At 54.2% G+C, this 115,343-nt stretch carries 95 protein-coding genes, 1 riboswitch and 1 other annotated feature (1 of these 97 cut by a window edge); of the genes, 75 read left to right on the top strand and 20 right to left on the bottom strand.

What is annotated here, in order from left to right:
• On the top strand, positions 1-1,119 hold the 3' end of the coding sequence (locus tag MKY96_RS23895; RefSeq protein WP_340943874.1) for a glycoside hydrolase family 9 protein. 1,131 nt of this gene lie to the left of the window's left edge; the window shows 1,119 of its 2,250 coding nt (coding positions 1,132-2,250); its start codon lies off the left edge, out of view; its stop codon occupies positions 1,117-1,119.
• Between the two features lie 116 nt (positions 1,120-1,235).
• Here the strand turns inward: MKY96_RS23895 and MKY96_RS23890 are convergent, their stop codons facing one another.
• Positions 1,236-2,288, bottom strand: coding sequence for a helix-turn-helix transcriptional regulator (locus tag MKY96_RS23890; RefSeq protein WP_340943872.1), 1,053 nt, complete (start codon positions 2,286-2,288; stop codon positions 1,236-1,238).
• 93 nt (positions 2,289-2,381) lie between these two features.
• Entirely contained in the window at positions 2,382-3,515 is a 1,134-nt protein-coding gene (locus MKY96_RS23885; RefSeq protein ID WP_340943870.1) for a hypothetical protein, read from the bottom strand.
• Positions 3,516-3,828: 313 nt separating this feature from the next.
• Here MKY96_RS23885 and MKY96_RS23880 point away from each other — a divergent pair, with 313 nt between their 5' ends.
• From MKY96_RS23880 to MKY96_RS23865, 4 genes are read left to right on the top strand one after another with little or no spacing between them, the layout of a single operon-like run.
• Positions 3,829-4,722 carry an ABC transporter permease gene (locus tag MKY96_RS23880; protein WP_340944750.1) on the top strand — a complete coding sequence of 298 codons (894 nt, stop codon included), beginning with the start codon at positions 3,829-3,831 and terminating at the stop codon, positions 4,720-4,722.
• Between the two features lie 16 nt (positions 4,723-4,738).
• Positions 4,739-5,605, top strand: coding sequence for a carbohydrate ABC transporter permease (locus MKY96_RS23875; protein ID WP_340943867.1), 867 nt, complete (start codon positions 4,739-4,741; stop codon positions 5,603-5,605).
• Between the two features lie 39 nt (positions 5,606-5,644).
• Positions 5,645-7,210 (top strand): extracellular solute-binding protein, encoded by a 1,566-nt coding sequence (locus MKY96_RS23870; RefSeq protein WP_340943865.1) that lies wholly within the window; start codon positions 5,645-5,647, stop codon positions 7,208-7,210.
• 24 nt (positions 7,211-7,234) lie between these two features.
• Positions 7,235-9,115, top strand: a complete 1,881-nt coding sequence (locus MKY96_RS23865) for a glycoside hydrolase family 20 zincin-like fold domain-containing protein (RefSeq protein ID WP_340943863.1) — start codon at positions 7,235-7,237, stop codon at positions 9,113-9,115.
• 11 nt (positions 9,116-9,126) lie between these two features.
• On the opposite strand, the gene MKY96_RS23860 is transcribed toward MKY96_RS23865, so the two are convergent.
• Positions 9,127-11,058 (bottom strand): beta-N-acetylhexosaminidase, encoded by a 1,932-nt coding sequence (locus MKY96_RS23860; protein WP_340943861.1) that lies wholly within the window; start codon positions 11,056-11,058, stop codon positions 9,127-9,129.
• 84 nt (positions 11,059-11,142) lie between these two features.
• On the opposite strand from MKY96_RS23860, the gene MKY96_RS23855 reads away from it, so the two are divergent.
• The 23 genes from MKY96_RS23855 to MKY96_RS23745 all read left to right on the top strand — a co-directional run bounded on the left by MKY96_RS23855 (position 11,143) and on the right by MKY96_RS23745 (position 42,649).
• A complete protein-coding gene (locus MKY96_RS23855) occupies positions 11,143-11,997 on the top strand; it encodes a helix-turn-helix transcriptional regulator (RefSeq protein WP_340943859.1) in 855 nt (284 codons plus the stop codon).
• A gap of 840 nt (positions 11,998-12,837) precedes the next feature.
• Positions 12,838-14,283, top strand: coding sequence for a sensor histidine kinase (locus MKY96_RS23850; RefSeq protein WP_340943857.1), 1,446 nt, complete (start codon positions 12,838-12,840; stop codon positions 14,281-14,283).
• Between the two features lie 23 nt (positions 14,284-14,306).
• Positions 14,307-14,942 (top strand): response regulator, encoded by a 636-nt coding sequence (locus MKY96_RS23845; RefSeq protein WP_036693598.1) that lies wholly within the window; start codon positions 14,307-14,309, stop codon positions 14,940-14,942.
• Between the two features lie 593 nt (positions 14,943-15,535).
• Positions 15,536-16,276 carry a YveK family protein gene (locus MKY96_RS23840; RefSeq protein WP_036723433.1) on the top strand — a complete coding sequence of 247 codons (741 nt, stop codon included), beginning with the start codon at positions 15,536-15,538 and terminating at the stop codon, positions 16,274-16,276.
• Positions 16,260-16,901 carry a CpsD/CapB family tyrosine-protein kinase gene (locus MKY96_RS23835; protein WP_340943854.1) on the top strand — a complete coding sequence of 214 codons (642 nt, stop codon included), beginning with the start codon at positions 16,260-16,262 and terminating at the stop codon, positions 16,899-16,901. Before MKY96_RS23840 ends, MKY96_RS23835 begins: the two co-directional genes overlap by 17 nt.
• A 46-nt stretch (positions 16,902-16,947) precedes the next feature.
• Positions 16,948-17,838, top strand: a complete 891-nt coding sequence (galU, locus tag MKY96_RS23830; protein WP_340756620.1) for a UTP--glucose-1-phosphate uridylyltransferase GalU — start codon at positions 16,948-16,950, stop codon at positions 17,836-17,838.
• 79 nt (positions 17,839-17,917) lie between these two features.
• On the top strand, positions 17,918-18,610 hold the full coding sequence (locus tag MKY96_RS23825; protein WP_036693606.1) for a sugar transferase: 693 nt from the start codon (positions 17,918-17,920) through the stop codon (positions 18,608-18,610).
• A 24-nt stretch (positions 18,611-18,634) separates the two neighbouring features.
• A complete protein-coding gene (locus MKY96_RS23820; protein ID WP_340943852.1) occupies positions 18,635-19,570 on the top strand; it encodes a glycosyltransferase in 936 nt (311 codons plus the stop codon).
• A gap of 15 nt (positions 19,571-19,585) precedes the next feature.
• Positions 19,586-20,932, top strand: coding sequence for an O-antigen ligase family protein (locus tag MKY96_RS23815; protein ID WP_340943850.1), 1,347 nt, complete (start codon positions 19,586-19,588; stop codon positions 20,930-20,932).
• Positions 20,929-21,702 (top strand): WecB/TagA/CpsF family glycosyltransferase, encoded by a 774-nt coding sequence (locus tag MKY96_RS23810; RefSeq protein ID WP_076078985.1) that lies wholly within the window; start codon positions 20,929-20,931, stop codon positions 21,700-21,702. The genes MKY96_RS23815 and MKY96_RS23810 overlap by 4 nt, the downstream gene beginning before the upstream one ends.
• A gap of 98 nt (positions 21,703-21,800) precedes the next feature.
• Entirely contained in the window at positions 21,801-23,231 is a 1,431-nt protein-coding gene (locus MKY96_RS23805; protein ID WP_340944748.1) for an O-antigen ligase family protein, read from the top strand.
• Positions 23,197-24,576 (top strand): oligosaccharide flippase family protein, encoded by a 1,380-nt coding sequence (locus tag MKY96_RS23800; protein WP_340943848.1) that lies wholly within the window; start codon positions 23,197-23,199, stop codon positions 24,574-24,576. Before MKY96_RS23805 ends, MKY96_RS23800 begins: the two co-directional genes overlap by 35 nt.
• A 303-nt stretch (positions 24,577-24,879) precedes the next feature.
• Positions 24,880-25,734: a glycosyltransferase family 2 protein gene (locus tag MKY96_RS23795; RefSeq protein ID WP_076078988.1), complete on the top strand. Its 855-nt coding sequence runs from the start codon at positions 24,880-24,882 to the stop codon at positions 25,732-25,734.
• A complete protein-coding gene (locus MKY96_RS23790; RefSeq protein ID WP_340943846.1) occupies positions 25,721-26,911 on the top strand; it encodes a glycosyltransferase family 4 protein in 1,191 nt (396 codons plus the stop codon). The genes MKY96_RS23795 and MKY96_RS23790 overlap by 14 nt, the downstream gene beginning before the upstream one ends.
• Positions 26,908-28,047: a glycosyltransferase family 4 protein gene (locus MKY96_RS23785; RefSeq protein ID WP_340943843.1), complete on the top strand. Its 1,140-nt coding sequence runs from the start codon at positions 26,908-26,910 to the stop codon at positions 28,045-28,047. The genes MKY96_RS23790 and MKY96_RS23785 overlap by 4 nt, the downstream gene beginning before the upstream one ends.
• A gap of 101 nt (positions 28,048-28,148) precedes the next feature.
• On the top strand, positions 28,149-29,249 hold the full coding sequence (locus MKY96_RS23780) for a glycosyltransferase (RefSeq protein WP_340943840.1): 1,101 nt from the start codon (positions 28,149-28,151) through the stop codon (positions 29,247-29,249).
• Between the two features lie 4 nt (positions 29,250-29,253).
• Positions 29,254-30,594: a UDP-glucose dehydrogenase family protein gene (locus MKY96_RS23775; protein WP_340943837.1), complete on the top strand. Its 1,341-nt coding sequence runs from the start codon at positions 29,254-29,256 to the stop codon at positions 30,592-30,594.
• Between the two features lie 1,293 nt (positions 30,595-31,887).
• Complete coding sequence (locus MKY96_RS23770; RefSeq protein ID WP_340943834.1) at positions 31,888-33,261, top strand: sugar phosphate nucleotidyltransferase; 1,374 nt, start codon at positions 31,888-31,890, stop codon at positions 33,259-33,261.
• A 137-nt stretch (positions 33,262-33,398) separates the two neighbouring features.
• A riboswitch (cyclic di-GMP riboswitch) is annotated at positions 33,399-33,479 on the top strand.
• A 14-nt stretch (positions 33,480-33,493) separates the two neighbouring features.
• Positions 33,494-35,860 (top strand): PA14 domain-containing protein, encoded by a 2,367-nt coding sequence (locus MKY96_RS23765; protein WP_340943832.1) that lies wholly within the window; start codon positions 33,494-33,496, stop codon positions 35,858-35,860.
• A gap of 189 nt (positions 35,861-36,049) precedes the next feature.
• Complete coding sequence (locus tag MKY96_RS23760) at positions 36,050-37,576, top strand: glycosyl hydrolase (protein WP_340943828.1); 1,527 nt, start codon at positions 36,050-36,052, stop codon at positions 37,574-37,576.
• A 76-nt stretch (positions 37,577-37,652) separates the two neighbouring features.
• Positions 37,653-40,337, top strand: coding sequence for a discoidin domain-containing protein (locus MKY96_RS23755; protein WP_445671455.1), 2,685 nt, complete (start codon positions 37,653-37,655; stop codon positions 40,335-40,337).
• 130 nt (positions 40,338-40,467) lie between these two features.
• Positions 40,468-41,946 (top strand): potassium/proton antiporter, encoded by a 1,479-nt coding sequence (locus MKY96_RS23750; RefSeq protein ID WP_340943826.1) that lies wholly within the window; start codon positions 40,468-40,470, stop codon positions 41,944-41,946.
• Between the two features lie 247 nt (positions 41,947-42,193).
• Positions 42,194-42,649 (top strand): Dps family protein, encoded by a 456-nt coding sequence (locus MKY96_RS23745; RefSeq protein ID WP_340943825.1) that lies wholly within the window; start codon positions 42,194-42,196, stop codon positions 42,647-42,649.
• Positions 42,650-42,705: 56 nt separating this feature from the next.
• Here MKY96_RS23745 and MKY96_RS23740 read toward each other — a convergent pair whose 3' ends face one another.
• Positions 42,706-43,410, bottom strand: a complete 705-nt coding sequence (locus tag MKY96_RS23740) for an AIM24 family protein (protein WP_036723116.1) — start codon at positions 43,408-43,410, stop codon at positions 42,706-42,708.
• 12 nt (positions 43,411-43,422) lie between these two features.
• Positions 43,423-43,911 carry a hypothetical protein gene (locus MKY96_RS23735; RefSeq protein WP_340943824.1) on the bottom strand — a complete coding sequence of 163 codons (489 nt, stop codon included), beginning with the start codon at positions 43,909-43,911 and terminating at the stop codon, positions 43,423-43,425.
• A 211-nt stretch (positions 43,912-44,122) separates the two neighbouring features.
• Between MKY96_RS23735 and MKY96_RS23730 the strand changes: the two genes are divergently transcribed.
• The 15 genes from MKY96_RS23730 (at position 44,123) to MKY96_RS23660 (ending at position 56,985) form a co-directional block, all read left to right on the top strand.
• Positions 44,123-44,809 carry a M50 family metallopeptidase gene (locus MKY96_RS23730; protein WP_209879442.1) on the top strand — a complete coding sequence of 229 codons (687 nt, stop codon included), beginning with the start codon at positions 44,123-44,125 and terminating at the stop codon, positions 44,807-44,809.
• Between the two features lie 187 nt (positions 44,810-44,996).
• Entirely contained in the window at positions 44,997-45,680 is a 684-nt protein-coding gene (locus MKY96_RS23725; protein WP_340943822.1) for a hypothetical protein, read from the top strand.
• Between the two features lie 233 nt (positions 45,681-45,913).
• Positions 45,914-46,879, top strand: a complete 966-nt coding sequence (locus tag MKY96_RS23720) for a helix-turn-helix transcriptional regulator (RefSeq protein ID WP_340943821.1) — start codon at positions 45,914-45,916, stop codon at positions 46,877-46,879.
• 259 nt (positions 46,880-47,138) lie between these two features.
• Complete coding sequence (locus MKY96_RS23715; RefSeq protein ID WP_340943820.1) at positions 47,139-48,128, top strand: ABC transporter ATP-binding protein; 990 nt, start codon at positions 47,139-47,141, stop codon at positions 48,126-48,128.
• The gene (locus MKY96_RS23710; protein WP_340943818.1) at positions 48,125-49,117 is read left to right on the top strand and encodes an ABC transporter ATP-binding protein; all 993 of its coding nucleotides are present in this window, start codon (positions 48,125-48,127) and stop codon (positions 49,115-49,117) included. Before MKY96_RS23715 ends, MKY96_RS23710 begins: the two co-directional genes overlap by 4 nt.
• Before the next feature lie 113 nt (positions 49,118-49,230).
• Positions 49,231-50,898 carry an ABC transporter substrate-binding protein gene (locus tag MKY96_RS23705; RefSeq protein ID WP_340943815.1) on the top strand — a complete coding sequence of 556 codons (1,668 nt, stop codon included), beginning with the start codon at positions 49,231-49,233 and terminating at the stop codon, positions 50,896-50,898.
• A 25-nt stretch (positions 50,899-50,923) separates the two neighbouring features.
• Positions 50,924-51,928, top strand: a complete 1,005-nt coding sequence (locus MKY96_RS23700) for an ABC transporter permease (protein ID WP_340943813.1) — start codon at positions 50,924-50,926, stop codon at positions 51,926-51,928.
• Between the two features lie 13 nt (positions 51,929-51,941).
• Complete coding sequence (gene nikC, locus MKY96_RS23695) at positions 51,942-52,835, top strand: nickel transporter permease (protein WP_340943810.1); 894 nt, start codon at positions 51,942-51,944, stop codon at positions 52,833-52,835.
• Between the two features lie 463 nt (positions 52,836-53,298).
• Positions 53,299-53,853, top strand: a complete 555-nt coding sequence (locus tag MKY96_RS23690) for an RNA polymerase sigma factor (protein ID WP_340943808.1) — start codon at positions 53,299-53,301, stop codon at positions 53,851-53,853.
• Positions 53,854-54,174, top strand: a complete 321-nt coding sequence (locus MKY96_RS23685; protein ID WP_340943807.1) for a hypothetical protein — start codon at positions 53,854-53,856, stop codon at positions 54,172-54,174.
• Positions 54,152-54,529, top strand: coding sequence for a PLDc N-terminal domain-containing protein (locus MKY96_RS23680; protein WP_340943804.1), 378 nt, complete (start codon positions 54,152-54,154; stop codon positions 54,527-54,529). The genes MKY96_RS23685 and MKY96_RS23680 overlap by 23 nt, the downstream gene beginning before the upstream one ends.
• Before the next feature lie 19 nt (positions 54,530-54,548).
• Positions 54,549-54,929 carry a hypothetical protein gene (locus tag MKY96_RS23675; RefSeq protein WP_340943803.1) on the top strand — a complete coding sequence of 127 codons (381 nt, stop codon included), beginning with the start codon at positions 54,549-54,551 and terminating at the stop codon, positions 54,927-54,929.
• A gap of 255 nt (positions 54,930-55,184) precedes the next feature.
• A complete protein-coding gene (gene modA / locus MKY96_RS23670) occupies positions 55,185-55,928 on the top strand; it encodes a molybdate ABC transporter substrate-binding protein (protein ID WP_340944744.1) in 744 nt (247 codons plus the stop codon).
• A gap of 29 nt (positions 55,929-55,957) precedes the next feature.
• A complete protein-coding gene (modB, locus tag MKY96_RS23665; RefSeq protein WP_340943800.1) occupies positions 55,958-56,620 on the top strand; it encodes a molybdate ABC transporter permease subunit in 663 nt (220 codons plus the stop codon).
• Positions 56,621-56,757: 137 nt separating this feature from the next.
• A complete protein-coding gene (locus tag MKY96_RS23660; protein WP_340943799.1) occupies positions 56,758-56,985 on the top strand; it encodes a hypothetical protein in 228 nt (75 codons plus the stop codon).
• A 6-nt stretch (positions 56,986-56,991) separates the two neighbouring features.
• Here the strand turns inward: MKY96_RS23660 and MKY96_RS23655 are convergent, their stop codons facing one another.
• Both MKY96_RS23655 and MKY96_RS23650 read right to left on the bottom strand, forming a co-directional pair.
• A complete protein-coding gene (locus tag MKY96_RS23655; protein WP_340943797.1) occupies positions 56,992-58,608 on the bottom strand; it encodes a helix-turn-helix domain-containing protein in 1,617 nt (538 codons plus the stop codon).
• Positions 58,595-60,400, bottom strand: a complete 1,806-nt coding sequence (locus tag MKY96_RS23650) for a sensor histidine kinase (protein WP_340943796.1) — start codon at positions 60,398-60,400, stop codon at positions 58,595-58,597. Before MKY96_RS23650 ends, MKY96_RS23655 begins: the two co-directional genes overlap by 14 nt.
• 222 nt (positions 60,401-60,622) lie before the next feature.
• Between MKY96_RS23650 and MKY96_RS23645 the strand changes: the two genes are divergently transcribed.
• The 4 genes from MKY96_RS23645 to MKY96_RS23630 all read left to right on the top strand — a co-directional run bounded on the left by MKY96_RS23645 (position 60,623) and on the right by MKY96_RS23630 (position 66,329).
• Positions 60,623-62,194, top strand: coding sequence for an extracellular solute-binding protein (locus MKY96_RS23645; protein ID WP_340943793.1), 1,572 nt, complete (start codon positions 60,623-60,625; stop codon positions 62,192-62,194).
• Between the two features lie 78 nt (positions 62,195-62,272).
• Positions 62,273-63,181 (top strand): ABC transporter permease, encoded by a 909-nt coding sequence (locus tag MKY96_RS23640; protein WP_076157105.1) that lies wholly within the window; start codon positions 62,273-62,275, stop codon positions 63,179-63,181.
• 24 nt (positions 63,182-63,205) lie between these two features.
• Positions 63,206-64,075 carry a carbohydrate ABC transporter permease gene (locus tag MKY96_RS23635; protein ID WP_209992080.1) on the top strand — a complete coding sequence of 290 codons (870 nt, stop codon included), beginning with the start codon at positions 63,206-63,208 and terminating at the stop codon, positions 64,073-64,075.
• A 49-nt stretch (positions 64,076-64,124) separates the two neighbouring features.
• Positions 64,125-66,329, top strand: a complete 2,205-nt coding sequence (locus tag MKY96_RS23630) for an alginate lyase family protein (protein ID WP_340943789.1) — start codon at positions 64,125-64,127, stop codon at positions 66,327-66,329.
• Between the two features lie 48 nt (positions 66,330-66,377).
• On the opposite strand, the gene MKY96_RS23625 is transcribed toward MKY96_RS23630, so the two are convergent.
• The 5 genes from MKY96_RS23625 to MKY96_RS23605 all read right to left on the bottom strand — a co-directional run bounded on the left by MKY96_RS23625 (position 66,378) and on the right by MKY96_RS23605 (position 71,823).
• Positions 66,378-67,181: a hypothetical protein gene (locus MKY96_RS23625; protein WP_340943788.1), complete on the bottom strand. Its 804-nt coding sequence runs from the start codon at positions 67,179-67,181 to the stop codon at positions 66,378-66,380.
• A complete protein-coding gene (locus tag MKY96_RS23620) occupies positions 67,166-68,167 on the bottom strand; it encodes an iron-siderophore ABC transporter substrate-binding protein (protein WP_340943787.1) in 1,002 nt (333 codons plus the stop codon). The genes MKY96_RS23625 and MKY96_RS23620 overlap by 16 nt, the downstream gene beginning before the upstream one ends.
• Positions 68,168-68,248: 81 nt before the next feature.
• Positions 68,249-69,886, bottom strand: a complete 1,638-nt coding sequence (locus MKY96_RS23615; RefSeq protein ID WP_340943786.1) for an AraC family transcriptional regulator — start codon at positions 69,884-69,886, stop codon at positions 68,249-68,251.
• Between the two features lie 17 nt (positions 69,887-69,903).
• On the bottom strand, positions 69,904-70,929 hold the full coding sequence (locus tag MKY96_RS23610; RefSeq protein WP_340943782.1) for a helix-turn-helix transcriptional regulator: 1,026 nt from the start codon (positions 70,927-70,929) through the stop codon (positions 69,904-69,906).
• A gap of 117 nt (positions 70,930-71,046) precedes the next feature.
• Positions 71,047-71,823, bottom strand: coding sequence for a polysaccharide deacetylase family protein (locus MKY96_RS23605; RefSeq protein ID WP_340943778.1), 777 nt, complete (start codon positions 71,821-71,823; stop codon positions 71,047-71,049).
• Positions 71,824-72,015: 192 nt separating this feature from the next.
• On the opposite strand from MKY96_RS23605, the gene MKY96_RS23600 reads away from it, so the two are divergent.
• Both MKY96_RS23600 and MKY96_RS23595 read left to right on the top strand, forming a co-directional pair.
• Positions 72,016-73,425, top strand: a complete 1,410-nt coding sequence (locus MKY96_RS23600) for a deoxyguanosinetriphosphate triphosphohydrolase family protein (protein WP_340943776.1) — start codon at positions 72,016-72,018, stop codon at positions 73,423-73,425.
• A gap of 207 nt (positions 73,426-73,632) precedes the next feature.
• Positions 73,633-75,417: a methyl-accepting chemotaxis protein gene (locus MKY96_RS23595; RefSeq protein WP_340943775.1), complete on the top strand. Its 1,785-nt coding sequence runs from the start codon at positions 73,633-73,635 to the stop codon at positions 75,415-75,417.
• A gap of 793 nt (positions 75,418-76,210) precedes the next feature.
• Here MKY96_RS23595 and MKY96_RS23590 read toward each other — a convergent pair.
• Complete coding sequence (locus MKY96_RS23590; RefSeq protein WP_340943774.1) at positions 76,211-77,167, bottom strand: D-2-hydroxyacid dehydrogenase; 957 nt, start codon at positions 77,165-77,167, stop codon at positions 76,211-76,213.
• Positions 77,168-77,257: 90 nt separating this feature from the next.
• On the opposite strand from MKY96_RS23590, the gene thpR reads away from it, so the two are divergent.
• Positions 77,258-77,869, top strand: coding sequence for an RNA 2',3'-cyclic phosphodiesterase (gene thpR, locus MKY96_RS23585; RefSeq protein ID WP_340943772.1), 612 nt, complete (start codon positions 77,258-77,260; stop codon positions 77,867-77,869).
• 76 nt (positions 77,870-77,945) lie between these two features.
• On the top strand, positions 77,946-78,848 hold the full coding sequence (locus tag MKY96_RS23580) for a cell wall hydrolase (RefSeq protein WP_340943771.1): 903 nt from the start codon (positions 77,946-77,948) through the stop codon (positions 78,846-78,848).
• 123 nt (positions 78,849-78,971) lie between these two features.
• Here MKY96_RS23580 and MKY96_RS23575 read toward each other — a convergent pair whose 3' ends face one another.
• Entirely contained in the window at positions 78,972-80,168 is a 1,197-nt protein-coding gene (locus MKY96_RS23575; RefSeq protein ID WP_340943770.1) for an MGDG synthase family glycosyltransferase, read from the bottom strand.
• 298 nt (positions 80,169-80,466) lie between these two features.
• On the opposite strand from MKY96_RS23575, the gene MKY96_RS23570 reads away from it, so the two are divergent.
• The 5 genes from MKY96_RS23570 to MKY96_RS23550 all read left to right on the top strand — a co-directional run bounded on the left by MKY96_RS23570 (position 80,467) and on the right by MKY96_RS23550 (position 91,457).
• The gene (locus MKY96_RS23570) at positions 80,467-81,042 is read left to right on the top strand and encodes a TetR/AcrR family transcriptional regulator (protein ID WP_036693681.1); all 576 of its coding nucleotides are present in this window, start codon (positions 80,467-80,469) and stop codon (positions 81,040-81,042) included.
• Between the two features lie 248 nt (positions 81,043-81,290).
• The gene (locus MKY96_RS23565) at positions 81,291-83,645 is read left to right on the top strand and encodes a YhgE/Pip domain-containing protein (RefSeq protein ID WP_340943768.1); all 2,355 of its coding nucleotides are present in this window, start codon (positions 81,291-81,293) and stop codon (positions 83,643-83,645) included.
• A gap of 374 nt (positions 83,646-84,019) precedes the next feature.
• A complete protein-coding gene (gene gltB / locus MKY96_RS23560) occupies positions 84,020-88,615 on the top strand; it encodes a glutamate synthase large subunit (protein ID WP_340943765.1) in 4,596 nt (1,531 codons plus the stop codon).
• A 1,134-nt stretch (positions 88,616-89,749) separates the two neighbouring features.
• Positions 89,750-90,676 (top strand): ABC transporter ATP-binding protein, encoded by a 927-nt coding sequence (locus MKY96_RS23555; RefSeq protein ID WP_340943762.1) that lies wholly within the window; start codon positions 89,750-89,752, stop codon positions 90,674-90,676.
• The gene (locus MKY96_RS23550; RefSeq protein ID WP_339222572.1) at positions 90,669-91,457 is read left to right on the top strand and encodes an ABC transporter permease; all 789 of its coding nucleotides are present in this window, start codon (positions 90,669-90,671) and stop codon (positions 91,455-91,457) included. The genes MKY96_RS23555 and MKY96_RS23550 overlap by 8 nt, the downstream gene beginning before the upstream one ends.
• A gap of 51 nt (positions 91,458-91,508) precedes the next feature.
• Here the strand turns inward: MKY96_RS23550 and MKY96_RS23545 are convergent, their stop codons facing one another.
• Positions 91,509-91,958 (bottom strand): bactofilin family protein, encoded by a 450-nt coding sequence (locus MKY96_RS23545; RefSeq protein ID WP_340943761.1) that lies wholly within the window; start codon positions 91,956-91,958, stop codon positions 91,509-91,511.
• Between the two features lie 28 nt (positions 91,959-91,986).
• The gene (locus MKY96_RS23540) at positions 91,987-93,264 is read right to left on the bottom strand and encodes a M23 family metallopeptidase (protein ID WP_340943759.1); all 1,278 of its coding nucleotides are present in this window, start codon (positions 93,262-93,264) and stop codon (positions 91,987-91,989) included.
• A gap of 277 nt (positions 93,265-93,541) precedes the next feature.
• Here MKY96_RS23540 and cls point away from each other — a divergent pair, with 277 nt between their 5' ends.
• Together cls and MKY96_RS23530 are read left to right on the top strand one after the other, a co-directional pair.
• On the top strand, positions 93,542-94,972 hold the full coding sequence (gene cls, locus MKY96_RS23535) for a cardiolipin synthase (RefSeq protein WP_340943758.1): 1,431 nt from the start codon (positions 93,542-93,544) through the stop codon (positions 94,970-94,972).
• Between the two features lie 167 nt (positions 94,973-95,139).
• A complete protein-coding gene (locus MKY96_RS23530; protein WP_340943755.1) occupies positions 95,140-96,048 on the top strand; it encodes a YitT family protein in 909 nt (302 codons plus the stop codon).
• Between the two features lie 174 nt (positions 96,049-96,222).
• Here the strand turns inward: MKY96_RS23530 and ligD are convergent, their stop codons facing one another.
• Positions 96,223-97,119: a non-homologous end-joining DNA ligase gene (ligD, locus tag MKY96_RS23525; RefSeq protein ID WP_340943753.1), complete on the bottom strand. Its 897-nt coding sequence runs from the start codon at positions 97,117-97,119 to the stop codon at positions 96,223-96,225.
• Positions 97,120-97,306: 187 nt separating this feature from the next.
• On the opposite strand from ligD, the gene MKY96_RS23520 reads away from it, so the two are divergent.
• Both MKY96_RS23520 and MKY96_RS23515 read left to right on the top strand, forming a co-directional pair.
• Entirely contained in the window at positions 97,307-97,882 is a 576-nt protein-coding gene (locus tag MKY96_RS23520; RefSeq protein WP_340944742.1) for an RNA polymerase sigma factor, read from the top strand.
• Positions 97,846-99,039 carry a hypothetical protein gene (locus MKY96_RS23515; RefSeq protein ID WP_340943751.1) on the top strand — a complete coding sequence of 398 codons (1,194 nt, stop codon included), beginning with the start codon at positions 97,846-97,848 and terminating at the stop codon, positions 99,037-99,039. The genes MKY96_RS23520 and MKY96_RS23515 overlap by 37 nt, the downstream gene beginning before the upstream one ends.
• 237 nt (positions 99,040-99,276) lie before the next feature.
• On the opposite strand, the gene MKY96_RS23510 is transcribed toward MKY96_RS23515, so the two are convergent.
• Both MKY96_RS23510 and ku read right to left on the bottom strand, forming a co-directional pair.
• On the bottom strand, positions 99,277-100,275 hold the full coding sequence (locus tag MKY96_RS23510; RefSeq protein WP_340943750.1) for an ATP-dependent DNA ligase: 999 nt from the start codon (positions 100,273-100,275) through the stop codon (positions 99,277-99,279).
• The gene (gene ku / locus MKY96_RS23505) at positions 100,268-101,248 is read right to left on the bottom strand and encodes a non-homologous end joining protein Ku (RefSeq protein ID WP_340943747.1); all 981 of its coding nucleotides are present in this window, start codon (positions 101,246-101,248) and stop codon (positions 100,268-100,270) included. Before ku ends, MKY96_RS23510 begins: the two co-directional genes overlap by 8 nt.
• A 142-nt stretch (positions 101,249-101,390) precedes the next feature.
• On the opposite strand from ku, the gene MKY96_RS23500 reads away from it, so the two are divergent.
• The 9 genes from MKY96_RS23500 to MKY96_RS23460 all read left to right on the top strand — a co-directional run bounded on the left by MKY96_RS23500 (position 101,391) and on the right by MKY96_RS23460 (position 109,155).
• Positions 101,391-101,570 carry a hypothetical protein gene (locus tag MKY96_RS23500; protein WP_340943744.1) on the top strand — a complete coding sequence of 60 codons (180 nt, stop codon included), beginning with the start codon at positions 101,391-101,393 and terminating at the stop codon, positions 101,568-101,570.
• A 15-nt stretch (positions 101,571-101,585) separates the two neighbouring features.
• Positions 101,586-101,771, top strand: a complete 186-nt coding sequence (locus MKY96_RS23495) for an H-type small acid-soluble spore protein (RefSeq protein ID WP_209993287.1) — start codon at positions 101,586-101,588, stop codon at positions 101,769-101,771.
• 662 nt (positions 101,772-102,433) lie between these two features.
• On the top strand, positions 102,434-103,408 hold the full coding sequence (locus tag MKY96_RS23490; RefSeq protein WP_340943742.1) for a DMT family transporter: 975 nt from the start codon (positions 102,434-102,436) through the stop codon (positions 103,406-103,408).
• Between the two features lie 88 nt (positions 103,409-103,496).
• The gene (gene tsaE, locus MKY96_RS23485) at positions 103,497-103,988 is read left to right on the top strand and encodes a tRNA (adenosine(37)-N6)-threonylcarbamoyltransferase complex ATPase subunit type 1 TsaE (RefSeq protein ID WP_445321982.1); all 492 of its coding nucleotides are present in this window, start codon (positions 103,497-103,499) and stop codon (positions 103,986-103,988) included.
• On the top strand, positions 103,985-104,812 hold the full coding sequence (gene tsaB / locus MKY96_RS23480) for a tRNA (adenosine(37)-N6)-threonylcarbamoyltransferase complex dimerization subunit type 1 TsaB (RefSeq protein WP_340943740.1): 828 nt from the start codon (positions 103,985-103,987) through the stop codon (positions 104,810-104,812). The genes tsaE and tsaB overlap by 4 nt, the downstream gene beginning before the upstream one ends.
• Positions 104,809-105,333 carry a ribosomal protein S18-alanine N-acetyltransferase gene (rimI, locus tag MKY96_RS23475; protein WP_340943738.1) on the top strand — a complete coding sequence of 175 codons (525 nt, stop codon included), beginning with the start codon at positions 104,809-104,811 and terminating at the stop codon, positions 105,331-105,333. Before tsaB ends, rimI begins: the two co-directional genes overlap by 4 nt.
• Positions 105,330-106,379 (top strand): tRNA (adenosine(37)-N6)-threonylcarbamoyltransferase complex transferase subunit TsaD, encoded by a 1,050-nt coding sequence (tsaD, locus tag MKY96_RS23470; protein WP_340943735.1) that lies wholly within the window; start codon positions 105,330-105,332, stop codon positions 106,377-106,379. The genes rimI and tsaD overlap by 4 nt, the downstream gene beginning before the upstream one ends.
• A gap of 450 nt (positions 106,380-106,829) precedes the next feature.
• Positions 106,830-107,120, top strand: a binding site (T-box leader).
• 75 nt (positions 107,121-107,195) lie between these two features.
• Positions 107,196-108,758, top strand: a complete 1,563-nt coding sequence (locus MKY96_RS23465) for a 2-isopropylmalate synthase (protein ID WP_340943733.1) — start codon at positions 107,196-107,198, stop codon at positions 108,756-108,758.
• Positions 108,759-108,969: 211 nt separating this feature from the next.
• Positions 108,970-109,155, top strand: coding sequence for a hypothetical protein (locus MKY96_RS23460; protein ID WP_340943731.1), 186 nt, complete (start codon positions 108,970-108,972; stop codon positions 109,153-109,155).
• Positions 109,156-109,584: 429 nt separating this feature from the next.
• Here MKY96_RS23460 and MKY96_RS23455 read toward each other — a convergent pair whose 3' ends face one another.
• A complete protein-coding gene (locus MKY96_RS23455; RefSeq protein ID WP_340943729.1) occupies positions 109,585-111,540 on the bottom strand; it encodes an ABC-F family ATP-binding cassette domain-containing protein in 1,956 nt (651 codons plus the stop codon).
• Positions 111,541-111,756: 216 nt separating this feature from the next.
• On the opposite strand from MKY96_RS23455, the gene MKY96_RS23450 reads away from it, so the two are divergent.
• The 6 genes from MKY96_RS23450 to groES all read left to right on the top strand — a co-directional run bounded on the left by MKY96_RS23450 (position 111,757) and on the right by groES (position 115,325).
• Positions 111,757-112,419, top strand: coding sequence for a 5-formyltetrahydrofolate cyclo-ligase (locus tag MKY96_RS23450; RefSeq protein WP_340943727.1), 663 nt, complete (start codon positions 111,757-111,759; stop codon positions 112,417-112,419).
• On the top strand, positions 112,410-112,886 hold the full coding sequence (moaC, locus tag MKY96_RS23445) for a cyclic pyranopterin monophosphate synthase MoaC (RefSeq protein ID WP_340943724.1): 477 nt from the start codon (positions 112,410-112,412) through the stop codon (positions 112,884-112,886). The genes MKY96_RS23450 and moaC overlap by 10 nt, the downstream gene beginning before the upstream one ends.
• 91 nt (positions 112,887-112,977) lie before the next feature.
• Positions 112,978-113,463, top strand: a complete 486-nt coding sequence (locus tag MKY96_RS23440) for a MogA/MoaB family molybdenum cofactor biosynthesis protein (RefSeq protein WP_036693720.1) — start codon at positions 112,978-112,980, stop codon at positions 113,461-113,463.
• Between the two features lie 131 nt (positions 113,464-113,594).
• Positions 113,595-113,837: a twin-arginine translocase TatA/TatE family subunit gene (gene tatA, locus MKY96_RS23435; protein ID WP_340943723.1), complete on the top strand. Its 243-nt coding sequence runs from the start codon at positions 113,595-113,597 to the stop codon at positions 113,835-113,837.
• A gap of 137 nt (positions 113,838-113,974) precedes the next feature.
• Positions 113,975-114,739, top strand: a complete 765-nt coding sequence (gene tatC / locus MKY96_RS23430) for a twin-arginine translocase subunit TatC (protein ID WP_340943721.1) — start codon at positions 113,975-113,977, stop codon at positions 114,737-114,739.
• A gap of 304 nt (positions 114,740-115,043) precedes the next feature.
• On the top strand, positions 115,044-115,325 hold the full coding sequence (gene groES / locus MKY96_RS23425; RefSeq protein WP_036723192.1) for a co-chaperone GroES: 282 nt from the start codon (positions 115,044-115,046) through the stop codon (positions 115,323-115,325).
• The last annotated feature ends 18 nt before the right edge of the window (positions 115,326-115,343 follow it).

Genomic DNA, 115,343 nt, shown 5'->3' with positions numbered 1-115,343 from the left:
AGCCTCAACTGGTCCAGAGCCTATCACTGGGCAAACTATGAGGTCGCCTCCCTTGATCCGGCTTATAAGAATACTGCCGCAGGCCGGATGAATAATCATCTGAACCTGAAAAAGAATTATGCTGCCGGGCAATTCTGGAATACCAGCAGTGAACCCAAATGGGGTACGTATGAAGCCATGAGCAATAATGCGGTAGAAGCAATGATGTATCAGGAATTAACCGGAAATACCACATATGCGGTTCTGGCCCAGCAGCAGATTGATTTCATGCTGGGAAGGAATCCGTGGGGTGTTAGTAAGTTAAATGGTGCGGGTACAACCTGGTTTAAAAATCCCCGCCACCGTGTAACCACATTGAACCGTGTGAATAACCCGAATTACCAGCTCCGCGGAGCCTGGAGTGAGGGGTTTGAGACCAGCAGCCAGTACGCTGTAGACCAGCAGGACCCGCTGCTTGCCGGGCAGGAAGATCCGGGGATCGTGCAGTTCAATGACAACCGGATGATCTGGCATGATAACCGCAGAGATTATGCTACCAATGAGGTTACCATATCAGGCAATGCAGCGGGTATGGCGATGGTCGCCTTCATGGGAGGAGGCGCATCCTCAGGTGCACCAACCGACTATATTACAAATGGAGATGCCTATGTAAGAGACGGCACCTATGCGGCAACCAACTATGGAACAGCAACAACAGTCGATGTAAAGGGAGATGCGGATGAGGGCTATAACCGGAAAGGGTTTGTAAGATTCGATCTTACCGGTCGTACTGGATCACCCGTTGCTTCTGCTCTACTGAAGATATACTGTAATGCCGTATCTGCGTCAACGCCTGTGAAGGTATACGGACTTACCGGCAGTGATGAATGGATAGAGTCGGGAACAGGAGGCATCACCTGGAACAATCAGCCGGGCAGTACAGGTGCAGTGCTGGTTGGCACAATTAATGTATCTACAGCCGGCTGGTACACTATCGATGCAGCGGGTTTTGTGAATAGCCAGCTCGGCGGCGATAAGAAAATGACCTTCAAGCTGCAGGTTGAGAACAATAACGGTGCAACGATAAGCTTCAACAGCAAAGAAAACACAGCCAATAAACCGGTTCTGACTGTGAGTTAGGCAGGTGATAAATAGGAACCACAGAGAATCCAGACTGGAACGGAAGGCTGCTGAGCTTAGATCAGCAGCCTTTTCTTTGCGTGCGTATGGACTCGAGGCAGAGGAAGCGGACCGCCTCAAGTCCCGTCTTCCGCAGCGGGCAGTCCTCCGCTGGCATGGCTTTTGCGGTATTCGCCGGGCGTAAGGCCGGAGGCGCGTTTGAACATACGGATGAAGGAATTGACATTCAGGTAGCCGACCTGGAGTGCGATCTCCTGAATGCGCAGGTCGACGTTCATCAGCAGCTCCTTGGCATGGCTGATCCGCAGGTTGTTCAGATAGTCGCTGAAATTGATGCCTTGCTTCTCCTTGAAGAAGGTAGACAGATAGCCCGGACTCAGATTCAGCTTGTCGGCAACAAGATTCAGATTGATATTCTCTCCGTAGTGCTTATCCAGATAGTCCAGCATAAAGGCAAGTACGGGGTCCCTGGTCTCGGATTTCGCCCGCATAGCAGCAAGGATCGGCCGGACCATTGCGTGAAGCCATTCCTTATATTGCCCGGTGGAATAGAAGCTCTCGAAGTTCTCCTTAAGAGCCGGCTGAATCAGTACAGCCTCCTCCAACCCCAGCTTCATTACCGTCTTGCCCGCCTGCTCCACCGCTCCCGCGGCAAAGGCCCGGAAATCTTCGGCCGCAGCGTCCTTCTGGTTCAACTGCTCCAGCTGTCTGGCCAGCCATCCCAGCACCGCTTCCTCATTGCCTGACAGCAGGAGGCCCGATAGCTCCTCCCCATGGGTTACCTTGACATGAAAGGAACGGGCCGATGAAGCGCGCGGCTCTACGATAATCTGGGTTTCTTCGTTCAGCCTGCGTTCTTTAAGCAGTGAGGAGAGAATCCCGTAAGCACCGGTAATCGGAGTCTCTCCGGAGTAGACAGGACTTACCGCGATGGTCAAATAAAAGGCGGGCTCCACCTCCAGCAGCTCCTTCAGAGTCTGGAGTGTCTGAAGAATAGCGCTCTGCGGTCCGCATTGGAACAGCAGCAGCAGGAGCTGGTTCTGCTCCGGCTGCACAGCCACTATATCCCCTTCGCTGCCCAGGAACAGGTGCTGGATCAGCTGCCACAGCATCAGGGTATCCTTCTCCGGGCTCTGGGACGGCTTCTTGAAGCTGAGCTTGAACAGCACGGCTGCATACGGCCGGTCTTCCGCTTGGGCATCCTCCAGATCCAGCAGATTGGGGTTCAGGGGGATGTTCTTAATTTTATGGGAGTAGGCGTACTAGCGCACCAGCGAATTTTTATGCTCCAGATCGGTCTGAATGAATTGGTTGGTCTCCAGAATACGGCTCATGCGGTCCCCGATGATAGCGAATTCCTTCACGCTGCTTAGCTTACCCGCGCCTGTACCCGACTTGCGCTCCAGTGCTGCAATCAGCCGCTGCAGCGGCCGGTTAAGACGGTAACTGAAGAACAGCGAAAACAGAATACTGGTGAGCACGGCGGCAGTCAGCAGGGCGGCCAGCAGCAGCTGCATCTGGCGCATCCCGGAAGTCACTGCAGCGGCTGGTGTAACCTGGACATAAGTGAATCCGGTCTGCCCGCCTTTTTGATAGAAATAATATTGGTCTCCGACCTGCTCATGGTAGCTGATGCTCCCGGAGATGTCGCTTAATACCGGCCGGTCTGCCGAGGTGGAGAACAGCATGACGCCGTCTGCATCCAGAATATAGAACGGACTTGCGCTCCCATCCCCGTAAGCCGTGTGCAATTCGCGTGCATTCAGCATGACAATGCCATAGACCTCCTTATTGGGAAGAACCTGGGTGACCAGCGGCAGCAGCGACCCGAGCGGACGCGAGGAATTCATCGTACTCTCTCTAAAATTAGCTGCAGGCAGGACCCTCATGTACTGATTGCCCATCGTCTGCCGGCTCCAATAATCCGGCGGATACTCCTTGCTGGCATAATATTTGGAGAACATATCGTTCATACTGCTGGTGCCGTCCTTTTCAAAAACATAATCCGCTTCTTTGAAATAGAGAATGAAGTTCTCAATATGCAGGAACGGGTTGGAGTAGACGTTCGCCAGATCCGATTTGACCTCACGGACCACATCATAACGCCTGTTCTCGCGGACCTGGCTCAAGAGGCCCAGGTTGGCCGTCCATGTACGCGATCGGTTAAGGGTTAGAATGATGTTCTGTGTCAGCCGGAAATGATTCTCGTAGCTCAGGGCGGTCTGCTTGAGACCCAGCTCATTCTGGCGGACCATCTCCTGATAGACCTTCTTGCTCAGATATAGATGAGAGACAAGATTGAAAGAAGCCAGCAGCAGGATAACGCTGAGAAAGCTCAGCATTAGCTTCACGAACAAGGCGTTGAAAGCAAATTTAAAGTCTGTTCTTCTGCGCATGATGGTCCCCCTTGCTATGGACATTCTTTTTATACCATCATAGCTCCCGAAAGCTCACACGGACAATATGCACTTTCTTCTTTTTATACGCCGATTCTTAGAAAATCGCTAATCGGGCGATATGTAATATAACATGCTGATAGCGCTATCACTGATTTTATTTCTATAATTCAACCATAACTCCCGGCTTGAAAGGGGAAATAAGCTAACATCACTACAGTATTTAGGGGGGATGCGTATGGGGCAAGCAAATGCACTGCCGGAGACAACCGCCGGGAGAAACCGGGAACGGCCGCAGCTGAGGGAACGGGTGATGAAGACCTGGAGAAGAAACAAATTATTATGGCTGCTGTTTCTTCCCTGTCTGCTGTATTATTTGATTTTCAAGTATCTGCCGATGTTCGGGCTGGTGATCACGTTTAAGGATTACAATCTGTTCAAGGGGATCTGGGCCAGCAACTGGGTGGGCTTCAAATATTACCGGATGTTTCTGGAGAACCCGGATTTCCTGCTGCTGATGAAGAATACCTTTCTGCTTGGATTATACCGGCTGGTATTCGGCTTTCCTGCCCCGATCCTGCTCGCGATTCTGCTGAATGAGGTAAGGAAGGCATCCTTCAAACGTCTCGTGCAGACGGTAAGCTATCTTCCGCATTTCATCTCCAATGTCATTGTTGCCAGTATGGTGATTATGTTTCTCTCGCCAACGGGAGGGCTGATCAATAATCTGCTCGGCGGCCTTGGCATCGGGCCTGTTAACTTCATGAACGAGCCGGGTTTCTTCCGTATCATTTATGTACTCTCGGAAATCTGGCAGCATATCGGCTGGGAGACCATCATCTATCTGGCTGCGCTAACTGCCATTGATCCCCAGCTGTACGAAGCGGCAGAAATGGACGGAGCAGGCAGACTGCGGCGGATCTGGCATATTACGCTGCCGGGTATCTCTCCCGCGATTGTCATTACACTCATTCTGAATATCGGGCAGGTGCTGGAGATAGGCTTCGAGAAGGTCTTCTTGATGCAGAATCCGGCGATTTACGAAACTGCGGATATTATCAGCACTTATGTATACAGAGTCGGTATGCAGCAGGGTAATTTCAGCTACGGTGCTTCCATAGACCTATTCATGGGGATGATCAGTCTGGTCTTCATCTATAGTGCCAACTGGATCAGCCGCCGCATAAGTGAAACCAGTCTATGGTAAAAAAGAGGTGCTTATTATGAAATTCCGGATGAACCTGTTCAGTATAATCAATGGGATTGCGCTGCTGATGGTTGTGACCGCTACGCTGTATCCGTTTGTACACATGCTGGCGGTGTCGCTTAGCAGTGATTCTAATGTCATCCAGAATAAAGTGTCCATCTGGCCCAAGGGCTTTAACCTTGACATGTATAAAGTGGTACTGGAGGACTCCAAGATCTGGGTAGCTTACAAGAACACGATCGTCTACACCTTTACGGGTACACTGATCTCCCTGCTCATCACCTCCACGGGAGCTTACGCCTTGTCGCGGAGCGATATGGCGCTGCGCAAAAGCTTGACCATGCTTATTGTAGTCACCATGTTCTTCAGCGGCGGGATGATTCCCACCTTCCTCGTGGTCCGCTCTCTGAATCTGGTCGATACCGTATGGGGGATGGTGCTGCCGGGTGCAGTGAGCACCTGGAATCTGATTCTGATGCGCACGTTCTTCGCGGGCATTCCGAAGGAGCTGGAGGAGTCGGGGCGTATGGACGGATTGAATGACATCGGTATCTTTGCCCGTATCATCGTCCCCTTGTCCAAAGCTTCATTTGCGACGATTGCGCTCTTCTATGCAGTGAGTATGTGGAATAATTTCCTCGGCCCGCTCTTGTATCTGCGCTCCTCGGAGCTGTTCCCGCTGCAGGTACTGCTGCGCAATATGGTCCTTGCCGGCACCTCCAGCTCAGGAGATGTAACCGGTATTGGGGGGGATAATCAGATTGTTGAAGAATCGCTGAAATATGCGACGATTATGGTATCAACACTTCCGATTCTGGCCGTGTATCCGTTTATCCAGAAGTATTTCGTCCAAGGCGCAATGATTGGAGCCGTCAAAGGCTGACAACGAACAGTACAATTCATAGGAATGGGAGTGGCTTATATGAGAAAATGGATGACTGCAAGTCTGCTTACCGTGATGGCAACGCTGCTTCTGTCCGGCTGCAGCGGCAACAATAAGAATGCAGCCGCGCCGGAAGCTGCAGTGCAGGAGGGCGGTGAAGGTTCGGGAAGTCCGTCTGCATTGCCGGTCAAGACCTTCACGGCGCTGCTGGACAACAATGCTACGTTTCCTTATTCGGAGTCCTGGCCGGTCTGGAGCTGGCTGAAGGAGAAGACCGGTGTCACCCTGAAGGTGCAGACGCCTTCCGGGGAGCTTGAAGAAAGCCTCAATCTGGCGATTGCCTCCAAAAACCTGCCGGACATCCTATATATGCCGAACCGTAAGGAATCTAACAAATTCGGCCAGCAAGGTGCTCTGGTGGATATCAAGGAGTATATGGACAAGATGCCGAACCTGAGCAAGTGGATCCAGCAGTATCCTGATGAAGCTAAGGCGGCGTTGTCCGCAGACGGGAAGATGTATATGTTCCCGAACCAGGGCTTCGGAGAGACGAACCGCTTAGTCTGGATGTACCGGAAGGATGTTTTTGACAAGGAAGGCTTGAAGGCGCCAACGACCTATGAGGAGCTTCATGAAGCTCTTCAGGTGCTGAAGGCGAAATACCCGGATAGCTTTCCGCTCTCCATCCGTTACGGGCAGAACCCCGATGAGCTGAATGCCAGCATGACGATAAACTTCGGGACCAGTGAAGGAGCATATTTTAATTTTGATAACAGTGAGTGGCATTACGGGCCAACGGAGCCCGCTTATAAGGAAATGCTCGGCATGTGGAAAAGCTTCTATGATGAAGGGCTGATTCCTCCGGATTTCCTCTCGCTGCAGACAAAACAGTGGCAGGATATGGTATCTACCAGCAAGTCTTTTGTCACCGTCGATTATATCAGCCGGATTGACTTCTTCAACAATGCGATGCAGAAAGACAACCCTGAATACAACATGCAGTTCCTGGCTCCACCCGCAGGTCTGGCGGACGGCAAGCAGCTCAATCCTTATTTTCACTATCTGGAGAGCGGTCTGACAGTGGCTTCGACCTCGAAGCAGATTGAAGACATCATGGCCTATATGGATTTCTTCTATACAGAGGATGGGCGTACACTTGCCAGCTGGGGCAAGGAGGGGGAGACCTATACCAAAGAAGGCGATACGATCAAGTTCAAGCCGGAATACAGCGATGTGACCGAAATGCGCAAGCAGACCGGGCTGCAGACCAGCGGCACATATACCTGGATCGACTTCAATGCCCATCTGTCGCTGTTCTCCGATAACCTGAAGCATGCTTATGAAGAAGCGGCCAAGTATGACCCGTCCGCCATGCAGCCCCGCCCGGCCTTCACCGAGCAGGAGAATGAAGTGATCTCGCTTACCGGGGAAGCGATCAACAAGCACCGGGATGAGAGCTTCGCCAAATTCGTCACCGGCTCCAGAAATCTGGCCGAGTGGGATAAGTATGTGGAGGAAATGAACAATCTGGGCGTGGATAAGCTGGTAGGCGTATATAAGGAAGCTTACGACCGTATGCAGAATGTGCAGCTGAGCGGGGAATGAAGCTGCAAGATAAGGAGGAGAGCCGTGTATAATTTATTGCCAGAACCGCAACAGTTGAAGCTAGAGGACGGAAGCGCTTTTCAAATCAATGACGGAGTATGGCTGAGTCTGATGATGGAGCAGGAGGAGCCAAGGCTGGAGCGGCATTGCCGCCGTGCTTTTCCCGGGGCGAAGCTGGCCAGCTCCACAGAAGGCAGCGGCTATTCTCTGCTGCTGCATAGCGCGGCGGGAACGTCTGCGGGTGAGCGTCTGCAGAAAGGAGCGCTGGGAGGGGGCAGCGGTGAGAACGGCGTAGCGGGAGCCGGGCTAGTTGGAGTGCTGGAAGCGGAGCTTTCGCTGCTGGAAGGCCGGAAGGAGAGTTATCTGCTGGAGGTGTCTGAGCATCGCGTTCGCATCCGGGCTACGGAGGCCGCCGGGCTGTATTATGGGCTCCAGACCTTGCTGCAGCTGCGGAATCCGCAGGGAGAGATATTCGCAGTCACCATTATGGACTGGCCGGATACCCGTTTGCGTGCGATGAACTATGACCTCCGCCAGACCTTCTCGAAGCCGGAGCTGCTGGTCCGTTATTTGGCTGATTTCTCCAACTACAAGATCAATGCGGTCCTGATCGAATACGAAGACAAGTTTCCGTTCCGGAAGTATCAGGAGCTGACGCACCCGCAGCATGCGCTGAATCCGGAGCAGCTGGAGGCGCTGCTGGGCGCTGCGAAGGAGCATTTTATCGAGATTATTCCGCTTCAGCAGAGCTTCGGGCATCTGGAATATGTGCTTCGGCACGACCGTTGGCGGCATCTCCGGGAGACCGAGTCTTCCAGCGGAGAAATCTGCCCGTCCCGTCCGGAATCCTATCAGCTCATTACGGATTTGCTGGAGGAGATGATGGAGGCTCATCCGGACTCCCCTTATATTCATCTAGGCTGTGATGAAGTGTATAGCTTGTGTGAGTGTGCGCAATGCCGGGAAGCCTTCGGCGGAATCCGGGAGCGGGCGTTCATCGCCTTTCTGAACCGGCTGATTGAATTCACTTCAAGCCGGGGCAGAACGCCGGTATTCTGGCATGACATGCTGGATAAATGCCCGCCTGAGGAACTGGCGAAGCTGGACCCGCGCAGTGTAGCGATGATCTGGATCTATAACGGCCGCAATATTGAAGCGGAGGTCTCAGGGCTGGCGGACAAATTCCGAGCTCTCGGCATTGAAGTGATGGGAGCACCGGCGGTCCGCAGCTTCGACTCGGCAGAGCATCAGAATTATCCTGTGCTGGATAACCGGACGGATAATCTGCGGCAGTGGGCTGAAGCAGCCGGTCGTCTCCACCTTGATTGCGTGGTGGCTACGAACTGGACCGGCCCGTTCAGTCTGGGAGTCCCTTACGGAATCTTTGAAACGACCTGGTATCCCATGCTGCTTCATGCTGAGCTGGCCTGGAACCGGAAGGCGGATACGGAGACTTTTATTGACCGCTTCCTGGAGCGGTTCCACGGCATTCCTGCCGGGAAGGCGCGTGAGCTTCAGGGAAGGTACAGGCTGGAGGATTATTATAATCTGATCTGGAAGCTGGTTGATGAAGTCCGGCTCAACAAAGATGTTGCCGGACTGATTGCGGTAATGCATGATTTTGAAGATGCTACAGATCGTTCGCGGGCTATCCATAAATACGTCTACCGCTGGGAGATGTATCCGGGGGATGAGGCGGAATGGCAGTCCCTGCTGAACAGTTACCGGCATAACCGCCATGGGCGAGAGGCGGTCCTCCCGCGCATGACAGCAGCGTTGGAACAGTATCAGTCTCCCGATATGGCCGCTCATTTTGTAAGCTCGCGTTTCTTCCTGCATGATTATCTGGAGCGGACCTTATACCATGTGATGGGGCTTCATTTGGATCACTCAGCAACCAGTTGATAGAAGAAGCTTTACTCCACAGCCGCCCCACTCAGCTTGGCGGCAAGTGCGGTATATTCCCCGCGCAGGCGGGCCAGCTTCGAGACACTGCGCTCCAGGCCGCCCGGCCGGTTGCGCCGGGTCCAGAGCTGGCGGTACTGGTGAAGCAGCAGATCCAGATCATGGATCAGCGCCTGAACCTGCGCTGCCTGGGGCTGCGAATCGGCTGCGGCGAGCTGCTGCTTGAGCCGGGTGAGCTGCACGGCATGCTTCACGAAGTGAATGCCGCTGCGCAGCTCCTGGATCACCAGCCCGGCATCGCTGCATTCCAGAACCGGCTGCTCAAGCCGGGCTTCAAGGCCGAGGATGTACTGCTCAAGCCTGTCAAGCTGCTCTACAGGCAGCTTCGTAGCCAGCTGCACATGCTCCAGATGGCTGCGCAGCAGCATAGACATCTCCGTGTCATTCGGGCGGACCGTGCCCGACTCCAGCTTATAGTAGTTCCCCAGATCTAGCAGCAATTGTCCGATGGTTCCTGAGCGGTCTTGGAAGACCGCCGTGTTCAGATAATGCGCCACATCCGCCTCCAGATTCCCGTCTACATTCCAGGCCAGTGCTGCCCCGTAGGCGAATCCGGCATAGCTGACCGGCAGATGCTGCCAGTGGCCGAAATCGCCCCAGTCGGTAATCAGGTAGCCGACAGCGCCGTTTCTCTTCCCATGCACCGCAGCGCTACGCAGATTGGCGAGCATGTTGTCGGTCCTGCCGGTGAGCGAGTTCCAGGAACTGGTCCCCGGACAGACATAGAACGGGATGCCTGCTTCCTTGAATTTGCGGGTATCCGCTTCAAAAGGATGAGCCGCGCTGTACCCCCATTCCATGGCGATGATATCCTTCGGCAGCCGGGGGATCAGCCCGGGATGCTGGATGATGATATCGCCCCAGAACTGCATGGTTTTGCCGCGCTGCTTGACCAGTCCGTGAATCTTCTGCAGGAAGGAGAGATACAGCTCGCCTTTGCCGGAAGACTCCGCCAGCGCCTGGCTTGCGCCAAGTCCCAGTTCATAAGTCTCATCGCAGCCGACATTGAACATCTCTGAGCTGAAGTAGGGAAGGAGGTCGTCATACATCGTGCCCAGAAGCTGCAATACCTCAGGGTCCTCCGTATGGAAGGTGCCGGGATGCATGAACAATCCTTCCGGGTATAAATCGCTGTCATACATCTGATCCGGGAGCATGAAGCCTTCGGGGATCTCTGCCAGATGGTTGAACTCCGGCCGGGTCAGCCAGCCTTCCATATGGCCGAAGCTGTTCTGGTTGGGCACCAGCTCAATATACCGCTCGCGGCAGTAGGCATCCAGCAGCAGGATTTCATCGCCGGTGAGCGGAGTTTCCAGCTCCCATACCTGCGGGAAGGATTCGTAAGCAAACGGAGCTCCTTCTATATATAGCTGCAGCTGATTCAGCTTGAGGTCCGCCATGAGATCAATGATCCGGTACAGGGTTTCCAGCTGGGGGATTTTGTTGCGGCTGATATCTAGCATCAGTCCTCTGGCGGCGAAGTCCGGCTGATCTTGAATATGCAGATAAGGCACAGTTCTGCCGAATTGCACAAGGAGCTGCTTCAGCGTCGCCGCTGCATAATAAGCGCCTTGCGGAGAACCGTAAGCGGCAATGAGACCTTTTTCGTTAATGTGCAGCTCGTAGGCTCCTTCTGCAAGCAGTGGGTTATAGCGGAAAGTGCAAGCCGGAACTGTGGCAGACCGCTGCCCTATGGACAGAGGCAGACTGAGACGGACCACCTCGGAAGCGGTCTGTTGAAGCCTGCGGGCTGCGGGAAGGGCAGACACCTGATCCTCACCGGCCAGCACAATGCTGCCCCGGGAAGGAAGGTGGAACTGTCCTGCGGATACCGTGATCTTCTGCGGCCGGGGAAAAAGCTGTAAGTGAACAACATCAGACATAGCGTGGACACCTCTTATTCATGTAGAATATGATCATCTTCATTATCAACATACCACTCCTGAACACATGGAGGAATGCAGTGTATGCCCAAGCTCATGGATTATATGATCAGCCCGTATCCAGTAAGAATTATTGATCCGAAGGTGGAGGCCGCCAGGCTGCGCCTGAAGTCGATTCGTGTCGGGCAAGCCGGTCATCTGCCGGGAAGAACGCTGTTTCGTTCGGGTGTCACCTTTGAACACTGGGCACTTGTATATATAGTCGCAGGAGGCGGAACTTATACGGAGAACGGAGGACCGGAGCAGCAGGTCCATGAGGGAAGCCTGTTTTTTTTCAGACCCGGTTATAGCTACAGCTTCGGACCGCCCCCAGGCGGGTATTGGGATGAATACTATATTAATTTCAGCGGAAGCCGTGTCACAGAATGGCTGGAAGCGGGAATGATTGCGGGTGGAGAGGTAACCCGGGGGGATAAGGCGGAAGGGCTGAAAGTGTCCTTTGAAAAGGTTCTGGATTACATGGCCGGAGATGTTCCCGGTGATGCGGACCGGGCTGCGCTGCTGCTGGAGGAGATGCTGCTGGAATGCTCGCTGCAGCTCCAGGGCAGCCGCCGCCCGTGGCGGCAGGAAGCCATGCCGCTGATCCGGGAGGCGCTGAATGCCTGCATCTATGAGCAGCCGGATCTGCCGGGGATGGCCGAGCGCCTGCACCTGTCCATGTCTACACTCCGCCGCACAGTGCGGAGCAGCAGCGGGTACCCGCTGCATGAATATATCCACCGGCTGAAGATGGCCGAGGCCAAGCATTTGCTGCTAAATACCTCCCTGCAGGTGCAGGAGATAGCGGGAATGCTTCATTATAGGGATAGTTTTTATTTTTCAAGGCTATTCAAGAAATATATGGGCCTCTCCCCGCAGACCTGCCGGAATCATCTCTGACATAATAAACGACATAATTCTACTTTTTATCTTAAAAGAGTCTCGAAATAATGTCGTTTTTTGCAGATTTTTGTTGACACGCAGAAAAAAACAGTGATATGCTCTAGATAATATTAGCAGTTCTAGAATAGTTCTTCTAGACTATGCCGGAGATGAGACTATTGAGAGAGTATTACTGCATCAGTTGCCGCAGTCTCCATAAGGTGGTAGGACCTAATCATACCTTGCGTATTTTGTCCACCGGGTATCATATCGTTGGCGAACAGCGCTATCAAATTTGTATATGTAATAATGCCAAGCTGGAGCAAGCTGTGACGGCGGTGACCGAATAGACTGTGCCGGGTGTACTCACCGGATAACCGAAGACTTCTCTTTTGAAGAGCCTGTCCCTGGAGGGAGAGGCTCTTTGTCATGCCTGGAGCTGAACTGGATAATTTTGCATACGCTATCATTTGAGAAGCTGGATAGAGATGGTTAATTTTTCATGAAAAAAGAATAATTATACCCATTTTATTTTCAAAGTAAACGCTATCATTAGAAATCGAAACTTGTTATTGTGATTTTTCTCATGTATGATGCTTTTAAACATAGCTTAGAATAAACTCGAATTTTCCACAAACTGGAGAATAGGGTGGTGGGATGAACATTAAATTAACAGTCGAAGACCGTACGATCGCCTTTTTCAGAATCTTTTCTTTGTCCCTCACATCGTTTATGTACCTCATGGTTTCTGCGGGGCCTTCCGTAATATACAAATCCCTACTAATCATTGTGCTATTCTTATTTGCCCAACTATTCCCGTACTATTACCGGAGGTTCCATGCAAGAGCCCGTACTCTAATGCTGATGGTCAGTATGGAGACGGCACTCATTGCGGTGTTGATGTTATTTACTGGAGGATACGATAGTCCTTTTAAGCTATATGTACTTAATCCGGTGTTGTTTGCGGCGGGTGCGCTCTCTTTGTATTGTGTCTGGAGTCTGATCCTGGGGTATATTGCCATGGTGGCGGTATCGGGCTACATGGAAGCCGGTTCTCCGGGTCTTACGATTGCTGAAATTATGCTTGCCAATGGTAACCTGTTTCTAGCCCTGGCTCTCGCGGTTATAGTTATGCAGATGGTTAAGGGGATAAAGCGGCAGCGGGAGGAAGCGAACGCGCGGACCAACGATACCATGGAGCATATCAAATCGCTTTATCACATCGTGGAAACATCAAGCCAGCATGACTTCATGAATATTGGCCAAGTCATTACCGACTATGTGGTCAAGCTTACCAAGCTGGAGAAGGCCCTGTTCTGGTTCGCCAAAAAAAGCGGTGAGCCTGCTCCGCAGAGCCGTCAGACGGGCTGGCAGCATGAGGAGGAGCGCTTTCTGTTCATGGAGCTGGAGAAGCATGAGCATGAATGGAGGCTGCAGCGTGAACCGGTATTCAAGAGTATGCCGGGGATCGGCGACTTCCTGCTGATGCCGGTAAGAATGAGCACCCGGTTCGTCGGTATGATTGGCGTGAAGCTGGAAGCCTCGGAAGGGCTGGAGGGCCGCCGGTGGTATATCCAGCAACTGATGTTCCTGTCGGAGCTGAGTGCGATTATTCTTGAGCGCCACGAGCTGGGCGTGATCGAGAACCGGCTGATCATCACGAACGAGCAGAACCGGATCGCCGATGAGATGCACGACAGTGTCTCCCAGAGTCTTTTCGGCATCGTCTATGCGACCCATTCCCTGAAGCAGACGTGGCGCAAAATGTCTGAGCGGGAGCTGGAGGAGCAGATTGAGCTTATCCATGATTCAGCCACCAAGGTAGCCAAGGAGCTGCGGATTACCATCTACAGCCTCAGCTCGAAGAAGAGCGGCGGTCCGAGCTGGCTCGGGATGGTGCGCTCGCATCTGAAGAGCCTCTCCCGGCTTAATGATGTTGAGATTGAACTGAAAATAACGGGGGATGATTTCAGTCTCCCTTATCCTTACCACAAGGCACTCTTCCGGATTATCTCCGAAGCGACCGGCAACGCCATAAGACATGGTGCTGCCAGCAGGGTGGATGTAGAACTGTCGCTTAAGCCGAAATGGATTAGACTATCGATTGTCGACGATGGCATCGGTTTCGATGCAGATCTGATCTGGGCTGAATCCGAGGATCACTCAGGCGGACTGGGAATGAAGAATATGCAATATCTGGCACAGTCCCTTGGAGGCGATTTCCAGTTAACCAGCAGCGAGAACGCTGGAACCAGAATTTTAATCTCTATACCTGTCGGTGTGGCTGAACTGAAAAATGCATAAACTTTAGGCAGGAGGTCGTTCAAGTGAAAATCGTCATTGTTGATGATCACCCTTTGGTGAGAAGAGGATTGGCATCTGTGATATCGATGCAGTCCAATCTGCAGTTTGCCGGCGAAGCAACGAATGGCCAAGAAGCTCTTCTCGTGATTGAGGAGATACAGCCTGATCTTGTGCTGATTGATCTGAAGCTTGCCGATGAATCGGGCCTGGATATTATCAAGGAAGCCCGCGTGCGCGGATTCTCATGCAAGTTCATCCTGCTGACATCCTCAGCCAGCCGGGAAGATTTCCTGAAGGCGGAGGAAGTGCTGGTAGACGGTTATGTACTGAAGGAAGCTCTGCCTGAGGAATTGCTGTTTGCAATTCAACTGGTCCACAAGGGCAGGAAGTATTACGATCCCGGGCTGATGGAAGATAAGATGCGCATGAGCGGCAGCAGTCCGACGGATGAGCTTACACCCAAAGAGAAGGAAGTTCTGATCGAGCTGGGACAGGGGGCCTGCAACCGCGAGATTGCTTCACGCCTGTTCATCAGCGAATTCACCGTCAAGAAGCATGTCAGCCAGATTCTGGCGAAGCTGCAGGTGGCGGACCGGACGCAGGCGGCCTTATACGCCAATGCTGTCGGGCTTACCAAATATGAGATGTCATACGATTAATAATCATCCCTGTGAATGATCGGGGACGGAGCACGGACAATACTGTCCGTGTTTTTTTGCGTTCCGGGAAATCAAAGAAGGGGGGAAGATTATCGGTGCGGGCCGAATGTATGCGAAAAACAGCATACATCGGGCGGCTGTGAGGTCCACGGCCCGAATGTATGTGAAAAACAGCATACATTATGTTCGCAAGCAGGCACACGCCCTGAATGTATGTGAAAAACAGCATACATTAGCTCGCAAGCAGGCACACGGCCCAAATGTATGCGAAAAACAGCATACATTGTGCTCGCGCGGAATGCTGACACGAAGGTGCACCGGCATCCTTCACCCGGCTGGGTGATTTTTGTGTTTGGGTAAGTAAACACCTGAAGGAGGCAAGGCTCACCGGGGGTGTTAGCATTTTCCATGGATATGGTACTAAAGTATACCATTCACCCCCTCTTGCGGACCAAACGGGGGTACTCGAAAGTGAAGTGTAAAGTGATGCGAGGGGGCATGTGATAAATCCTGCGCATTGATAGAATAAAAGCAAGACATCTGAAACTTTCATGATTGCTTTCAAAACGAACACAAGCGGAAGGAGGGTTACTGTGGAAAAGACGATTCTGGATTACATTAACCTGATAAAGAAAAAATTATGGTTAATCATGGTATTTGTACTGATCTCCTGCGCCACCACCTTCTACGTCAGTAAAAACTTCGTTGCACCCGTCTACTCCGCCTCTGGACAGCTACTGGTCAACAACGTTGTGAATGTCCCCGAGAGCAATAATCTCAACGCACTGAACTTCAGTCTTAACCTCATCGAGAGCTATAAGGAAATCATGAAGTCGCCAACCATTATGAAGAGTGTGATCGCTGAGCATCCCGAGTTCGGTCTGACGGCGGGCCAACTGGCTGCCAAGCTGCAGATCAAATCCTCGGAGAAAAGCCAGGTGATTAATCTGACCGTGGAGGATAAGGATTACGGCACCGCAGCTACGATTGTAAACGCGGTTTCGCAGACCTTCATCCGCAGCCTGCCGGCACTGATGAATCTGGATAATGTAACATTCCTGACTCCGGCTGATCCTGCAGCCCAGCCTCTGCCGGTCAACGGCGGGGTGACCATGAATATTCTGATCAGCTTCGTGGTGTCACTGATGGCAGCGGTCGGGATTATCCTGCTGATGGAGACGCTGAACGGTACGCTGAGAAACGAGAAGGAAGCGGAATTCGAGCTTGGCCTTCCGGTCATTGCCAGTATTCCGGCGATCCGCAAACGCGATTTCGGCAGTGCGGATAATGACAAGGCAAGAGTAGGGGAGGGCAAATATGTTACGGCTGAATAGAAGTCTTATTACAGATATGAACCCGTCCTCGCATGTCTCCGAATCCTTCCGTTCGCTGCGCACGTATATCCGCCAGCTCGGCTTGCTGAAGGGGCCCGGCGGACAGGTGCTGCTCTTCACCTCAGCGGAGAGCGGCGAAGGCAAGACCACGATTCTCTCCAATCTGGCTGTATCCTTCGTACAGGACGGCAAGAAGGTGGCGGTGGTGGATTGTAACCTGCGGAAGCCCGGCCTGCACAGCGTCTTCGATGTGGAAGGCAGCCAGGGGCTGGCAGCTTACTTGAGCGGCTTCGAGGAAGCGAAGGACGTTCTGGTATACGGCAGCCTGGCGAATCTGGCGGTAATCCCTGCCGGAGTAAGTACGGTCAGCCCGCCTGACCTGCTCGGCAGCGAAAGAATGGCCGGACTGCTTACGGAGCTGAAGGCAAGCTTCGATCTGATTCTGCTGGATTCCCCGCAGGGGGTCGATTACAGCGATGCACGGATTCTGGCGCCGCTCTCGGACGGGGTGGTCATTGTCGCCAGACACGGCCGGACGAAGCGCGAAGCGCTCCGCAAGCTGAAGGGGCTCATGGAACAGACAGGTGTAAGGATTCTCGGAATAGCAATGAACCAGACCAAGTAGAACACCGAAGCGGCAATGTGAACGAAACTATTGGGAGGTATGTGTGATGAAAAAGGTAAAAAAGGTAATTATCCCGGCGGCCGGGTTAGGCACACGTTTCCTTCCGGCGACCAAGGCAATGCCCAAGGAAATGCTGCCTATTATCAACAAACCGACGATCCAGTATATCGTGGAGGAGGCCATTGCCTCCGGGATTGAAGACATCATCATTGTAACCGGTAAAGGCAAACGGGCGATTGAGGATCATTTCGACAATGCCTTCGAGCTTGAGTCCAGACTGCTGGAAGACGGTAAGCTGGAGCTGCTCAAAGAGGTGCAGCGGTCCTCCAAGGTGGAAATTCACTACATCCGGCAAAAGGAACCCAAGGGTCTAGGCCACGCCGTATGGTGTGCCAGACGGTTCATCGGCGATGAGCCGTTCGGCGTTATGCTCGGCGATGATATTGTAACCGGACAGGTCCCTTGCCTGAAGCAGCTGATCGACCAGTATGAAGAGACCCAGAATTCGGTGATCGGGGTACAGGTTATCCCGGATGAATTCACGAACCGCTACGGGATTATTGAGCCGGATATGCAGGACGGGAAGCTCTACCGGGTGAACAATTTCGTAGAGAAGCCTCCGCTTGGAACAGCGCCTTCCAATCTGGCAATCATGGGCCGCTATGTCTTTACCCCTAAGATCTTCAAGTATCTCGATCTTCAGGAGAAGGGCGCAGGCGGTGAGATTCAGCTGACGGATGCCATTCAGAAGCTGAACCAGAGCGAACGTGTCTACGCTTATAACTTCGACGGTACAAGATATGATGTTGGCGAACGGCTCGGCTATATTTTGACCACACTGGAATTTGCCTTAGAGAGCGAAGATCTGCGTTATCAGGTCATGGATGCTATGGCGGAATGGCTGAACAAAGCGGGACAGACCACGCTCAGCAGCTGAGACGGTTCCCCGAAAGCGAGCGACACAAGCCGGAGTCAAGAAGTAAGGCTGCATAAACCTTTACGAGAAATGAGGAGAGATGAGCATGCAAAAACTGCCGGAAGACTATGAGGCCGTCCTGCCGAAACTTTACATGCTGCATTCGGGTGAAGAAAGCAAGGGAATGGAATCCTATCTGGTCATGAAGCGGATCATCGACATCTTGTTCTCTGCCCTGGGGCTGCTGTTCCTGCTCCCGCTCTTCGCAGTGGTGGCTGTTCTGATTAAGCTGGAAGATCCGAAGGGCAAGGTGTTCTTCCGCCAAATGCGGGTCGGCAAGGACGAGAAGCTGTTCCCCATGTACAAGTTCAGATCCATGGTTTCTAATGCCGAGGAGCTGAAGGAGAGTCTCATGGCCTATAACGAAGTAAGCGGCGCGATGTTCAAGATCAAGAATGATCCCCGCATTACGCGGATTGGAAGATTCATGCGCAAGACCAGTATTGATGAACTGCCGCAGCTCTGGAACGTGCTGATGGGGCATATGAGTCTGGTGGGTCCCCGTCCTCCGCTCGTTGAAGAGGTGGAGCAGTACACGGAATACGACAAGCAGCGGCTGATGGTAACCCCCGGCTGCACCGGCTACTGGCAGGTAAATGCCAGAAACAGCGTCGGCTTCGACGAGATGGTTCAGCTGGATCTCACGTATATCCACATGCGCAGCACGATGCTGGATCTGAAGATTATTGTCAAGACTGGCCTGATGCTCCTGGGTTCCAAAAATGCTTATTAAAAATATGGGAATTAGGTGATGCCGATGTTCGTACACGGAGATGGACCTGAGATTTCCATTATCATATGCACCTATAACCGGTCGGCGCTGCTGGTGAAGACTCTTCATTCGCTGCTGCCGCTGGAGAATTTGCACCAGGCCGAGATCATCGTCGTGGATAACCAGTCCACGGATGATACGGCGGCCGCCATTAAGGGGTTCATCGAAACCTATGGTGCGGATATGGATATCCGTTATCTGCTGGAGCCGGTTCAAGGGCTGTCAGCAGCCCGGAACACGGGAATTCTGGCTTCCAAATCGCAGCTCATCGCCTTTCTGGATGATGATGCGATCCCTTGCCGGACCTGGATTACAACCATTGTGAACACCTTTGCGGATAAGCCGGAGGTGATGGCTATGGGCGGCAGGATTGCTCCGATCTTCGAGAGCAAGCGCCCGGATTGGCTGATCAAGCCGTTCGAGCTTCCTTATACGATTGTCGATCTGGGGAGCCGGATCAAAGAGTATCCGAAGCGCCTTCACCCTTGCGGGGCCAACATGGCGATGCGCAAGCCGGTATTCGATATCAGCCTGTTCCCGCTGGAGCTGGGCCGCAAGGGCGATTCGCTGCTCTCGGGTGAAGAGACCTGGCTGTTCAGCCAGCTGCAGCAGGAAGGGCATTCGATTCTCTATCATCCCGAAATGGCCGTGGATCATTTCGTTCCGGCGAACCGGCTGACGGAGGACTGGATCATGAAGCGGTACTACAGCCAAGGCATATCAAACGCTATGAAGAGTGAAGGAATGAAAGGGCATCTGCTGCTCCTGGGCAAGACAGGTGCCAAAGTCATCTACATCCTGGCAGATTCTGTTCTCTCCCGCAGTAAGGGGAGAAGGCTGCTGAATAAATGCCGGCTGGAGAGTATTCGCGGAACTCTTCATATGATTCTTAACCGGAAGAGGGAATCCGCAGCGGGGTGAGGGGAGGTACGCGCGATGACCCATTTTGAGTGGGGCACCAAAATCAATAGTCTGCCATACGGAATGCTCTATCTCGTAACTGCACTCTTCCTCGGAACAGCCGTCATCTTCCAGCCGGTCATCGCAGTAGCGGCCGTATTCTTCATTCTGCTGCTGGTTGCCTCCCTGTCACGCCCTGAGCTGATCAGCTATTTCGTTCTGCTGACCACGGCGGTCTCGATTAACTTCTTGTACAGCGGGAGTATGTTCGGTATTGAGATCCTGTCGCTCTACAAGCTGGTGATTCTGATGCTGCTGGTGCCGTGTATTCTGGTTAATGGCCTGAGGTTCAAGCTCAGCCCTCCCTTATGGGCGATGCTGGTCCTGATTCTGCTCACCTTCAGCTTCTCCATCTGGCTGCCGGAGATGAGCACATCGATTGCGGTCAAAGCCTTCATCGGACTGTCTCTGCCCTTCGTGCTTCTGCTGATCAACTGGAAGAAGGAGGTCGCCGAGAAGCAGATTCGGATCATTACCCTGCTGCCGCTGGTCAGCATGCTGCTGGGCGTGGTGCTCCAGGCTGCGAATATACATTCACTGGTAGCCGTTGAGTTCACAGGCGCGGTACGGGTGCAGGGGGCGAACATTCCGCCTCACCTGGCGATGCTGGCCTTCATGGGAGTAGCGATCGCGTTCATCGAGATCAAGCGCAGTCCGCAGTATACCCGGTTCAATTACATCATGCTGGGGCTGAATTTCTTCATTCTGGTGATTACAGGCACGCGCGGGCCGATTCTCGCCCTGGTCCTGATGGTGCTCTATTACTTCTATGATATCTCCCGCGCTTTTCTGAAGGGCAAGAAGAAGTACCTGCTCCCGCTGCTGGGCTCGCTGCTGATCATTACCTCGGCGGTGTACCTGCAGCTCGACAACCTCAAGAAGCGCTCCTTCGAACGGACGACCGAGACGGGAATTGACCTGTCCGGGCGGGCGGAGGCCTGGGAGTACTTCCTGAACAAGGCGGCGGATTCGCCGGTGGCAGGGCGGGGTCTTGGAGCCGTAACGGTGGCGAATGACGGAACGCTCTACGGAGGGTTCGTGGTTCCGCATAACGAATATATCCGCTTTTATTACGATGGGGGATACGTCGGGGCCATCCTGCTGCTGCTGTCCTTGCTCGCTGTGTTTCTTATGGTATACAGAGTTCTTTTGCCGGCGGTCAAACCTTATTTCCTGCTCTTTATTGCAGCATTTCTGATCTATTCTTTCACGGATAACACGCTGTCGACGGTCCAATTCATCATTCCGTTCTGTTGGTACCTGAACTGCCTGTATCGATCTTCACAGCTGGCCGATTCCCCACAAAAAGAAGTGATACGATGAACCAAGTGAACATGTTCGATGTCAATTTCGATAACTATGATTTCATGGACCTGCTGGATTATATCGACAGAACCATTCAGGAGAGGAACCAATCCTACATCCTGACCTGTAACGTCGACCATGTGATCAAGCTGCGCAAGGATAAAGAGTTCCGGGAAGTGTATTCCGAAGCAGGTGCCGTAGTCGCGGACGGGATGCCGATAATCTGGGCGTCCAAGATGCTCGGCAAGCCGCTGAAGCAAAAGGTGTCCGGCGCAGACCTGTTCAGCCGCCTGGGCAATGCGTTCGAGCAAAGGCAATACCGGTTGTTCTTCCTCGGTGCCGCCGAGGGTGTGGCGGAGCAGGCTACCAAGAATCTGAAGGCCGCCTTCCCGGGCATTAACGTAGTGGGCTGTTACTCTCCTTCCTACGGCTTCGAGCACAACGAAGAAGAGAACCGGCATATTATCCGGCTGCTGACCGAGAGCCAGCCCGATATCGTATTCGTAGGAGTAGGTGCACCGAAGCAGGAGAAGTGGATCTACCGTCACTATACCTCCTACCAGGCGCCGGTCTCTATCGGCGTAGGTGCAACCTTCGACTTCCTGTCCGGCTCGGTGAAGCGGGCACCGGATTTCATGCAGAGAACCGGCATGGAGTGGCTATGGAGACTTAGCCAGGAGCCGGGCCGGTTATGGAAAAGATACCTTGTCGACGATGCCCAGTTCCTGGTGCTGCTGCTCAAGGAGCTGCGCAAACGGGGCAAGGTGAAGAACAGCAGTACGGATTGAAGAGTGCGGCGAAAGACGGGAGGCAGGGAATGAAGATGCTAAGCAGAGATGAGAATAGTCTGAATCTTCCATCGGCACAAGCCGTGAAGTCGGCTGTAATGATGACCTTGATCTGCGCTTCGGCGCTGGCCCTGCCGCTTGCGATCGGCTTCGCCAGTGCGAACCTGAGCGCGTCGAACAGCCTGCAGGGCATCATTCTGGCAGGCATCCTCTTTCCGGCCTTGCTGCTGGCCTTGCTGAATACACGGATGCTCATCCCGTACACGCTGCTGATCTGGGCGGTTGCCCCGGAGCTGCGGCGGATTGCAGACTGGTACGAAGGCGTGTATCATTCCGTCTCTCTGCTCAGTCTGGCCCCGCTGCTGACCGGAGCGACCTTAGCCATTCCGGTGCTGCGGGAAATTCACCGGATCCGCAAGTCCTCCACCCGGATTATTCTGCTGTTCTCCATCGCTCTGGCCTACGGCGCATTGATTGGTCTGGCGAAGAACGGCATCGGCTCGGTATACGATCTGGCCAATTACATCGTACCGCTGCTGCTGATTCCTTTCTTCGCGGTGACGCCGTTTAAGCCGAAGGATATCGACCGGCTGCTGTATGCTTTTGCCAACATAGCCGTACTGGTTGCGATCTACGGGATTGTGCAGTATCTGACCGTTCCCCCCTGGGACGCCTTCTGGATGCGGAATGCCGATATGATCTCAATCGGGACCCCCTATCCGCTGGAGATCCGGGTCTTCTCGACCCTGAACTCTCCGGGTCCGGCAGCAACCTTCCTGGTCTTCGCCCTGGTGCCGATGATTCTGGAGAAAAGATGGCAGGGTACTCTGCGCTGGCTCGGTGTTCTGCTCGTAGTAGTCTGCCTGCTGACTACGCTCGTCCGTTCCGCATGGCTGGTCCTGCTGGTGATGCTGCTGGTCTACATCGCTTCCTCTCCCTCCAAGGGCAAATGGAAGACGCTGCTGCAGCTCGCATTCGTGGCAGCCGCGCTGTTCTGGATCGTGCCGAAGCTTCCTGGAGCAGAGGGGCTGGTGGCCCGGATGGAGACCTTGACCTCCGTGCAGGAGGATCATTCCTACAATGAACGCCTCAGCCTCTGGACCAACATGCTGCCGATGGTGGCAGGCAATCCGGTAGGGCAGGGGATCGGCAGTGTAGGCCAGGGCACCAAGCTTGGAAACGGCGGAGAGCTGGGGGAATACGGCAATATGGATAACGGCTTCATCGCGCTGCTGCTGACCTTCGGTGTACTCGGCGCATTGTTCTTCTTCGGGGCACTCGGTGCGGTCATCAAGGAGATCGGCTCCAGAGTCACCCGCAGGAATGAACTTCAGCCTTACGCCAGACTGGCGCTGGCGGCGTGGATGGGTGCTGTAGCCAGCCTGATATCGGATAACGGCTTTCCCGGTCTTAAGGGGTATCTGATCTGGATGCTGATCGGACTTGGCCTCAGTGCCAAGGAGCTCACTCAAAGCAGAAAGAAGGGACTACCGCATGCAGCAGTCAAGCGCCAAATCACTACCCGCTAACCGGGTATGGTCCACCTTCCGGAGATTCACGAAGAGTAAGGACAATAGCTCGGCTGCTGTCAAAACGATGTTCGTCAGCGTGCTGATCCTGCTGGTCAATATGCTGACCGGTGTACTGACCGCCCGTTATCTCGGCCCGTCAGGCCGGGGAGAACAGACAGCGATGGTGAACTGGTCGCAGTTCCTGGCCTTCAGCATGAGCTTCGGCATTCCCTCGGCGCTGATCTATAACGCCAAGAAGAATCCGGAGGAAGCCGGGGTGTTGTACCGGATCGCCCTGCTGATCGGCCTGACATTCGGAACCATCGCCATGACAGTCGGGATACTCGTGCTGCCTTATTGGCTGGGGTCCTTCAGTCATGAGGTAGTGGTCTTCGCCCAGTGGTCGATGATTCTCTGCCCGCTGATTGTGGTGTCGCAGATCAACAACGCGGCCTTCCAGTTCAGAGGGGATTACAAGACCTTCAACTGGATGCGGTACCTGGTGCCGCTGCTGACACTGGGAGCCATCGGGATTCTGATCCTGACCGGTTACATGAATCCTTATACAACTGCACTGGCTTATCTGGTTCCGTCGGCTCCGCTGTTCATCTGGATGACCATCCTGCTGCTGCGGACCTACAAGGTCAAACTCAGGGATTCCTATCTTAATTTCAAAAGATTGTTCACCTATGGTCTGGGCTCCTACGGAAACGACCTGCTCGGACAATTCTCGGTATACATAGACCAGATCATCATTGCCGGATTACTGAGACCGGCAGATCTGGGGCTCTATGCGGTAGCGGTCAGCCTGTCGCGAATGGTGAACTTCTTCGCGAATTCGATCACGGTGGTGCTCTTCCCGAAGGCCTCCGAGATGTCGAAGGACGAAGCGGTTGCCCTTACGTTCAAGGCTTTCCGGATCAGTACTACCTGTACTCTGCTAGGCGCAGTGTTCCTGATGCTGGTAGCGCCCTTTGTCATTCCGCTGCTCTACGGCAAGGATTTCAATACCGCGCTTACCGTGTTCCGCCTGCTGCTGCTGGAAGTAACCATCAGCGGCGGGACGCTGATTCTGGCTCAGGTGTTCATGGCGCTGGGCAAGCCGAAGTTCGTATCCATCCTGCAGGGGGTCGGCCTGATCCTTGTGATTCCGCTGCTCTTCCTGCTGGTGCCGAAGTTCGGACTGTTCGGAGCCGGAGTGGCTATGCTCTCATCAGCTGTGCTGCGGTTCTTGTTCATTATTCTCAATATCAGGTACAACCTGAAGGTTAAGCTTCCGCGGCTGCTCATTAACGCCCAGGACCTTCAGTGGATGAAGACGACGATGAATTCGTATATTCGTAAGAAACCTATGGATGTGTAGAGGATGTCTAGGCAGTTAAGGGTTTGATTCAAGTGTTTTGCTTATGAATCAAATGGTTTGTATTTGTTTCAGCGAGCAGAGACACGATGCGAGCCCCTATCTGCTTAAAAAACCATGGGACGGTGCTTGGAGGAACGTAGAGAAAATTTGGAGCTGTAGGAGCGAATGCGTCCGCCTTTGTGTTTGGATTTCTACCGCGAAAAGCGGTTCTAATCAGGAAATCTAAACACAACAGCGGCCGTAAGCCCAAACTTTTCTCGGAGCGACGACACACACCGGACCATCAGAAGGAGGATACCTATCATGGATTCAGTAACAAGCGTGCTTGGCGGCCGGGGAAGCTACCCGATCTCGGCGGTCATCATTGCCCAGGACGACGAAGTTCGGATATCCAAAGCCATTCAGTCCTGCCGGTTATTCGCCGATGAGGTGGTGGTAATCGACGGAGGAAGCACAGACGGGACCGTAGGGCTATCCGAGAGCCTGGGATGCCGGGTGTATGTCAACCCATGGCCCGGATATGCGAAGCAAAGGGAATTCGGAGTGGAACGTGCCATCCATGATTGGGTCTTCCTGATTGATACCGACGAAGTGGTCAGCGAGGAGCTGGCCCGGGATATCCTGGAGCGCAAGCCGGGACTGACCGATGCTACAGTGGCGTTCTCGCTGTACCGGATTGGCGACTTCCTCGGCAAATGGCTGGATAAAGGCGAGTATCTGGTGCGGCTGTATAACCGCAAGGAATACGGTATCCGCAACTCTCTGGTGCATGAGATGCCCGAGGTGTCCGAGGAACGGACGGTGAAGCTGAACGGAACGCTGTGGCATCAAGGCTTCCGCAGCATCAACGATCATGTCGCCCGGTTCAACAAATACACTGATCTGGAAGCAGAGAGTGCGTTCGCCAGCGGCAAGCCGTTCAAGCTGAGCCACCTGCTCCTGCGTCCGCCCGCACGGTTCCTGCAGAAGTATTTCCTGCATGGCCTGTTCAAGAAAGGCATCTCGGGCTTCGCGGTATCCGTCTTCTGGGTGATGTATGAATTCATGGTCGGCTTCAAGCATTACGAATTACACAGCGCAGGCAGGCTGGCCCGGCATAACGAAGCGGGTCAGGCCGAGCAGGAGAACAAGGGGGAGAGAAGCTATGTCGTACAATGACGGACTCAACATTATGACGACCGGCCTCAGCTGGCCCTCGTTACAGCCTGGAGGACTGAACACCTATTTCAAATCCGTGTGTGAGCAGCTCTCCTCACGGAACCGGGTGCATGCCCTGATCTGCAGCCAGGAAACGCCGGAGACGCCGAAGGAACTGATCATCCACAACGCCGGTGATCCGAAGGAGACGATCTGGAAGCGCAAGGATGCCTTCCAGCGCAAGGCGGCCTCCCTGATGGGAGATGGCAGCGGGCGGATTGATATCCTCTACACCCACTTCGCCCCTTATGGCATCGGGCCGGCGATTGAAGCGAAGAAGCGGGGCATTCCGGTCATCATGACCTTCCACGGCCCGTGGAACGAAGAGATGAAGATCGAAGGTCAAGGCATCAAGCATAAGGTCAAAACAACGATTGCCAAATCGATAGAACATAAGGCTTACAAGCTGGCGGACAAATTCATCGTCCTCAGCGAATACTTCCGTAACATGCTGCATGAACTGCACGGTGTGCCGCTGCATAAGATCACCGTCATTCCGGGAGCGGCCAATGTCGAGCGGTTCACACCCGCCCCCAATCGGCTGGCGGTCCGCCGGACGCTGAATCTGCCGGAAGGCGCAACAACGGTCCTGACCGTCCGCCGGCTGATGAACCGGATGGGGCTGCTGCAGCTGCTTGAAGCCTGGAAGCAGGTGGGAGAGCGGTTCCCGAATGCGATTCTGCTGATCGGGGGCAAGGGCCCGCTGCGCGGGGAGCTGGAAGAACGGATCGCCGATTACGGGCTGGGCAACAAGGTCCGCCTGCTCGGCTACATTCCCGATCATGAGCTGGCCTCCTATTATCAGGCAGCCGACATGTTCGTCGTCCCTTCCCAGGCACTGGAAGGCTTCGGCCTGATCACCGTTGAGGCCTTGGCCTCGGGACTGCCGGTGATGGCTACGCCGGTTGGCGGCAACAAGGAGATCCTCCAGGGCTTCCGGCCGGAGCTGCTGTTCAAGAGTGCGGCCAGCGAGGATATGGCGGAAGGCATGATCCATATGCTGAGCAACCGCAAGCTGCTGCCGGGCCGGGAGGAATGCCGGAATCATGTGCTGGAGAAGTACACCTGGCAGCACGTAGGCGACAAGATTGAGTCTGTATTCCTCGAAACCTTGGGAAAGGGTGTGAGCGTAGGATGATCAAAGTCGCTTATATCGACCACACCGCCAAATGGAGCGGAGGCGAGGTCGCCCTGTTCAACATCCTCACCAACATTGGTGAGCAGATTGAGCCGCTGGTGATCCTGGCGGAGGAAGGCACGCTTGCCGAACGACTGCGGGAGAAGGGCATCGATGTCCGCATTATCCCGCTGGATGAGAGCATCCGCAGCCGCGGCCGCAATGCCGTGAACCTCGGCGCTCCGGCGGCAGCGATGAAGCTGCTGGCTTATGGCCGCAAGCTTGCCCCGCTGCTGAAGGAAGAGAAGGTGGATTGTGTGCATACCAATTCATTGAAATCGGCCTTCTACGGAGCAGTCGCTGCCAAAAAAGCGGGCGTGCCGCTGATCTGGCACATCCGGGACCATATCGGGGCGCCTTATCTGAAGCCGGTTGTCGCCAAGGCGATCCGGCTGCTGTCACGCCTGCTGCCGAATGGGGTCATTGCCAATTCCCACTCCACGCTGAATGCCCTGGAGCTGCCGCGCTCGAAGAAGACGCTGGTCGTCTACTCGGCGTTCGCCAAGGCGATCGGCGAAGGGATCGGCAAGCGGGATCAGAAGGACTTCAACGTCCTGCTGGTCGGACGGCTCGCCCACTGGAAAGGCCAGCATATTGTGCTGGAAGCGGCCAAGGCCTTCAAGAACGACAGCCGCGTGAAGTTCTGGCTGGCCGGTGACGCTCTGTTCGGAGAGGAAGAATACAAGCAGGAATTAATTGCGCAGATGCAGCAGGGGGACATCACCAATGTCAGCCTGCTGGGTCATGTAGATGATATACAAGGACTCATGAACCAAGCGGATCTGTTGATCCATACGTCGATTACCCCTGAGCCGTTCGGCCAGGTCATCGTCGAAGGCATGGCAGCCGGACTGCCGGTGATTGCCTCCAATGAAGGCGGACCGGTGGAGATCGTGGTTCCTGGTGAGACAGGACTGCTGATCCAGCCGGGAGATGCTACTGTACTTGCAGACTCCATCACCTGGATGCTGAACCATCCCGAAGAGCGTAGACGGATGGCGGACAATGGAATGAGACGGGTGAAAGAGCATTTTGTCATCGAGAACACGGTCAAGGATATTGTCGCTTACTACAAAGGTCTGCTGGCAGTTACCTGACCTTCCCGCTCCATAATGCTTAAGGCTTGCATCATATCTGTCTCTAGCCATGCGTGTACTGCTTAATGATGCTGCTCCATAAAACTTTGAGGATGATTCACATGAAAATTGCGATAGCGCACGATTATTTAATCCAGATGGGCGGGGCGGAACGGGTGGTGGAGGTTTTTCATCACATGTACCCGGAGGCTCCGATCTTCACAACGGTTTTTAACGGAAGCCGCCTGACCGATAACCTCAAAGATGCCGATATCCGGGCCTCCTGGCTGCAGAAGATTCCGGGAGTGAAGCGTAACTTCAAAGGGGTGCTCCCGCTCTACCCCATGGCTGTCCGCGATTTGGACTTCAGCGGGTATGATATCGTTCTTAGCTCGAGCAGCGCTTTTATGAAAAGCATTCAGGTGCCCGAGTCCACCTTCCATCTGTGCTACTGTCATACGCCAATGCGCTTCGCCTGGGACTATGACACGTACATGGAGCGGCAATCGAATTCCGGATTATTCAAAAGACTGCTTAAGGTGTATATGCAGCGGCTCAAGAACTGGGATCAGCGCACCTCCAAAAATGTGAACCAGTTCGTTGCCAACTCCTCAGTCGTGAAGACGCGGATTCAGAATTATTACCACCGGGATTCCGATGTGATTTTCCCGCCGATCAATACGGCCCGCTTCACCAGCTCCCCGAGCATTGGCGATTATTATCTGATTGTCTCGCGGCTGGTCTCGTACAAGCGGATCGATCTTGCGGTGGAGGCGTTCAACCGTAACGGGCTTAAGCTGTATATTGTCGGGGACGGACCGGACAGGAAGCGTCTGGAAGGCATGGCCAAGGGGAATGTATCGTTTCTGGGCCGGCTGGAGGATCAGGAAGTCACAGGGCTGATGTCCCAGTGCCGGGCGTTTGTTTTTCCCGGGGAAGAGGATTTCGGTATTACGCCGCTGGAGGCGAATGCCGCAGGAAGGCCAGTCATCGCCTATCAGGCTGGGGGAGCGCTCGACACGATTATTCCATACGTTAACGGCGTGTTTTTCCAGCATCAGGAAGTTGATGATTTGCTTAAGGCCATTGATGAGGTGGAGTCCTATGCGTGGGATATCGACCAGATTATGGGCCATGCACGCAAATTCGATGAGCAGGCGTTTATGGTTCAGTTCAAGCAGTATGTGGAACAGGCCTACGTCAATTTCCTAAAAGGAGGATGAAAGTATGAAACTCGCAGTTATTGGTACCGGCTATGTAGGACTTGTATCAGGCGTATGCTTTACCCTAAATGGAAATCATGTCATCTGTGTGGATAAGGATGAGGAGAAAATCAATAAGCTGAACCGGATGGAATCTCCCATCTATGAGCCGGGCATTGAAGCCCTGATCGAAATGAATCTGCGCGAGGGGCGGCTGAGCTTCTCGTCCGATCTTCAGGAGTCGGTCCGCCGCTCCGATATCGTCATTCTGGCCGTGGGTACACCCTCCCTGCCGGGCGGCGAAGCCGACCTGAGATATATCGAAGGGGCGGCTGCCGAGATTGCGCAGGCGATGGAAGGCTACAAGATCATTATGACCAAGTCAACTGTTCCTGTCGGCACCAATGAGCGAATCCGCCAGCTGATCTCCTCCCTCACGAATCATCCCTTCGATATCGTCTCTGCGCCTGAATTCCTCCGTGAAGGCTCCGCAATCCGCGATACGCTTCATCCCGACCGGATCGTGATCGGACTGGATAATCCGGCGCTTGAGCCCACGATGCGCGAGCTTCATCAGGGATTTACGGACAACGTATTCGTCACGGATATCCGCAGCGCCGAGATGATCAAATATGCTTCGAATGCTTTTCTGGCGACGAAGATCTCGTTCATTAATGAGATTGCCAACATTTGCGAAAAGGTAGGAGCGGATGTCACCGAAGTCGCAGGCGGCATGGGGATGGACCAGAGAATCGGTTCGACCTTCCTGCAGGCCGGTATCGGTTATGGCGGCTCATGCTTCCCGAAGGACACCAACGCGCTGATCCAGATTGCCGGTAACGTGGATTATGAGTTCAAGCTGCTCAAATCCGTCGTTGAAGTCAATAAAGGCCAGCGCTTCATGATTATCTCCAAGCTCCATGAATCGCTCGGCAGCCTGCGCGGCGCGGTCATCGGCATCTGGGGGCTTGCGTTCAAGCCCAATACCGATGATGTCCGTGAGGCCCCGGCCCGTGAGATCGTCGAGGCGCTGGTCGCCGAGGGCGCCATCGTGAAGCTGTATGATCCCATCGCTGCCGAGAATTTCCGGCGCGAGTACGATCACCCGCAGCTCCGCTGGTGCGGGCTGGCGGAAGAGGCCGCTGAGGGCAGCGATGCCGTCTGCCTGCTGACCGACTGGAGCCAGTTCAAGGAGATCAACCTGCACGTGCTTGCAGGCACCATGCGCCGCCCACTGCTGATCGACGGCCGCAATGTCTACACCAAAGAGCAGATCGAAGGCACCGGCCTCGAATACATCTCCGTTGGCCGCCCGCAGATGGGCGGGCTTAGCGGATTCTCCGCCAGCGTGGCTGGCGCGGTCTAATCTCTCTGGCGGAGTGCGCCGGCAGTGGGCCGCACGGCGAATGAGAGGGATAAATCCCATTAAATGCGCTGAAAGCGGGCTGAACGGCGAAATGAGAGGGATAAATCCCATTGAATGCGCTGAAAGCGGGCTGGACGGCGGAATGAGAGGGATAAATCCCCTTGAATGCGTCGAAAGTGGGCTGAACGGCGGAATGAGAGGGATAAATCCCATTAAATGCGCTGAAAGTGGGCTGGCCGGCGAATGAGAGGGATAAATCCCATTAAATGCGCCGAAAGCGGGCTGGACGGCGAAATGAGAGGGATAAATCCCCTTGAATGCGTCGAAAGTGGGCTGAACGGCGAAATGAGAGGGATAAATCCCATTGAATGCGCTGAAAGTGGGCTAAATGAGTAAATGAAGAGCACAAGTGCACCTGAATCCCGGTAAAGATGGCTAAATGAGTAAATGAAGAGCACAAGTACACCTGAATCCCGGGAAAGTTGGCTAAATGAGTAAATGAAGAGCACAAGTGCACCTGAATCCCGGGAAAGTTGGCTAAATAAGTAAATGAAGAGCACAAGTGCACCTGAATCCCGGGAAAGTTGGCTAAATGAGTAAATGAAGAGCATAAGTGCCCCTGATTTCCCGGATACGAGCCAAATGGAGCAACTGAGCAGCACTAGTGCTTAGTACTTAACTAACTAGCTTTGCCGCCGCGAACTTGTGCGCAAGCCCTTGGCACAAGAGTCCTGAATTCCGGTCTTGAATCCCGATCTTGAATTCCATTGTCTTGGATTCTGTTGCCCTATACTCTTGTTCTCTCCAGCCGCTAACTCAGCGGCGACGCCTTGGAACAAGCGGCACTTAAGAGTCTTTGAGCTTTTGAATCTTTCTCCGCCGCAACAGTAGGCGGCAACCAGGGATTCACTGTCGTGAAGGCAGGCTGCCGGCAACCAGGATTTCAACTGCTGCTGCCGCAAGTATAGCGCGGCAGCCCGGCCCCCTTGCCGCTACAACAAGCCGGCAATATCGGATCTTTAGCCGGGAGCTTCGCCTGCGGGCGAAGCGGATATAATAAAATCACAAGCCTGTTATGAAATGGAGCGGAGGGGAATTTTGGAGCTGTAGGAGCGTTAGCGTCCGCCTTTGTATTTGGATTTCTACCGCGAGAAGCGGTTTTAATCAAGAAATCCAAATACAACAGCGGCCGTAAGCCCAAAATTCCTTGCAGCGGCCCTCATAACAGGCGGTTTTTAACCACACAGACGCAACAAGAAATACCCAATAACAATACGATATGGAGGGTTCACTATGAAACTAGTACTTCTATCAGGCGGCTCCGGCAAGCGGCTCTGGCCGTTGTCCAATGATTCACGCTCCAAGCAATTTCTGAAGGTACTGGCAAGTCCGGCAGGTGAACCGGAATCAATGGTACAACGGGTATGGAGACAGCTGGAGGAGAACGGCATGGCCGGGTCCTCTTATCTGGCGACCGGACGCAGCCAGGTGGAGATGATCCAGAGCCAGCTCGGCAGCGGGGTGCCGATCATCGTGGAGCCGGAGCGGCGGGATACCTTCCCGGCTATTGCGCTGACGGCGGCCTACCTGTATTCCATCGCGGGGGTGTCCCCAAGCGAGACCGTGGCGATTCTGCCGGTGGACCCATACGTGGAATCCTCCTTTTTCGAAACGGTGCTGCAACTGGAGAACACCATGCTGGTGAGCGGGGCGAACCTGGCGCTGATGGGCGTAGTTCCCGAGCATGCTTCGGAGAAATACGGCTACATCATTCCAACGGGCGCAGATGCGGGAGCGAATGGTTACCTGCAAGTGAGCCACTTCCAGGAGAAGCCTGACCGTGTGCAGGCCGAGGAGCTGATCAGCCGGGGAGCGCTCTGGAACTGCGGAGTATTCGCCTTCCGTCTGGGCTACCTGCTGGATATCCTGCAGCGCAAAGGGCTGCCGCTGAATTACGAGGAGCTGCAGAAGCAGTATAAGCTGCTGTCCTCCATCAGCTTCGATTACGAAGTGGTAGAGAAAGAAGAGAACATCGTAGTGCAGCCGTACGCCGGATTCTGGAAGGACCTGGGTACCTGGAACACCCTGACCGAGGAAATGACCAGCAACCATGTAGGCAAGGGCTTCATCACCTCTGACTCCGAGGGCACCTGCCTCATTAACGAGCTGGATATTCCAATTACGGTCATCGGGGCGAAGGATCTGATTATCGCCGCCAGCCCGGACGGCATTCTGGTGACACACAAGGCCGAGAGTCCGCGGATCAAGGAAGTGCTGAAGACTTTTGAACAAAGACCGATGTACGAGGAACGCCGCTGGGGACACTACAAGGTGATCGATTATGTGAAATATGATGAAGGCAACGAGGTGCTGACCAAGCGGATTTTCATCAATGAGGGCAAAAATATCAGCTATCAGCTGCATCACAAACGCAGTGAAATCTGGACCTTCGTCAGCGGGGAAGCCAGCATTGTCATCAATGAGAAGATGCATACGGTGAAGGCGGGAGATGTGGTGCGGATACCGGAAGGGACCAAGCATGCCATTCTTGCTCTTACCGATGTGGAGTTCATTGAGGTGCAGACGGGGTCTGAGCTGGTAGAGGAAGACAATATCCGTATTACTCTGGACTGGGAGGATATCGCTCTACATCAGTTCATTTCTTAGGTCTAACTTATCTATTTAACCAATTGTTACAATTTTAAATCAGGTATTGAGAACTATTTTTTAGACAAATTTTGTTTTTACTCTACATTAAATTTGCATATCGACGATACTTACGGTAAGAGGGATTGATCCTTCCAAAACGACAATGGCAAACCTAATCGAAAGATAGGGACGCAAAGCTATAGGGCCTTCGCAAGAGTGGCAGCCTGGCTACCGAAAGGAAGAGAATATTGTGAAAACTTACCGTAAGTCTCGTTTGCTCTGCGCTGTGCTGTCGCTGGCCGTGGTATTGTCTGCTGTACCCGTGGGACTGGGAATCGCCCCGTCCACTGTCAAGGCTGCTTCCTCTACAGGAGCGCCCGTGAACCCTAATGCCTCAGCCGAGGCGGTCAAGCTGCTGAACAATCTGTATGATATCTCGGGAAATGGAATTATTACAGGGCAGCATGACTATTTCGAGAGTCCGGATGAGCTGAGCAACAAGCTGAAGGGAACAAGCGGACAATACGCCGCACTGCATGGTTATGAGCTTGGAGCAATCGGTGGACAGAGTGAGAGCGGAGTCGCTGCACAACGCAAAAATATCGTCTGGAGTGCAACGAACTGGTCCAGAGCGGGCGGCATTGTAGCCATGACCTTCCACCAGAACCTGCCGGGCACCAAGTACGAATGGTCCAATGTGCAAAAGTCAATCAGCCAGGCACAATTCAACAAATACGTAACCCCCGGTACTACAGAGTATAATGCGCTGATCACCGATCTGGATAAAGTAGCTGTCTCTCTGAAAAGCCTGCGGGATGCCAAGGTTCCCATCCTGTGGAGACCTTACCATGAAATGAACGGCGGCTGGTTCTGGTGGGGGAAGAAAGATAATTTCTCAGCTCTATGGAATATTATGTATGACCGTTTCGTAAACGTTCATCAATTAAATAATCTGATTTGGGTATGGAACCCGAATGCGCCGAATGCCAACTCTGATCCCTATGCACGGACTTATCCGGGTGCGGACAGAGTGGATGTGCTGGCAGCGGATATATATAATAACGACTACTCGAATAAATATCATGATGATCTGACCAGCCTGGCTGGCGGCAAACCGATCGGCATCGGCGAGAACGGTGAAATGCCGAATATCTCGAAGCTGAAGCTGACCCAGCAGAATTACGTGTTCATGATGAACTGGGGCAAGATGCTCTATGAGAATAACAGCACGGCTACGATCAAGAATTTCATGAATGACAGCTACACACTGACCCGTGACCAATATAAGGCCTGGACTGCTCCAGTGGCGGCCCCTAAGCCAACCGCAACACCGACGCCTACAGCAACACCAGCGCCTACAGCAACACCAACGCCTATAGTAACACCGACGCCAACGGCAACACCGACGCCAACACCGACGCCAACACCGACGCCAACACCGACAGCAACGCCAACCGTTGCGCCGATTCCGAAGCCGGTCCCAACCTCCGGTGATACGGAGAGCAAGCCTGCCCAGAACGGGTTGCTTGGAGAATACTTCAAGAACATGACACTCTCGGGGACACCGGTTATGGTGCGTAACGATGAGGTCATCAGCTTCAATTGGCGTCAGGGTACTCCTAATGCCGCACTTGGCACAGACTACTTCTCGATCCGGTGGACCGGCCAGATTAAGCCGGCTTACAGCGAGACCTATCAGTTCTATACTACATCGGATGACGGTATCCGCTTATGGGTGAACGGCACAGCAGTCATTGACAGCTGGGTCAAGCAGAGCGGAACTGCCCGCACAGGAAGCATAGCCTTGACTGCCGGGCAACTGTACGATATTAAGGTAGAGTATTATGAGAATGCAGGCGATGCGAATGTCCATCTGATGTGGCAGAGCCCCAGCCAGGTGAAGGGAACCGTACCTGCAAGTGCGCTTTTCTCCAGAGCAGGCAACACATCCATACCTGCTCCGGCTGCAACAGCAGTACCGACAACGGTACCAGCAGCGACAGTAGCGCCAGCACAGACAGCAACGCCGGCACCAGTAACGACACCAATGCCAACACCAGCACCAACACCAACACTGACGCCAGCACCGACACCAACGCCAACACCGGTGCCTACGCCGACAGCGGCTCCCGTTCCTTCTCCTACAGCAACACCGGTGGATCTGCCGGTAGAAGTTCCTGCTGCCAATGGACTGTACGCGGAATACTTCAATAACATGACGCTATCGGGCGAACCCGCTGTAGTGCGTACCGATGCTGTGCTTGATTTCAACTGGCGCCAAGGCTCGCCGGATGCCGCCCTCGGCATAGAGTTCTTCTCTGTCCGCTGGAGCGGGAAGATGAAGCCGCTCTACACGGAGACTTATCAGATCTATACCCATTCCGATGACGGTATCCGCGTACGGGTGAACGGTGAGCTTGTGATTGACAGCTGGGTGAAGCAGAGCGGCACCGAACGCATGGGCAGCATCAGCCTGACCGCAGGCGAGCTGTATGATATTCAGGTAGAGTATTATGAGAATCAAGGGGATGCAAAAGCGCGGCTGATGTGGCAGAGTCCAAGCCAGGCCAAAGGAACCATTCCGGCAAGCGCGCTGTTTCTCCCTTCCGCTTCGTAAGCTCATAAGGTCCGCAGCTGTGTTCAACATTGGCGCTGTTACTGGTTAAGACGTTACAATTATAAATCCTGCAAGCCACTCTTAATGGCCCTGCTTACCAGCAGGGCTACTAAGCTATAGACGACCATCCGGGAAGCGTAACCGCTCCGGGGTCTGCCGAAGCGGTGTGGCTGGAGAAAGGAGATTACATTGAACACTAACCGTAAGTACAGGCTATTTACAACTGTTTTTCCTCTTATCCTTATCCTTTCATTGCTTCCATGGGGGGAAGGGCGCAGTCTTCCGGCAGATGCCAAGGTTACCACACTGGCCGCCCCTGCCGCCGCTCCCATTAAGCCCATTAATCCTTCGGCCTCCAAGGAGGCTTCCGCACTGCTAAGCTATCTCCACGATCTCAGCGGCAAGGGCATGATATCCGGCCAGCATGATTATCTGGAGAGCCCCGATGAATTCAATAATAAGCTCCGCACCACAACCGGCCGCTATGCCGTTCTGCATGGCTATGAGCTGGGAGCCATAGGTAACCAGTCCAAGGCCACCATTGCCAAGCAGCGTCAGGCTGTCGTGGACAGCGCCATCCGGTGGCATAAGGGCGGCGGCATTGTCGCCATGACCTTCCATCAGAATCTGCCGGGAACTGCGCCGGTATGGACCAATGTGCAGAAGCCGCTTAGCCAGAATCAATTCAAGCAGTACGTAACTCCCGGAACGCCGCAGTATAAGGCTCTGATTGCCGAGCTGGATGAAGTGGCCAAGTATCTGGGTGAGCTGCGGGATGCCGGAGTTCCGGTGTTATGGCGGCCCTATCATGAGATGAACGGCGGCTGGTTCTGGTGGGGGCAGAAGGATGACTTTGTGAAGCTCTGGGACCTGGTCTATGACCGCATGGTGAATACGCATAAGCTGAACAATCTGCTGTGGGTGTGGAATCCGAATGCCCCCAACAAGTCGTCTGAGCCGTATGCCGCCTATTTTCCCGGCACCGCCAAGGTGGATATTCTGGCCGCCGACATTTATGACAATGATTTCAAGCAGTCTTATTATGACAGCCTCCTGAAGCTTGCGGACGGCAAACCGATAGGCATCGGGGAGAGCGGAGAGCTGCCAGACCCTGTCATCATGTCTCAAAAACAAAGCAAATGGGTATATACGATGACATGGGGCAAGATGCTGGTGGAGAATAACCCGACCGTGAAAATTCAAAGCTTCATGAACCATAAATATACGGTCTCGCGGGAGGATTACAAGCTCGCAGCGGGTGCCAAAACCCATGCGGCGGCTGTAAGCTCAAGGAACGGCCTGAGAGGCCAGTATTATGGCAATATGGACCTGTCCGGCACACCGCTGCTTACCCGTAACGACAGTACCATTCAGTTCAACTGGCATGGGAATTCACCGGCATCCGGCCTTCCCAAGGATTCATTCTCGGTATGCTGGACCGGGACCCTTAAGCCTCTCTACAGTGAAAAGTATACGTTCACCGCTTCTTCGGATGACGGCATCCGCGTATGGATCGGCGGCAAGCTCCTGATCGACAGCTGGAAGAACCAGAGCAGTGCGAGCAAGGAGGGCAGCATCACGCTCTCTGCGGGTACCCCCTATGCTATCAAGGTAGAGTATTACGAGAACCGCGGGGATGCCAGCGTCAGTCTGATGTGGAGAAGCCAGAGCCAGAAGCAGATGATTATTCCCCAGAGTGCGCTCACGCTGCCTTAAGGAAGCCGCGCAGAGGAAGAAGCGTGACGTTAGCCCGGTGCAGCACAGAATTCCGGAAGAAAGCGAGGACAAGGGAATGAGGACTAGAGTTCAAAAGAAACCCAGTAAATATCTCCACAGGCTACTAAAATTTGCAGCACTGATCATCTTGATTCTGTTGTCCGTCTCTGTCTTCGGAGATTACGGGACCAGGGACGGTGAAGCAGATGTGGATCTGTCTTCATTGTCGGCGGCCAAGGATGCCGGTCCTGAGATGCCGGAAGGAACTGTTCTATGGAAGCTTGGCAAGCATGACGGCTCTGCCGGTGAGTTCAAGGCGGCAGGGTCAAGCGGGGTGAAGAAGTCGCTCAGCATAGCCTCAACCACTGCCAGGTCGGCAGAGCTGAAGTCACTGCCCTCCGGCCTGCACGGGGAGACCAACCCGGAGCTGCGGATTCAGTATGAGCTGGATAAGATCCCGGAGCACGGGGTCTTATTTCGCGTGAGCATTATCGATGCTTACAAATCCGTTCCCCAGATGAGCGTGTTCTCCAACCGTCAGCTCTCAGGCATCATTCAGATCGCCGGGATTGCCGGAACAGGCAGCAAATACGACTTCCGCAAAACCTATGAGCTGTACATTCCCAGAGAACAGCTCATCAGCGGCACCAACGAGCTGACGCTGCGGACGGCCAGGGGAATCTATTCCTCAGAGGCTGAGGATAAGTACAACTGGTGGACATGGGATAATCTGAGTCTGGAGGCGCTGAAGTCTCCGATTAAGGAGCCGATTCACGGCAGCTATACGCTGACGGGGACGGTGGTGAATAACAAGCAGTTTTATTTTGACGAGGGGGCGGTTACGCATCTGCCCTATATTATGAAGTGGCTGGGCGTAGCCTATAGCGGCAATATCATGCGGACCAGCTGTGCCAGCGATGTGGGCCGCTCGTGTGAGAATATGGAGGAGTATTACAAGGTCCTGAAGGATTACAATATGCAGGCCGTAGCGCTCTATCTGTACACAGGCGATATCAAGCTGAAGGCGGACGGATCGCTGCCCGAGGATGCCGAGAAGAAGCTGACGGAATATTTCCAGAAGTACAGCCCGTACTTCCAGTATTACGAGGTGGATAACGAACCGGGTCTGTTCAACCGTTCCAAAGCGGTCAATCTGGCCATAGCCGGGTGGCTGAACAGCAAGGGTAAGACGATCGCACCGCATCTGCAGACGGTTGCACCCGGATGGGCCTACTGGCCGGGCTACAGCGAAGACTCGTGCGGCAATCAAAAGGGGCCGGTGAAGCAGTGCGGAGACCCCGACGGCTGGGAACGCGATCCGAAGCAGCGCGATGAGCTTGAAGCGGTAACGGATCTGACGAATGGCCATTCTTATGGGGATTCCTATATTTTCGGACAGGGCGGGAGCTTCACGGAGAACCTGAAGACCTTCGGGGGCTCGCTAGACGGCCTTAGCAAAAAAATGCTCGCCACCGAGTTCGGCACCTCGGACTCCCATGTGGACGCGTATCAATATGGGGCCAAGGAGCGGACTTCAGCGGTGTTCGACCGGATTATGCGGGCACATATCGGCTATGCCGAGATGTTTGTGCAGCATGCCGCCTTTTTCAAAAATTTCAGCCTGTTCAAATACGGCTTCAATCTGGAGGATCATGATCCGGCGGCTACAGAGATCTACTACACCAAGGAAGGCGAAGAATCCCGCGTCAGTATCATGCGCAGGCTGGATCTGGCTTATGCTACACACGGCGCTCCGCTGACCTACCAGATCAGCAATAAGGAGGAGCTGAAGGATAAGCTGGTCTACGTAAGAGCAGTGGACACCTCCACGCTTGAGCCGATGGCGGGCAGCAAGGCGACATCCAACAAGGTGCTGGTGAACTTCGTCAATTTCGAGAAGACGGAGCAGACCGTTAAGGTCAAGGTCACTATGCCGAAGAAAACGGAGTACGAAGGAGAACGGTTCGGCAAGGGCGATACTTATGAGGAGGCCCGCAGCTATGTAACCGGCAGGGCTGCTTCGCCGGAGCTGGAATTCACGGAGACGCTGGCTCCGGGAGAAGGCGTACAGTACATTCTGGAGCCTTCCTCCGAGGTGGCGGATACGGCGCCTCAGGGCCTGAAGGCGACTGCTGTCAAGGGATTATCGATGCATCTGAACTGGCTGGAAGCCCCCGGAGCAAGCTATGAAGTGCTCCGGGCGGACGGCCCGGACGAGAAGCTGAAGGTCATCGCTACAGCAGTGAAGGGAACGGAGTACAACGACAGCAAGCTGAAGGAAGGCACACTTTATACTTATGCTGTAAGAGTGTCCGGCTCTGGTGTGATGTCAGAGAAGACACAGATTACAGCAACCGGACTTGTCCCGCTGGACCGGGCAGGCTGGAAGGTGACGTCCAGTGTGAGTAAGGAGGCTTCCAATCCGGCAGGTGCCATTGACGGAGACCGGCGGACCCGCTGGGATACGGTCAAGCATCAGGCTTCGGGGGAGTACTTCCAGATTGATCTGGGCGCAGAACATACGGTAGAAGCTATAGATATGGATTACCCTTTATCGCCATATGATTATCCGCGCGGCTACACTGTCCACGTATCGGAGGATGCCAAGAGCTGGAGACAGGTCGCAGCGGGCAAAGGCCAGCTGGAGAAGACCAAGATTACGTTTGCTCCGGTCAAGACCCGGCATATCAAGATTACCCAGACAGGCTCCGGCGGCAACTACTGGTCCATTCAGGAGCTGCAGGTGTATTCAAGAGAATGAAGGACGGCATAATAACCTCCGTGGAATTCAGCCCACCGGGGTTTTTTTCTATCTAACGAATCATACACATACTATAAAATACATGGGGCTAAGGCGAATACCCGCTCCCGGGAAAGGTGTGAACCGGTTCATGACTCATCTTGCAGATCAAATCATCCTGCTGCTGGCGGCTTTGCTGCTGATCGCCGTGCTCTCCACCAAATTCTCCACCCGTTTTGGCATGCCTGCCCTGGTCCTGTTTATTGCAGCCGGCATGGTACTCAGCCATTTTATTTATTTCAACAATGCTTCGCTCACGCAGATTGCCGGCATTTTTGCCCTGGTGGTGATTCTGTTTGAGGGCGGGATGCAGACGAGCATGAAGGATATTCGCCCGATTCTGAAGCCGGCGTTGTCGCTGGCTACACTCGGAGTGCTGCTGACTGCGGTGATCGTTGGTGTTTTTGCCAAATTTATACTCGGGGTGCCCTGGGCGGAGAGCTTCCTGTTCGGGGCCATTGTCGGCTCCACAGATGCGGCGGCGGTATTCTCCGTGCTGGGCGGCAAAAATATCGACAAACGGCTGACCTCGACGCTTGAAGCCGAATCCGGCAGCAATGATCCGATGGCTGTATTCCTTACCGTGTCGCTGATTGAATGGGTGCAGCACCCGGATACCGCAGTCTGGAGCCTGGTGCTGTCGTTCTTCTGGGAGATGGGGGTAGGGCTGCTGGTCGGGATCATCCTCGGCAAGCTGGCAGTGTATCTGATTAACCGGATTAATCTGGACTCCACCGGGCTGTATCCGGTCATGGCGGTAGGCTTCGCAGTTCTGACTTACGGGGTCTCGGCTATGGTGCACAGCAGCGGACTGCTTGCCGTCTATGTCATGGGGCTGGTGCTGGGGAATTCCGAGCTGATGTACCACCGTACCATTATGAATTTCAGTCATGGCTTTGCCTGGATGATGCAGATTGCCATGTTCATTCTGCTCGGGATGCTGGTCTTCCCGCAGGAGCTGGCGGCTGTGGCCTGGCAGGGTCTGCTGCTGTCAGTGATTCTGATGGCCCTGGCAAGGCCGCTCGGCGTATTCCTTAGCCTGCTCGTGTCCCGGTTCTCCTTCCGTGAAAAGACACTGATCTCCTGGGCCGGGCTCCGGGGAGCCGTCCCGATTGTCCTGGCGACCTACCCGCTGCTCGCGGGGCTGCCGCATGGCAGGCTGTTCTTCAATGTCGTATTCTTCGTTGTCCTGACCTCGGCAGTGATTCAGGGAACAACCATTTCACCCCTGGCCTCGCGGCTGAGGCTGGTGGGCCGGGAGCATGCGTCCCAGCCATCCTTGATGGAGCTTGTTGCGCTAGGGAAGACCGATTCCGAATTCAATCATATCGGAATCGACCGGCAGATGGCGATATCCGGCATGCAGATTGCAGAGATCGGCCTGCCGGACGATATTCTGTTCACGGCCATTATACGGAACAAGAGCATCGTGACACCGCATGGCAGCACGGTGATTGAGCCCGGAGATACAGTATATGTGCTTAGCCCCAAGAGCAAACGGGAGGAGATGCGCACCATCTTCCGCAGCGGCCTGGGGCGGGCGGCAGAGGCGGATATCCCTACGGTATAAGGGACATCCTACGGGAGGATGGAAGCTTCTCTTCCGGTTCAGGTGATTTATGTCAATCCATGTGCTTTTGCAGAATTGTGATTCAAATTATAGGATAGCCTCCCGGAGGAGTGCTAGAATGTGCAGTACATCAAGGATGCAGGACATTAGATTGCAATACGGCAAAAAGTATGTTAAATTGTATATAGATTTAGAACGAGTCTAAATACAATAGTTTGTAGATTACACATTCCGGGAGGTTATTTAAATGAGTACACAAGTTAACAGCCACACTGCACTGCATGCTGTTCTGAACCGTCAGACTGCGAATTGGACGTTGCTGGGAGTGAAGCTGCATCACTACCACTGGTATGTCAGCGGAACCCAATTCTTCACGCTGCATGAGAAATTCGAAGAGCTGTACAATGAAGCTGCGGGTTATGTGGATGAGCTGGCGGAGCGGCTGCTCGCGATCGGCGGACGTCCTGCTTCCACCATGGCAGAGTACCTGAAGCTCTCCAGCCTGAAGGAAGCTGCCGGCGGTGAGAGCGCCAAGGAAATGGTGGCACAGCTGGTTCAAGACTTCGCTGCCGTAGCTGAAGAGCTGAAGCAGGGCATTACTAGCGCAGAGGAGGTCAGCGACCAGCCTACCGCCGATCTGCTGATCGGAATCCGGACAAGTGTAGAGAAGACATCCTGGATGCTGAACGCTTACCTGGCGTAACTCCGGCATAAGACATATAGAAGAGCGCCCGCGTTATACATGCGGGCGCTCTTTGCTTACTTAATAAATACACCGCCGAAGGGCAGCGCCTCCCGCAGGAAGCGCTTGATAATGCCGTCTTCATTATTGTCGCGCTCGAAGCGTCTGCTCTGGCGTCCGGCCTGGAACAGCACAGGCCCGTGGCCGGTCATCTTCCAGTGATAGCTCATATGCTGGCTGGCGAGATGGTTGCCGTACACCGTCAGCTCAAGCTTGGCATTCTCGGGATAAGCGATAATGCTCCCGGCATCGACATACAGCGGATCGAAGGGATGCAGCTCGGCTTCGCAGACCGTGCCCTCCGTCAGAATGCCGATGCTGCCGCGGCCGGAGAATTTGACCTTGACGATATCCCGGGTAATCAGCATGTTCTTCATGCTCAGCACTCTCGTCTGCATCGTGACACCCTTGCTGTAGAAGAAGAGATGCCTGAAGTCGTAGAGCAGATCGCTCTTGCTGTCGAGCTGGATGGTCTTGACCCGGTAGCCGGGCGGCAGCGCGGCTGTGAACCGGCAAGGGCCGGTCAGATCCGCCCGGATCAGCTTGCGCTTGCGGTACATGCCCTTCACATCCATGAACCGGTCGGCCCGTCCCGCCGAAGGGCCCTGGTAGGCAATAATCTGCTGCGGATGCAGCACATGGACCTCCTCGTTCTCCTGAACGGTAAAAGCAACCGCCTGTCCGCTGCCGCTGTCGCCTTCATCCTGAATGTCAATGTTCATTCTTCATCCTCCTTAACGCAGCCGGTCGCTTCTTCTGGAGCGGTGCCGCATCGTGAAGCGCAGCACCCGGATCAGCAGGAAGTAGCCCAGCAGAAGAGCAATCCCGGAGATGACCGTCACCTTGATCCGGTTGAAGTAGTTCTCTCTCGCCGTGCGGTCATTCTTCAGCTCGTCCACGACCTGGCTGAGCTGGCGGTTCTGCTCCTGCAGGGCAGCATTCTGGGACTGATACGTCTGCATTTGCTGCAGGCTGTCCGTCAGCTGGTCCTTGGCTTCACCGAGATCCTCCTTCGTCTGCTGAAGCTCTTCTGCAGTCTTCTGGTAACTCTCCTGCAGCTTGGTGACTTCTCCGGGAAGCTCCGAGAAGCTCTGTATTCCATTGTATATATCATTCAGATAATTGGCCTTGGCCTCGGGGGCAGGCCAAGTGAGAGTAAGGCCAAGCATAAGCAGGGAAGAACCCAGCAGCCTTAGCATCACTCCTGTTACCCGTCTTTTCATAAGCTGATCACCACCTGTTAGAGCTAATTGTCCTCCTATTTTATCATAGCTGCTTGCTGTTTGAACAACCCGGGCGGCTGTAGGCATAATTACCCTTTGTGTCTATGGAGAGAACCAAGAGGTAATACAGCGTTAAGGCAGGGATGGTTTCCATAATATTGAGTGTAACTGCAAATTAACGTATACTGTGAACGGAAAGGGGCTGTATTCAATGAATAGATGGCTCAAAACACTGTTGTTCCTGGCGGGCTCCGCCCTGTTGACCCGGTTTATTCCGTTCTCCTCCTTATTCCGTAATCTGGATACCATGTTCCATGAATTCGGCCACGCGCTGATGACTCTGCTGCTCTCCGGCAATGTGCTGCGCATTGAGCTGTATTCTGATCACAGCGGTGTGACCTATTCGGCGATTGCTGCCGGAGGCAAGGCGATCCTGGTGTCGCTGGCGGGTTATCCTCTGGCTTCACTGTTCGCGTTGCTGCTCTTCTATTTCTATAGTAGAGATAAGCGGGAATGGGGGCTTGTTCTGACCAGCCTGGTCGCGCTGATTATGCTTGTGCTGTATGTACGGGGCGGCTTCGGGATGATCTGGCTAAGCGGCTTCATTCTGCTGAATGCTGCGATGCTGTTCCTCTGGCCGAAGGTCAGCAAGGTGTACTATCTGTTTCTTGCGTTCCTGACCCTGGAGGAGTCTGTGATGGGGACCTTATTCCTGGTCTATGCTTCCGTCGTGACGCCTTCCCGGGCAGGGGACGCGGCGAATCTGGCCAGATTGACCATTTTACCGGCCCCTGTGTGGTCACTCCTGTTCTTCCTCTTCGCATTGCTGTGTGCAACCTGGGCCCTTGGGCTGTTCTTCCGGCATGAGAAGGCGGGCAGACGGGTCCGATTGATGTAATGCGTAAAACTTTGTTCGTCATATTTTGACAAAAGAATAGACTTTCATAAAGAGGCAATCACCTTTTGGGGTAGGTTGGCTCTTTTTTTGTCGATATTATAGGACCGAACATACATTCCATGACAAGGAGTTGTCCGCCAATATTGGTACATTAATAGAAGACCCAAATTAAGAAAGAGGTGGAAATATGCAAGCAAGTATTCAGACGATGTTTACATGGAGCCAGGAGCGTATTTTGGCAGGCGGTGCCAAGAAAATAGTGCTGCTCGTGGAGTGGAAGGGAGCGCTACAAGGGGAGGATTCCCGCAAGAAGAGCCGCAAGGTGGTAGCCCGGGATATTGAGCTGCGTGTCTGGCTCGAAAGTCATGTCAAGGTAACAGGATGTTACGGCTGTAGTGCAGAAGAAGGAGAGGGGAGGTCACTGCTCCTGAAGCTTGGCAAAATCCATTCCGGGCAGCGCAGGTACATCGCCCTGGAATTCATGATGGCGGGTATGCCTGCAGGTATACATGAAGCCCTCTGGCTGCAATGGCAATACAAGCAGCCTACGGTGGAGCGTATCCGCGAGCTGCCGCTCAAGAAGCTGGGAATCGAATATTCCCATCATACCGGCCTGCTGGGAGCCAGCTCCTGCTTCCATGTGGAGAAGCATCTGGCGCTGCTGCAGACAGAGGCGCTAATCGCGGAAGCCCAGGAGGCCCGGATGAGGAACAAGCCGGAGGTGCCCGCAGATATTCTTCGCAGGCAGGCCGATCATCTACTCCTGATGGCTGCCCGTTCCGGGGATATGCAGCTGCTCAGAGAAGCGGAAGCGCTGTATAAAAGACTGGAGGCGGAGAATCTGCCGCTCAGCAGGATAGGAATGAGATAATTGCAGGGAAACTGCGTAGATAGAATAGGAATTACCCATACATAGGGCTCAAATATAGAATCACACTCGGCGGAGCAGATAAAGAAATGCGTAATATCTAAATGTGGTAACATAGTAAAATAGTTCTATTATATTTTCTTATCTCGGTTATTACATCCTTGGTTATAGATATATATAACTAGTTTATTTAAAAATAATGGGTCTATTTTACCATAAGTCAAGGAGAACTGAATATGACAGACCGATTGATCCGGCTGATGCGCATCATTACGCTAGTTCAAGCCAAACCGGGAATTCTGGCCCGTGAGCTGGCGGAACGATGCGGCAACAGCGAGAGAACGATTTATCGGGATATGGATGCGCTCAGTGCCATGCATATCCCCATTACTCATATGGGACACGGCAAGGGGTATGCTTTTATCGGTAATTTCGCGCTGTACCCCTTGGATTGGTCAGAAGAGGAAGAAGAGGCTTTTTCACAGTTGCGCAGTATTATGGCGGAGATCAAACCTTTGCTGCCCCCGAGCTTTGAAGACGCATACGAGAAAGTGATGGCTGCAGATTATAAGCAAAAGGCAGAAAGGGAAGAAACAATGGAGCGTACGAAAAAGGAAGCCGGGCCAAACTGGACGGAAAGCAGCAGATCTCAGGGAGACCAGCCTCTCTTTCTGACCGACATTCTGGATGCCGTAATGAAGCAGAGAAGCATACAGGCCGACTATAGTGAGAATGCCTACGAAGAAAAAGGTATCCGGATTGATCCCTATTGCCTGGTCCCGCTAGAGAATCGTTTTCACCTGATTGGTTTCTGTCACCGCTTCGGGATCATCCGCACCTTTCATATTAACGGCTTCTCCAGTGTCAATCCGCTGGACAGGTGGTTCTCCAAAGATCAGTTCGATCTGCAGTCCTTCATGGAGCAGAAGTGGTCCCTGGAACAGGACAGCCTGCAGGTTGAATTCAGAGTCAAATTCTCGCAGCGGATGATGGAACGGCTGAAGCAGGAGGAGATGTTTGTGAAGCCGAGCAGGGTGGACCGCCAGAACCGCAGCCTGCATTTCAAGGTCGCTGTGGAGCAGGACATCGGCTTCGTCCATTGGATTATGAAATACAAGGAAGAGGCTGAGATTATGGAGCCGCTGTACTACCGGGATGTGCTGAAGCATCAGCTGGAGAAGTGGCTGTCGCTATATAAATAACGATAGGTATATTTTCCCCACACTTTTATGCTCTGATATATTCATACAAAATTCATAGGGTTAGTTATATGCATAAATTTTCCTTGCCTAGATAGGACATCCATAGTAAAGTTATACATTAAATAACAGTAATATGTATTTAAAGTCAATTACTTCACTTGTTGTGTTAGGTAATAGTTAATATATCTAACTTTTTAAATAGTTTTCCTGACCAGGCATTTGACCTTCGTTCAATTTTTAACAGAAAAGAGGGAGAGACTTGATCCAGCCGATTCTGAGCATTGAGAACCTGCATACCCACTTTTTTACCGACCGGGGTGAGGTCCCGGCAGTGGATGGTGTCGATCTCTACATTAATCCGGGCGAAGTTCTGGGTGTCGTAGGAGAATCAGGCTGCGGCAAAAGCGTCACCTCACTGTCTATCCTGAAGCTGGTCCCAAGCCCCCCAGGGAGAATTGTAGACGGGCGCATCCTGCTGAAGGGACGCGATATTGTTCCGCTGAAGGAGAAGGATATGCGGAAGATCCGGGGGGATTCGGTCTCGATGATCTTTCAGGAGCCGATGACCTCGCTGAATCCCTTATTCACGGTTGGACAGCAGATTATGGAGACGGTACGCCTGCACCGTGGTCTCTCCAGGAAGGAGGCCCGGGAGCATGCTGTCGGTATGCTGCGCAAGGTTGGAATTCCCCGGCCGGAAGCGATCATCGACGAGTACCCGCATCAGCTGTCGGGAGGCATGCGCCAGCGTGTCATGATTGCCATGTCGATCTCCTGCAGCCCGGAGCTGCTGATTGCCGATGAGCCGACAACGGCGCTTGATGTCACCATTCAGGCCCAGATTCTGGAGCTGATCCGCCAGTTGAATGAGGAGCAGGGCACTGCCGTTATGCTGATTACCCATGATCTTGGCGTAGTAGCCGAGATGTGCCACCGTGTGGCTGTGATGTATGCCGGCAAGGTGGTGGAGGAAGGCAGTGTGCATGATATTTTCAAAAATCCGCTGCATCCGTATACGAGAGGACTGATTGCCTCCGTCCCCCGGATGGATGAAGCTAAGGAACGTCTCTACTCCATTCCGGGCAATGTGCCGATTCTCAGCACAGAGATGCAGGGCTGCCGGTTCGCACCGCGCTGCCCGGAGGTCATGGAGCTCTGCATGCAGAGCCTTCCGGCGCTGACACGGCAAGAGGAGCAGCACAGCTGCAGATGCTGGCTGCATGACAGTCCACAGGAGGATGCGGTATGAGTGAGAGCCTGCTTGAGGTCAAGGGACTCCGGAAGTATTATCCGCTGAACAAGGGCTTCTTCAGCCGGGAACGCGGCAGTGTGAAGGCTGTGGATGATATCTCCTTCGCTGTGAGCAAGGGGGAGACCTTCGGTCTGGTAGGGGAGAGCGGCTGCGGCAAATCGACCACCGGCCGCGCGCTGCTCCGGCTGATTGAGCCGACAGCGGGCGAGATCTGGTTCGAAGGGCAGGAGCTTACGAAGCTGTCTGCGGAAGAGATGCGGCGGCAGCGCCGGGAGATGCAGATTGTCTTCCAGGACCCGTTCTCCTCCCTGGACCCGCGCCATACTGTGCAGCGTATTCTCGAAGAGCCGATGATTGTACACGCTACTTGCGATGCCAGACAGCGCAAGGCAGAGGTGGAGCGGCTGGCGGATGTAGTCGGATTGTCCAGGGCGCATCTGCAGCGTTACCCTCACCAGTTCTCCGGCGGACAACGCCAGCGGATCGGCATTGCCAGAGCACTGGCACTCCATCCGAAGCTGATTATTGCGGATGAACCTGTCTCTGCGCTGGATGTATCGATCCAGTCCCAGGTCATTAACCTGATGCAGGATTTGCAGCGGGAATTCGGCTTAACTTACATATTTATCGCCCATGATCTCAGTGTGGTGAAGCATATCTGCGACCGGGTAGCGGTAATGTACCTGGGGCGGATTGTCGAAATTACGGACAAGCATAAGCTCTATGCCCGGCCGCAGCATCCTTATACGCAGGCTCTGCTGTCTGCGGTTCCTGAACCTGATCCCGATATCCGCAAGGAACGGATCATTCTGCAGGGGGAGGTACCAAGTCCTGCTAATGCGCCAATCGGATGTGCGTTTAACACGCGTTGTCCGCGCGTGATAGAGCGGTGCCGGGTGATCAGACCCCCGCTGATAGAGACAGAAGCCGGACACTTCACAGCCTGCCATCTCTATGATGAAGAAGCCAATACACCGCTTGCCTGATCTGCTTGCATCGTAGAGCCATACACAGAAGAACCTTGGTTTATAGCTGTGCTACCTGCACCGCTCTATATAAACACTTTGATATTTCAATGAAAGAAGGGAGCTTTCTGGAGATGAACAAATGGGGTAATCTCGCATTGGTACTGATGCTTGGCGCGGGGCTCGCGCTCAGCGGCTGCGGCGGAGGGAACAACACAGGCAACACGGGAAATACCGGAAGGAATACGGCGGCAACAAATGCTCCGGCAAGCTCACCTGAGACCTCCGGGACAGCGCAGGATACCCTGATTCTGGGGCGCGGGGGCGACTCGGCTTCCCTGGACCCGGCGATTGTGACGGACGGGGAGTCGCTGAAGATTGCGCATCAGGTCTTCGATTCACTGCTAGAGTATAAGCCGGGTACCTCCGAAGTCCAGGCCTCACTTGCCGATAGCTGGGAAGTAACGCCGGACGGGCTGAGCTACACCTTCAAGCTGCATCCCGGCGTGAAGTTTCATGACGGAACCGATTTCAACGCCGAGGCAGTCGTGTTCAATTTCCAGCGCTGGAGTGATCCGGCCAGTGAATACAAATTCGAAGGTGATTCTTTTGATTACTATGACTCCATGTTCGGTCCGGACGGTTCACGGGTGATCAAGGAAGTGAAGGCGGTGGACGAGTCGACGGTTCAATTTGTACTGAACCAGCCGCAGGCGCCGTTCCTGCAGAATATCGCCATGACCACCTTCGGGATTGCCAGTCCTGCTGCGGTCAAGGAGAAGAAGGAGAATTTCAAGAATGAGCCGGTAGGGACAGGCCCGTTCGTGTTCAAGGAGTGGAAGCGCAATGATTCCATCACCCTGGACAAGAATACCGCCTACTGGAAAGAAGGGCTTCCCAAGCTGAACAAGGTCATCGTGCGCTCGATCCCGGACAACTCAGCCCGCTTCACGGCGCTGCAAAACGGGGAAATCGATCTGATGGAAGATCTCAGCCCGGATGACTTGTCCACGCTGGAGAGTAACAGTGCGCTGACCAAGATTGAGCGTCCGCCGTTCAATGTGTCGTACCTCGGCTTCAACTTCAAGAAGAAGCCGTTCGACAATGTGAAGGTCAGACAGGCGCTCAGCCATGCAGTCAACAAGCAGGAGATTATCGATGCATTCTTCGCCGGCCAGGCCCAGGCTGCGGTCAATCCTATGCCGCCTTCCCTGTGGGGCTATAACGACAGTGTGAAGGATTATGAGTATGATCTGGACAAAGCTAAAGCGTTGCTGGCCGAAGCGGGTTATCCTGACGGACTGCCTGATCCGGTGACATTGTACGCGATGCCTGTATCCCGTCCTTATATGCCTGACGGCAAGAAGGTAGCCGAAGCGATTCAAGCAGAATGGGAGAAGATCGGGGTCAAGACCGTCATCGAGTCCCCGGAATGGGCAACTTATCTCGATGACACCAAGGCCGGGGAGAAGGATGATATCTTCATGCTTGGCTGGACCGGTGACAACGGCGACCCGGACAACTTCCTGTACACCCTGCTGGACAAGGATGCTATTCCCGGCAATAACCGTGCCTTTTATGTGAATGAAGAATTGCATACACTTCTGACCGGTGCCCAGAAGGAGACGGATCAGGACAAGCGCTCCGAGCTGTACAAGCAGGCTCAGGAGATGATCAAAGCCGATGCACCGTGGATTCCGCTGGTTCATACCACACCGCTGCTGGCTGGCAAGGCCAACCTGAAGGGCTTCGTTCCCGGACCGACAGGGACAGAGTATTACAGTGAGATTTATTTTGAATAAATACACCTTTGGAAGGTGAACGGAATTGAACTCTTACCTCATAAAACGTGTGATGGTGCTGTTCCCGGTGCTGATCGGCATGACCCTGATCGTCTTCTCCATCATCCATGCCATTCCGGGTGATCCGGCCGAGACGATTCTCGGCCAGAAGGCAACGGAGCAATCCAAGCAGGCGCTGCGTAACCAGCTTGGCCTCGACAAGCCCTGGCTGCAGCAATATTTTAACTACATGGGTGATTTGGTCCGGGGAGACCTGGGAACTTCGATCCGCACCAAAACGCCGATTGCCAAGGAAATCGTACCATACCTGGCGGCTACGCTGGAGCTGACGGCTGCCAGTATGCTGTTCGCAACCTTCGTCGGAGTCAACGCCGGTATCCTTAGCGCCTGGAGACAGAACTCCTGGTTCGATTATACGGCTATGATCATCGCACTCATTGGGGTATCGATGCCGATCTTCTGGCTGGGGCTGATGGAGCAGCTGCTCTTCGCCCTGAAGCTCCATTGGCTGCCGTCTATCGGCAGGATGGACCAGCGCAATCCGGTGGAGACGATAACCAACCTGTACGTGCTGGATACAATTCTGGCCGGGCGGTGGGACCAGCTATGGACGGTCATTAAGCATCTCATTCTGCCGAGTATTGCGCTTGGCACGATTCCGATGGCGATCATTGCCCGGATGACCCGCTCCAGTATGCTGGAGGTGATGAATTCCGATTATATCCGTACAGCCAAGGCTAAGGGGATGTCGCAGTTCCTCGTCGTCTATAAGCATGCGCTGAAGAATGCGCTCATTCCGGTGCTGACGGTAATCGGCCTGCAGACGGGGGCGCTGCTCGGAGGGGCGGTGCTGACTGAGACCATTTTTGCCTGGCCCGGGGTAGGGCGTTATATCTTTGAAGCGATCAGCTCGCGGGATTATCCGGTGATTCAGACGGGGATTCTGATTATTGCCTTTATCTTCGTGGTCATCAATCTGCTGGTGGATCTGCTGTATGCCGCTATCGATCCGCGCATCAATTACAAGTGAGGGGGGAGCAGCTATGGGACAGGCAGCACTAAAGGCTTCACCTCCTAAGGCTCCGGCGGATCAGGCCTCCGGCCCCTGGCGCGATGCGTGGAAGGCCTTCCGCAAGAACAAGACAGCCATGGCCGGGCTTGGCATTATCCTATTTTTCGTACTGATTGCGCTGCTCGCGCCGTGGATCGCGCCGTATGATTTCAAGGCCCAGCAATTGGTGAACCGGCTGAAGCCGCCGTCGGCGGAGCATTGGTTCGGTACGGATGATCTGGGACGGGATCTGTTCACCCGGGTGATCTACGGGGCACGGATTTCACTCTGGGTGGGATTCTTCTCCGTAATCGGCTCGATCATTGTCGGCACTGCGCTGGGCATCCTCGCCGGGTACTACGGCAAATGGCTGGATATGATCATCTCCCGTCTGTTTGACATTTTGCTGGCCTTTCCGAGTATTCTGCTGGCTATCGCGATTGTAGCTATTCTGGGACCTTCCTTGCAGAATGCGCTCTACGCGATTGCCATCGTCAACATTCCCACCTATGGCCGGCTGGTCCGGGCCAAGGTGCTGAGCCTGAAGTCCGAGGAGTATATCACCGCGGCCAGGGCGATCGGGATGAAGAACGGGCGTATTCTGTTCAGCCACATCCTGCCGAACAGCCTGACGCCGATCATTGTCCAAGGCACCCTTGGCGTCGCGACAGCTATCATTGAAGCCGCTGCCCTGGGCTTCCTTGGACTGGGCGCTCAGCCGCCGGACCCGGAATGGGGCAAGATGCTCTCCGATTCCAGACAATTCATCCAAAAAGCGCCCTGGACTGTAGTGTTCCCGGGTCTGTCCATCATGCTGACCGTCCTCGGCTTCAACCTGATGGGCGACGGCCTGCGGGATGTGCTGGACCCGCGGATGAAGAACTGAATCTGAATAGAAGGTATTAGCAAGGGCTGTCCCAAGCCATATCAATGGCTGCTTGGGGCAGCTCTTTCTTTTAACAGAAGGTGGTTTACTGTTGGAAGGCGCGAGCATGCTTCACCTGTTAGGATGATGTTGTTCAAATATAGTTAGTTGTAGAATGTACACTTAAAAACAGCGAAAAGGCATAGCTTCATCTTCTAACTGTATTCTGTACAACTAAATCTGCCTAATTAGCTGATAACCGGGAGAAGGCTGCCTTTTAAATGAACGAAATACAACTAAACGTGGAAAGGGTTATGAATAGGACATTTTAGTTGTACAAAGTGCAATTAAGCCAAACCACCTCCTATCCTCGGGTCAGGGCTATTTTCAAATTTCATTAACGTTTTCTAAAAATAACCTTGTGAATTTTCGAACAATATCCAGATCACTTCGTAATGTAGGTTGAAAGGGCGGCGGGGAACAGATGATGACCGACAAACAGCTCGTTGAAGGATGCAAGGCCGGTCAACAAGCGCATCTTGAGCTCCTCATTGTCAGGTATAGGGATGATTTATACCGGTTCTGCCGCCATCTTACCTTGAACCGGCAGGATGCGGAGGATCTGTTCCAAGAGGTATGGGTACGCGTGCTCCGCAAGCTGGAGAAGTATGATGCTGAGCGTCCCTTTAAGCCTTGGCTGTTCCAGGTGGCATTCAACATGTACCGCGACCGCTACCGGAAGTGGAAAAGCGTGTATGCCCTTTGGACCTGGTTGTCCTCGGATGCGGAGCTTATTCAAATTAGAGACCCGGCTTCACTGGCAGAAGAGGATCTGCTGCGGCATGAGGAGCACCGGTTCCTGGAGGAATGCCTGCGCAGTCTGCCCGAACGTTATCTTGCCCCTCTCGTGCTGTATTACTATGAGGAGTTCAGCTATGAGGGCATTGCGGAGGTGCTGGGAGTTCCCCTCGGAACCGTCAAATCCCGATTGAATCAGGGCAAGAAGCTGCTGCACAATTTAATGAGGGAGATGAACTAAATGAAGGAGTCCGGAGACAAAGACCAGCTGCTGACGGAATATTTCAAGCTGCCTGTTACGCCATCCCCAGAGCTTGTCTCTAATACGATTCAGCGGATACAGGGGCGCAGGACAATGGGCACACTTTCCATTTTAATGGCCTTGCAATGGCTGGTATTCATGGTGCTGGGACTGTACTTCCTGGCCGGTCCGGCTGCCCTGCAATGGAAGATCAGCATGGGGCTGCTGTTCATCCTGTCTCCAATGATCGCCGGAACATTGCTGTTGTACAGTACCCTGGGGAGCGGGAGAGGGTCTTATGAAAGTTCACTTAACCGTTGAGCAATTTGTTTTTTGGGCGCTTACGGCAACCATCCTGTTAAGCTGTATTGCGCTGGGGTATGCCATAAGCCCCTATATGGGCGAATTTGTAGAGGAGAATCTGACCTGGCTTATCGTGATAAGCCTGCTGGCCCTGCTGTTCCTGAGCCTCAATGTGCTAATTGCAGTATTCATTTACAAAGATGCCTCGCGGCGGCGGATGAATGCCTGGCTCTGGGTGACTGCGGTCATCTATATTCCTAATTTCATCGGTCTGATCCTTTATCTCCTGGCGAGGAAACAGCATCACATTCATGCTGCACATGGTGCAGGCAATCAGGATATCCGTTGTCCGCACTGCGGCCATCTAATCTAAACCGGGGAGTGTTAAGTATATGAACAAGAAATGGATGACACTGGGGATCTTGATCATCATGGCGTCGGTGCTGCTGACTTCCTGCGACAAGAGAATAATGTACGCCGGGTCCAGCACGAAGAGCAAAATAAGCGGCTCCTACAAGTTTTTTACGGGCACAGAGGAGAAGAAGCTGAGTATGAAAAGCGGCGAAACGCTCAGTATAGATTACGATTCCAAGGTGGAGAAGGGCCAGCTGACTATGAAGTTATACGGGCCGGGTAATGAGGTGCTTACTGAACTGGCAACCAATGAATCAGGTACCGAGAAGGTGGAAGCCGGGAAGGACGGGAAATACCGGATTGAAATCAAGGGTGAAGATGCCAAGGGAAGCTTCAAGGTTGCTTTCAAGGTCAAATAACTGGAACTGGTGAGAAATTTATTGCGAATAGCCTTAGAACAGGCCTCTTCCCTATACATAGGGCGGGGTTTTTTGGCGTGGATACGAGGGTAATCCCTGATTTTAATACTAATTATAACTAAACATATACAAACATAATCAAATATATTGTATAATTCGATTTGACTTGCTAGAATATGTTCAAATATACAAAATAGCGATTGGGAGGTATGGAGTGTGCTGAAGAAGTGGTTAGCGGGATTATTGGTGCTGCTTATGGTGGCGGGAGTGTCGGCGGGTTCAGCAGGAGATGTTGAGGCGGCAATGAAAAAGACGGAGATTATTGTCTCCGCAGCAGCGAGTCTGCAGGATAGTCTGGACAAGATTGCTGTACAGTATGAGCAGCAGCATCCTGAGATTAAGCTAGTGTTCAATTACGGCGCTTCAGGTACGCTACAGAAGCAGATTGAGCAGGGGGCGCCGGCTGACTTGTTCTTCTCGGCAGGCGATAAGCAGATGAACGCACTGGTGGATAAAGGGCTGATTGCAGACCACAAGGCGCTGCTGAAGAATCAATTGGTCGTCGTTGTGCCTTCCGATTCGAACACGAAGCTTACAACCATTACTGACCTTACCGCTCCAGCCTTCAAAAAGGTAGCCGTAGGCCAGCCGGAATCGGTACCGGCCGGACAATACACTCAGCAGTCCTTGACCGCGAAGAAGGTATGGGATACGCTGCAAGGCAAGCTGGTCTTCGCCAAGGATGTCCGCCAGGTGCTGTCTTATGTGGAGACAGGCAATGCGGATGCCGGGTTCGTCTACAAGACGGATGCGCTCACCTCGAAGAAAGTGAAGATTGCCCTGACCGTTGGCGGCCATGTACATAAGGCGATTAACTATCCGGTGGGCATGGTTAAGGATTCGAAGCATCAGGCCGAGGCCAAAGCCTTCTACAGCTATGTGCAGACTGCTGCTGCCAGCTCTGTCTTTACCAGCTACGGCTTTCAATTGGCTAAATAACTAACTACCATTAGATGGGGTGAAGAGAGATGGAGATCAATTGGCCCGACTTTTTCGCCCCGGTCTGGTTATCAATCAAGATTGCGGTATTGACCAGTATCATCGTGTTCCTGTTGGCCATGCTGGCAGCCAGGAAGATGGCGGGGCGCAGGTTCTTCGGACATAATCTGGTAGAGACCGTGTTGCTGCTGCCGCTGGTGCTGCCGCCAACCGTGGTCGGCTTCGTCCTGCTGATGGTCCTCGGGCGGCGCAGCTGGATCGGCAGGCTGTATGAACAGTTTACGGAGCAGACGATTCTGTTCACCTGGGGGGCGGCAGTCATTGCCGCTGTTGTGGTTGCTTTTCCGCTGGTATACCGGACGGTTAAAACGGGCTTCGAGGGCGTGGAGAAGGATCTGGAGGATGCCGCGCGGGCGCAGGGAGCCAGCGAGCTTCAGGTGCTGCGTTATGTGACCCTGCCGTTGGCCGGGCGTTCGCTGGCTGCCGGTTATGTCCTCGGCTTCGCCCGCGGGCTGGGCGAGTTCGGGGCAACGATTATGGTGGCGGGCAATATTCCGGGCCGCACCCAGACCGTGCCTACCGCGATCTATGTGGCGTTGGATGGCGGCAATATGACGCTGGCCTGGATGTGGGTCGGCTCAATCATTGTGATTTCCATGCTTATGCTGATGTTCGTGAACCGCCGTACCTGACGGATGATTACAGGTTAACAAGAGCAACCCCCGTCCTCACCGGATTTCCGGTGAAGGCGGGGGTTGTTCGGTAAACCGGACACAATTGGCTGGAGCGGACGGCACATGGACCCAATGTAATCGAAAAACCGACTACAATGGGACCGGGAGCGGCGCGTAAGCCAAATGTAATCGAAAAACCGACCACAATAGGACCGGGAGCGGCGCGTAAGCCAAATGTAATCGAAAAACCGACTACAATGGGACCGGGGGCGGCGCGTAAGCCAAATGTAATCGAAAAACCGACTACAATGGGACGGAAGGCGGCGCGTAGGCCAAATGTAATCGAAAAACCGAACACAATCGCCCAGCCGATGGCCCCATAGTCCAATTTATATGCTGTGAGTCCCCTGACGGCGGTAATCGGAGGGCGAGACGCCCGTCTCCTTCTTGAAGATCCGGTTGAAGGACCGGTAATTCTCGAACCCGATGGATTCGGAGATTTCGAAGGTCTTGTGGTCGGTGGTGAGTAGCAGCAGCTTGGCCTGTTCGATCCGCAGGCGGGTCAGGTATTGGACAAAGCTCTCACCGACGGCCTTCTTGAACATGGAGCTGAAGTAGGGCACGCTGTAATTGATCGAAGCGGCCAGCTCCTCCAGCTTGTAGGGATAGCTGAGATCTTCGCGCATCTGTTGAATGATCCGTGTGATGGAGGCATCGATCTTCCGGCCGCCCTCCTGAAGCTGCTGAAGCTTGCGGAAATGATCGCAGGTGATCTCATGTACAGCGTTGAAGGTCTGGCACAGCTCGATTTGTACACGCAGCTCCGCTTCGAGATCCGCCCCGCCTTCTGCCCCAATAACGTTATGGCTCATATCCAGGAAGACTCGCAGATACAGGGACTTGATCTGCTCCGGGTCCCAGGCTTGCTCCATGGCCTGACGGTACAGGGACAGCCGCTCCTGCTCCAGGGCTGCCGTGCTGAGATGCGGCTCCAGCAGCGCTTTCTTCAGCACCTTGCTCCAGAAGCGGCTTTGCGGCTCGGGAATCCGCTGGAAGCTGGAGAGCTGCCCCCACTCCCCAATGCCGATAAGCTCATTGCAGCGGTAAAAGAACGGATACGGCGCCGAAGCCAGCCGCTTTAGCGCCTCCGGCCGCTCCTCCAGTCCCTGTTCGAAGCTGCACAGCAGGGCGATGCAGCTCATCCGGAGATTCGCGGCCAGGGACTCCAGCACCTGCTCCAGAAAGCGGGGTCTCCTCTCCTTCAAGCTGTCGGTATACAGGGCAAGGAACCGACCTTTGTCGAGGGCGATAACCTTATGCGGGCCTATACTGCCGAGCAGCTCCTTCAGCACGTTCACCCCGGCGAATTGCCACAGCTTCAGCTCCTCCAGCTGGTCGATCGGGAAGCGCAGGGAGTTGCGGTCCAGCTCCACCAGCAGGGTCATGAAGCCCTGGCCGTGAAGCGGAAGCTGCGAGTCCGCAAGACTGCGCAGCCACTTGGCTTCCGCCGCCGGGCTGCGCAGCATTTCCAGGAACAGGCTCTGCTCGATCTCCACTTCGCTCAGGCGGACCTGCTGCTCCAGCTGCAGATAATTGTCTCTCGTCTCGCCGCGTGAATCCGCCAGGACCGCCAGCTCCTCCATCGTCCGGGTCAGCAGGCCCGGATCGGAGAGGCAGTCATCCTTAATCAGATAGGAGGCTGCCTTCAGATGAATGGCCTGCTGGGCATAGTGGAAGTCCTGATGGCAGGTCAGGATAATGATCTGCGGCGCACGTACCCCGCTCCGTTCAATCTCGCGCAGCATCTCCAGGCCGTTCATGCCCGGCATCGTAATGTCGGTGACAATCAGCTCCGGCTTATGCTTCAGGAACAGCTCCAGCCCGTCCCGGCCATCCTCGGCTTCACCGACAAGGGTGAACAGGTCTGCGCGCTCCTCAATGAAATGCCGGAAGACGGTTCTTGCCGGAATCTCGTCCTCCACAAGGACAACTCTATAGTGATTCATGATGTTCCTCCTTAATCAGAACGTTCCCGGATGGCAGCAGCATGCGGATGGTCAAGCCTTCACCCGGAGCGCTTGTGAGCAGGATCTGTGTCTCCGCCCCGAACAGCAGCTTCATGCGCATCCATACATTCTGCAGTCCGATGTTCTCGGCAGACTCTTCCTGCTGGAGATGGAGCTGCAGCTTCCTCAGCTCAGCCTCTTCCAGACCCATCCCGTCATCTTGGACTTGTACAATAATATGGCTCCCGCCTGGACTTCTGTATACGCGCACACGGATATGGCCTTCCGGTGCCTTGCGCGGGAGAATGCCGTGGAACACGGAGTTCTCAATCAGCGGCTGCAGACCCAGCTTCGGAATCATCATGCCCCGCAGCGGCTCTTCAATCTCAGTCTCCAGATGAATCTGGCATTTGTAGCGCATATTCAACAGCCCGGTATAATCCGCCAGATAATCAAGCTCCTGCTGGAGCTGCACCGTCTGCTCGAAATTCTCCATCGAATACCGCAGCAAGGCCACCAGCCGTCCCATCAGGGAGTTGATCTTCTCATAATCCTTCATCATGGCGAACATACGGATCGTATTGAGGGTATTGTACATGAAATGGGGGTTGATCTGCGACTGCAGCGCCCGGATCTCCAGCTTGCGCTTCAGATCCTCCGAATCATGCAGGTCTGCCAGCAGATCCTGTATGCGGACAGCCATGGTATTGAGCATCCGGCCCAGATCCCCGATCTCATTATTGGCGAAATGGGTGACCCTGGCCTCGAAATTTCCTTTTTTCAGAGCATCGACCTGCCGCTTCACAGCCTGTAGAGGCCGGTAGAGCTGATACCCGAAGCCGACCACACAGAGCGCCCCCAGACAGACCAGTATCAGCAGAAAATAAGTGACCGTCCGGCGGATAATCTCGGCGCTGGCTGTAAGCTCCTTGGACGGAATCTCCGAGAGTACGATCCACTTGTCGTAGGTGGAGGTCTGCTTGACAGAGACTATCGAGGAGCCTGCCGCGAACTGATCCGGGCGCTTCAGCTCCTTCCAGCGCTTCAGAATCTCCTGCACCCGCTGCGTATCCTCCTGCTTCTCCAGCTTGCTGGTCGTGGCAATGGTCAGGCCGTCTTCTGTCAGCAGTGAGATGGAGCCCTCGCTCCCAAGCTGAATATTCTCGATCTGCTGCTGGTATTGGCTGTTATTCATGGAGATCAGCAGCACGCCCTTGAGGTCCTTATATAAATCGAAGGGAACGCGTGAGATATAATAGGTGGACGATTGAAGAATAGCCAGCTCAGGCAGCGAATGCTTGTCCAGAAAAAGATTCGGCCGTCCCGAAGCCAGATAAGCTTCAATCAGCGGCCTGTATGGAGACTCCTCCAGCATGGCCGGGGCTTCTGTGGAGGAGAGGACTTCTCCTGTAACGGCGGAATAGACCTGCAGACCCTCCACATTCCCGATGATGGCGGAGGCGCCGCTGAGCACGGAGATCAGATCCTTTTTGCGGACCACCTCTTCAAAATATTGGGCCGAAGGCGAGACCAGCGCACTCTGAATGGATGAGATCCGCGAGTATTGCTCGCTGAGTTCCCGCAGCCGGGTCATGGTTAATTCAATCCGGTCCACGACCTGATTGACGAGCTGGGCATTCAGGCGGTTCACCTGCTGCTCCACCGTCGTGCTGGATACGCTTACAGAGATGAAGGACAGCACAATGAGCGGAACCACCGAGATGGCGAACATGACCACAATCATCTTAATATAGAAGCTCCGCCGCAAAAAGCTGAAAAAGGGTGAATTCATAGAGTCACATCCGTTAAGGGTTTTGGACTAAGGATACCGGGCAGGCTATCCTAAACAGATTATAGTACATTGGCGAACATGGAGATACCTGCGGACCGGCAAATCTTAAAAATGGTGACACTTTGGCTGGAATCCGGCATGTTCTTAAGCTCGGGTGTCTTCTATAATCCAAAGTGTAAGCACGATGTAAACGCAATCAATACAAGCAAATGGGGGATGACAATGAATATCACAAGAAAGCTTGTACCGCTTGCAGCGTCAGCGGCGTTGATGGTAACTGCACTGGCGGGCTGCGGCGGCGGCAATAATTCTGCGGCAGGCAGCACAGCGGCACCGGAAGGCAGTACACCAAGCGGTGCGGCTAGCAAGCCGGCCAGCATCAAGGCCATGACCATTCTGTTCGGCAATCCGCCGGAGATGACGAACAACAAGGCGCTGGAGGATCTGGAGAAGCGCGGCAATGTAGATCTGAACGTAACCTTCGTGCCATCCGAAGCCTATACGGACAAGCTCTCTGTGGCGGTATCGGCCGGAGATTCCTATGACCTGCTGCTGATGGATGGCGGCAAGGACGATAAATTCAACAATCTGGTGAAGATGGGCGCTTTTCATGACCTGACGCCTTACCTTGCAAAGACCAAGAATATCAGCCAGATTGATGAGGTGGTCTGGAACGGAGCCAAGATTGACGGCAAATCGTACGGGATTCCCCGGCCGCGCGGCCTTTACGGCGGAGGTGAAGCCAATATTCTGATCCGCAAGGACTGGCTGGATAAATATAATCTGCCGGTTCCGAAGACCATGGATGAGCTGACGAATGCGCTTGCGGTGTTCAAGGAGAAGGACCCGGCAGGCGGCGGCAAAACCATTCCGTTCACGATCTACGGTTCTGACGGTGTGAACAGTCCCGGGCCGTTCTCGGGTGTCCTCCCGATCCAGTATGCCTTTGGCATTCCTAATGTCTGGAAGCTGGACGGTGACAACGTGGTCCGTGATTTCCAGACGCCTGAATACAAGGCATTCCTGGAGTGGCTGAGAGATTCGTGGAGCAAGGGCCTGATCGACAAGGATGCGCCGGTACTGAAGAACCAGGGGCAGGCGCGGAGTAAGTTCCTTGCGGGCACAGCGGGTGCTTTTGTCGGGAATGTCAGTGATATTGTAGAGACCAACGTCGAGAAGCTGAAGCAGACGGACCCGAAGGCCGAAATCGCGATTGTCGATGTGCTAGAAGGCGCGAACGGACAGAAGGGCGCTTCTGTACTCTCCGGGTACTACGGACTGTGGGCGGTTCCTAGCTCCGTGCCGGAGGATAAGGTGCAGCAGATTGTAGACTTCCTTGACTTCACGGCCTCCGAAGAGAATGTAGCGTTCTCCAAAGCGGGAGTCACCGGCATCCATTCCAGCGATTTCAAGAATGGGGTTGCGGTGCAGACCGAGGAGCAGAAGAAGCAGTATGAGCTGGATAAGCCGAACAATTTCATCCTGGAGAACCGTGCAGATCCATATGTATACGCCAACTCCAAGGAGCCGGACATCCTGGCGCTGCAAAAGGCGACGCTCGATACGATCAGCAAGATCGGGGTGGAGAATCCGTTCCTCAGCTACAACTCACAGTACGCCAGCAAGAATCCGGACAGCTATAAGAAAATGAGTGCGGTCATGACGAAGTATGTACTGGGCGAGGGAGCCTGGGAGGATGTGCAGAAGGAGATTGATACCTGGACTAAGGGTCCGGGCGAGCAGATCACCAAGGAACTGCTGGACCAGTATAAAGCAGAGCATTCCACGAAGTAATACAACAACACTATAAACAGAGGCAAAGGAGGGGGCTTTCCCCTTTCTTTTGCCCATTTGGATAAGGAGGTTTAGCCTGTGCAAAGAGCTTTACGACCCAAACGGTTTCATCAGCTATGGCCCTTTTACTTACTGGCAGCACCGGGTATTCTCTACTTTCTCACCTTTCATTACATCCCGATGACAGGACTCATATTAGCCTTCAAGGAATACAGCCCGTTCAAGGGCATGATGGACAGTCCCTGGGTGGGGCTGGATAATTTCAGACAGTTTTTCGGAACCTCCGATTTCTATATGTTGCTGAAAAATACGCTGCTGATCAGTCTGCTGAATCTGATCATTTATTTTCCCTTCACGATCTTCCTGTCGCTGCTCCTGAATGAAGTGCGGCTCAAGGTGTTCAAGCGTGTCTCGCAGACCATCGTGTATCTGCCCCATTTTCTCTCCTGGGTCGTGATTTACGGGATTACGATTTCCTTCTTCGGGCCTTCGGGCGTCATTAACCATTACCTCGGCCAGTGGTTCGACGGCAGCGCCAACTTCCTGGTCAGCAATGAATGGTTCCGGCCGCTGGTCATCTTCCAGTCCATCTGGAAGGATGCGGGCTGGGGCACGATTATCTTCCTGGCGGCACTGGCGGGAATTAACCCTGAGCAGTATGAAGCAGCCAAGGTGGATGGAGCAAGCCGCCTGCAGAGCATCTGGCATATTACGCTCCCCGGCATCAAGGGGACTATCGTGATTCTGCTGCTGCTCCGTCTGGGCTCCTCCATGGACTCCAACTTCATGCAGATCTTCCTGATGACCAACAGCCTGAACCTGGATGTCTCCAATGTCTTCGATCTGTTCGTCTACCATGTCGGTCTGGAGCAATTCAATTACAGCTTCGCGATTACGGTAGGCATGTTCAAATCCGTTGCCAGTCTGATCCTGGTCCTCGGGGCCAATTATGCGGCCAAGCTGCTTGGTGAGGAAGGCATATTCTAGAACAAGAACAGGAGTGGAGAGGTTATGAAGCTTAAGGCAACCTGGTTTGACACCATTATTGTAGTCATTATTTGCTTAATCAGCTTGCTGGTTATTCTGCCTTTTCTATATATTATTGCGGTCTCGTTCAGTCCGCCAGGAGATTCGATGGCCGGGAATTTCTTCATCTGGCCCAAGCACTGGACACTGGATGCCTATAGCTATCTGCTGAATGCGAATACGTTCCTGACCTCTGTCAAGAACTCGGTTATTATCACGGCGATGGGGACGGTGCTCAGCCTGTTCGTCTCCATTACTCTGGCCTATGCCCTGTCGAAGAAATTTCTGCCCGGACGCCGGATCATGCTGCTGGTTATTTTCTTCACGATGATCTTCCATGGGGGCATGATTCCGAACTATCTGGTCGTCAAAAATCTGGGTCTGATCGATTCCTACTGGGCAGTAGTGCTTCCGGCAGCCTCCAGTGCCTTCAATATTATGGTCATCCGCTCCTTCTTCCAGAGCCTGCCCGAGAGTCTGGACGAAGCAGCCAGAATTGACGGGGCCGGGGAATTCAGAATTCTCTACTCGATCGTGCTGCCGCTGTCCAAGCCGATTATCGCCACCTTCACGCTGTTCTTCATGGTGCAGTTCTGGAATGAGTTCTTCTCGGCGGTCATCTATCTGAATGATACCTCGCGCTGGCCGATTCAACCGCTCCTGCGGCAGATGGTGGCAATCAGCGCCTCCAATATCTCGGCAGAGGCAGCGGTAGATGCTTCGCTTGCAGCCAATCTTGGACCCAATGTCCAGAATGCAGCCATTCTGCTGGCGATGCTGCCTATAGTCATAGTGTACCCGTTCCTGCAGAAGTATTTTGCCAAGGGTGCCATGCTTGGTTCAATTAAGGAATAGACTTTAGGCGGAGAGATCCGCGAATATAAAGGTGATGATAGAATTGACTATGCGATATAAAGATCTGCGCCACAATCCCGCATACACGAAGCCGCAGCTAACGGCCGGGGAATTCTTAAGCACGATGCTGGACTTGAACAGACCGGAGCTTGCAGAGGTAGCTGCGAAGCTGGACTTAGGCGATGTCCCCGGTGCACGGGATGCTTATTTAGAAGTCATTGCAGCGGGTAACAACAGGAGATATTACTTTGAGGTGAAGGATGTTCCCAAGCTTCGAGCGTACGCCGCCAGCCATTACAGCGGGGAGGAAGAGGCACAGCAGGATATTGCCGAGGCGGACCGGATTGTGGAGGGGGATATTCCCCTGTTCAAAGGGAAAAGAGTGCTCTTCCGGCACGGAAGCTATGACTGGAACAGCTGGCTGTTCGACAGCTCGCAGTATCAGCTCCATCTGACCCGGTTCGTATACGTGAAGCGCCTGTCCAGAGCCTATGCGCTGACCGGGGATGACAAATACGCCAGATGCTTCAATGATATGATCAGCCATTTCATTGACGATAACCCTATGCCGGTGGATGGTACATTCCGGGCGGAGCATTCGACCTGGGACCCCCTCTCCGCCGGTGTGCGGATGTTCATGCTGCCGGAAGCCTTCATTACCTTCTTCAGCTCCCCGGCCTTCGAGCCAGAGGTGAAGCTGAAGCTGATTCAGTCCTTCCAGCAGCACGGGGATTACGTCCGTAAATATCATGCCGGCGGCGGCAACCATGTCTGCATGCAGCTCCGGGGGCTGATTCAGACAGCGCTGCTTCTGCCGGAGCTGAAGGATTCCGCCGCATGGCTGGAATACGCCGGACGTAAGCTGCCGGGCTATATCCTTGAGAACGTCTACCCCGACGGGGTACAGTTCGAAGGCAGCCCGAATTACCACCTGATCGTCATGCGTGAGCTGTATGAGCTGGTGGTTCTGTATCAGAAGCTCGGCATCGATGCCGGAGAATACCGGGAGACGCTGGAGAAGATGTATGTCGTTACGATGCATCTGCTGGCCCCGGACGGGCAGCTGGTCAAGTTCGGCGATACCGATGTTCAGGTCGTCAGCGAGCTGCGTGGTGTCATGAGCCTGGGCGCTTACCTGTATCAGCGGGGAGACTTCAAAGCGCTGGGGCATGAGCGGCTGCCGTTCTCCCTGCTGTGGAGAATCGGGCCGGAGGCTGCAGCGGAGTATGATCAGCTGAAGGCCGTCGAGCCGGCGGAGACGGCAGCCTGCTTCCCGGCAGGCGGTTATGTGACCTCGCGGCAGGGCTGGAGCCCTAACGACATGTACATGGCGATGCGTGCAGGCGTCGGGATCGGCGGGCATGCGCATTCCGATGCGCTCAGCCTGGTGCTCTACGCCGGAGGACGCGAGCTGCTGGCGGATTCGGGTATGGGCTTGTTTGAGTGGAACAAGGAACGTAAATATACAGTCTCGACCCGTGCCCATAACACTGTGGTTGTCGACGGGCAGGACCAGCATGTCCGCAGCTTCCACTGGAATACACCGCCTACGGCGAGCTGCAGAATCTGGGATACCCAGTTCAATGAAGCATATGACTACACCTTTGCGAGCCAGTACGGATATACCCGGTACGAAGATCCGGTGGTTCACTCCCGCAAGGTACTGTTCGTCAAGAACAGCTATTGGCTGATCGTGGATCTGTTCGAAGCCAAAGGGCAGCACCGCTATGAGCAGTACTTCCACCTGCCGCCGGGTGCAGCGGCCTACGATGCTCTCAGCGGGGACGTTGTCTCCCAACTGGAGGGGGCTAATCTGCTGCTGAAGCCGCTGTCCTCCGGGCTGGAGGACGACCGGCTGACGCTGGAGCAGGGCCTGATCTTCAAGCAAGGTCACTACCATGAGAGTCCGGTCATGAAGCGTTCCCTTACCCTAACCGGCAGTGCAGCCATCGTCACCCTGGCGGTTCCGTTCGGGGCAGCGAAGCCGCAGATGCATGCAGAACGGCTGCCTGTGCGACAGCATGGGGAACTGCTCTCGGTGCAGGAGGCCACCGCGCTGCGTATCGTCAAGGATGACCGGGTGGATGACATCTGCCTCTATCATAAGAGTGTCGATGTCACCAGCTACCTCGACCATACCGGCAATATTATCTCTGAAGCGCTGCTGCCCCGCAAGACGGAGCCGGAAGGCATTGCGTTTGCCGGAGGCAGCTATAACCGGGATGTTATTGTCATTAGTGGTCTCAGAGAATAGCAGAGCAGAACTAAGCAACGCCCATCCTGAACCGGGGATGGGCGTTGCTCAGTTGTTCAATATATTGCATCTCTCTTCCGGTGATAGCTTGGGGCAAGTGCTGCAATACTCTCCGGCATCAGGCCCGATTCTGATCCGGTAGGCCAGGCAGCAATGCCTGCGCAGATAGAAAGAACGGCCACGCAGCTTCGGATGCTCATACCGCCGGAAACGTATGGATAATTCATCCGGCTTCTCCGGCTGAAGCAGGGTAGTATAATCCTGGCCGATGATCCGGCCCCGATCCTCTGAGTCCCAGATTCCCTTGTCCGTATGCAGCTGTCCATACAGGTTATGCAAATTATGTGCAATCAGCGACCACATGATTTTCTCCTTGGCCCCCGTATAACCTGATACAGCCTGGAGCACCTGCCGTAAATGTGCCAGCAGGCGATCTATATAGCCGGAAAGGCAGGCTTGACGAACTTCCGAAGGGTTATCAGGCCATTTGTCCGTGGCTGCCGTCTCCGCTTCATACTGCATCATTCCTGCATCCGTTAGCCTGAACCGTAAAGCGCCGGGCAGCAGAGAGAGCGGGGTATCGAAGAGAGTGATGGAGGCGGCCAGTCCCATGATCAACACCGAGTATCTTTTGGCAAACAAAGTTCCGACCACAATTCCTCCAGGCTCCCCAAGCTGGAGTGATTGCTGCCCGATAATTAACGGGAGCTTCGCCTCGTCCAATAGATCTTCTGTACTGTATGGAAAAGAATTATTCCTGTCCTCCGCGACAGTCACGGCAAAATGCTGCTGCATGAAATCTTGTATCCACTGGCTGCTAAAAGGTATAACCTCACTCATTGCTCTAGCCATGCCATGATTTCATCAATAATTTCACCCCGGCCGATCACTCCCCAGCCCTTAAAGAGCCAGAAGGAATCGGTCTCATGAACCTTTCCTCCCTGTACGGCAGGGATGTTCTTCCAGAGTGCGCTGGCCTGCATGTTGTCCAGGAAATCGCGGGCATTGGAATCCACCTCAAGGACGATAAAGTCTGCCCCCAGCTCCGGTATTTTCTCCAAAGATAGATCTGCTCTCTGCTCTGACGGTGTAAGTGCGGCGGGTTCAAATCCGAGATCCTGGTAAAGGAGTGCATTGGTTGGATGACCTTGTTGTGCGTACACCTGGAGCGTCTTCTCACGTACACGGAGGTAGGCAAGTTTTTTGTTGTCCAGCGCTTTGATTTTCTCACTGGCCTGGACCGTTTTCTGTTCCAGTTCGGCAATTTTTTCCTTCGCCACATCCGTCTTGTCATACATCTCGGCAATGGTTAGCAGATCCTTGGTCCAAAAGGAAGTATCGTCGCCATAATCAAGCCATTCATTTCCAAGAACGATGGTAGGGGCGATTTTGTTCAGTTGCTCATACTTATTCTCGGCCGTCCGGCTCTCAATAAGAATCACATCCGGATCAAGCAAGGTAATGGCCTCAAGGTTGGGATTATCCGCCGAACCTACAGTTTGTACCCCCTGCAGCTTGTCAGCCATATAGGGAAGATACTCTCCTCCGTACCGGACCTCGGTGTTCACACCGGAGGGCTTCTCTCCGATAGTCAACAGATGATCTATGTACTCTGCCGAGAGAACAACGATTTTTTCGATTTTGGCCGGAATCACAGCTTCTCCCTTAAGGTGGGTAATCGTGCGTGTGCCCGGTTCTGCAGCCGCCTGATCCCTGGTTTGGGAAGCGGCGGGACTCTGTTCTCCGGAGGCCGGTTGTCCCGCTGTATTGCTGCAAGCGGCCAGTATCAGCAGCAGAACGGCAAGGAGCATGACCTGGATGGATTTCATTCGATTCATTTATTTCTAGTCTCCTTTGTCTAATAGATAATAATAATCATTATCATTATGATAGGAGATCGATACATACTTTTCAATGGATTATAACCCTGTGTTGCCGTGGATAATTCTATCGTCCCGCCTGCCAATCCGGGATGCAACATAGGACATGGCCCACTTTCTGCCTGAGGGTCCAAGTGTTTTGAACAACAGATCTCCGGCATCGAATACCCGGGAGTGCTTCACTGCATCCAGTGAAGACCATTCTCTGGACGAGAGCAGTGCTTCCAGCCGTTGTCTCGATTCCAAGGTAGGGTCCGCAGCCAAAAAGATGGTTCCCGGGTTATACCGGGGAAGCTCATGAATCTCGAAATCCACTGCTCCTGTCTGCTCAGGGGTTGAGAGGGGCGGGCGTAGTCCAAGATCTTGGTATAGGAGAGTTCCTGTCTGATTGGAGGCACCGTACAGGCGGTAGAATTCAGAGCTGACTCTGATAAAAGAAACCGTGGGCAGTACATTCTGTGCTTCCAGCCGTGATCTAAGGAGGCGCTTCTGCTCTGCGTAGCGGTTCATCCAGTGGTCAGCCTGCTGCTCTCTGCCCAGAATACGGGACAACCGGGACAACTGCTGCTCCACATTATCGGTATGCTCAAGGACAACCGTGGGTGCGATGGACTCCAGCAACTCGCCTGGTAACAGGCGGTCGCTCCCGATAATCAGATCAGGCCTCACCCGTGCCAGCTCCTCATAATTCAACCGGGAACCGTTCAGGCGGACAATTTCCTGCTCCAGCACACCCGGGTGGGGGAGGCTATAATTTCTTGACACCCGTTCCCGGTAAGACAGCGCAGCCACTGGCGTCAGTCCAAGTGTCATCAGGTAATCATCCAGACCATAGTAGAGAACAGCAATACGGATATGATTGTTTTTGAGGTAGCTGGCCGGTGCCACGCCTTCCGATTTTTTGAACACCCGGCTGAAATAATGCTCGTCCTTATAGCCCACTTCCTTGGCGATCTGCTTGACACGTTCGGAAGAGAAGAGCAGCTGCTTAGCCCTTTTTATCCGTTCCTCCAGCAAATAGGCCATAGGTGTCTTTTCTGTAAGCTGCTTGAACGCTCTGATAAAATGATTGGTGCTTAAGCCTGCCATTAGAGCCAGTTGCCCAACTTTAAGCTCTTGGTTGTAGTTGTTCTTCATGTGGGCGAGCACAGTATCCATCCCTACAGCCTTGCCCTGCACCATTCGCTTACTTGGTTGAAGCAGCAACGCGAGCAGCCGCTGCAGCCGGTATTTGGCGTGCATGATATCCTCCGGATTACGGGTACGGTGAAAGGAGGTCATTTGCCGGCTGATCTCTGCAGCCCGTGGATGGCCGGGTGCTTCAAGCTTCCCGTTAACCGGAAATACCGGAGGATGGAGCTCCTGGTGCCTGTGATCCTTACGAAGCTGTATACAGGAGAAGAAAATGATCATATAACGCAGCGGTTCTGCCGTCAGCGCTTTGCCTTCCACTGAAGTTTCGGGCAACAACAAAAATAGGTCTCCTTTATTCGCCGTAAGCAGCCCCCCATTTAGGATAATCTGCCCCTTACCTTCTGTTACATAACACAGGGCATGGTGGTGAAGGGTCCTTCGGGGCAAAGCGTCCCCTTCTGCAAATCTTCCGTAATAGCTGTGTACGCTTGAAAAAAACAAGCGCTCCAGCCTGAATGCTGCCTGCGGTATTGTGGATAACATGCGTTCCTCCTCTGGTTTCAAGTCTCGTAAATAATATTGCCTGTCTCGCTCAGGTCATAGCTGTGAATCGAGCTTAGCTCACTGCGGAAGGACTCCGAGCGCAGAATATCCAGAATGGCGTTAATCCAGGCTTCATTCTCCGGCTTCTTCACCATGACCAGATCGTAGCGCTCCCGGATCAGCGGAATGAAGTCGATGCCGTCAATGATTCTGGCGGCTTTCTCGGTGCCGATGCCCACGTCCGCCCCGCCTCTCGCCACCAGGCTGGCTACTGCCAGATGGCTGTTCTCTTCATTAATGTATCCGTTCAAGCGGGAGGTCGGAATTCCGTGCAGGCGCAGCTGTTCATCCAGCAGCACCCGGGCACCGGAGCCGCGCTCACGGTTGATCAGCGTTAGCCCGTCCTGCCGGAGGTCCCCCCAACTGCGGATGCCCAGCGGATTGCCCTTTTGCACATAGAAGCCTGCGCTGCGTGTTAGCAGATGCACTACAATATAGGAGAAGCCGACGAGCAGCTTGCGGATATAGGGCAGGTTATATTCGCCGCTATCGCCATCCAGCAGATGGGTACTGACAATATCTGATTCGCCCTGATACATGGCAATGAGGCTGTCCAGACTGCCCGCATAGGAACGGAGCGGGCGGGTGGAGGGCAGGGTCCGCTCCAGATGGGTCGCCAGAATATCAAGTGACATATCCTGACCGGTAATGACTACATGTACACCGCTGCTCTTCATGCTGTGTGGCGGAGGGGAGGCGAAGGCCTGATAAGGCGCGGCGAACGGGGGGCCCGTCTGCTGCGATGGCTGCGCCTGAGGCAATGCAGCTTCAGACAGCCCGCCCCCGGGCAGCGGATGGGCAGAAGGCCCGCTGTTGCGGGAATTCTGCTTGTACCTCTCCAGATCAGAGAGGTCAACCCGCATCTGCTTGCCGACACGGTAAGAGGGCAGCTCGCCCTTTTTAATGAGATCATAGACCTTGAGCTTGGAGATTTTGAGCAGCCGGGCGATTTCCTCGGTTGTATAGGAAGTATTCTCGGTCATGTATTGTACCCTCCTGGGGGATGGACTGCGGCAGATTCACAAATAGCCATATTAGGATAGCCTTATTATGCTCAAGACTACCTTATTTTGTGAACCTGTGCAATCCGGGCAGGCCCCCTAATAGGTCATATGCCGGTCTGTCTTCGCCTGCTGCACATCGGATAACTCAATCAGCTCCGAGACGGTAACAAACCGGAAGCCTTGCTTCTTCAGCTCAGGCAGAATAATCTTCAGTGCTTCCTTCGTCTGCGAGGGCCCGTGGACATGGTCGTGGAACAGGACAATATCGCCGCTCTTGGCATTGCGGATCACCCGGCTTGAGATGTTCCAGACGCCGGGGCGGTTCCAGTCGCGGGTGTCCTGATGCCAGGACCACAGCACGGGCTTCAGGCCCATGCTGTTGGACACATCGATCAGCGTCTCGTCATACATGCCGCCCGGCGGTCTGAACAGGCTGCTGTGTCTGCCGGATATCTTCATAATTTCCTTCTCCGTCAGCGCAAGCTCCTCCTGAATCTGCTCCCCGGAGACCGGCCTTTTGAAATAGACATGGTTGTAGGTATGGTTCGCCAGCTCATGTCCTTCATTAATCACGCGTCTGGCGACATCAGGATAAGCGGCGATCCGTTTGCCAATCGCAAAAAACGTGCATTTCGCTTGATACTCATGCAGCACCTCCAGAATGCCGTCCGTCTCCAGGGGGTCCGGGCCGTCATCGAAGGTCAGCGCAATCACCTTCTGGCTGGTTCGCACTTCCCAGATCATATCGCCGCGCTCCTCATAGTAGTAGCGGTTTTTTGCTTTGTTCGGACTGCCCAGCGCCAGATCGGAAGGGCTGCACATCAGCGCCAGTGCGGCAAGAACTGCGGCGGTCAATCGGGTGGCTGTTCTCATGGCTCTCAGATTCACTCCACACTTGTTTTTATAAGCGGTTCCTGCTGCTTAAGTCTTAGAATGCTCTATCCCCCTTGGTTGCTATGCATTTATAGCAGCCCGCAGGGCGATTTGCATTTTAGAGTGAAAGTTCCGGCGGAAATGACTTATAATAAATTACTAAATACAGATCAAGGAATAGGGGCAGCGGAGATGACACTGATTGAACAAAGAGAGCATAGACAATATCCGGAAATCACGAAGCTGGAGACCTCCAGAGCCGCATATGAACGCGACTATTCGCGTCTGATCCATTCGCCGACCTTCCGGCGGCTGCAGGGCAAATCGCAGGTGTTCGGGGCCGGAACCGGGGATTACTACCGGACGCGCCTGACCCACTCGCTGGAGGTGGCGCAGATTGCCCGGGAAGCGGCCAAGAGTCTGCTGCGTGCTTACCCGGAAGTAGAGACAGGAGCCGCGGAGAATCCGGGCCTGGTCATTGATCCCGAGGTAGTGGAATGTGCGGCAATCGCCCATGACTTCGGCCATCCCCCATTTGGGCATAAGGGAGAAGAGGTGCTGGACAACCTGCTGGAGAAGCTGGTTACCCGCAAGACGGTAGAGGCAGTGGCCAAGTCAGGCGCAGGTCCGGTTCAGCAGCAGACGATACATGAGAGCATGAAGCGCAAATTTGAGCATTTTGAAGGCAACGCCCATAACTTCCGCCTGATCATGTTCCTGGAGAAGCGCGAGAATATCGACGGTCTGAACCTCTCGGACGCGGTGCTGCTGGGCATTAACAAATATCCTTTTCCCGGGACGGTGCTGAAGAAGGGGATGTATCTGCATGAATGGGAGTATATCCATGAGATCCGCACCCAGTGGGGAATTCCGGCCGGCAAAAAGACGCTGGAAGCGCAGCTGATGGACCTGTGTGACGATATTGCTTATTCGGCGCATGATCTGGAAGACGGCATCAAGGCCGGTAAGATTGAGGTACATGAGCATTTCCTGCATGACGACTATATTCAGCGGCTGATTGTGGAGAAGATCACTACGCTTGAGGATGCGTTCTGGTCCGGCTGGAACAAGTCGGCGATCCGCTTCAAGGTGGAGGAGGTGCTGAGTTCATTCCTTCGGATCTGGAAGGAGAAGATGCCTACCTGTGAGAATGACTATTCCCGCACCCGCCGTGAAGTCAAGGCCTATTGGGTCAGTACCTTTGTCGCCAGCCTCGGCGTGATCGGGGACGGGGACTGGAAGAAGGTTACCTTCATTAAGGAAGGCAGGGAGGATGAGGACATGCTGCGGACCGTCAGTGTGCTCAAAAGCTTCGCCTGGGTAACGATGATCCGCGATTTGCGCGTACAGCGTCTGCAGAAACGGAGCGAGTGGATACTGCGGCGGCTGTGGGAGGCGTTCCTTGATCCCGAGACGTCCCGGAGTATTATCCCTTCGGACTGGCTGCAGCGGTTCGAGAAGGATCAGAAGTCGGCCAAGCCGATCTGGACCTGGGAGCATATGGTGACCGATTATATCGCCGGAATGACCGACGCTTTTGCCGAGAAAATCTACAATGAGCTGTACGGGCTGAAGGTCGGTTCGATTTACGATCTGGATTAGACTTATCCTATATAGTAGAAACTTTACCTGTCCGCCGTCTGGGCTGGCAGGTAAAACCTTACATCGAGAGAAACATGTTAATTTTTAACCGTCTGCTGCCGACATAGTACATATAACCTATTTTTTTTTGCTTTTTTTATGAAAATAAATGTAATCAGATGGAAAATGGTGGAATCATCCAGAATAATTTCAAGGGGGCACACAGGTGTGGGGATAGGTCAGCGACTGAAGGATTGGTTAGGAAAAGGGAGGAATGAAGCAGGCAAGAAGCAGCAGGCGAAGCTGTCCAGCGGCAGAAAAAGCATCGGCTTCAAGATCGCTTCCGGTTATGCGGCTCTGGCTGTATTCGTTCTGATCAGCGGCGGGGTATCGCTCTATCAAATGAACGGTATGCAGAAGAACACCGGGAAAGTCATTAATCACATCATTCCCGAGCTGAACAAAATTCACAATGTCAACTATCTGACAGAGCATGTTATGGCACTCAGCCTGCAGCATATCCTGAGCACTGACAGCGCGGACAAAAACGCCCTTGCGGAAGAGCGGTCCAAATTCATCGGCAAAGTAGCGGATACTTTTAAGGAATATAAAGCCAATCTGAAAGGAGATCAGGAGCTGAAGCAATTACAGTCGCTCGTCGGAAAATGGGGCGAGTTCCTGACTGTCAACAATCAGGCGATTCTGCTCAGCAGCTCCAATGACGAGAAATTGGCCCTTGAGGTATCGCAGAAGGGGATTGACGCTTTTAATTCCATGCAGGTGGATCTGGATGCGCTGGTAGCGCACAGCCAGAAGGATGCTGAGAATGAGGGGGAAATATCTACAAGTATTTTCAATACCGCCGGGAGAATGAATATTGCGACTGTGTTGATTGTCCTTGTCGTTATCGGTGTGGTTAATATGGTTATCCGCAGAACGATCATCAATCCGCTGAAGAGGGTAACTTCGCAGCTGCAGCAGATCTCAAGCGGGGATCTGACGGCGGAAGAGACGATGATCCGCAACAAGGACGAGATTGGCCTGCTGGCCAAGACGGTGAATGAAACGAACCGCACGCTGCTGGAAATGGTCAGCCGGATCAGAGATGTATCAAGGATCATTGGGGAGCAGGGCGATGTGTTAATGCATACCATTGCGGATACGAAGGAAGGCAGCAGCCAGATCGCGCTGACGATGGAAGAGCTGGCCACAGCGTCCGGAAGCCAGGCCGAAGCAGCGGTGGATGCCTCCAAGGCGGTGGAGGAGCTGAATACGTTAATTGAGAATTTTGCCGGCAGAGGTACCGATCTCTCCAATCATTCAGAGCAGGTACGGCAAAAGGGTGAAAAGGGCCGGGCGCTCATGGAAAGCTCCGTGGCGCAGATGAACGAGATTGCCGATGCGGTCTCGCAGTCCATGGATACCGTAGAAGAGCTGAACCGCAAGAATGAAGGCATCTTCCATCTGGTAGGCTCCATCCGGAGCATCTCGGAGCAGACTCATCTGCTGGCGATCAATGCCGCCATTGAAGCCGCACGGGCCGGAGACAGCGGACGCGGCTTCGCGGTTGTCGCACAGGAGGTGCGGAAGCTGTCAGAGGATGTTCAGCGGACGGTCTCCGAGATTACAGAGATTACGCAGGGCATCCAGCTCGACTCCAGAACCATGGTAGAGCAGCTGCGCGGCGGAGTAGCCAAGACGGAGCAAGGCAGCCGGCAGATTGTCGAGACCGGTGATGCGCTGGCTGAGATCAACGGCTCGGTCCGCATGATGGCGGTGACTATCGATGAGATGAGCCAGGATCTGCAGCAAATGACCGGTGCCAGCGAGACCATGAACGAGTTCAGCCAGCATATCTCGGCACTCTCCCAGCAAGCGGCGGCCGGTGTCGAAGAGACCTCTGCTTCTGCGCATGAGCAGCTCAGCTCAACCACCGCTGTGGCTAACGGCATCGCGGAGCTGAAGCTGCTGCTTACGGAGCTCCGGGAGTCGGTGACCCGCTTTAAGGTGTGAGGGGGATAGATTGAAGCTGCGAAATTTCGGGGATTAGGGATACGCCGTGACTGCAGAGAATGTTTGGACTTACGGCCGCTGTTGTTCCCGGATTTCTTGGATTGAACCGCAGTAGCGGTTGAAATCCGGGAACAAAGGCGGACGCTGTCGCTCCTACAGTTCCAAACTTCTCTTCCGCCACTGCTCCCTAATGGGTGAATTTCAAGTTCAATCTATTTAGGGATGGAAGTATAACAAGAGCCTCTGCTTAGTTCAGCAGAGGCTCTTTGTTTTGCGTGAATTCGTGAATCATTGAATTTGTGAATCGCTGAATGAACTGAATTGCTGAAATTAGTTGAACGAGTTGAACGAGCTGAGCATTTATCGACATGTGGGTGCTGATGCTGCTAATGCTGGTGCTGGTGCTGGTGCTGGTGCTAATGAGTTCGCTTGGAATCCTGCACAATTTGCAACATTTACCTGATCTATATGAGGTGAATGAGAGATTGTTGCACAAATGTCAGCAATTCCTCTCCAGTTGGCAGATGAACGGGACAATTCCTGCATTTCATGCAACATTCCGCTCGAATAGCCCAAATTGGCGGTACACAAGTTGCAATATGTGCAACATTTGGCGGCAAGGGACCGTTAGAACTCTAAACTGTGAGTCTGCGAGGTAACAAAATTGCCATTACTCAACCAACCCACCAGCTCGCCAACCCACCGACGCACCAAGCTACGGCTTGCCCGCCGACCCACTAGCCCGCAACCCGCCAAGCTACGGCCTGCCAACCAGCTCAGCCGCGAAAGCAACCTAATACTGGCGGCTATAATCCACCAGGTTGCGCGAAGGCTTGCCGGATTCCAGGTAGGCCTTCATGTTCTCCACGAAGATGTCGACCACCCGGTCGGCATAGCGGTCGGTTACCCCGGCACAGTGAGGGGTGATGATGACCTGCTCCATGCCCCAGAGCGGGTGGTCCTCCGGCAGCGGCTCGGTCTCGAAGACATCGAGGCCCGCACCGGCCAGCTGGCCGCTGTTCAGTGCAGCGATCAGGTCATCCGTATGCGTGGTCACTCCACGGCCGATATTAATATAATATGCCCCCTGCTTGCAGGCGGAGAAGACCTCAGCATCGAACAGCCCGCGCGTTTCGTCGGTGAGCGGCAGCGTGTTGACCACGAAGTCCGCCTCGCGGACGGCGTTCTTCAGCTCCCCGGTGGTGAAGATCTGGTCGAAGCCGTCCACCGGTCGCCCGGAGCGGCTGACTCCGATCGTCTTCATCCGGAAGGCTTTGGCGATTCTGGCAGTCTCGCTGCCGATGGCGCCGGTTCCGGCGATAACAATCGTCTTGCCGGTCAGCTCGCTCTCCTGTCCGTCCGAGTGCCAGCGGCGGTTCTGCTGGTTACGGATGGCTGTGTGCATATTCCGCGTGAACATCAGCATGAAGCTGAGGATGACAGCAGTAATCGGTTCCGCATGCACGCCGCTGGCGTTCGTCAGCTGAATTTCGCGTTCCTTCAGGGCTTCCAGCGGAAGCTTCTCTACTCCGGCGGACCAGGCTTGTACCCAGCGGAGCGGCGAGCCCTGGCGCAGCACGGTGTCACGGATGCCTTTGCCCCAGCCGATAATAATCTCTGCGCCGGAGAGCAGCTCCAGATCAGGGTTCCTGGAATCTCCAAGGGTAAGGGTGTACTCTGGTGCAGCGGAGCGGATCAGCTCCTGTTGAGCAGAGGACAGCTGCTGCATACAAACGATGGATTTAGTCATGATGGTTCCCTCCTGTTCTACATTTCAGTAGAGAAATAGACGATAAGTATAGATAAGCATAACAAATCTGTCTGGAAAGGTGAAATTCGCATGAGCCAATTGGACCCGGAGCAAGAAATGGAGCGCCTGTTCGTTGCGGTGCCGCTGCCTGATACGCTGCTTGAATATCTGAAGAATGAGTCTGCCCGTGTGTCGTCCGCTCTTAAATTTGCCAGATGGACACATTTCAAAGATTTCCATATTACGCTTCAATTTCTTGGAGATACCCCCAGGGAAAATATTCCATATCTATATGAGGCACTCCGGAAGGTTGCGCGTTCAAGTAAAGGCTTTCAATTAAAGCTCGGCGAATGGGGCACCTTCGGTCTTCCAGACTCGCCAAGAGTGCTCTGGGCCGGGGTTTCCGGCGAATTGGAGCCGCTGAAGGAGCTGCAGCACAAGGTGGTTTCTGCGACCCTTCCCCTAGGCTACACTCCAGAGATGCGAACGTACAATCCCCATTTGACTGTAGCACGCAAATATCGCGGAGAAGATCCGTTTACGCTGGAGCGGCTGGAAAATTTACGGATGGAGACCCCGCCTGCGGATCAATTACTTCCAGACATAGGCTGGACGGTAGATGCTTTTGTGGTGTATGCTACCAGGATGCATGCCATTCCTATGTATGAAATGACTGAAAAATTTTCATTTTTCTCAACATAAATCGACAAGAAAGTTTTCAAAGCTTCCATTTTCGGTTACATACAATAGGAATGTGCCGTAAAATAGGAGGTAAAACATGTTGATTTTCAAACAGAGCCGCTATATTGCGCTGCTGGTTGGTGTAATCCTAGTGTCTTTCTCAGCGATAAGTTTGATGAACCCCGAAGGAACTGCTGCTACCGGGGAGAATGTAATAGAAATGGGTAAGCTGAAGTCTGCAAGCCATCAATCGGTAGAGCAGCTTATTCCGCAAGCCGCATCCGTCCTGCACAGGACAAGCCATTCAGCCGAAAAGAGTACACCCATGCTATACACCACAGCTGCCAAACCGGTTCATACCTGGACCCGCACGGTGAGTGCAGGATGGTTAAGTCCCGAGAAGCTGCAGCGCAAGGACGCTGTCAAGCCTGCTTCTATTGTGACTAAGCCTAAGGTAACTGTGGTGAAAGCATCGCCGCCAGTGGCGCAAGCGCCCAAGATCGCGGCAACGGGGACGAAGAGTGTTAAACCAAGCAAGGCTGTAACTCAGCAACATCCCCCCGCAACATTGTTCTTCTCCCGGACCAAGCTACTACCCAAGGAGCAGCAAGCTGAAGCTACCTGGAGCTACGCCGTATCCGGAGAAGACCTGCATCTGCTGCAAAAAATCGTCATGGCAGAGGCAGAAGGCGAACCGTACAAGGGCAAGGTGGCAGTTGCCAACGTTGTTCTAAACCGGCTGCGGTCAGCCAATTTTCCCGACACAATCAGAGAAGTCATCTATCAGAAAAGGCAGTTCAGTCCTGTGGCCAACGGGCGTCTTAAACGCGTGAAGCCAAATGCGGACAGTATTAAGGCTGTAAACGCAGCACTTATGGGGGTCAAAGAGGTTACGGATGATACCTATTTCTTCCTGTCGCTGACGCTGGCGCAGGATCTGACCGTGCATCATTCACGGACACTCGCCAAGACCATCGGCAATCATACCTTTTATAAATAAAAGACCCGCTACACATCAGACGCTATACGTCTATTCTCTTACAGCCATATGTAATGCAAAAACCTCCAGCCCGTAGGATCTATGGGCTGGAGGTTCTTTGTGTTAGGGAATCAGGATAAGGGTTTAAGGTGTGACATAGACGGCTTCTTCGCTCCGTACCTTGGGTGGAGGGGCGCTCCACGCCTCAGAGAAGACCGCTTCCGCAGCTGGCTTGCCCAGCATCTTAAGTATGGTGGCGGCGCAGTGCTGCGGCTGCTGGAGGTCCGGAGAGCTCTTGCGCTTCTTCGGTCCTCCGAATCCGGCATATTCGCTCAGGAGCATGGAGAACCATTTGTCCACGACGCCCGGATTCAGCATCTCGGCCAGCCCCAGCTCGACGAAATACTGGCTGTTCTTCTCTTCCTGGCCGGGGATGGCGTTATAGAACAGCATTGGAATGCCTTTGGCCTGACCTTCAGTGCAGGTCATTCCGCCAGGCTTCGTGATCAGCAGATCCGAGGCATCCATCAGCTTGTTAATCTCACTGCTGTAACCGAGAATCCTTACATTGGGATGGTTCAGCAGGGGGTTGGCCTTCATTTTGGCTATAGCCTTGTCGTTGCTGCCCATACAGAAGATCAGCTGGATCTCATTGATCCGGGCGGTGAGCGAGTTCATAATATCCTTGCCGAACATCAGGCCCCAGCCGCCGCCCATAATCAGCGCAGTCGGGATGTCGGCCAGCCCCAGCTCTTTGCGCAGCTTAGTCTTCCCCTGGGACTCCCAGAATTTCGGATGCACGGGAATCCCGGTCACCGTCACCAGCTCGGAGGGGACGCCGCGCCCCGTAAGAATGGATTTGACCCTTGAGGTCGATACCAGATATCGGTTGGCTTCCGCATTTACCCAGCTGCCGTGGGCATCATAATCTGTAATCAGCGTATAGAAGGGTACATCAAGACCCTGGTGCTTCAGCCTGGAGATGACCGCAGCAGGAATCGGATGCGTGCAGATAATCAGATCCGGCCGCAGCTGTTCAATGACCTGAGAGGCATGCGTATAAAAAATCCGGTGAAGGGCCAGCTTGGTCAACCGGTTCAGTGATTTATGATATTGGGTCTTATACATCATGCCGACCAGCTTAGGCTGGCTGCTGACAGTTTTGCGGTAAGCGGAAAGAATCCAAGGAGCGACCGTAGGATTCAGGAATTTTCCGAGCTCGAAGACCCGGCACTGAACATCGGGGTTCAGCAGTCGTATTCCTTCAGCCAGAGCATAGGCTGCCCCTGTATGGCCCGTGCCGAAGCCTTCCGAAAACAGCAGTACTCTTTTCTTTCGCATAAGTTCACCTGCAACTTTCCATTATAGATAGGTTTGTTAGATAGCTTCATTAGTCCGTCTGCGGTTACTCGCGTAGATGCTTCTCCTAATATTATACTAGGGATTCTGCTTCTTTTCTCACATTATACAAATAAGACGTAAATAGAAAGTTAAAACACTGCAATAAAATAAAAAAAATTAGCAAAAGTATTGCAAAGGCATAGGCAAAGTGATAAAGTTGGTCTTGACCGAGTGACCGGATCAGTAAAATGGTCAGAACGGAAGCGGCAGACGATCCTTCAGGAAAGGGAGTGTATGAATGGCTGTGGTAGATCGAAGGCAGCAGGTGCTGCAGGCGGCGACGAAGTCTTTTTCATTATTCGGGTATAAGGCAACAACGATGGACCAGGTCGCCAAGATTGCCAATGTCGGCAAAGGGACGATTTACACCTTTTTTACGAACAAGGAACAGTTATTTGATGAAATCCTGCGGGACGTCATCATCGAGATGAAAATGATCGCCGAGCGGGAGATTAGGCGCGATAAGCCGTTTTTTGATAATCTGCACCGTGTGCTGGATGCCCTGCTGGAATTTCGAAGCGAACACGAGCTATTCATCAAGCTGTCTCAGGAGAGTCTGGACTTCGGAACGCCGCAGGCTGGTGAAGGACTCGACAAGATCGAGAGTGTGGTGCTTGAATATCTGGAACGGGAGGTGGAGCAGGCCATTCGTCAAGGGGAAATCAAACCCTGCGATCCCCAGATTGTGTCGGTGGTAATGTTCAGGCTATATATCGCGCTTACTGCTGAGCTGAGCAAGGTACATGTGCCGTTGACCAAAGAACAGATCAAGCATTATTTTCATCTGTTTTTGGCAGAAGGGCTGTCGCAGTAGAAGTTAAGTCCGGTATAGGGATGGCGTTTCACACTGCTGCGCTTTCCCTGATTGGGACCGGGCGGGCTGAGGCGGATGGTGCTGAGTTGGATCGTACTGAACAGGATAGACCCATTTTTTTTGCCTTTGATTGACCAAGTGGGGAAAACAGTCATTTGGTGTTACTGTAATATTCACGAAACTATCATTTCACAGCAAGTCACCGTATTTTTCAAGAGAGAGCATATGATCATAAGGAGAGAACCAGAATGAAATTTTTATCCGTGTTTATGAAGGATCTTGGCGCGGTATTCAAGAATCCCAAGATGCGTATTTCCATGTTCGCCATTCTATTTATTCCTGTTCTGTACAGCGGATTGTTCCTGAAGGCATTCTGGGACCCTTACGGTAAAATGAACGAGCTTCCGGTAGCGGTTGTCAATCAGGATAAGGGTGCTGATTATGAAGGCACCAAGCTGACCGCCGGAGAGGATCTGGTCACGGAGCTGAAGAAGACGGACGGGTTCAAGTGGAACTTCGTCAGCCGGGAGCAGGCGGAAGCCGGACTTGCGGATAATACCTATTATATGGCTATTGTGGTTCCGGAAGACTTCTCGGCCAAGGCAACTACACTGCTGGATGCAGATCCGCAGCCGGCCAAGATCATCTACGAGCCGAATGAAGGCTACAACTTCCTGGCAGGCCAGATTGGCGGCACGGCAGTGAAGGATATTAAGAGCAAGGTATCCGCCAAGATTACCGAAGCTTATACCAGTTCTGTATTTGATAAAATCACCAAAATCGCAAACGGTCTGGGCGAAGCCGGAGACGGTGCGACCAAGATCGCAGACGGCGCCACCAAGCTGGATGACGGCGCTCTGAAGCTGAAGGACAATCTGGTTGTCCTCACCGAAGGCACCGGCAAGCTGCTGGATGGTGTAGCGCCGCTTACGCAGGGCGTGAGTGATCTGAATAACGGCGCAGCCGCTCTCAAAACCGGCAGCAGCACGCTGGCCGGAGGACTGCAGCAGTTATCCGCAGCGCATAAGCAGCTGCAGGAGGGTGTAACGCAGTCGGCAGCGGGCAGCAAGCAGCTGAATGCAGGGCTGCAGAAGACAGCAGCCGGAACGGCTTCGCTGCAGGCCGGAACCCAGTCGGCTGTAACCGGCACCGAGAAGCTGCAGACAGGTACGAAGGCTGTGGTGGACGGCAGCGCGAAGCTTGCGGCCGGATTAAGCTCCTCCGCCGAGGGCAGTGCGAAGCTTGAAGCCGGACTTACGGCTTCGAAGGACGGCAGTGCCAAGACAGCAGCCGGAGCCAAGGCTGTAGCTGACGGTCTGCAGGCGCTGGCGAAGTCGAATCCTCAGCTGGCGGCAAGCCCTGAGGTGCAGAAGCTGCTGGCAGCAAGCGCAGCAGTAGCTGCGGGCACGGCGCAGCTGGACCAGGGCCAGCAGCAGCTCCTTGACGGAGCTGCGGCCCTGAATAGCGGCCAGGAGCAGCTGCTGCAGGGAGCGAATCAGCTGCACAGCGGTTCACAGCAGCTGGATGCAGGTGTAGGCCAGCTGCATGACGGAGCGCAGAAGCTCTACGCAGGCAGTTCGCAGCTGCTGGATGGCCAGAATCAGCTGGCAGCCGGAGCAGCAGCACTGGAGAACGGCGGCGCGAAGCTGACCGCAGGCATGAAGCAGTTCGGCGCGAAGCTGGACGAAGCTGCAGCGGGCGGTGCGAAGCTGGCAGCCGGCGGCCGGGCGCTTGAAGCCGGCACCACGAAGCTGCTGGCCGGAGCAGGCAAGCTGGGCAGCGGCCTTAGCTCGGTAGCCGATGGCTCGAAGAAGCTGAGTGACGGAGCAGGGCAGCTGAAGGATGGCCTGGATGAGCTGAAGACAGGCTCCGGTGAGCTGGCAAGCAAGCTGGGCGATGCGGCTTCACAGACCAAATCGGTGAACAAGACCGATGGGCTGGTATCCATGTTCGCCCAGCCGGTACAGATCGAAGAAGTGAAGGTGAACAAGGTGCCTAACTACGGCACAGGATTCGCTCCTTACTTCCTGTCCCTCGGATTGTTCGTAGGTGCTCTGATCTGTACGATTGTTATCCCTATGCGTGATTCCGAAGTCATTGGCGCCAGCCGGTTCAACCGGTTCATGAGCCGTACCCTTACGTTCTCCATGATGAGTGTGCTTCAGGCTCTGCTGGCTGTCCTGATTGTCTTGTATGGTCTGGGACTTGAAGTACAGAATGTACCTTTGTTCTACGCCTTCTCGTTCATTACCAGCCTGGCCTTCATGTGGATGATTCAAGCGATTGTTACCTGGCTGGATCAGCCGGGCCGCTTCGTAGTCATTCTGATTCTGATCTTCCAGTTGACTACAAGCGCAGGAACCTTCCCGCTGGAGCTGATTCCTAACTGGATGAAGTTCTTCAATCCGCTGCTGCCGATGACTTACAGTGTCAAAGGCTTCAAGGCAGTAATCTCTACAGGAGACTTCGGCTCCATGTGGGCCGATGCAGGAACGCTTGGTGCTTATGGAATAATCTTCCTGGCGCTTACCTTCACCTACTTCATGACCCGTGACCGCGGCAATGAAGCGGTGCTGAAAAGTGAACAAGTTTTGACTGTATAAATCAACAATATTCTCTGTAAAACATACGAACCAAAAGCGCCCCCTCGGGGGCGCTTTTGGTTTATTCATAAATATAAATAGCTAAAGGAAGTGCCGTTTTCAGGGCGGGAAAATGATTGGAACGCTTTCAATGCATAAGCGCTTATTCGTCATTTATGCATAATTATGCATCATGCGGATTTTTTACGCTTTTATTCGCTAAAGCTGCACTGTAAAAGTATTTGTTAATCAAGCTCATAAAAAAGTTTAAATTGCGCTCATGTCAGCTCGATGATAAAATAATAACACCAATTCTGCCTGAATAATTATTAAGATTTTCCGCTGAAAAATTTTCCTGGAATTCCGTCTACTTTATAATAGAGAGGTTGCATGTGATGAGACACACTGAACTGCCCGGCAAACAGGGCCTGTATGATCCCCAGTTCGAAAAAGACGCTTGCGGCATGGGATTTGTCGCGCATATAAAAGGCAAGCCGTCCCATGATATTGTCAGCAATGCGCTGACTATGCTCTTCAATATGGAGCATCGGGGAGGCCAGGGAAGCGAGCCGAACTCTGGAGACGGAGCCGGCATTATGCTGCAGATTCCCCACCGTTTCTTCGCCGGCGAAGCTGCGAAGCTGGGCTTTGAGCTTCCGGAGCCGGGCCATTATGGCGTGGGTATGATCTTTCTGTCTCATAACGAGGAGATCCGCGCCCGCCATGAGGCGCTCCTGAGTGAGATTATCGCGGAAGAGGGTCAGCAGGTACTCGGTTACCGCGATGTCCCGACCTTTGACGAAATGCTCGGCAAGACGGCCAAGGCGGCTAAGCCTTATGTACGCCAGGTATTTATCGGCCGGTCGGAGGGAATTAAGGATGACCTGTCCTTCGAACGCAAGCTGTATGTGATCCGCAAACGGGCAGAGCTGGCAATCCGCTACGGCGGGGCAGAAGAGGGTGAATCCTTCTATGTGCCGAGTCTTTCCTGTAAGAAGATCGTATACAAAGGCATGCTCACTACCGTACAGGTAGGACAATTCTATCTCGACCTCCAGGAGGAGACGCTGGAATCAGCGATTGCGCTGGTCCACTCCCGCTTCAGCACCAACACCTTCCCGAGCTGGGAACGTGCCCACCCTTACCGCTTCATGATACACAACGGTGAAATTAACACCCTTCGCGGCAATGTGAACTGGATGCATGCCCGCCAGTCGCTGTTCAAGAGCGAGAAGTTCGGAGAAGACATCAGCAAAGTTAAGCCGGTGGTGAATCCGGACGGCTCCGATACGGCCATGTTCGATAATACCTTTGAATTCCTCTACCTGAGCGGACGCTCTCTGCCCCATGTGGCGATGATGATGGTTCCTGAGCCTTGGAGCAATCATGACAGTATGGACGAGAAGAAGAAAGCCTTCTATGAATACCACAGCACCCTGATGGAACCGTGGGACGGGCCTGCCGCAATGGGCTTTACCGACGGTGTACAGATCGGGGCCATCCTCGACCGTAACGGCCTGCGTCCTGCGCGTTACTATGTCACCAAAGATGATCTGATTATTCTCTCCTCTGAAGCGGGTGTCCTCGACATTCCGGCAGAAGATGTTCTATACAAAGACCGGCTGAGACCGGGTCGCATGCTGCTCGTGGATACGAAGCAGGGCCGGATTATCTCGGACGAAGAGGTCAAGGCCGAGATCGCCTCCGAGCAGCCTTATCAAGAGTGGCTGGATGAGCATCTGATCGGTCTCGATCAGCTCCCGGATGCACCGGAGCTGCCGAATCCGAAGCATGATAATGTGCAGCAGCTGCAGCAGTCCTTCGGCTATACCTTCGAGGATCTGCGCAAGGTGCTGGAGCCTATGGCCTCCACAGGCGCCGAAGCTGTCGGCTCCATGGGTTACGATTCGCCGCTGGCCGTGTTATCAGACCGTCCACAGCGCCTGTACAATTACTTTAAGCAGATGTTCGCCCAGGTCACCAACCCGCCGATTGACGCCATCCGTGAAGAACTGGTAACGTCCACAGCGACTACGATCGGACCTGAACGCAACCTGCTGAAGGCAGAACCGGAGAGCTGCCGGCAGATCTCGCTGGATTCTCCAATTCTCTCGAACGAGGATTTCGCCAAAATCCGTCATGTCCGCCGTGCGGGCTTCAAGTCGATGTCCATTCCGATTCTCTTCCCGGCAGAGCTGGGGGCAGAGGGGCTGCGAATCGCGCTTGACCGGATGAATGAGGCGGCAGACCGCGTCATGGGCAAGGGCCATAATATCCTTATTCTGTCCGACCGGGGTGTAGACCGTGAGAATGCGGCAATTCCGGCGCTCCTGGCAGTCTCCAGCCTGCATCACCATCTAATCCGCTCCGGAACCCGTACCAAGGTCAGCATCCTGCTGGAATCCGGCGAACCGCGTGAAGTTCATCATTATGCGCTTCTGCTGGGTTATGGTGTAAGTGCGGTCAATCCTTACCTGGCCTTCGAGAGTCTCGATGACATGATCAGCCAAGGCCTGCTCCGCGGAATCTCGCATGAGAAGGCTGTGAAGAACTATATCAAGGCAGCTACGAAGAGCGTGGTCAAAATTCTGTCCAAAATGGGAATCTCCACGATTCAGTCCTATCGCGGGGCACAGATTTTTGAAGCAGTCGGGCTGAATTCCGAGTTCGTAGACCGTTACTTCACCTGGACGCCTTCGCGAATCGGCGGAATTGGCCTGGAGGAAGTGGCGCAAGAGGCGCTTGCTAGCCATTACCGCGCGTTCACCGATAAAGACGGCAACGATATGGTGCTGGATTCCGGCGGTGAATACCAGTGGCGCAGTGACGGGGAAGAGCATCTGTTCAACCCGCAGACCATTCATCTGCTTCAGCACTCCGTGCGCAGCGGTGATTATGAGATGTATAAGAAGTATGCAGTGCTCGTTCAGGGCGAAAGCGAGAAGCACCAGACGCTGCGCTCGATGCTGCAGTTCAAGAGCGTAGGTGCTCCGATATCGCTGGACGAGGTAGAATCGGCTGAATCGATCATGAAACGCTTCAAGACCGGTGCCATGTCCTTCGGCTCGATCAGCAAGGAAGCACATGAGACGCTGGCTATTGCCATGAACCGTATCGGCGGCAAGAGCAACACCGGGGAAGGCGGAGAAGATCCGGCGCGCTTCCTTACGGACGCTAACGGCGATTCCCGCCGCAGTGCAATCAAGCAGGTCGCTTCGGGACGGTTCGGCGTTACCTCCAACTATCTGGTGAACGCCGACGAGATTCAGATCAAGATGGCGCAGGGCGCCAAGCCGGGTGAAGGCGGACAGCTTCCGGGCCGCAAGGTATACCCTTGGGTTGCGGAGGTCCGCGGTTCAACGGCAGGCGTGGGACTGATCTCGCCGCCGCCGCATCACGATATCTATTCGATTGAGGATCTGGCAGAGTTGATCTATGATCTGAAGAATGCCAATCCGCGTGCCAGCATTAACGTGAAGCTCGTCTCTGAGGTTGGCGTAGGCACCATTGCCGCAGGTGTGGCGAAGGGCCGCGCTGATATTATCCTGATCAGCGGTTATGATGGGGGAACCGGCGCTTCGCCGATGAACTCCATCCGTCATGCCGGACTGCCTTGGGAGCTCGGCCTGGCGGAGACCCACCAGACGCTGATGCTGAACAATCTGCGCGACCGTGTCGTGCTGGAGACAGACGGCAAGATGCTCAGCGGGCGCGATCTCGCGGTAGCCGTTCTGCTGGGTGCTGAAGAATACGGCTTCGCTACTGCACCTTTGGTAGCCGTAGGCTGTATCATGATGCGTGTATGCCAGATGGACACTTGTCCGGTGGGCGTAGCTACGCAGAACCCTGAGCTGCGCAAGAACTTCATGGGTGATCCGCAGCATGTGGTGAACTTCATGACCTTCGTGGCACAGGATCTGCGCGAGATTATGGCAGAGCTGGGCTTCCGGACAATTGAAGAGATGGTCGGCCGTACCGATTGCCTGGATGCGGTTAAGGCATCCACACACTGGAAGAAGAAGGGCGTCGATCTGAGCAGCCTGCTGCACATTCCGGCTATGCCGGAAGGAAGCACACGCTTCCGCAGCAAGTTCCAGAACCACGGTCTGGAAGAGACTCTGGATATGACGCATCTGCTCGATATTGCTGCACCTGCGCTGGAATCCGGCACGGCAGTGGAAGCTTCCCTGCCGATCACGAACGTGAACCGTGCCGTGGGTACGATTCTCGGCAGTGAGCTGACGCGCAAATACGGCGCAGCCGGATTGCCGGACGATACGATCCGGCTGCATTTCACCGGATCGGCGGGACAGAGTCTGGGCGCCTTCGTGCCGAAGGGCATCACTATTACCGTTGAAGGCGACTCGAATGACTATGTCGGCAAAGGTCTGTCCGGAGGCAAGCTGATTATCCGGCCTTCGCGCAAGGCTACCTTCGCGGCAGAAGAGAATATCGTCATCGGAAATACGGCGCTGTACGGAGCAACCGGCGGCGAAGCTTATGTGAGCGGCATTGCCGGCGAACGGTTCGCTGTCCGCAACTCCGGGGCGAATGTAGTCGTTGAAGGCGTAGGCGACCACGGCTGCGAATACATGACCGGCGGACGTGTGGTTGTACTGGGTACAACAGGTCGTAACTTTGCAGCAGGGATGTCGGGCGGTATTGCTTATGTATACGATCCTGACAACACCTTCATCAAACGCTGTAACCTGGAAATGGTGCTGCTGGAGCGTGTAGAGGAAGCGGACGAAATCGCTGAGCTGCATGCTATGATCAGCCGTCATACCCAGCATACAGACAGTAATGCGGGCCGGGCAATTCTGGATTCATGGGATGAGGCCCTGCCGAGATTCGCCCGTGTCATTCCGAAGGATTACAAACGGATGCTGGAGCAGATCCGCAAGGTGGAGAGTAGCGGTTTGACCGGTGAAGCTGCACTGATGGCTGCTTTTGAAGCAAATATGCGTGAGCTTGCGCGTGTTGGCGGTTAAGATTTTACATTTCATAAGTGATGTGATTTGGCATTGACGGAGCATGTCGCTAATCAGGAGGCCGTATCTTTCCATTATGGGAAGATATGGCCTCTCTTGTTCTTCTCGCTTTAGGAAATTATGGTATCGTCTGAAGGTGATAAAGTATGCTTATCGTTATCGTTGTGGATAATAAATGCAGCTTAATCCATCCGCAGGATGCTGGCGCGAGGGTGGACGGAGCAAATGTATGTGAAAAGCAGTACACATTGTGCTGATGCGAGGGTGAACGGAGCAAATGTATGCGAAAAACAGCATACATTGTGCTGGCGCGAGGGTGGACGGAGCAAATGTATGTGAAAAGCAGTATACATTGTGCTGATGCGAGGGTGAACGGGGGAAATGTATGTCAAAAACAGTATACATTGTGCTGACGCGAGGGTGGACGGAGCAAATGTATGCGAAAAACAGTACACATTGTGCTGACGCGAGGGTGGACGGAGCAAATGTATGCGAAAAACAGTACACATTCGGTACACGGGGCCCCATGCTGCTCCAATGTAATCGGTTTTCCGATTACATACCGCCCTCGCGCCCCGCGCTGGTCCAATGTAATCGGTTTTTCGATTACATTTCGCCCTCGCGCCCCATGCTGCTCCAATGTAATCGGTTTTCCGATTACATTCCGCTCATACGCCCCGCGCTGTCCAATGTAATCGGTTTTTCGATTACATTTCGCCCTCGCGCCCCGCGCTGGCCGATTATTGTGCTCTCACGAGGAGGATGGCCCGAATGTATGCCAAATACAGCATGCATGGCGCTATCCCGTTCATCCGGTAGGATAATTTCGTTTCAAATATAAGAATGTATATGTTTCACGCTACACATTATCCTTCTATTTCTCACCGAAACGATACCGTCCTTTAAAAGGACGGCAAAGCCGTCTCCACTTGCTTTCTATCCTTTCCCTGCATATCTTCCCTAATTTCAGGGAAAAGGGAAGGTGTGGTAAAATATATAAATGGTTGAAACAGGTTTTGGATTTAACAATAAAGTGTAAGTAACGAAGGTCCAAACATTTCCCGCAGTTACGATGGACACTTTAATTTTAATCTATACCCGTTTCACACCAAACCGACGAAAGGAAGTGAAGTTATGCCGAATACGGCAGAAGTGGTGAAGCCTGTAGCCAGCCTGATGGGGGTTACCAAAAAGATAGGCTCCAAAACGCTGATCAGCGACTTGACACTCGATATTCCACCCGGGCAAATCTTCGGATTCCTTGGGCCGAACGGAGCCGGTAAAACCACTACCATCCGTATGATGGTAGGACTGATCTCCATTAGCCGCGGGGATATCCTGATCTGCGGACGAAGCATCAAAGACCATTTTGAAGAGGCCATAGCCAATGTGGGGGCCATCGTAGAGAATCCTGAAATGTACAAGTTCCTAACCGGATACCAGAATCTTCGCCAGTACGCCCGCATGGTGCCCGGCGTGACCAAAGAGCGCATCAATGAAGTAGTGGAGCTGGTCGGCCTCAGCCAGCGGATTAATGACCGGGTCAAGACCTATTCCTTAGGGATGCGCCAGCGGCTCGGGGTGGCCCAGGCTCTGCTGCATCGGCCGAAGCTGCTGATTCTGGACGAGCCGACCAACGGACTGGACCCGCAGGGTATCCGCGAGCTGCGTGATTATCTGCGCAAGCTGTGTCAGAGCGAGGGGACAACCGTGTTTGTCTCCAGTCACCTGCTGTCGGAGATGGAGCTGATGTGCGATAGTGTGGCGATTATCCAGAACGGCCGCCTGATCGATGTGAAGCAGCTTAAGACTGTCGGAGATGCAGCGGTACCGGTGAGCCAGACGTTCTTCGAGGTGGATAACCCTGAGGCTGCACTGGCTCAGATCGGCCAAGGTGTAATCATGGAAGGCGGATTAGCTGTAGATGCGGTGCGGGAGGAGATTGCCGAGCTGAATGCCAAGCTGGTAGCTGCCGGGATTAAGGTCTACAGCATCAAAGCGATGTCCCGTTCGCTTGAAGATCAATTCTTGGAAATTACAGGAGGTGAAGGCATTGGGTGAGTTCGCTTCTCTCATACATAATGAGAATATCAAAATATTCAGACGTCTGCGGACATGGATTATGCTGGTTCTTCTGGCACTGATGAGCGCGCTGTTTCCGGCGCTGGTTCATTTCACCACGAACGGCAGTGATGTAGTCGGGCTATGGGACAGCTTCCGGACCACCGTAGCCATCGCATTTTTTCTGAATACCATCTTCACAGCTCTGGTAGCTGCCGACTCCGTGGCGGGCGAATTCACCTGGGGAACGATTAAGCTGCTGCTGATCCGCCCATGGAGCCGCTCCAAGATTCTGCTCTCGAAATATATTTCGCTGGTTATCTTCAGCCTTGTCAGCACGGGAGTGCTAATCTTATTCGGCTATGGCTCCGCCTTCATTTTCTCTTCCGGGGCTGCAGGAATTACGGGGGACATGGTGATGGGCTGGGGGCAAGGGGAATATGTCTTCATGCTGATTCTGTGCAGCTACATTGAATTGTTCCTGACAGCAGCCATTGCCTTCATGATCTCCAGCGTATTCCGTTCCAGCGGCCTTGCGATTGTGCTGTCGCTGTCGATCATGTTCACCAAGGATATTTTTATCGCCATCTTCAACCCCGACCGGTATGAGTGGGCGAACTATCTGATTTTTGCCCATATGAATCTTAGCAATTATCTGGTGTCCGATACCGGTCCCGGGGGAGCGACGCTGGGGTTCGCGATTGCCGTCCTGGCTGTGTATTATGTTGTATTCATGGCGGTATCCTGGATTGTGTTCCGTAAAAGGGATGTAGCAGCGTAAGGCGCAAACTGGGGCTGGTCAATGCAGGCGTACAGGCTGAGCGCTTACGGCTCATGCACCCTCCAGCTTACTCTGCTTGCTCTCTCTGCGCTTGCCTGCAGTCTTCTTGGCAGTGACCGTATGCAGCCCGCCCGCTGTCTCAGGGGCGGGCTGTTCGGTCATGGCCACAGCTCCGTTCAGCAGGCTGCCTTCCGCAATGCTCAGGGAACCGGCGGCAATGTTACCATGCAGCTGTCCCGTTCCGGTGAGTATGAGCTTCCGCTGGGCGGTTACGTCTCCATAGACCTTGCCGGCGATAATGATCTCCTGCGCCTCAATGCTGGAGTGGACGGTGCCCTGTTCACCAACCGTCACAGTACCCTCACATAGAATCTCCCCGCTGAAATTCCCTTCAATCCGCAGGTTCGTATCGCAATTCACTTTCCCTTCAAGCGTGCCGCCATGTCCGATCAGCGAGTCGGTTGACCTCAGCGAAGCACCCGGTTGACGTCTGTTCCACATTCCCGCATTCCTCCTTATAATCTTGAACCTATAAAGGCTTCACATAATTGAGCGGATTCACCGGCTTGTTCTGCTTCACGACCTGAAAATGCAGATGGGGTCCCGTGCTGCGCCCGGTGCTGCCCAGCATGCCGATCTGCTCCCCTTTGCCGACCCGCTCGCCGGGGGAGACCGTCATTTGGTTCAAATGCATGTACCAGGTCTCCAGTCCATTGTCATGCTTGATTATGATGTATTTGCCCCGGGCTCCCATTTGTTCTGCGGAGGTAACCACGCCGCCCAGTGCCGCGTATACCGCATCTCCGATATTTCCCGCAATATCAATCCCGGAGTGATAAGCAGAGACGCCCTTAAAAGGATCAGAGCGGTAACCGAAGCTGGAGGTGATGACCTTCGAGCCGGTAGGCCACATCACGGCCCGTGCCAGCCGGGCTTGCTTCTCCTGGGCTTGTTTGGCCTGAAACTCCGCTCTTGTCTTGTGTGCCTTCTCAGCCTGTGTAATCGTGCTTGAGATACTGCCAATCATCTCATCCATGATGCTGCGGATCTCCTCGAAGTCGTCCTTTGTCTCCTCAACCAGCCGCTGCGGATCATTCTCGTAGACGGCGACATATTCACCGCCGACCTGTGGATTGGCAGGCAGGCTCAGTGCTGTAGCAGCAGCCCTGATCCGGAAGTTGACGGCAGGCGATACGGCGGCAGAGAGAGCTTCCGGCTGTTCCCGGATGAACGGGCCGGCGCTTAAGCGGCTGATCTTACCATAGCTTCCGGCGGCTACGGCTCCTGCTCCGGTATCAGGCAAGTCCGCCACTACCGGCTGGCTGCCTATGACGGAAGCTGCGGAGGTTGATATATCCGCACTGTAGGTCTTGGAGCCAGCATCTTCAGTCCGGGTAGCCTTACTAGAACTGCTACCGGCAGCGGAAGAGGTGGTCTCCTTGTTGATCAGTGACTGCAGCTGCTCTTCCAGCTCTGTGACACTCTTCAGCTTGTCTTTAATGCTCTCCGCTTCCTCCGAGAGCTCGCTTACCTGGCCGCGCAGCTGCTGCAATGCCTGATCCTTATCGGCAACCTTCAGCTCCATGCGGATATTGGTCAGTGATAAGGCGGCCGCTTCGGCCTCCAGCTCTGCGATGGACCGGGAAGCATGGATATGCATGGAGGTGACCAGACTGGAGAGGGACAGCGCGGCTGCGGCAGGCAGCGCCAGAGCGAAGGGCTTTGACATCTGCAGCTGCTTCACAGGCCGTCCGGCCTCACGCATAACGAGCAGCGTAATCTTTTCCTGACTTGGCTGACTCTTCATAACGTCTCCTTACTGCGGCCATGGCAGCCGCTGGGTATGAACTGACTGATACAATCTGTCGGGGTGCAGGGGGCTTATCCGATTCGTCCTACTACTCTATGTATTCCATAACTAAGGCGAACATGACAACGGTTTACTTGAATAAAGAAGGAGAGTTAAGGCAAAACCTGTAGTAAGCGCAGGCTTCTGCCGCCGCAGATTTCACGTGAAAGTTAGCAGGCGCCGTCTATGCCCGCAGAGATAGTAATAGTTCATTCAGTTGATCAGGAGGCCCGGAATGAGGATATTTGCCGTGATCTTATGTCTTTTTATTGTGCAGCTTGCCATTATTACTGCTTCCGAATTCCGCCGTCCGCAGCGGGCGCTTGCCTGGATATGTATTACCTTCTGTTGCCCGCCGCTGGGTCTGCTGTTCTACTATTTCCTGGGGCGCGATTACTGGCAGAGCCGCAAGCTCGTGAACCGGTGCGTCTCCCTGCTGCGGGAAATCCGTATTCATATTGCCGGCAAGATTCATCAGGTCAAGCAGGTGGAGGATACCGGCAACCCCGGATTTGAACACCGCTCTGAGCTGCTGCACCTGTTCTCTGAACTGGCGGACAGTCCGGTTACAAGCCGCAACCGGTGTGAAGTGCTGTCCAGCGCACAGGCAGCGTATAAGTCCATGCTGGAGGTGATGGAAGGTGCGCAGGAGCACATCCACATGGAGTTTTATATTTTCCGGGAGGACGGGATCGGCAAGCAGTTCCAGGAGCTGATGATCCGCAAGGTACGCCAGGGGGTGAGGGTGCGCCTGCTGTGCGATGGCCTGGGAAGCCATAAACTAAGCCGGGGCTTTGTGAATACACTGAAGAACGCGGGGGTGCAGGTTTATTTTTTTCTGCCGCCGCTGACTGCACTGCCGGACCGCCGGTTCAACTACCGTAATCACCGGAAGATCCTGGTGGTGGACGGACTGACCGGATTCACCGGAGGCATGAACATCGGCGATGATTACCTGGGCAAAAATCCGGAAATGGGCTACTGGCGGGATACGCATCTGCGCCTCGAAGGGGATGCCGTCTATCAGCTGCAGTATGTGTTTCTCAAGGACTGGCGGCTGGCGGCCGGTGATGCGCTCAGCCATCCGCGCTTCTTTCCGGATCATGACTGTAGCGGAAGGGAAGCCGTGCAGATTGTCGCCAGCGGTCCCGATGCGGCCATAGATGCGACCCAGGAGATGTATTTTGCTTCCATCTGTGCCGCGAGACAGCGTATCTGGATGACCTCGCCATATTTCATCCCCGACCCCGCGATAAGCAGGGCGCTGAAGAATGCAGTCCTTAGCGGTGTGGACGTAAGGATTATTATCCCGGCGAAGCCGGATAACAAGCTGGTCTATTATGCTACGCTGTCGTATCTGGAGAATCTGCAGGACGCTGGCGTGAAGTTTTACCGCTATACCAGAGGGTTCATGCATGCCAAGGTCATGATTATCGACAGCCTGCTGGCCACCGTCGGCAGTGCCAATCTGGACATGCGCAGCTTCTATTCCAACTTCGAGCTGACGGCGGTGCTGTTCCGTCCGGAGACTATTACAGAGCTGGCTGAGGACTTCAGCAGAGATCTGGAGCAGAGTGAATTCATTGATCCGAAAAAATTCCGGGAGCGCAGCCGTAATGTCAAACGCATAGAAAGTCTGTGTCAGCTCTTATCTCCGCTATTATGACAGAAAAGATGGCCGAATCATCGATTATCGAAGGTTATATCAATTTACATGCGTTATTTGACTTTCCTTTATGATATAATGGAAATATAAGAAGAACAGGGGAGAAGGCACGACTGTACGTTCGCTTTCGTAAGCTTCTTAGATATACTATTTATAGGGGGAGTTCTATGACTGTAAGCCAACATATCTTTACGAGTGAAGAACAGAAGAAGACGCAGAAGTCTGGAGTGTTCAAGACGGCAAGACTGGCCCAGCGGATTGTGATGATTGTCATCGGAGCGGCCATGATGTCTGTTGCCCTTGAAATTTTTCTTGTTCCCAATAAGTTGATTGATGGCGGAATCACCGGTATTTCCATTATGTTGTCCCATATTTTCAATATACCGCTCGGTATTCTATTGACCCTGCTTAACCTGCCGTTCCTGGTTATCGGGTATAAGCAGATCGGGAAGACATTTGCCTTATCTACTCTATTTGCTGTAATTGTAATGTCCATCGGTACCCAGTTACTCCATCCTGTTCATCCCATTACGGTTGAGCCGCTGCTGGCAGCAGTATTCGGAGGGGTAATTCTCGGCGTTGGGGTCGGGCTCGTTGTCCGTTATGGCGGATCGCTCGATGGTACTGAGATTGTAGCCATTCTGGTATCCAAGAGGCTTCCGTTCTCTGTAGGGGAAGTCGTTATGTTCTTCAACCTGTTCATTCTGTCCGGCGCAGGCTTTGTGTTCGGCTGGAATAATGCGATGTTCTCGCTTATTGCGTATTACATTGCTTTCAAACTGATTGATATTACACTTGAAGGTCTGGACCAGTCCAAGTCGGTATGGATTATCAGTGATAAATTCCGTGATATCGGCGAAGCTCTGACGGAGCGTCTGGGACGCGGAGTGACTTATCTTGATGGTGAGGGCGGATTCTCCGGCGATAACAAGAAAGTGATTTTTGTTGTCATTACCCGTCTGGAAGAAGCGAAGCTGAAGTCTATCGTAGAAGATTGGGATTCTGACGCGTTCATCGCGATCGGCAATATCCATGATGTTAAGGGCGGCCGCTTCAAGAAAAAAGCAATTCATTAGCATTAGCGTAACCGGTTCAGCCGGAACGCTTCGAAGGAAGGTATATTTACGAACGACAGAGTAACCCATACGGCGGTCCTGACTTGTTGCCCCGTATGCCCATATATAATAATACCTTCCGTCCTGATTCTGGACGCCAGATAAGCCCGCAGCCTGAGAATGGCATTTGCGGGCTTATTGCTGTCCTGAGGGCAGCTTGGCAATAATCGCTTCGACCGGCTGGGGAGGAACCTTGGCAATCAGATCTCCTAACCGGCTGAGACGCTCTTCTATATTCAGCAGGTTGAAATCTGTAGGCTTGACGCCCCGTTCAACCTCCTCCCACAGGAGGGGAGTGGAGACGGTAGCCAGCGGCCGGGCGCGCGGGGTGTAAGGGGCAGCGAGCGTTTTGCCGCCGTAATGCTGGAGATAATCGAAATATATTTTATCCCCGCGATGCTTCTTCAGGCGCTCCAGGGTGAACAGATCAGGGCGCTTCTCGGTGACATAACGGCCTACGAAATGCCCGATCTTGCGCAGCTCATCGAAGGTCACCCCCGGCTTAACCGGCACAATGATCTGTACTCCGGTGGCTCCCGAGGTTTTGGGAACGGTGTCCAGTCCGAGCGATCTCAGTACCTCCCCTACCACAGCAGCAGCTTCCATAATCCGCGGTTCGACCTCAAGCGAAGGGTCCAGATCAATCATCCATTCGCAGGGCAGAATACTGCCGGCATAATGGAGGGAGGGATGGAATTCGAGCGCAGCCAGATTGCCCAGCCAGAGCAGCTCCGGCAGGCCCTGCAGCACAATGTAGGTGATATCATCCTGCACCGCCGTGCGGACGAATTCCGGCAGCGGTTCCGGGGCGTTCTTCTGATAAAAGGACATCCCGGGAACGCCATGGGGATAGCGGATCACCGTGAGCAGCCGGTCCTTGCAATAGCGCAGCAGGTAAGGCGAGAGGGCCGCCAGCTTTTGCAGATAGATCTGCTTGGTGATGCCCATCTCGGGCCAGAGCGGTTTGTCGGGATTGGTGATGCTGATTTGCTGTCCGTCTACGGTAATGGTTCCTTTCGTGGCCGCTGGCATGGCACATCCCTCCTTAGGCTTGTCTATGTCTGCGTAGTATTTGCCGCGCTGCCGGTTTTCAGTCGGGATTCCGGTCCGGGATAAGTGCAGTTCACACTTTTTATGCGCAAAATGTCCCTTTTGGTCAGGGCCGGGGCTTATAAGGGTGTTAGCTAGAAGAGAGGAGCGTTTTACGATTTTGGATGAAATGGAACACCTCGTTGTTCAGGTGCAAAACGGCGACGTGGAGCAGTACGGGCGGATCGTTGAGACTGTTCAGCAGCCGATGTACCGTTATTGCAGCCGTCTGCTAGGCAGCGGGGCAGAGGCGGAGGATGCCGTGCAGGAGATTCTGGTCAAAGCCTATCAAAATATCGGCAAGTATCGCCCGCTGGTCAGCTTCTCTTCATGGCTGTATAAAATCGCTTATCACCATTGCCTGGCGGTTATCCGCCAGCGCCAGCGGCAGAACCGGGTGAGGCTGCTGCTGCAGCCGCAGAAATACGCGGAAAGCCCGGAGCAGCAGCTGGACCGCTTCCTGTTCGATGAACCGCTCGCTGTAGCGCTTGCCCGGCTGAAGGCGGAGGAGCGGAACCTGCTGGTGCTGAGGATTTTTGAAGAGCAGAGCTTTGCCGAAATCGCCGTGATTCTGGGCAAAAATCAGGATGCGGTCAAAAAAAGATACCGGCGTACAATCGTTAAGCTCACCAGCCTGCTACAGGAGCAAAGAGAGGGGGAGGCAACACCATGGACGAGCACTTCACTGCTGAAGAAAAAAGGATAAGACGAATGGGCGCGGGCGAGGCTCCGGGCAGCATTGATGTCAAGTCATCCGTTATGGAGCGGGTACTTGCTATCCATGCACAGCGGCTTACGTCCGAGGGCGGCGGAAATTCACCGGGGCAAGCGTTGCCAGGAACGGTTACGCAGGCGCCTGTGATGATCAGGCAGCCACTACCTTCGCTGCGTCCTGCAGCACAGCGGGGCAGAAGGCTGGCCGCCGGACTCTGCGCAGTTGCGCTGCTGGGGCTGGCTGGGTTCAGCGTGCTCCGCAATATGACGGACCAGGAAACTACGGGGAAGGCGCTGCAGCCGGACTTTGCGGTCATCCGGCAGACGGAAGGGCAGCCACTGGCCCTTAAGGACAGCAGCGGCAGAATTGTGGCACAGGTGAAGAAGGCAGAACTGAAGGTCTACACACCGCCCTACATTGGCTCTAGCTCTGCCCGGGAACGTTTCTTTAAGCTAAGGGAGCAATATGAACAACAGGCGCAAGCAGATTTACAGCCGGGGGAGACAGCAGCTTATTATGTCAATGACAGTGAATTGATTGCATTGATGAACGGGCTGGGTTATGGGAAACCGCTATTTTTCACTAGCAGAACGGTTCCCTATACCAACTACGCGCAGCTGTCAGCCGCCCGGGAGCAAACGGGCAAGTGGAGCTTTGCACTGCCGCCTGAGCGAATAGGCGGGTTACAGTTTGCCGGGGGCCGGCTGTTCGCCAAAACCCCCTCTGCGTTTGAGCCGGAGTATAGGCTGACACTGGAGGCATTGAAGGCCAAAACGGAAGCTGCTCCGGACGGGAATCCGCTGGCTGCAACTTTATGGCCCTTGGAGAAGCTCGCAAGCGCCGAGGTGATCTATCAGGATGGCAGCCAGCAGCTGAAGCTTCAGTTATTCTGGAATAACGCAGCAACCACCGGTCCTTCGCAAATTCACGTATCCCCCGGCCAAACGGCTGAACTATGGACCTACGAGGATAAGGAGCTGCTATTCATTCCGGGGACAAGCGCTGGAGAAGAGAACGGAAGTTCAGTAAGCAGATTGTATTGGTATGATAACGCCTACGGAGGGCTTGCTTTGATTACGGACCCGCCGGATAAGCGGCTGACCCGGGAGCAATGGGAGAGCATTGCCGCCGGTATGGTGCAGCGGTGAGGGGAACCGAGCGGGCATCAGGGCGTTAAAATAAAGGTGTTCCAGAAGCCGCAAAGGCTGAGGGACATCTTTTTTTGTATGCGAAAAACCGAACACAATGGCTCCCGGGAAGGCGTGCGGGCCGAATGTAAAGGAAAACCGAACACAATGATGTCCCTTTTTGGAGTCCGGCGGCATTATAGAAGTGCTGCAGCAACAACACATCCACTGCCGGAAGCCTTACTCCCCAATAGGCAGCTACAACCCCCTCTGGCTTAAAGAACAAGAATGGGCGGGCAGTTCGACCTGAGCCTGAATCACAGGCTGGCGGAAGGTGCCGGAGGGATTCCATTCCAGAAAATGCAGCTTAAACACCAGCTCAGGCTTAATCCAAACGGAGCCTGAGCTTCGCTGCGGAAGCTCGGCAAACGGCATCTGCTCTGTGACAAGTCCCGGAATTCGTCCGGTCAGCGTCTGCCAGTCTTGGACGGTCATTCTGCCCGCCCCGGCATGTCCGATATAATGCAGCCTGCCGGCATCATCATACAGGCCGAACAGCAGCGCGTTGACGATTCCGTCCCGGAAGGTGACACCCCCGGCGACAGCAGTGACGTCGGAGATGATCTTAAGCTTCTGCCAGCGTTTGTCCTTGCCGCCCGGCGCATAGGTGCTATCGAGATCCTTGCAGACGATCCCTTCTAGACTGCCTTGCCGCGCGGCAGCAAGCAGTTGTGCAGGGTCCGGGTAGCTTGGCACCTGCTGCACATGGGGATGGGGCAGCAGCATCTCCTTCAGCAGCTCCTGCCGCCGGGACAGCGGTTCGTCCAGCAGCCAGATGCCATCACAATACAGCATATCAAAAACCATATACAGCACCGGAACCTGCGTCTGCACTGCCCGGATCGCCGCCTCATTCTTCAGGCTGTCCCGCCGCATGACCTCATGGAAGGAGGGCTTGCCGCCGCTGAGTGCAATGATCTCGCCATCCAGAATGAAGGAGCCGGCCCGGCAATAGCTCCCTGGTCCGGCCAGCTCAGGATATTGGAGCGTGCGCCGGTTGCCACGGCGGTTAATCAGTTCGGCCTGGCGCCCATCGTAATAGGAGATCATCCGCACGCCGTCCCATTTGATCTGGGCGATCCACTGGTCCCCATCGGGAAGCACAGAGGCCAGTACGGGCTCAAACGGAATGACGGGCTTAAGCTGAAGGGAACTGTCGAGTCTGGCAACGGGCGCAGACGCCCGGCCTCTAGGCACCGGTGCCCTTGCTCTTCGCGCTCCGGCGCTTCGGCTTCGGGGCGATCACCGGAATTGGTCCGGTGGCTTCATCTACAACCGGAGCGGCGGGTGTATCGGTTGAAGTCCCGGTGGCAGTAGCCTTGGCCGGACGTTTCTTCGCACCGGCGGCTGTCCGCGGCTTGGCCCCGCTGCCTCCCTTGGCGGGTCCGGGATCGGAAGGAATATGCTGCACAGCCTCGATACTGGCCTGCAGGGCAGCCATCAGATCGATAACATTGTTCTCCTGGCGGGCCGGAGCAATATGGAACTCTTCGCCGGCAATTTTGTGCGTAATCAGATCAAGCATCCGCTGGCGGTAATCATCCGTATATTTGGCAGGCTCGAACGGGGTGGACAGCTGTGAGATCAGCAGCTTGGCCATGTCCAGCTCCTTGTCGTTCACGCTGCCCGGCTCCGGCAGGCCGGGAACCTGCGATACCGGACGGACCTCGTCCGGGTAATAGATCGTCTCAATCGCCAGACAGTCCGCCAGGACGCGGATGGCGGCCAGACTGCTTTTGGAGCGGATGGAGATCTTGGCAATACCGATCTTCCCCGTCTGACGCATCGCCTCCATCAGCAAACGGTAAGCATTGGCACCTGCCTGGTCTGGTGACAGATAATAGGTCTTCTGGAAATAAATTGGGTCAATCTCCGTCAAATCCACGAAATCCAGTATGGTGATGCTCTTGCTGCTCTCCTCGCTTAGCTGATCCAGCTCCTCCTTGTCGAACAGGACAAATTTTCCTTTCTCATATTCGTACCCCTTGCCGATCTCCTCCCAGGTGACCTCCTTGTCACAGACAGGACATTTACGTACATAAGACAGCGGACTGCCGCATTCTTTGTGGATGTAGCGCAGCGAGATGTCTTTATCCTCCGTAGCGGAGAACATCTTGACCGGAACATGCACAAGCCCGAAGCTGATGGCTCCTTTCCAAACGGTATGCATGAGAATCGCCTCCTGATGGGATGTGTTATGGCTTAGTATGGAACGGGAGGGCTTTTTCTAGCCGGATGCATGTTTTGAGAGTCATGGGAAAAAATAAATGCTGCTCAGCTTGCACAGACACAAAGCGTGAAAAGGGGGCATTATGGACAAGGAGCACTATCACTGGAGCGATGCCCTATCGGAGCAGGATATTCCGGCAGAGGCGGTCAATTGGGACAATATTATTGCCGATCCGGAGGATGCCGGACTGGACGAGGACGCAGGCCTGCTGGATGCCGGTGCAACCATAGGGGAGCTTCCGGCGGAAGATGACGAGGAATAAGGAGGCAAGAAGAGAATGGATATAACACGTGCGAAGGATATTTACGCTTCCAAGGACAAGATCGCTGTGCATCTCGACGGAGAACCGGTTTGGATTGAGCATGTAGATTCGGATAACGGTATGGCAACGGTTCAGGTAGGCTCCCGGCCGACGAATACACAGACTGTTGGTGTTGAGCGGCTGGAGGAGCAGGGGAAGTAACGGGTCAGCACAATAAGTTCTGGTAGGTATCCAGGTAAAATACTAATTGGAGCAGGCGTTCTCTTGGCGGTGACACCATCGCGGGAGTCTCCTGCTTTTTGTGTGGCCTGACCTCCTTCAAACGTTATGCTCAGGGCCGGGCGTGGAGCGCGAATGAGGTGTATGAGTGCACCCTGAATTCGTGGAAAGTGAGCGTGGGGCGGCTTACGGATACATGAAGCGAGGAATGGCGGACTGTAGTGCTCTTAATGGAATGGATTTCCTCATTTTGTGGATTCAAACGGACTCAGAGGCCGTTAAGTAACCTAATTGGCGTAACATTTGGCTCAAAATTCGAAGTTAACGGCCCCTGAGTCCGCAACAAGCAGCAAAATGATATTTTAAGCCAAATAGCGGCTTCTGTGTCCGCTTAACTTCCAGCAGTCCACTTATCTGCCACCATGCTCATTCGTCACCTCACACACCGTCTTCTCGCTCATCCGCCACCATGCTCATCCGCACCACACACTCTGCACTCCCTCAACTGTCACCTCCTCAAGTCACCTTCCCTCACAGCTTCAACTGGCAACGGCCCCATAATTATAGCTGACACAGATATTGACGCCGGGAGTGGTGAGCCCCTATATTTGGGAGAAGAATTTTGACGAAAAGAGATGATGGAAGTGCGTCCGATATTGCTGGGTGTGTGCTCGGCGCTGTTTTTTGCGGTGACGTTTGTGCTGAACCGGAGGATGGAGCTTGCGGGAGGAAGCTGGGCGTGGAGCGCCTCGCTGCGGTACTTGTTCACGCTCCCGCTGCTGCTGGCGATTGTGGCCGGAAGAGGGAGGCTGAAGCCGCTGCTGGCTGCGATGAGAGAACGGCCCAGAGCCTGGCTGCTGTGGGGCACTGTCGGGTTCGGCCTGTTCTACGCGCCCATCTGCTTCGCCGCTGCCTATGCACCGGGCTGGCTGAGCGCAGGAACGTGGCAGATCACAATTATCTCCGGTTCGCTGCTGGCTCCGTTCTTCGGAGAATGGGTTAGCGGACCGGGAGGACGAGTATACATAAGAGGTAAAATCCCGCTGCGCGGGCTGCTCCTCTCCCTGATTATTCTCGCTGGAGTAGCGCTGCTGCAAGTGGAGCAGGCGCGGCAGCTTGCCCCTTCCCAGGTCCTGCTGGGCATTGTCCCGGTCCTTATCGCTTCCTTCGCCTATCCGCTCGGCAACCGTAAGATGATGGAGCTGTGCGGCGGCCAACTGGATGTATTCCAGCGGATTCTTGGTATGACGCTTGCCAGCCTGCCCTTCTGGCTGGCTGTCGCTCTGTATGGTATGGCAGATACAGGCCTGCCCTCCTCCCCGCAAATAGGACAATCAGTCATTGTTGCACTCAGTTCGGGAGTTGTGGCTACGGTGCTGTTTTTCCGGGCTACCGATCTGGTCCGGGGCAGCATGAGCAGTCTGGCAGCCGTGGAAGCGACCCAGTCACTGGAGGTGCTGTTCGCCTTGCTGGGGGAGATGCTCTTACTGGACTCGCCGCTGCCATCCCTCCTGTCATGGGCGGGGATTGCGGTCATTATTGGTGGTATGATGCTGCATAGCCTGTTCTCCCGGCATCCGGGGAAGCCTGCGGCGGCTCCGGCGTTCTCAACGGACTGACGGGCTGTTGCGGTGCAAGTAGCATACCGATATAATTAGAAGTATTGTTAACTGTTAAGGGATCTTCATAAAGGTGGTAGTTGCAGCTTTGGATAATAATACACAAACGGTGTTCACAACCCGTTCATTCAGCCTTCAGGATACGGAGGCACTTGCCGCCGCCATTGCTGCCGCGTCATCGGCGGGGATGGTTATCGGACTTGACGGGGATCTAGGTGCAGGCAAAACAGCGTTCTCGCAGTGCTATGCACGCCACTTGGGTGTGGAAGGTATTGTGAATAGTCCTACTTTTACCATTATCAAAGAGTATGAAGGACGTCTGCCGCTGTATCATATGGATGTATACCGGATATCGCTGCAGGAAGCGGACGAGCTGGGACTGGAAGAGTATTTCTACGGTCAGGGTGTGAGTCTGGTGGAATGGAGCCGAATCATTACTGAACTGATGCCGCCGCGGCATCTCCATATAGAGCTGAAGACCGCCGGCCCGGAGGAACGGGAGATTACGGTGACCGGAATCGGAGAGCCTTACGGCGAATTGTGCCGGATGCTGATCCAGAAGTGGGGTAAAGAAACATGACGAACTCGAATAATGAGCCGCGCAAGCGGTTTTTGGCGCTGGATACATCAACGGCAGTTCTGGGAGTGGCCGTGACTGGCGGCGGGGAGCTGCTGCATGAGATTAATGCTTCCGGGGAGCGGAACCATTCGGTTCATCTGCTGCCTATTATTGAGCAGGCACTTCAGGCGTCTGCCACTACAGCCGACAGAATCGGCGGAATCTCGGTCGGGATCGGCCCGGGCTCCTATACCGGAACACGGATTGCTGTGACTGCAGCCAAGACGCTGGCCTGGGCCTGGAACGTACCGGTTACCGGTGTATCCAGCCTGCATGCGCTGGCCTGGGGCGGATACCATGCGGCTTCTGCGCAGCAAGAGCAAGACGCTATAACTTCTGCGCCCGGCACGGCAGGAACAGACTGGATCATTCCGCTGATCGATGCCCGGCGGGGACAGGCATACACCGCTGTATTCGCGGCGGACGGGGACAAGCCGCCCCGGCGGCTGGCGCCGGATGCGATCCGGCTGATGGCCGACTGGGTGCAGGAGCTGGCGGTACGGCTGAAGGAAGCCGCAGCTGAGGGCAATCTGCCGGACACACTGTGGTTCGTAGGGGAGACGGCGCTGCACGGAAGTGCGGACATGCTGGCTCCGCTGATGGAAGCAGCCAACGTCCAGGCATTGCCTTATGAGCTGGAAGGACGCTGGACCGGATTTCTGGCGGAAGCGGGTCTCTACGAAGAGAGCGGAGATTTGCATACGCTGATTCCCAATTATACGCAGTTGTCGGAGGCGGAGGCGAATCTGCGCCGCAGCAGCGAAGGGAGCCTGAATACACGATGATCAAACCGGAACGTAGACCGGCTCAGGGGACTGAGCTTGTTTTTCGCCTGATGCGGCTGGAGGATGTGCCTGCGATTCTTGTGATTGAACGGGAGGCCTTCACCATGCCTTGGACAGAGGAAGCCTTCCGCAACGAGCTGACCCACAATCATTTTGCTAAATATATGGTAATGGAGCTGGCAGGGCATATTATTGGCTACGCAGGAATGTGGGCGATTGTCGATGAGGCGCATGTCACCAATATTGCACTGCTGGAGGCCTACCGGGGACGTAAATGGGGCGAGCGGCTGCTGGACGAGCTGATGAAGACGGCGGCTTATCTCGGCATGCAGTCGATCACGCTTGAAGTACGGGTCTCCAATGAAGTGGCCCAGAATTTATACCGCAAAAAAGGCTTCAAGCCTGCCGGTACCCGCAAGGGCTATTATTCGGACAACCGCGAGGACGCGCTCATCATGTGGGCCGATCTGCCGGAGTACGGGGAGCAAGCTGTAACGGAAGGAAGCGTGGACTTGAAATGAAGACAGACACGGGCGCAAGAGAGCCTGTATTGATTCTGGCAATTGAAACCAGCTGTGACGAGACCTCTGTAGCTGTAGTGAAGGATGGCTGTGAGGTGTTGTCCAACATCATCTCCAGCCAGATTGAGACCCACCGGGCATTCGGAGGTGTGGTGCCTGAAGTGGCCTCCCGCAAGCATGTCGAGGTGATTACGCTGGTCATTGAAGAGGCTTTAAGCGCGGCAGGCGTACGTCCGCAGGAGCTGACAGCAGTGGCGGTAACGCAGGGTCCGGGACTGGTGGGGGCGCTGCTGGTTGGAGTCGTGGCTGCCAAAAGCCTGGCGCTGGCCTGGGGCAAGCCGCTCATCGGCACACATCATATTGCCGGTCATATCTATGCCAACCGGCTGGTCAAGGAATTGAAGTATCCGGGTATGACGCTGGTGGTGTCAGGGGGGCATACGGAGCTGGTGCATATGGAGCGGGAAGGAAGCTTCCGGATCATCGGGCGCACCCGTGACGATGCCGTCGGCGAGGCGTACGACAAAGTGGCGCGGGCCCTGGGCTTCCCTTATCCGGGAGGGCCGCATGTGGACAAGCTGGCGCATGAAGCGGAGGAAGCCTTCGCTCTGCCGCGTGTGTGGCTGGAGCCGGGCTCGTATGACTTCAGCTTCAGCGGACTGAAGTCCGCGGTGCTGAACGCGGTGAATCAGAGCAAGATGAAGGGGCTTATGCCGGATGTCGCGGCTATTGCGCGCGGCTTCCAGGAATCCGTAGTTGAAGTGCTGGTCGAGAAGGCGATCCGTGCCGTCCGTGAATACCACGCGGAGCAGCTTCTGCTCTGCGGAGGGGTAGCGGCGAACAAGGGGCTGCGCGAAGCCCTGATCCGGCGCTGCGGAACAGAAGGGATTGAGCTGATTATCCCTCCTCCCGTGTATTGTACGGATAATGCGGCGATGATTGGTGCCGCAGCTTATGTGAAATGGAGACATGAAGGCGGAATTCCGCTGGATATGGTAGCTGATCCCGGTTATTCGCTGGAGAAATGGTCGGTATCTGCCTATTGACTTTTGCAGAAGCCGCCGGGTATAATCAGTTCAATTCAATCATCTTATATTTGAACAAACGCAAGGATCGGAAGCAGTAAGGTCACTCCGGGATAAGAGAGCTGCGGGAAGGTGCGACGCAGTCGATGGAGACCTGAACTCGTCCGGGAGCGGAGCGGTGGAAGCAGGTAGCTCTTTGAACAGGAGCGCTGGCCGGTACAGGATGTAATCCGGCAACCTTAGGTACACCGTTACGGTTAACCTCCGTGAGAGGGTGGTCAGTCAAGGCTGGACGGAGTGGTAACATTCCGGGAACCTTGCAGACATGGAGTGGGTATCGCAGAACAGCTGGAAGATTAGCGGGTTCGGATATCAACAAGAGTGGTACCGCGACAGTGAACAGCCTGTCGTCTCTTGAATGAGACGGGAGGCTTTTTTTGTGCACATTTTGTGAGAAGAAGTTTATAGGAATGACACGCAAGGATCGGGAGCAGTAGACGGCCAAGGTGAACAGAGAGCTGCGGGGAGGTGCGACGCAGACACCGGAGGCCGGCGAATCTCGCCCGTGAGCGGAGCGGCGGAAAGTGCTACAGGTACGCTGCTACGGATGTCCCCGTTACCGGACTATTCAGATCTTTAGAGCTTCCGTTAATCGGGGCTGCGAGTCTGATACTAAGCTGGACGCAGCCAGGACTTCTGACATCAGGGAGCCTATGCGTCAAAAAGAGTGGTACCGCGGAGGGCTGACCCCCCGTCTCTTTATAAGAGACGGGGGGTCTTTGTGCTTTTTAAGAGGCAGCCCTCCATGATATAAACCTAATTTGAGGAGGAATTACGATGATTATTCCGGTAAAGAAACGTATTCAGATTTTTGACACGACGCTGCGCGATGGGGAGCAGGCCCCGGGAGCCAGTCTTACCCCTGAGCAAAAGATTATTCTGGCCGGCAAGCTGGCGGACCTGGGAGTGGATGTCATGGAGCCGGGATTCCCTGTATCCAGCCCGGGGGATTTCGCTGCGGTGGAGACGATCTCCCGCAACATTCAGGGCGTGGAGATCTGCGGCTTCGCACGTGCAGTCAAGGGGGATATCGATGCTGCTGTACGGGCCACCCGGGATGCCGCGCGGCGGCGGATTCATCTGTTCATCTCCTCCTCCGACATCCACCTGCGCCATCAGCTGCGCATGAGCCGCCCTGAGGTTGTAGCAGTTGCCAGAGAGATGACCGCTTATGCCCGCCAGTTCTGCGATGTGGTAGAGTTCACTGCAATGGATGCTGCACGGACGGGCATCGACGATCTGATTGAGATGGTCGAAGCGGTGATTGAAGAGGGCGCTTCGATTATCAATCTGCCGGACACGGTAGGCTATGCGCTGCCGCAGGAATACGGGGAGATGTTCCGCCGTGTGCGGCTTGGAGCCCGGGGCGGCGACAAGGTCATCTACAGCGCCCACTGCCACAACGATCTGGGCCTCGCCGTAGCGAACAGCCTGGCGGCCATTGAAGGCGGCGCTACACAGATTGAGGTCACGGTCAACGGTGTGGGCGAGCGGACCGGCAACTGTGCGCTGGAGGAGCTGGTCATGGCGCTGGAGACACGCGGAGAGGCTATCGGCGCCGAGACTGGAATCGTGCTGGATAAGCTGTATGACACCTCGCGGATGATCAGCGGGGCGATGCATTTCCCGATTGCCTTCAACAAGCCGGTGGTCGGGCGCAATGCCTTCCAGCATGAATCCGGCATCCATCAGGACGGTCTGCTGAAGGACCGCAGCACCTACGAGATTATGGACCCGGAGCGGCTGGGCATCCCGCGCAGCATGATTATCCTCGGCAAGCATTCCGGCAGGCATGCGCTGAAGGACCGCGCCGCGAAGTATGGCATTGCTCTGGATTCGGCGGAGCTGGACGCGCTCTACGCATCCTTCAAGGAGACGGCTGACCGCCAGAAGGCCGTCAGCGATGATGAGCTGCTGCGGATGGTCAGCAGCACCACAGGACAGCAGGCGCAGGTCTATGCGCTCGGCGAGGTCCAGGTCCTGGCCGGCAGCGCGCCGCGCCGCGTGGCTGCAGTGACGGTGCGCCATCTGCAGAGCGGCGCAGAGACGACCCAGACCAGCACCGGAGACGGTCCGCTGGAAGCAATCATTGCCGCTATAGGGCAAGGGATTGCCGAGGATATCCGCTTCGACGGGCTGGAGCTGCATTCCCTCGGCAGCGGCGGGAATGCCCAGGCCGAGGCCGCCGTCATGGTGGAGTGGAAGGACACCAAGTTCCGGGGCACGGCCATCCATCACGATATCGTGATGGCCGCAGGCATTGCTTACATCGCCGCCTGTAATGCAGCGCTGCTGTCGGAATCGGAGGTGCCCTCTCCCGGCTCGGCGGTGAACAGTTAAACAGCTAGAGACCAAAGAACAGAGCGAAGTTACCGCGCGGGTTCAACGCTTTTCAAGGACCGGATGCCTATGCCATGTCACCGACATCGGCAGAGGCATCTTTGCTGTCAGGGGCTGGCAGGGCGGCGTATGGCCAAATGTATACGAAAAACCGAACACATTATATGCCGCGACGGCTGACGGGCGCATTGTAGTCGAAAAACCGACCACAATGCGTCGGATGAGGGTATGCGAGCCAAATGTAGTCGGAAAACCGACCACAATGCGCCGGATGAAGGTACGCGAGCCAAATGTAGTCGGAAAACCGACCACAATGCGCCGGATGAAGGTACGCGAGCCAAATGTAGTCGGAAAACCGACTACAATGCGCCGGATGAGGTACGCGAGCCAAATGTAATCGAAAAACCGACCACATTCGGCGTTGCGTGGGAGCGTGGGCCGGATGGCGGGCAAGTGGGCATTCATATCGCCTAAACCTAACATGATTTTTGCCCCGTGCGGCATTTGTCAACCTGTGGACAACGTTATCCACATATTCCGCACGAGTTGTGTAAAAACCGTGTAAAATCAGCAATAACGCCTTTTTTGCGAGCACCATAAACAAGAGGTTATGCTATGAAACAAAATTGTGAGAATTGTGGATAATGTGGATAATTCGGTGGATAAAAAGTCCTTGACAAGCAAAGTAGCCATTTTACGCATGAAAAAAGCCCCGAAGGGCTAATTTTAGATGATAGTTATGCACGGAAACTGTGGATGAGGCTGTGGATAACCAGATTTGAACAAATTGGAAACTGTTAAAATTTTTTTTTGATGCGTCTTTACATTAGTCCTCAGCCAGTTTCTCCCATTCGCTAAATAAATCTCCCAGCTCGCGTTTTTTGTCCTTAAGCTCACTTTCATGCTCCTGAAGCGCCATATAATCCTGATACACCTCAGGTTTAGTCATTTCATGCTCAATTCCCGAGATGGCTTCCTCCAGCTTCGCGATTTTCTCTTCCAGTTCGGAGATGCGGCGCAGGCGGTTCCGTTCCTCACGTTTAGCCTGCTTGTCCGCCTCATAGGAGAGGGAGCTGCCTTTCTCGGCGGATATCGCTTCAATGTCGGCACTTCTGGAGGACTTGGCGGCGGCAAGCTCGGCTTCCTCTTCGGCAATCGCTTTGAGCTCGAGCTTTTTCTCAACATAGTCGTCATAATTGCCCAAATACTGATCAATTCCGTCGGGGTGCAGCTCAAGTACCCGTTCAGCCATCTTGTTGAGGAAATAACGGTCATGGGAAATGAACAGCAGGGTGCCTTCAAAATCGATCAGGGCCGATTCGAGCACCTCGCGGCTGACGAGATCCAGATGGTTGGTAGGCTCATCGAGAATGAGCATATTGGCTCCGCGAAGCATCAGCTTGGACAGGGCCACCCGGGCCTTCTCGCCGCCGCTCAGCGCAGCTACCTTCTTAAGTACATCCTCGCCGCTGAACAGGAAGTTGCCGAGAATTGTACGGATTCGGGCCTCCTCCAGCATCGGATATTCACTCCACAGCTCCTCCAGCACCGTATTGCGCGGATTCAGCCGGGTCTGCTCCTGGTCGTAGTAGGCGATCTTCACCTTGGTTCCCCAGTTCACGGTTCCGCGGGAAGGCTCGCGGGTGCCGGTCATGCATTGCAGCAGTGTGGACTTCCCGATCCCGTTCGGTCCGATCAGCGCCGCTGTCTCGCCGCGCCGCAGCTCGAAGGAGGCGTTGCGGAAGAGCGGTGCAGCCTCAGGACTGAAAGAGACTGCGACCTCCCGGACTTGCAGCACTTCCTTGCCGGACATGAAGTCAGGCTCGAAGGAGAAGCTGGCCTTCTTAAGGTCGCCCAGCGGCTTGTCGATACGCTCCATCTTGTCGAGGGCCTTGCGGCGGCTCTGTGCCCGCTTGGTGGTGGAGGCCCGGACAATGTTGCGCTGCACGAAATCCTCCATCCGTGAAATTTCGTCCTGCTGCTTCTCATACTGCTTCATACGAATCTCGTATTCCGCAGCCTTCAGCTCCATATAGCGGCTGTAGTTGCCTGTGTATCTGCGCGATTGGTGCCGCTCGATCTCCACGATGGTCGTCACCAGGCGGTCAAGGAAATACCGGTCATGGGATACGACCAGGATGCCTCCGGCGTAACCGCGCAGATAATCCTCCAGCCAGGTGAGCGTCTCGATGTCCAGATGGTTAGTCGGCTCATCGAGCATGAGCAGATCAGGCGCTTGAAGCAGGATGCGGGCCAGTGCCAGACGTGTCTTCTGGCCTCCACTTAAGGTAGAGATTGGAGTATCCGGTGCGAACTCCCCGAAGCCCATCCCGTGCAGCACGCTGCGGATACGCGTATTGATCTCATAGCCGCCGTGATCCTTGAACCAGTCAGAGCGTCTGGCATAACGCTCCAGCAGATCCTCATAACGCTTCGGATCTTCGGCAAGTGCCGGATCGGCGATATCCGTCTCCAGCTGCCGCAGCTCGGCCTCTGCCTCCAGCAGCGGCGCAAATACCGCGAGCATCTCTTCCTGTATGGTGTTATCCGACTGCAGGCCGCTGTTCTGGGCCAGATAGCCAATCGTAGTCTCTTTAGACTTATGAATTTGTCCGCTGTCATAAGACATCTCACCCGCGAGAATCTGCAGAAAGGTCGATTTGCCTGCTCCGTTGACGCCAACCAGCCCGACTCTCTCCCTCTCGTTCACCATTAGGCTAATGCCGTCCAGCACGCTTTGTATACCGTATGATTTCGTAATTCCTGTCGCTTGAAGAAGCATTCTGATGAAACCTCCGCCCTTGCAAATTGGCCTCGGCGGCTTGCGCCCAGGCGATTGTCTAATCTTATTCTCCAGTTTACATGAAAAAGGTGGGGCGTGCGAGGTCCATTCTGCTAACAAGGGGAATGAATCAACCTTGGCGAACCGGTGAGAAGAGTGGTAAACTGAGCTTACAAACTATGATAAGCTAGGAACAAGTGAAGGAGGAGGCTGCCTATGCAGGAGCACAGCATGCAGCTTGCCGGGCGGAAGCACGAGCTTCGCACCGGGAATACCGCGCTCCGCGATGCCTTGCCCATGGAGCAGCGGGAGCTGTTATCCGCCCGGGTGTGCGCCCATGCCTGGAGCTGGTTCTCGCAGGAAGGCGCAGCTTCACTGCTTGCGTATGCGCCGTTTCGCTCCGAGCTGGACTGCCGTCCGCTTCTTGCGGCGGCATGGGCGGAAGGGCATGAGGTGCTGCTTCCCCGCGTCAACCGGGAGAGCGGTGACTTAAGCCTTCACCAGGTAAGCTCCTGGGATGAGCTTGTCCCTGGAACCTACGGGATCATGGAGCCGCCGGCCGGAAGTGCTGCTCTTGCCGGCCCCCTCGCGCAAGCAGGACGGAGAACCGGCTGGCCGGAAGTTATCTTCGTGCCCGGACTGGCCTTTGACCAGCGTGGCGGACGTCTCGGCTATGGACGAGGATATTATGACCGCCTGCACACCGCATTGGAGACAGGGGTCCCCGGTACGGCTGCCAAGCCTATGTGGATTGGTCTGGCCTACGGCCTCCAGCTGGTACCGGAAGTACCGCTTGAGGAGCATGATGCCTTAATGGATCTGCTGATTACGGAGAACGGCATCTGGGATTGCCGGAAGGAGAGGGCTACATGGAATTAACTCATTTCAACGAGCAGGGCAGAGCCCGCATGGTGGATGTGAGCGACAAGGAAGTTACCAGGCGGACAGCGGCAGCCAGAAGCCAGGTACATATGGCCCCGGAGACGCTGGATGCCATTAAGGCGGGAACGATCCGCAAAGGCGATGTGCTTGCGGTAGCTCAGGTTGCAGGAATCATGGCGGCGAAGCAGACTGCAAGCTGGATTCCCATGTGCCACCCGCTGCCGCTTACCGGAGTGGATATCCGCTTCATGGATAACAACAAAGATGAACTATATATAGAAGCAACCGTCAGCACTACCGGTAAGACCGGGGTGGAGATGGAGGCGCTCACTGCCGTATCGGCAGCGGCGCTGACAGTATATGATATGTGCAAGGCGCTGCAGAAGGACATGATTATCGGACCTACGATGCTGGTGTCCAAGAGCGGCGGCAAGAATGGGGATTACGCGCTGGAAGCAGAATAGAGCAGCAGCAGGGAATGATACAGCCGAAGGCGCAGCGGCAGCTGCTTCAGCAGCCGGATATACATAGTACATAGAGAGGGAGGGACAACCTATGGCGTGGAAAACAGCAATCCTGACGGCCAGCGATAAAGGGGCCAGGGGCGAACGGGAAGACACGAGCGCCCAGGTGATTCGGGAGCTGGTGGAGGAGGAGCTGGGCGGCGAGATCATTGAATACCGGATCGTGCCTGATGAGCAGGATGAGATTATTGCTGCACTGATTGAGCTTACGGATTATTTCCAGGCGGATCTGGTGCTGACAACCGGCGGAACCGATCTGGCCATCCGCGATGTTACGCCGGAGGCGACGCGGCGGGTCATTGAACGCGAAGTGCCCGGACTCTCCGAGGCGATGCGCAGTACGGTGATGCAGAAGAACCGCGCAGCTATGCTGTTCCGGGGAATCTGCGGCATCCGTGGAAGAACTCTGATTGTCAATCTGCCCGGTACCCCGAAGGGGGTACATGAGAATCTGGCGGCGATTATGGATCAGCTTCCGGAGGCTCTGTTAATGGTTACGGGACAATACCGCCAGTAATCGGACTCTGCTCTATTCACTTTTGTCTAAATCGTTCAGGATACACAATGGATGTGTGATATAAGTTATGGTATTATTATTTTATCGTTAACTATTGTCATGAACGGACAGAAGGATGGGAGGAAACCGGTATGTTAGGTGGTATTGGCACACCCGGAATTATCTTGTTGGTTATCTTGGCGTTGCTGCTCTTCGGTCCCAATAAGCTTCCTGAGCTGGGGCGGGCAGTCGGACGTACCTTCCGTGAATTCAAGGACGGTGCACGGGAGATTGTGAACGAGCCGGAAGCGGCCAAGCGGGGCGATACAGTTGCTCCTGCGGCGGCGCAGACGGCTGCAGCAGAACTTCCGCAGGACCGCCGTCTGCCGGAATAATTTTAAGGTTCCCACGCAGGGGCGTCTTTCCCAGGTCTGCTTTTAGACCGGGGCGGCGCCCTTTTTTTGAAATAGAAATTATAAGTTCACGATATAACTTATCTATTGCTAATATGTCAATCCGGGTGGTGTCAGTCATGTCTCTGGAAGAGGAAGAAATGTCCCTCGTCGATCATCTGACGGAGCTGCGCAGACGTCTTATCTACGTGCTGATCGTGTTCGTAGCAGGACTTGTGCTCGGCTTATTCGTCGCCAAGCCAATCTATCTGTACCTGATCAGCGCCGATGCTGCGCAAGGCTTCGTCCTGCATGCGTTCTCCTTCTGGGATGGAATCGGGATGTATATGAAGATCGCTATGGCGGTCTCGCTGGTCTTCTCCGTGCCGTTTATCGCCTTCCAGCTATGGGCGTTCATCAGCCCCGGCCTGCGGCCTGTGGAGCGGAGCGCTGCCCTGCGTTATGTGCCTTATGTGTTTGTATTGTTTATTGCCGGCATTGCTTTTGCCTATTACATAGTGTTCCCTATGGCCTTATCCTTCACCATCTCGATTACGCGGAATATGGGGCTTGAGGAGACCTACGGCATCGCCGAATACTTCGATTTCCTGTTCAGTCTGGTGATTCCGCTGGCCCTGCTCTTCGAGCTGCCGCTGATTGTCATGTTCCTGACCAAGCTCAGGGTGCTGAACCCGCTGCGTCTGCGCAAGATGCGCCGTTATGCCTATTTCGCGCTTGTGTTCATTGCTGTGGTCATTACACCGCCTGATTTCATCTCGGACTTTCTGGTGACGATTCCGCTGCTTGTGCTGTATGAATTCAGTGTGTTTCTGTCCGCATTCGTCTACCGCAGGCAGTTGGCTGAGGACGCTAAGCGGGAGGCGCGGTATGTGAAGGCAGATTAGTGGGAGGGGGGCATAATATGCCCCTTGCTGGATAGAATGTAGGAGAGTGCGGGCCGGACAAGCGCTGAAACCATAATTTTGGCAAAAACAAATACGATTTTGTGTAAAAGGACTTGAAATCCGTCTTCAAGTTGAGTATCATAAAAATTGTTGTTAGCACTACAGAGGGTTGAGTGCTAACGCTGCTGAAAAACCGGGATTGGCCGGAGCAACATTCCGTAAGGGATGCTGATGGCGCAGATCCCCGCAGCTCTATCTATGTTTTCAAAGCAAAACACATAATTTCAAAGGAGGCTATTTTTTCATGATTAAACCACTAGGTGAACGCGTATTGGTAGAACCAAGCGAGCAGCAGGAAACCACTTCTTTCGGGATCGTGCTTCCGGACTCTTCCAAAGAGAAGCCGCAAGAAGGTACTATTATCGCTGTAGGCAGCGGAGCTTTGAAAGACGGAGTCCGTGTAGCGCTGGAAGTGAAAGAAGGCGACCGTGTGCTTTTCTCGAAATATGCCGGAACTGAAATCAAATACGAAGGCAAAGAATATCTGATTATGAAAGAAAGCGACATTCACGCTATTCTTGACTAGTCTTAAGCGTCGCTCATA

This window comes from Paenibacillus sp. FSL R7-0302 (assembly GCF_038006885.1).
Taxonomy (GTDB): domain Bacteria; phylum Bacillota; class Bacilli; order Paenibacillales; family Paenibacillaceae; genus Paenibacillus_AQ.
The sequence above is the reverse complement of the archived record's forward strand: the minus strand, read 5'-3'. Positions and strand labels throughout refer to the sequence as shown.

Coding starts and splice junctions, on each gene's coding strand:
- MKY96_RS23885 (WP_340943870.1), bottom strand. CDS start 3,515: ATGCGCAGAAGAACAGACTTTAAATTTGCTTTCAACGCCTTGTTCGTG.
- MKY96_RS23880 (WP_340944750.1), top strand. CDS start 3,829: ATGAAGACCTGGAGAAGAAACAAATTATTATGGCTGCTGTTTCTTCCC.
- MKY96_RS23875 (WP_340943867.1), top strand. CDS start 4,739: ATGAAATTCCGGATGAACCTGTTCAGTATAATCAATGGGATTGCGCTG.
- MKY96_RS23870 (WP_340943865.1), top strand. CDS start 5,645: ATGAGAAAATGGATGACTGCAAGTCTGCTTACCGTGATGGCAACGCTG.
- MKY96_RS23860 (WP_340943861.1), bottom strand. CDS start 11,058: ATGTCTGATGTTGTTCACTTACAGCTTTTTCCCCGGCCGCAGAAGATC.
- MKY96_RS23855 (WP_340943859.1), top strand. CDS start 11,143: ATGCCCAAGCTCATGGATTATATGATCAGCCCGTATCCAGTAAGAATT.
- MKY96_RS23850 (WP_340943857.1), top strand. CDS start 12,838: ATGCTGATGGTCAGTATGGAGACGGCACTCATTGCGGTGTTGATGTTA.
- MKY96_RS23835 (WP_340943854.1), top strand. CDS start 16,260: ATGTTACGGCTGAATAGAAGTCTTATTACAGATATGAACCCGTCCTCG.
- galU (WP_340756620.1), top strand. CDS start 16,948: ATGAAAAAGGTAAAAAAGGTAATTATCCCGGCGGCCGGGTTAGGCACA.
- MKY96_RS23825 (WP_036693606.1), top strand. CDS start 17,918: ATGAGCATGCAAAAACTGCCGGAAGACTATGAGGCCGTCCTGCCGAAA.
- MKY96_RS23820 (WP_340943852.1), top strand. CDS start 18,635: ATGTTCGTACACGGAGATGGACCTGAGATTTCCATTATCATATGCACC.
- MKY96_RS23815 (WP_340943850.1), top strand. CDS start 19,586: ATGACCCATTTTGAGTGGGGCACCAAAATCAATAGTCTGCCATACGGA.
- MKY96_RS23810 (WP_076078985.1), top strand. CDS start 20,929: ATGAACCAAGTGAACATGTTCGATGTCAATTTCGATAACTATGATTTC.
- MKY96_RS23805 (WP_340944748.1), top strand. CDS start 21,801: ATGATGACCTTGATCTGCGCTTCGGCGCTGGCCCTGCCGCTTGCGATC.
- MKY96_RS23800 (WP_340943848.1), top strand. CDS start 23,197: ATGCAGCAGTCAAGCGCCAAATCACTACCCGCTAACCGGGTATGGTCC.
- MKY96_RS23795 (WP_076078988.1), top strand. CDS start 24,880: ATGGATTCAGTAACAAGCGTGCTTGGCGGCCGGGGAAGCTACCCGATC.
- MKY96_RS23790 (WP_340943846.1), top strand. CDS start 25,721: ATGTCGTACAATGACGGACTCAACATTATGACGACCGGCCTCAGCTGG.
- MKY96_RS23785 (WP_340943843.1), top strand. CDS start 26,908: ATGATCAAAGTCGCTTATATCGACCACACCGCCAAATGGAGCGGAGGC.
- MKY96_RS23780 (WP_340943840.1), top strand. CDS start 28,149: ATGAAAATTGCGATAGCGCACGATTATTTAATCCAGATGGGCGGGGCG.
- MKY96_RS23775 (WP_340943837.1), top strand. CDS start 29,254: ATGAAACTCGCAGTTATTGGTACCGGCTATGTAGGACTTGTATCAGGC.
- MKY96_RS23770 (WP_340943834.1), top strand. CDS start 31,888: ATGAAACTAGTACTTCTATCAGGCGGCTCCGGCAAGCGGCTCTGGCCG.
- MKY96_RS23755 (WP_445671455.1), top strand. CDS start 37,653: ATGAGGACTAGAGTTCAAAAGAAACCCAGTAAATATCTCCACAGGCTA.
- MKY96_RS23750 (WP_340943826.1), top strand. CDS start 40,468: ATGACTCATCTTGCAGATCAAATCATCCTGCTGCTGGCGGCTTTGCTG.
- MKY96_RS23745 (WP_340943825.1), top strand. CDS start 42,194: ATGAGTACACAAGTTAACAGCCACACTGCACTGCATGCTGTTCTGAAC.
- MKY96_RS23740 (WP_036723116.1), bottom strand. CDS start 43,410: ATGAACATTGACATTCAGGATGAAGGCGACAGCGGCAGCGGACAGGCG.
- MKY96_RS23735 (WP_340943824.1), bottom strand. CDS start 43,911: ATGAAAAGACGGGTAACAGGAGTGATGCTAAGGCTGCTGGGTTCTTCC.
- MKY96_RS23730 (WP_209879442.1), top strand. CDS start 44,123: ATGAATAGATGGCTCAAAACACTGTTGTTCCTGGCGGGCTCCGCCCTG.
- MKY96_RS23725 (WP_340943822.1), top strand. CDS start 44,997: ATGCAAGCAAGTATTCAGACGATGTTTACATGGAGCCAGGAGCGTATT.
- MKY96_RS23720 (WP_340943821.1), top strand. CDS start 45,914: ATGACAGACCGATTGATCCGGCTGATGCGCATCATTACGCTAGTTCAA.
- MKY96_RS23710 (WP_340943818.1), top strand. CDS start 48,125: ATGAGTGAGAGCCTGCTTGAGGTCAAGGGACTCCGGAAGTATTATCCG.
- MKY96_RS23705 (WP_340943815.1), top strand. CDS start 49,231: ATGAACAAATGGGGTAATCTCGCATTGGTACTGATGCTTGGCGCGGGG.
- nikC (WP_340943810.1), top strand. CDS start 51,942: ATGGGACAGGCAGCACTAAAGGCTTCACCTCCTAAGGCTCCGGCGGAT.
- MKY96_RS23690 (WP_340943808.1), top strand. CDS start 53,299: ATGATGACCGACAAACAGCTCGTTGAAGGATGCAAGGCCGGTCAACAA.
- MKY96_RS23685 (WP_340943807.1), top strand. CDS start 53,854: ATGAAGGAGTCCGGAGACAAAGACCAGCTGCTGACGGAATATTTCAAG.
- MKY96_RS23680 (WP_340943804.1), top strand. CDS start 54,152: ATGAAAGTTCACTTAACCGTTGAGCAATTTGTTTTTTGGGCGCTTACG.
- MKY96_RS23675 (WP_340943803.1), top strand. CDS start 54,549: ATGAACAAGAAATGGATGACACTGGGGATCTTGATCATCATGGCGTCG.
- modA (WP_340944744.1), top strand. CDS start 55,185: ATGGTGGCGGGAGTGTCGGCGGGTTCAGCAGGAGATGTTGAGGCGGCA.
- modB (WP_340943800.1), top strand. CDS start 55,958: ATGGAGATCAATTGGCCCGACTTTTTCGCCCCGGTCTGGTTATCAATC.
- MKY96_RS23660 (WP_340943799.1), top strand. CDS start 56,758: ATGGGACCGGGAGCGGCGCGTAAGCCAAATGTAATCGAAAAACCGACC.
- MKY96_RS23655 (WP_340943797.1), bottom strand. CDS start 58,608: ATGAATCACTATAGAGTTGTCCTTGTGGAGGACGAGATTCCGGCAAGA.
- MKY96_RS23650 (WP_340943796.1), bottom strand. CDS start 60,400: ATGAATTCACCCTTTTTCAGCTTTTTGCGGCGGAGCTTCTATATTAAG.
- MKY96_RS23645 (WP_340943793.1), top strand. CDS start 60,623: ATGAATATCACAAGAAAGCTTGTACCGCTTGCAGCGTCAGCGGCGTTG.
- MKY96_RS23635 (WP_209992080.1), top strand. CDS start 63,206: ATGAAGCTTAAGGCAACCTGGTTTGACACCATTATTGTAGTCATTATT.
- MKY96_RS23630 (WP_340943789.1), top strand. CDS start 64,125: ATGCGATATAAAGATCTGCGCCACAATCCCGCATACACGAAGCCGCAG.
- MKY96_RS23625 (WP_340943788.1), bottom strand. CDS start 67,181: ATGGCTAGAGCAATGAGTGAGGTTATACCTTTTAGCAGCCAGTGGATA.
- MKY96_RS23620 (WP_340943787.1), bottom strand. CDS start 68,167: ATGAATCGAATGAAATCCATCCAGGTCATGCTCCTTGCCGTTCTGCTG.
- MKY96_RS23615 (WP_340943786.1), bottom strand. CDS start 69,886: ATGTTATCCACAATACCGCAGGCAGCATTCAGGCTGGAGCGCTTGTTT.
- MKY96_RS23610 (WP_340943782.1), bottom strand. CDS start 70,929: ATGACCGAGAATACTTCCTATACAACCGAGGAAATCGCCCGGCTGCTC.
- MKY96_RS23605 (WP_340943778.1), bottom strand. CDS start 71,823: ATGAGAACAGCCACCCGATTGACCGCCGCAGTTCTTGCCGCACTGGCG.
- MKY96_RS23600 (WP_340943776.1), top strand. CDS start 72,016: ATGACACTGATTGAACAAAGAGAGCATAGACAATATCCGGAAATCACG.
- MKY96_RS23590 (WP_340943774.1), bottom strand. CDS start 77,167: ATGACTAAATCCATCGTTTGTATGCAGCAGCTGTCCTCTGCTCAACAG.
- thpR (WP_340943772.1), top strand. CDS start 77,258: ATGAGCCAATTGGACCCGGAGCAAGAAATGGAGCGCCTGTTCGTTGCG.
- MKY96_RS23580 (WP_340943771.1), top strand. CDS start 77,946: ATGTTGATTTTCAAACAGAGCCGCTATATTGCGCTGCTGGTTGGTGTA.
- MKY96_RS23575 (WP_340943770.1), bottom strand. CDS start 80,168: ATGCGAAAGAAAAGAGTACTGCTGTTTTCGGAAGGCTTCGGCACGGGC.
- MKY96_RS23570 (WP_036693681.1), top strand. CDS start 80,467: ATGGCTGTGGTAGATCGAAGGCAGCAGGTGCTGCAGGCGGCGACGAAG.
- MKY96_RS23565 (WP_340943768.1), top strand. CDS start 81,291: ATGAAATTTTTATCCGTGTTTATGAAGGATCTTGGCGCGGTATTCAAG.
- gltB (WP_340943765.1), top strand. CDS start 84,020: ATGAGACACACTGAACTGCCCGGCAAACAGGGCCTGTATGATCCCCAG.
- MKY96_RS23555 (WP_340943762.1), top strand. CDS start 89,750: ATGCCGAATACGGCAGAAGTGGTGAAGCCTGTAGCCAGCCTGATGGGG.
- MKY96_RS23545 (WP_340943761.1), bottom strand. CDS start 91,958: ATGTGGAACAGACGTCAACCGGGTGCTTCGCTGAGGTCAACCGACTCG.
- MKY96_RS23540 (WP_340943759.1), bottom strand. CDS start 93,264: ATGAAGAGTCAGCCAAGTCAGGAAAAGATTACGCTGCTCGTTATGCGT.
- cls (WP_340943758.1), top strand. CDS start 93,542: ATGAGGATATTTGCCGTGATCTTATGTCTTTTTATTGTGCAGCTTGCC.
- MKY96_RS23530 (WP_340943755.1), top strand. CDS start 95,140: ATGACTGTAAGCCAACATATCTTTACGAGTGAAGAACAGAAGAAGACG.
- ligD (WP_340943753.1), bottom strand. CDS start 97,119: ATGCCAGCGGCCACGAAAGGAACCATTACCGTAGACGGACAGCAAATC.
- MKY96_RS23520 (WP_340944742.1), top strand. CDS start 97,307: ATGGAACACCTCGTTGTTCAGGTGCAAAACGGCGACGTGGAGCAGTAC.
- MKY96_RS23515 (WP_340943751.1), top strand. CDS start 97,846: ATGGACGAGCACTTCACTGCTGAAGAAAAAAGGATAAGACGAATGGGC.
- ku (WP_340943747.1), bottom strand. CDS start 101,248: ATGCATACCGTTTGGAAAGGAGCCATCAGCTTCGGGCTTGTGCATGTT.
- MKY96_RS23500 (WP_340943744.1), top strand. CDS start 101,391: ATGGACAAGGAGCACTATCACTGGAGCGATGCCCTATCGGAGCAGGAT.
- MKY96_RS23495 (WP_209993287.1), top strand. CDS start 101,586: ATGGATATAACACGTGCGAAGGATATTTACGCTTCCAAGGACAAGATC.
- tsaB (WP_340943740.1), top strand. CDS start 103,985: ATGACGAACTCGAATAATGAGCCGCGCAAGCGGTTTTTGGCGCTGGAT.
- rimI (WP_340943738.1), top strand. CDS start 104,809: ATGATCAAACCGGAACGTAGACCGGCTCAGGGGACTGAGCTTGTTTTT.
- tsaD (WP_340943735.1), top strand. CDS start 105,330: ATGAAGACAGACACGGGCGCAAGAGAGCCTGTATTGATTCTGGCAATT.
- MKY96_RS23465 (WP_340943733.1), top strand. CDS start 107,196: ATGATTATTCCGGTAAAGAAACGTATTCAGATTTTTGACACGACGCTG.
- MKY96_RS23460 (WP_340943731.1), top strand. CDS start 108,970: ATGCGTCGGATGAGGGTATGCGAGCCAAATGTAGTCGGAAAACCGACC.
- MKY96_RS23455 (WP_340943729.1), bottom strand. CDS start 111,540: ATGCTTCTTCAAGCGACAGGAATTACGAAATCATACGGTATACAAAGC.
- MKY96_RS23450 (WP_340943727.1), top strand. CDS start 111,757: ATGCAGGAGCACAGCATGCAGCTTGCCGGGCGGAAGCACGAGCTTCGC.
- moaC (WP_340943724.1), top strand. CDS start 112,410: ATGGAATTAACTCATTTCAACGAGCAGGGCAGAGCCCGCATGGTGGAT.
- MKY96_RS23440 (WP_036693720.1), top strand. CDS start 112,978: ATGGCGTGGAAAACAGCAATCCTGACGGCCAGCGATAAAGGGGCCAGG.
- tatA (WP_340943723.1), top strand. CDS start 113,595: ATGTTAGGTGGTATTGGCACACCCGGAATTATCTTGTTGGTTATCTTG.
- tatC (WP_340943721.1), top strand. CDS start 113,975: ATGTCTCTGGAAGAGGAAGAAATGTCCCTCGTCGATCATCTGACGGAG.
- groES (WP_036723192.1), top strand. CDS start 115,044: ATGATTAAACCACTAGGTGAACGCGTATTGGTAGAACCAAGCGAGCAG.